Origin of the sequence: Paraflavitalea devenefica (assembly GCF_011759375.1) — a bacterium.
GTDB classification, from domain to species: domain Bacteria; phylum Bacteroidota; class Bacteroidia; order Chitinophagales; family Chitinophagaceae; genus Paraflavitalea; species Paraflavitalea devenefica.
Genome location: NZ_JAARML010000003.1, coordinates 288358 through 403700, shown reverse-complemented (window position 1 = coordinate 403700; position 115343 = coordinate 288358). Strand labels below are relative to the sequence as shown.

General features: G+C 48.4%; 76 protein-coding genes (2 of these 76 only partly in view). 31 read left to right on the top strand and 45 right to left on the bottom strand.

What is annotated here, in order from left to right; translation table 11 throughout:
- Both HB364_RS19950 and HB364_RS19945 read right to left on the bottom strand, forming a co-directional pair.
- Positions 1–884, bottom strand: partial view of a SusC/RagA family TonB-linked outer membrane protein gene (locus tag HB364_RS19950; protein ID WP_208420026.1) — the beginning only. It extends 2572 nt beyond the left edge of the window; the window shows 884 of its 3456 coding nt (coding positions 1–884); its start codon is at positions 882–884; the stop codon falls past the left edge of the window.
- Positions 885–981: 97 nt separating this feature from the next.
- Positions 982–2007, bottom strand: coding sequence for a FecR family protein (locus HB364_RS19945; RefSeq protein ID WP_167290087.1), 1026 nt, complete (start codon positions 2005–2007; stop codon positions 982–984).
- A 164-nt stretch (positions 2008–2171) separates the two neighbouring features.
- Here HB364_RS19945 and HB364_RS19940 point away from each other — a divergent pair, with 164 nt between their 5' ends.
- Positions 2172–2735 carry a sigma-70 family RNA polymerase sigma factor gene (locus HB364_RS19940; RefSeq protein WP_167290086.1) on the top strand — a complete coding sequence of 188 codons (564 nt, stop codon included), beginning with the start codon at positions 2172–2174 and terminating at the stop codon, positions 2733–2735.
- 338 nt (positions 2736–3073) lie between these two features.
- Complete coding sequence (locus tag HB364_RS19935; RefSeq protein WP_167290085.1) at positions 3074–3610, top strand: hypothetical protein; 537 nt, start codon at positions 3074–3076, stop codon at positions 3608–3610.
- Between the two features lie 42 nt (positions 3611–3652).
- On the opposite strand, the gene HB364_RS19930 is transcribed toward HB364_RS19935, so the two are convergent.
- The 10 genes from HB364_RS19930 to HB364_RS19880 form a co-directional block, all read right to left on the bottom strand.
- Positions 3653–5935: an FAD-dependent oxidoreductase gene (locus HB364_RS19930; protein WP_208420025.1), complete on the bottom strand. Its 2283-nt coding sequence runs from the start codon at positions 5933–5935 to the stop codon at positions 3653–3655.
- Between the two features lie 31 nt (positions 5936–5966).
- Positions 5967–7955, bottom strand: coding sequence for a glycoside hydrolase family 2 protein (locus HB364_RS19925; protein WP_167290083.1), 1989 nt, complete (start codon positions 7953–7955; stop codon positions 5967–5969).
- A 91-nt stretch (positions 7956–8046) separates the two neighbouring features.
- Positions 8047–10887, bottom strand: a complete 2841-nt coding sequence (locus tag HB364_RS19920) for a glycoside hydrolase family 88 protein (protein WP_208420024.1) — start codon at positions 10885–10887, stop codon at positions 8047–8049.
- 6 nt (positions 10888–10893) lie between these two features.
- Positions 10894–12753 (bottom strand): glycoside hydrolase family 97 protein, encoded by a 1860-nt coding sequence (locus tag HB364_RS19915; protein ID WP_167290082.1) that lies wholly within the window; start codon positions 12751–12753, stop codon positions 10894–10896.
- Between the two features lie 137 nt (positions 12754–12890).
- Positions 12891–14300: an SGNH/GDSL hydrolase family protein gene (locus HB364_RS19910; protein WP_167290081.1), complete on the bottom strand. Its 1410-nt coding sequence runs from the start codon at positions 14298–14300 to the stop codon at positions 12891–12893.
- A 73-nt stretch (positions 14301–14373) separates the two neighbouring features.
- Positions 14374–17790, bottom strand: a complete 3417-nt coding sequence (locus HB364_RS19905) for a hypothetical protein (protein ID WP_167290080.1) — start codon at positions 17788–17790, stop codon at positions 14374–14376.
- Between the two features lie 25 nt (positions 17791–17815).
- Complete coding sequence (locus HB364_RS32940; RefSeq protein WP_208420023.1) at positions 17816–22105, bottom strand: sodium:solute symporter family protein; 4290 nt, start codon at positions 22103–22105, stop codon at positions 17816–17818.
- An 82-nt stretch (positions 22106–22187) separates the two neighbouring features.
- Positions 22188–23075, bottom strand: a complete 888-nt coding sequence (locus HB364_RS19890) for a DUF5017 domain-containing protein (protein WP_167290079.1) — start codon at positions 23073–23075, stop codon at positions 22188–22190.
- Positions 23076–23148: 73 nt separating this feature from the next.
- Complete coding sequence (locus HB364_RS19885; RefSeq protein ID WP_246228555.1) at positions 23149–24804, bottom strand: RagB/SusD family nutrient uptake outer membrane protein; 1656 nt, start codon at positions 24802–24804, stop codon at positions 23149–23151.
- Between the two features lie 19 nt (positions 24805–24823).
- Entirely contained in the window at positions 24824–28018 is a 3195-nt protein-coding gene (locus HB364_RS19880; RefSeq protein ID WP_167290078.1) for a SusC/RagA family TonB-linked outer membrane protein, read from the bottom strand.
- Positions 28019–28285: 267 nt separating this feature from the next.
- Between HB364_RS19880 and HB364_RS19875 the strand changes: the two genes are divergently transcribed.
- Positions 28286–29299 carry a LacI family DNA-binding transcriptional regulator gene (locus HB364_RS19875; RefSeq protein ID WP_167290077.1) on the top strand — a complete coding sequence of 338 codons (1014 nt, stop codon included), beginning with the start codon at positions 28286–28288 and terminating at the stop codon, positions 29297–29299.
- A 135-nt stretch (positions 29300–29434) separates the two neighbouring features.
- On the opposite strand, the gene HB364_RS33560 is transcribed toward HB364_RS19875, so the two are convergent.
- The gene (locus tag HB364_RS33560; protein WP_167290076.1) at positions 29435–31051 is read right to left on the bottom strand and encodes an OmpA family protein; all 1617 of its coding nucleotides are present in this window, start codon (positions 31049–31051) and stop codon (positions 29435–29437) included.
- Between the two features lie 270 nt (positions 31052–31321).
- Between HB364_RS33560 and HB364_RS19865 the strand changes: the two genes are divergently transcribed.
- From HB364_RS19865 to HB364_RS19855, 3 genes are read left to right on the top strand one after another with little or no spacing between them, the layout of a single operon-like run.
- Positions 31322–32386 (top strand): sensor histidine kinase, encoded by a 1065-nt coding sequence (locus HB364_RS19865; protein WP_167290075.1) that lies wholly within the window; start codon positions 31322–31324, stop codon positions 32384–32386.
- Positions 32383–33099 (top strand): LytR/AlgR family response regulator transcription factor, encoded by a 717-nt coding sequence (locus HB364_RS19860; RefSeq protein ID WP_167290074.1) that lies wholly within the window; start codon positions 32383–32385, stop codon positions 33097–33099. Before HB364_RS19865 ends, HB364_RS19860 begins: the two co-directional genes overlap by 4 nt.
- 27 nt (positions 33100–33126) lie before the next feature.
- Positions 33127–34854 (top strand): CocE/NonD family hydrolase, encoded by a 1728-nt coding sequence (locus HB364_RS19855; RefSeq protein WP_167290073.1) that lies wholly within the window; start codon positions 33127–33129, stop codon positions 34852–34854.
- Between the two features lie 249 nt (positions 34855–35103).
- Here HB364_RS19855 and HB364_RS19850 read toward each other — a convergent pair whose 3' ends face one another.
- On the bottom strand, positions 35104–35625 hold the full coding sequence (locus HB364_RS19850; protein WP_167290072.1) for a hypothetical protein: 522 nt from the start codon (positions 35623–35625) through the stop codon (positions 35104–35106).
- A 284-nt stretch (positions 35626–35909) separates the two neighbouring features.
- On the opposite strand from HB364_RS19850, the gene HB364_RS19845 reads away from it, so the two are divergent.
- A complete protein-coding gene (locus tag HB364_RS19845) occupies positions 35910–38279 on the top strand; it encodes a S8 family serine peptidase (RefSeq protein ID WP_167290071.1) in 2370 nt (789 codons plus the stop codon).
- Positions 38280–38282: 3 nt separating this feature from the next.
- On the opposite strand, the gene HB364_RS19840 is transcribed toward HB364_RS19845, so the two are convergent.
- Entirely contained in the window at positions 38283–42755 is a 4473-nt protein-coding gene (locus HB364_RS19840; RefSeq protein WP_167290070.1) for a M43 family zinc metalloprotease, read from the bottom strand.
- Between the two features lie 207 nt (positions 42756–42962).
- Between HB364_RS19840 and HB364_RS19835 the strand changes: the two genes are divergently transcribed.
- Positions 42963–44603: a RagB/SusD family nutrient uptake outer membrane protein gene (locus tag HB364_RS19835; RefSeq protein ID WP_167290069.1), complete on the top strand. Its 1641-nt coding sequence runs from the start codon at positions 42963–42965 to the stop codon at positions 44601–44603.
- A gap of 75 nt (positions 44604–44678) precedes the next feature.
- On the opposite strand, the gene HB364_RS19830 is transcribed toward HB364_RS19835, so the two are convergent.
- From HB364_RS19830 to HB364_RS19805, 6 genes are all read right to left on the bottom strand, one after another.
- Entirely contained in the window at positions 44679–47765 is a 3087-nt protein-coding gene (locus HB364_RS19830) for a sensor histidine kinase (protein WP_167290068.1), read from the bottom strand.
- Positions 47762–48427: a response regulator gene (locus HB364_RS19825; RefSeq protein ID WP_167290067.1), complete on the bottom strand. Its 666-nt coding sequence runs from the start codon at positions 48425–48427 to the stop codon at positions 47762–47764. Before HB364_RS19825 ends, HB364_RS19830 begins: the two co-directional genes overlap by 4 nt.
- 578 nt (positions 48428–49005) lie before the next feature.
- A complete protein-coding gene (locus tag HB364_RS19820; RefSeq protein WP_167290066.1) occupies positions 49006–49365 on the bottom strand; it encodes a hypothetical protein in 360 nt (119 codons plus the stop codon).
- 243 nt (positions 49366–49608) lie between these two features.
- Positions 49609–50868, bottom strand: a complete 1260-nt coding sequence (locus HB364_RS19815; protein WP_167290065.1) for a sensor histidine kinase — start codon at positions 50866–50868, stop codon at positions 49609–49611.
- A 42-nt stretch (positions 50869–50910) separates the two neighbouring features.
- Positions 50911–51297 (bottom strand): response regulator, encoded by a 387-nt coding sequence (locus tag HB364_RS19810; protein WP_167290064.1) that lies wholly within the window; start codon positions 51295–51297, stop codon positions 50911–50913.
- A 131-nt stretch (positions 51298–51428) separates the two neighbouring features.
- On the bottom strand, positions 51429–54104 hold the full coding sequence (locus HB364_RS19805) for an ABC transporter permease (RefSeq protein ID WP_246228554.1): 2676 nt from the start codon (positions 54102–54104) through the stop codon (positions 51429–51431).
- 438 nt (positions 54105–54542) lie between these two features.
- Here HB364_RS19805 and HB364_RS19800 point away from each other — a divergent pair, with 438 nt between their 5' ends.
- From HB364_RS19800 to HB364_RS19780, 5 genes are all read left to right on the top strand, one after another.
- Positions 54543–54950, top strand: a complete 408-nt coding sequence (locus tag HB364_RS19800; protein WP_167290063.1) for a nuclear transport factor 2 family protein — start codon at positions 54543–54545, stop codon at positions 54948–54950.
- A gap of 493 nt (positions 54951–55443) precedes the next feature.
- The gene (locus HB364_RS19795) at positions 55444–56085 is read left to right on the top strand and encodes an RNA polymerase sigma factor (RefSeq protein ID WP_167290062.1); all 642 of its coding nucleotides are present in this window, start codon (positions 55444–55446) and stop codon (positions 56083–56085) included.
- Between the two features lie 100 nt (positions 56086–56185).
- On the top strand, positions 56186–57436 hold the full coding sequence (locus tag HB364_RS19790; RefSeq protein ID WP_167290061.1) for a FecR domain-containing protein: 1251 nt from the start codon (positions 56186–56188) through the stop codon (positions 57434–57436).
- Positions 57437–57684: 248 nt separating this feature from the next.
- Positions 57685–61134 (top strand): SusC/RagA family TonB-linked outer membrane protein, encoded by a 3450-nt coding sequence (locus HB364_RS19785; protein ID WP_167290060.1) that lies wholly within the window; start codon positions 57685–57687, stop codon positions 61132–61134.
- A gap of 7 nt (positions 61135–61141) precedes the next feature.
- Positions 61142–62521: a RagB/SusD family nutrient uptake outer membrane protein gene (locus HB364_RS19780; RefSeq protein ID WP_167290059.1), complete on the top strand. Its 1380-nt coding sequence runs from the start codon at positions 61142–61144 to the stop codon at positions 62519–62521.
- A 362-nt stretch (positions 62522–62883) separates the two neighbouring features.
- Here the strand turns inward: HB364_RS19780 and HB364_RS19775 are convergent, their stop codons facing one another.
- Together HB364_RS19775 and HB364_RS19770 are read right to left on the bottom strand one after the other, a co-directional pair.
- The gene (locus HB364_RS19775; RefSeq protein WP_167290058.1) at positions 62884–63174 is read right to left on the bottom strand and encodes a hypothetical protein; all 291 of its coding nucleotides are present in this window, start codon (positions 63172–63174) and stop codon (positions 62884–62886) included.
- 79 nt (positions 63175–63253) lie between these two features.
- Positions 63254–63682, bottom strand: coding sequence for a MauE/DoxX family redox-associated membrane protein (locus HB364_RS19770; RefSeq protein ID WP_167290057.1), 429 nt, complete (start codon positions 63680–63682; stop codon positions 63254–63256).
- Between the two features lie 637 nt (positions 63683–64319).
- Here HB364_RS19770 and HB364_RS19765 point away from each other — a divergent pair.
- From HB364_RS19765 to HB364_RS19725, 9 genes are all read left to right on the top strand, one after another.
- Complete coding sequence (locus HB364_RS19765; protein WP_167290056.1) at positions 64320–64862, top strand: SET domain-containing protein; 543 nt, start codon at positions 64320–64322, stop codon at positions 64860–64862.
- A gap of 60 nt (positions 64863–64922) precedes the next feature.
- The gene (locus tag HB364_RS19760; RefSeq protein ID WP_167290055.1) at positions 64923–65153 is read left to right on the top strand and encodes a hypothetical protein; all 231 of its coding nucleotides are present in this window, start codon (positions 64923–64925) and stop codon (positions 65151–65153) included.
- A gap of 18 nt (positions 65154–65171) precedes the next feature.
- A complete protein-coding gene (locus HB364_RS19755; protein WP_167290054.1) occupies positions 65172–65819 on the top strand; it encodes a YdcF family protein in 648 nt (215 codons plus the stop codon).
- 93 nt (positions 65820–65912) lie between these two features.
- On the top strand, positions 65913–68447 hold the full coding sequence (locus tag HB364_RS19750; RefSeq protein WP_167290053.1) for a hypothetical protein: 2535 nt from the start codon (positions 65913–65915) through the stop codon (positions 68445–68447).
- Between the two features lie 11 nt (positions 68448–68458).
- Positions 68459–68896 carry a hypothetical protein gene (locus HB364_RS19745; RefSeq protein WP_167290052.1) on the top strand — a complete coding sequence of 146 codons (438 nt, stop codon included), beginning with the start codon at positions 68459–68461 and terminating at the stop codon, positions 68894–68896.
- A gap of 17 nt (positions 68897–68913) precedes the next feature.
- Positions 68914–73416 carry a DUF6443 domain-containing protein gene (locus tag HB364_RS19740; protein WP_167290051.1) on the top strand — a complete coding sequence of 1501 codons (4503 nt, stop codon included), beginning with the start codon at positions 68914–68916 and terminating at the stop codon, positions 73414–73416.
- 3 nt (positions 73417–73419) lie between these two features.
- Complete coding sequence (locus tag HB364_RS19735; protein ID WP_167290050.1) at positions 73420–73836, top strand: hypothetical protein; 417 nt, start codon at positions 73420–73422, stop codon at positions 73834–73836.
- A gap of 157 nt (positions 73837–73993) precedes the next feature.
- Positions 73994–75934, top strand: a complete 1941-nt coding sequence (locus HB364_RS19730; protein ID WP_167290049.1) for a gamma-glutamyltransferase family protein — start codon at positions 73994–73996, stop codon at positions 75932–75934.
- Between the two features lie 48 nt (positions 75935–75982).
- Positions 75983–76933 (top strand): tetratricopeptide repeat protein, encoded by a 951-nt coding sequence (locus HB364_RS19725; protein WP_167290048.1) that lies wholly within the window; start codon positions 75983–75985, stop codon positions 76931–76933.
- Positions 76934–76967: 34 nt separating this feature from the next.
- Here HB364_RS19725 and HB364_RS19720 read toward each other — a convergent pair whose 3' ends face one another.
- On the bottom strand, positions 76968–77900 hold the full coding sequence (locus HB364_RS19720) for a D-2-hydroxyacid dehydrogenase (RefSeq protein WP_167290047.1): 933 nt from the start codon (positions 77898–77900) through the stop codon (positions 76968–76970).
- A 166-nt stretch (positions 77901–78066) separates the two neighbouring features.
- Here HB364_RS19720 and HB364_RS19715 point away from each other — a divergent pair, with 166 nt between their 5' ends.
- On the top strand, positions 78067–79851 hold the full coding sequence (locus HB364_RS19715; RefSeq protein WP_167290045.1) for a DUF4214 domain-containing protein: 1785 nt from the start codon (positions 78067–78069) through the stop codon (positions 79849–79851).
- 57 nt (positions 79852–79908) lie between these two features.
- Here the strand turns inward: HB364_RS19715 and HB364_RS19710 are convergent, their stop codons facing one another.
- The 3 genes from HB364_RS19710 to HB364_RS19700 all read right to left on the bottom strand — a co-directional run bounded on the left by HB364_RS19710 (position 79909) and on the right by HB364_RS19700 (position 84976).
- On the bottom strand, positions 79909–82353 hold the full coding sequence (locus HB364_RS19710; RefSeq protein ID WP_167290043.1) for an outer membrane beta-barrel protein: 2445 nt from the start codon (positions 82351–82353) through the stop codon (positions 79909–79911).
- A gap of 220 nt (positions 82354–82573) precedes the next feature.
- On the bottom strand, positions 82574–84553 hold the full coding sequence (locus HB364_RS19705) for a M56 family metallopeptidase (protein WP_167290041.1): 1980 nt from the start codon (positions 84551–84553) through the stop codon (positions 82574–82576).
- Positions 84554–84571: 18 nt separating this feature from the next.
- Positions 84572–84976, bottom strand: a complete 405-nt coding sequence (locus HB364_RS19700) for a BlaI/MecI/CopY family transcriptional regulator (protein ID WP_167290040.1) — start codon at positions 84974–84976, stop codon at positions 84572–84574.
- A 147-nt stretch (positions 84977–85123) separates the two neighbouring features.
- Between HB364_RS19700 and HB364_RS19695 the strand changes: the two genes are divergently transcribed.
- The 3 genes from HB364_RS19695 to HB364_RS19685 all read left to right on the top strand — a co-directional run bounded on the left by HB364_RS19695 (position 85124) and on the right by HB364_RS19685 (position 89886).
- Positions 85124–86461: a thioredoxin domain-containing protein gene (locus HB364_RS19695; RefSeq protein ID WP_167290038.1), complete on the top strand. Its 1338-nt coding sequence runs from the start codon at positions 85124–85126 to the stop codon at positions 86459–86461.
- 84 nt (positions 86462–86545) lie between these two features.
- On the top strand, positions 86546–87043 hold the full coding sequence (locus HB364_RS19690) for a DinB family protein (RefSeq protein WP_167290036.1): 498 nt from the start codon (positions 86546–86548) through the stop codon (positions 87041–87043).
- A gap of 248 nt (positions 87044–87291) precedes the next feature.
- Positions 87292–89886, top strand: a complete 2595-nt coding sequence (locus HB364_RS19685) for a T9SS type A sorting domain-containing protein (RefSeq protein WP_167290034.1) — start codon at positions 87292–87294, stop codon at positions 89884–89886.
- Positions 89887–89950: 64 nt separating this feature from the next.
- Here HB364_RS19685 and HB364_RS19680 read toward each other — a convergent pair whose 3' ends face one another.
- Positions 89951–90373 carry a small multi-drug export protein gene (locus HB364_RS19680; RefSeq protein ID WP_167290032.1) on the bottom strand — a complete coding sequence of 141 codons (423 nt, stop codon included), beginning with the start codon at positions 90371–90373 and terminating at the stop codon, positions 89951–89953.
- Between the two features lie 183 nt (positions 90374–90556).
- Here HB364_RS19680 and HB364_RS19675 point away from each other — a divergent pair, with 183 nt between their 5' ends.
- From HB364_RS19675 to HB364_RS19665, 3 genes are all read left to right on the top strand, one after another.
- Positions 90557–91672, top strand: a complete 1116-nt coding sequence (locus HB364_RS19675; protein WP_167290031.1) for a sensor histidine kinase — start codon at positions 90557–90559, stop codon at positions 91670–91672.
- A gap of 20 nt (positions 91673–91692) precedes the next feature.
- Positions 91693–92391 (top strand): LytR/AlgR family response regulator transcription factor, encoded by a 699-nt coding sequence (locus HB364_RS19670; RefSeq protein ID WP_167290029.1) that lies wholly within the window; start codon positions 91693–91695, stop codon positions 92389–92391.
- A 428-nt stretch (positions 92392–92819) separates the two neighbouring features.
- Entirely contained in the window at positions 92820–94193 is a 1374-nt protein-coding gene (locus HB364_RS19665; protein WP_167290453.1) for a sigma-54-dependent transcriptional regulator, read from the top strand.
- A 2-nt stretch (positions 94194–94195) separates the two neighbouring features.
- On the opposite strand, the gene HB364_RS19660 is transcribed toward HB364_RS19665, so the two are convergent.
- From HB364_RS19660 to HB364_RS19630, 7 genes are read right to left on the bottom strand one after another with little or no spacing between them, the layout of a single operon-like run.
- A complete protein-coding gene (locus HB364_RS19660) occupies positions 94196–95026 on the bottom strand; it encodes an amidohydrolase family protein (protein ID WP_167290028.1) in 831 nt (276 codons plus the stop codon).
- Positions 95027–95028: 2 nt separating this feature from the next.
- The gene (locus HB364_RS19655; protein ID WP_167290026.1) at positions 95029–95928 is read right to left on the bottom strand and encodes a hypothetical protein; all 900 of its coding nucleotides are present in this window, start codon (positions 95926–95928) and stop codon (positions 95029–95031) included.
- Positions 95867–97003, bottom strand: coding sequence for an aminotransferase class I/II-fold pyridoxal phosphate-dependent enzyme (locus HB364_RS19650; protein ID WP_167290024.1), 1137 nt, complete (start codon positions 97001–97003; stop codon positions 95867–95869). The genes HB364_RS19655 and HB364_RS19650 overlap by 62 nt, the downstream gene beginning before the upstream one ends.
- On the bottom strand, positions 97000–98922 hold the full coding sequence (locus HB364_RS19645) for a hypothetical protein (RefSeq protein WP_167290022.1): 1923 nt from the start codon (positions 98920–98922) through the stop codon (positions 97000–97002). Before HB364_RS19645 ends, HB364_RS19650 begins: the two co-directional genes overlap by 4 nt.
- Positions 98923–98958: 36 nt before the next feature.
- The gene (locus HB364_RS19640) at positions 98959–100236 is read right to left on the bottom strand and encodes a hypothetical protein (RefSeq protein ID WP_167290021.1); all 1278 of its coding nucleotides are present in this window, start codon (positions 100234–100236) and stop codon (positions 98959–98961) included.
- Positions 100191–100763 carry a hypothetical protein gene (locus tag HB364_RS19635; RefSeq protein ID WP_167290020.1) on the bottom strand — a complete coding sequence of 191 codons (573 nt, stop codon included), beginning with the start codon at positions 100761–100763 and terminating at the stop codon, positions 100191–100193. The genes HB364_RS19640 and HB364_RS19635 overlap by 46 nt, the downstream gene beginning before the upstream one ends.
- A gap of 44 nt (positions 100764–100807) precedes the next feature.
- The gene (locus HB364_RS19630) at positions 100808–101557 is read right to left on the bottom strand and encodes a hypothetical protein (protein WP_167290018.1); all 750 of its coding nucleotides are present in this window, start codon (positions 101555–101557) and stop codon (positions 100808–100810) included.
- A 226-nt stretch (positions 101558–101783) separates the two neighbouring features.
- On the opposite strand from HB364_RS19630, the gene HB364_RS19625 reads away from it, so the two are divergent.
- Positions 101784–102509 carry a ThuA domain-containing protein gene (locus HB364_RS19625; RefSeq protein WP_167290017.1) on the top strand — a complete coding sequence of 242 codons (726 nt, stop codon included), beginning with the start codon at positions 101784–101786 and terminating at the stop codon, positions 102507–102509.
- A gap of 49 nt (positions 102510–102558) precedes the next feature.
- Entirely contained in the window at positions 102559–102882 is a 324-nt protein-coding gene (locus tag HB364_RS19620; protein ID WP_167290015.1) for a DMT family transporter, read from the top strand.
- A gap of 76 nt (positions 102883–102958) precedes the next feature.
- Here HB364_RS19620 and HB364_RS19615 read toward each other — a convergent pair whose 3' ends face one another.
- From HB364_RS19615 to HB364_RS19570, 10 genes are all read right to left on the bottom strand, one after another.
- Complete coding sequence (locus tag HB364_RS19615; RefSeq protein WP_167290014.1) at positions 102959–104542, bottom strand: MFS transporter; 1584 nt, start codon at positions 104540–104542, stop codon at positions 102959–102961.
- Positions 104543–104595: 53 nt separating this feature from the next.
- On the bottom strand, positions 104596–105258 hold the full coding sequence (locus tag HB364_RS19610; protein WP_167290012.1) for a beta/alpha barrel domain-containing protein: 663 nt from the start codon (positions 105256–105258) through the stop codon (positions 104596–104598).
- 1 nt (position 105259) lies between these two features.
- The gene (locus tag HB364_RS19605; protein WP_167290010.1) at positions 105260–106282 is read right to left on the bottom strand and encodes a sugar kinase; all 1023 of its coding nucleotides are present in this window, start codon (positions 106280–106282) and stop codon (positions 105260–105262) included.
- Between the two features lie 80 nt (positions 106283–106362).
- On the bottom strand, positions 106363–107193 hold the full coding sequence (gene kduI / locus HB364_RS19600; protein WP_167290009.1) for a 5-dehydro-4-deoxy-D-glucuronate isomerase: 831 nt from the start codon (positions 107191–107193) through the stop codon (positions 106363–106365).
- Positions 107194–107271: 78 nt separating this feature from the next.
- A complete protein-coding gene (locus HB364_RS19595) occupies positions 107272–108036 on the bottom strand; it encodes an SDR family oxidoreductase (RefSeq protein ID WP_317170719.1) in 765 nt (254 codons plus the stop codon).
- Positions 108037–108059: 23 nt separating this feature from the next.
- The gene (gene uxaC / locus HB364_RS19590) at positions 108060–109502 is read right to left on the bottom strand and encodes a glucuronate isomerase (protein WP_167290006.1); all 1443 of its coding nucleotides are present in this window, start codon (positions 109500–109502) and stop codon (positions 108060–108062) included.
- A 67-nt stretch (positions 109503–109569) separates the two neighbouring features.
- Positions 109570–111222: a UxaA family hydrolase gene (locus HB364_RS19585; RefSeq protein WP_167290004.1), complete on the bottom strand. Its 1653-nt coding sequence runs from the start codon at positions 111220–111222 to the stop codon at positions 109570–109572.
- A gap of 136 nt (positions 111223–111358) precedes the next feature.
- Positions 111359–112882: a tagaturonate reductase gene (locus HB364_RS19580; RefSeq protein ID WP_167290002.1), complete on the bottom strand. Its 1524-nt coding sequence runs from the start codon at positions 112880–112882 to the stop codon at positions 111359–111361.
- 89 nt (positions 112883–112971) lie between these two features.
- Entirely contained in the window at positions 112972–114069 is a 1098-nt protein-coding gene (locus HB364_RS19575) for a pectinesterase family protein (RefSeq protein WP_167290000.1), read from the bottom strand.
- Between the two features lie 7 nt (positions 114070–114076).
- Positions 114077–115343: the 3' portion of a glycoside hydrolase family 88/105 protein gene (locus tag HB364_RS19570; protein WP_167289999.1), read on the bottom strand. It continues 698 nt past the right edge of the window; only the last 1267 of its 1965 coding nucleotides appear in the window; the start codon falls outside the window, past its right edge; its stop codon occupies positions 114077–114079.

The window sequence follows — 115343 nt, the reverse complement described above, 5'->3', positions numbered from 1 at the left end:
CTGCTGATGGGTACGCCATCTATCACGATCAATGCCTGGTTATTGTCGAGGTTTAGCGACGATTCGCCCCGCAGGGTGATCCTTGAAGAACCCATGGGTCCCGATCCGGTTCCCATAATGTTCAACCCGGCTACTTTTCCTGTGAGGGCATTTGCCCAGTTGTTGGTCTTTGCATCTTTTACCGTTTTCTCTCCCACCGTTTGGGCAGCATAGCCCAGTGACCGTTCTTCCCGGCGAATGCCCAGCGCTGTTACCACTACATTCTCCAGTTGAGCCTGGTCTCTTTTTAAGGTGATGTGCAAAGGATTGGTGATCTCAGCAGCGGGTATTGACTTTGTGATATACCCTACTGAGCTGATCTGCAGGGAAGCTTTACCATCGGGTAACAGGACAGAGAAAGCACCTGTAGAATCAGTAAGCGTCATTTTATTGCCTGTACTGATCACCGCGCCGGGCACACCTTCCCCGCTTTGATTATCTTTAAGGGTACCATGGATGGTACGTTCACCCGCGGCCATGTTTTCTTTTTTTCCTGCAGCAGCCAGTTTTTTAACAGCAATGTTTTTTCCGGACACCAGGAAAGACAAACGATGTTTATCCTGCAACCACAACAGCACTTCCCGCAGCGGTGTATGCTCAAAACGGACATTGGAAAGTTTTACTGCCGACATAACCGGCTTCTCAAAAGAAAAAACATAATCCGTCTGACTTTGTAACGATTCCATCAGCATGGCCACATCGGCAACCGGCGCTGTAAAATTGACCTTTTGGGTCAGGTCGCTGAAGCGCTCCTGGGCAATGCCTTTTTGAAAAACGGTCAGCAGGAATACCATACAGCAAATGCCTGCGCGTAACAGGAGATGGAAGAATGCATGATTCAGCATAACTTTGGTTTGAGTTTTAAGAACCTTGTAAAAGAGGTTTTTTACCGGCAGGGTTGTTCGCTGCAACCCTGCTTTCTTTTACCTGCTCCTGGTAGTATTAATATATTTCTATCTGGTCGTTTCCTTTTTTCCTGTGTTGACAGCCGGTGATAAACCCGATAATATCCAGCATTTGTCCGGTAGTTTCATTCTTAAATACGGTGCTTACCCGCTTGCGGCTGTTGCTGATCTTATCGTCATAAATAAAGGAAACATGATTTCTCGCCGCAATACGCCGGAGTGCATCCGGCAGCGGCACATCGTTCAGTACAAGGTATCCACCGGTCCACTGCCGGATATCAGTAATGATCAGGGTCTCTTTACGGGTAGTACTATCGGCCTTCCGGTAACTCAGCATTTCACCAGGTTGCAATGTTTCGATGGTCTGTATATGATCCGGTCCTGCCCATTGCTTTTCTATAGCCACTTTTCCCCGCACCAGCGACACCCGCACTGCCGGTTCATGCCGGTAGGATTCAATATTGAAGGCAGTGCCCAATACCCTTGTGTTGATATTACCGGTTTGTACTATAAAAGGTGCATCCCGATGATGGGTCACATCGAAGAAAGCTTCTCCTTCCAACTGCACTATACGCCGGCCATGATTATGCATATTCCAGCGCAGGGTACTGTTGGGGCTTATCCACGCGGTTGAACTATCGGGCAATGTGATATGTATGGAAGTACTTCCGGCATTGGACACAGAATCCCATACGGCAACAGCCACAACCTGCTCCGGCTTGGGAGAACGCCACAAAAAGAGGGGTATTACGATGGCTGCCACCATTACTGCAGCAGCATAATAGAGGTACCGGAGGGAACGCCGGCGCATAGGTACTACACCGTTTACATCCGGGTACAATTGGTCCCGCAACTTTTGCAAGTGCTTCATGGTTTCCTCTTCCGGCACAATGGCATTATTGCTTTGCTGCCAGGAGTCATGCAGCAATGCATCCATGCCGGGAAGGTTATTGTCATTACCGGCCAGGTATTTCCTCACCAATAATTTTTCTTCTTCGGTGCATTGACCATCCAGGTACCTGCGCAGTAATTCTTTTTCCAGCATACCTGTATAACACGACACCCAAAGCCTTTGCCACTACTCCCTTTTTGGAGTTAATACATCCTTAACATTGCACAGCCGGTTCCAATTAAGGAATTATTAATTCTCCTGTATAGCCGTCATTTCAAAAACAGGATGATCAACTTTGCCTCACCTATTTTAATGCAGGGCTTCATCTCCTTTCCATGGCATTCTCCATCAACAATAAAAAGGCACTGACAGCGCGCTATGAAAAGATGTACTTTTCAACGAAGGACCGCCTCATTGGTTTCGTACAACACAACGTACGGAATCCTGCGGTGGCCGATGATATTGTACAGGAATGTTACATCAGGCTTTGGGAAAAGATGGACAAAGTGCAGGATGACGATACCATCCTTCACCTTCTGCGTAAGTATGCGCACAACCTGATCATTGATTATGTGCGGAAGTCTGCCCGGGAAGCACTGCGGGAAAATCGCTACCAGCAACAGCAGGCTGCTGTTTGCACCGCCGATGAGCAACTGTTATTGAAAGAGGTATTACAGGATTATGATAAGGCGGTACAAGCCCTGCCACCGAGGCGCAGGATCATTTACCGCCTGGTGAAGGAAGAGGGCCTGTCGCACCGGGAAATAGCCGACCAACTCCAGATTAGCACCAATACTATTGAAAAACAGATGAATGAGGCGCTGTATACCCTGCGTAATCATTTTACGCCGGAGAGGCTATCGGCCCTGATCCTTGTGATCTCCACGCTCAGGGGGTAAGTGCGCCTTTACCACGGCGCTCAGTTGGAGGATAGCCGGAAGACAAGCGGCTCTAAAGCCTGACAAAGCTTGTCCCACTGCCAGGCATGATCTCGCTTGCCACAGAACATGGCCAAATCTGCCAGATTTTAGCACGGGACCTCCCAAACCTCCTCCTCGTCCAATCCTTCTTCCATCTTTGTGTCATCTATATATTGAGTGCGCTATAACCCACAAGGATCACACAAGGATGATACATGGTTTGTATATCCCTGCCATTTTACCCACTTCATGGTATTGTCCTGGTAGCCAACATTTATTAATTTTAAGCAGTATATGTTATTAACAGTTTATGTTCAATGGCTAAATTCACCGGCATACCACCCATTACGGGCACCATTGGTCCCGTGTGCATCTACAAGATGTATGGGAAGTATTTTATGCGTACCGCCAGTTCGCTGACCGGTAAAAGGGTGAAGAAAGACCCGGCCTTCCGCAAAACGATGCAATATGCCGGTCTGCTGGCCAAAGCCTCCCGCATTGCATCGGCCGTATATCGCACACTGCCGGCTGATCGGAAACAACACAGCCTGTACCGCAAGCTCACCGGTGAAGCCATGACCTGGCTGAAGGAGGAATGGACTGTTGAAGAAGTGCTGGCTTACCTGCTCAAAATGTATACTGTTCAACCAGTTCAGGCCAGTGAACCCGAGACAATTGTAGTGAAAGCTACTGCATATCGCCAAACACAACGTGTAAAAGGAAAGGCCCGCCGGCAACACAAAACAATGGCTGCCAGCAAGCCTTCTTACCATCTTTATACTTCCCGCTATTTGGGTGGCCCCGATGGGGCCAATACGTTTTCGGTTATACCTCTACAAAGCGGTGGCCCCTAAAAGGGCGAAGACGCTTCATGAATGGTTCACACAACAGTATCATTATTTGTAGCAACGCACTGCAAAAACCGCCGCCGGCACATCAGCAGAAGGGTGTTCTACTTCAATGACCAGCTTTTTTATAGTAACCGGTTGCTGCAAGGATATACGGTTATGCGTTTGATAATTGTCTTTTTGCTCCGCAAGGATATTCCCCGCTTCATCTTTTACGCGGTACTTGCGTACACAAAAAGGCATGACTGATTCCGGATGCTGCATTAATACGGACTCCATCGGATGATCATAGTCGGCATCAAAGAACAGGTCTATGTGACTGATCTCCTGTGGTGTCTTCCAGCTAAGCGTAAGTTGCGGCGCTTTATCATGCCAGTCAGCTACCCAGGCATTGGGCTGGTCTGTAGGCCTGTCTATCCCATTGCGTATATGCTCCGCTTTGAATACCGGTAATCCTGCCGGATATTTAAACGCAATATTGTGTCCTTCCGGGCGACGTTGCGGGCACCAGAATTCAAAAGCCTCCATGCCAATATCTTCCGGCGGGGTTTGCTTACCATAGTTACTCACCGCTTTATTAACGCTGTTGAATACCGATAAGATACCAGTAACCCGCTTCTTTGAAAAATGAAGCTGTACCTCTGGGTTCTTCAGGAAAGTGATGAAGGCATAGGTAGTATTGTCCAGCACCCCATCAAATTGCACCTGCATGCAGTTCCTGCCGGGATGAATGTCCAGCACCTGGGTGGCGATAGTAATATCGGGGGTATGATTGGCCGGTTTACTGCTGACGCGCAGCTCTACCTGTAAGGTAGTAGCAATATCAGACTGTGCATGAAAAACAAAAGGTTCAACCTTTCCTTTTTGCAGCGGCACCATCTGCGCTACGGAAAGCTCCAACCGTTTCAGGAAATTATCTTCGGGCAGTTCCTGCAATACCAGCTCACTCGAAGCAGTGATGGCAGCCGTTTGCACCAGGTCTGTTGTATCGTGCAAGGTCAGTCCCGGAATGTGTTGACCGCTTTTCATCAACCGCTGCTGCAGGTGTGTGATATACTGGTTGCTGATGATAGCAGCCGGCAGTATATTTCTTTCTGTACACACAGCAGCAGCCATGCCCACGGCCTGGGAAGCATAGGCCGCAGTAGCCATTACGCGGGTGGAACCAAACGCTACATGGGAAGCACTGATGAGACGGCCACCCAAAAAGAGGTTAGTAATATTTTTACTGTACAGACTGCGATAAGGTATTTGATAGATGCCTTTGCTATGCCATTGGTTACAGCCCGGCTTTTCACTGAATACACCATCGGCAGGATGCAGGTCGATAGACCAGCCGCCAAAGGCCACGGCATCTTCCTGCAGACGCTGCTCCACAATGTCCTGCTGTATCATCATATAATCTCCTTCAAAGCGGCGGCTCTCCCGTTTGCCGGGAATAGTGCCTACCCATTCGAGGGTAAGGTTTTCCGCTTCCGGAAAGTTGCCGGAGTTCTTGATGTAATTCCATACGCCATATACCACTTTCCATAGTTCCCATTTGATCTGCTCGGTATCATGCACCGTATCCAGGCGGCCACCGTATTCTATCCACCACAGCTTACAGCCAAAGTCTTTTGCATTGAAGGTTTTGAAGCGGGGGATCTCTGTGATGTCTGTCAAAGCAAAGGACGGCGGCGTGTACTTCACCGGCCGGCCGGTATCCTTGCTGTAGAAGTACAACGTATGGCCCAGCAGTTCGCCATATTCTGCGGAGGGAGCAAACTGCTCACCAAACTCTTCTTTGCTTTCTGCTCCCATGCGGAAGGCCGCGCCTGCGAGGAAGCCAACGACTCCATCGCCTGACGCATCACAGAACAAGGGAGCGGATAAAATATATTCTGTCTGGTTTTGACTGCAGAATGCTTTTACGGCCTGGATCGTATTTTCGTCTTTCTTTTCCACTTCATAGACTGCTGTATTCAGCAGCAGTTTGATGTTCGGCTCACTCACTACTTTATCCAGTAAGATGGTATCGAAGATAACCGGATTGCCTTCCGGATTACGGTAAGTATTCTCTACCAGTATTTCATCTACTACACCACCTTCCCTGGCCCAGCGATTGTTATTGCCCATGTGCGAGGTAGCGCCCAATATCCATAAACGCACTTCACTGCTGGAGTTGCCGCCCAATACCGGCCTGTCCTGCACCAGCACTACTTTACAACCCTGCCGGGCGGCTGTAATGGCACAGCATACACCCGAAAGGCCTCCGCCTGTTACAATTAAGTCTGCTTCTATTTTCCTGTTGACAAAAGAACGTTTACTGCTACTGTTGTTCTCCAATTTCATCATTTCCGGATTAATGTTATTTGATAAGGTTTTATTTAAAAGTCTTGCTTACTGCTGTGAATCCTCCCGGTTTTAGTAATGACACTTTCACGCCGTCCGTGGTAACTGGTATTGTTACCTCCTGTCTTTCACCTGGCTTTAATGTTTTCAGTTTTATCGTTTCGTCTCCGTATTGCAACTGGTAATTGCGCAGGGTATAGGACGGGAAACCGGTGCGTGCAGCCACAGCTATCGTCAGCTTTCCTGCTTCGCGCTTTACTACTTCCAGCACAGCCGGCGCAAATTCCTCCTGCAGGTATACATAACTGTCCCTTACTACACGGTCAGGCGTTACCAATCCCCAGGCCCTGTACCCATCTTCATCGGTGCCGGGAAACCGGCTCAGGTAATCATTCAGTGTCCATACTGAAGCGCCAACTAAATAGTCGCATTGCCTGAAGGCTTCCATGGCCTTCCTGAAATGAGCCACGCGGGGCTCTTCTTTATTGGCAGCATTAAACCGCATACCAAACTCACTGATGTAAATGGGCTTGTTGGGATATATGCCATGTATCTTTTGCAGCAATTTTAAATGATTGCCGTAGACATTGGCGCTGATGAAATCTACATATTGCGAGGCTTCATCTTCGGGTTTTTGCACATAATCGCGAAACACCGTGTAGCTGGCAAAGGTGAGGAGGCGGGTAGTATCAATGGTTTTCACAAAAGCACCCATGTCCCGCACCCAGGCCTGCCCTTCGGGTGTTTGTGCCTGGAATTCATTGCCCAGGCTATATGCTATGATGCAGGGATGGTTCCAGTCGCGCTCCATCATCTCTTTCATTTGTGCCTGGAATTTGGCGCGCATGAGCGGATCGGCCATTTGCCGCGGTGTCATTTGCCAGTTGCCGGCTTCGGCAATGATGAGCAGGCCATTTTTATCGGCCCAGTTCAGCAGGCTTTCCGACATTGGATAATGACTCAGACGGGAGAATTCCATACTACCGTTCCGGATGAGGGCCAGGTCTTTCTCCAATACCACATCAGGATCGAGGGAACCATAGCCGGGATAATCCAATGGCCGGTTACAACCACCCATGCGGATAGGCTCGCCATTTAATAAGAGTTGGGTGCCTTTAACAGCAATGGTGCGGATACCAAAGGGGGTGTTCAGCGTATCCCTTCCGGTTATGATCTCTGCCGTATACAGGTTGGGTTCATCAGGGTACCAACGCTTAACAGCTGCCGCCGGCAATACACCCTCCAGCACAACGGGCGTACTACCATTGGCAGCCACACTGGCAACTACCGGTTTGAGCTTAGTATTGATTTTCTGACCACCATAATAAATGTTGGCAGTCAAAGAAGTTTGAACAGGTTGCGTACCCAGGTTACTGATGAATGCTTTGATCCTGATGCGGGCCTCTCCTTTGGGTTGATCAGGCAGGGCAATGACCTGCGCCTTTTGCAGGAATACGTCCGGACGTATGATTAATCGGACCGGTCTGGTGATGCCACCATAGTTGATCCAGGGATAGAGCTGGGAATGATCGGTACGTGAATAAGCATCAGAAGTTTTAGCGCCGGGGATGGTGGTGGTATCCCACTCATTATTGACGGACAGTGCAAGCGTGTTCTTCGCCTGCAGGTGCTCCGTTACGTCCAGCTCAAAAGGTGTATAGCCGCCTTCATGTGCACCTACTTTCTTATCATTGAGCCATACGGTTGTTTTATAGAATACGGCTTCAAATTGCAGGAAAGCCCGCTGACCTGGTTGCACCGCAGCTGAAGGGAAGTTCTTAAAATACCAGGCGGTGCCGGTATAAAAGGAATACCGTTTGTCAACAGAGAAGCTGTGCGGCACCTGTACTTTATCAAAGCCAGTGGTCACAAAATCCGTTGCATACCAATGATTGGCCTCCCCTACTTTCACCGGGTCGAGGGTAAAGATCCAGGCACCGTTGAGGGAGAGACTTGTTCTGCCCTGTGCGCCTGCCAGCAGCGGCCAGCCTAATAAGATGATACTATATATTAATTTCATATTTCTGAATACTTTAGGTATTTGTAAAAGGCAAGTGGTGAATGGTAAGTGGCACTACTTGCCACTCGCCATTTACCACTAGCTGCTTTATTTACTTTACTGCGCCCATCACCACTCCTTCACTTTTCACTTCTTTACCGTCTATACCGGTAAGCGATAAATAGAAGGGCACCCTTGCTTCTTTATCCACCGGTACCGTGAACTCAAAAGGATAGGCTGTATCTTCTATTCTTGCTTCCTTTCCGTTGGCATCTGTATATACCAGTGTCGCCTGCCGGTATTTATTGTCATCATCTTCGAGGTATACATAGAGGCGGCGGCCATATTGCCCCAGTTGAAACAGCAGCGCATGCGCATTGCCCGTGGCCAGCTTTGCATAATCCCGGCCGGTATCTACCTGACGGGTATCCAGTATTTTTTGCTGGAAAGCCGATTTGATAACCGCCTGCTGCACCGCCACTGCAGTTATACCATTGGCAGGTACCGTGATGGTAAAACTGCTGTTGGTAAGCGCCTTATTTATTTTACCAGTATACGCAGTCACAATGCTCTTGCCATTCAATGTTACCCAGGCCGGATTGATGGTGATGGTGGCCGTCACCGGCTTAGCAGATTGATTGGTGAAAGCCAGTAATAACTTATCGTCTTTCCGCGCCGCTATGTAGTTAAGCTCTGTATTATTGATCTGCAGCAACCGGACAGGCATCCAGAGTTGTACTTCCTTTTCTGTATAGAAGCTGCCTTTTTGCGCGCCGTAAAGTTTGTTCTGCAAATAGGCATAACCTTCCATGTATTCAGATGGAAAGTTGATCCTGCCCTGGCTACGCACAAAAGCATCGGTTACCAAATAATCGAGTAACATCGATGCCATGGGCAATATATGGTTGTAGTGAAAGGAGTTTACGCTCTGGTCTTTGTGCGCATGCAGGGGAAAATCTACCTTTTCATACGCCGTCGTGCGCTCTGTATTGATATGATAGCCCGGAAAGTTCCTGTACCGGCCGATGATGGATGCTTTCGCTACATTCATGAGGAAGGTATCGCGGGTATAATAACCGATGCGCAACATCCACGGTGCATAGTTGGCCATGAAGATACCCCGGTGACCGGTGGAAGTACCGGATGATTCGGGCGTGAGCCCTATCTCCGACAAGCGCCAGGCCGGTGCCTGCTCTTCCGGGTAATACATTTGTTGGTGGCCCTTTGATTTCAGGTACCAGTACATGGGCGCCTTGCCGCCTTTGTTGACGGTGATCAGGCTATCGGGTATCAGCGGGCACATCCAGGTGAACATGGTATACTGGCGTGCGCCCTGCTGCGCTGCTTCGAGGTAGCGTTTATCACCGGTCAGTTCATACAATTGCAGGAACTCTATCCACCGCCCGGTAAAGGTGGGCCAGAAGAAATAACCCGTTTGCAGGGGATCCGCAAAACCGGTTTGTGGTTTGTTGATGCGTTGTGCCAGGTATTGATTGGCCTTGGTCACTGCATCCTGTAAATATTTTTTATCGCGGGTGGCTGTATAGAGGTACATGGCATTGATCCAGGTATTGCCTTTTTCTTTTCCATCCATATTACGCACGCGGTCCCGGCCATACTCCTGCTGTGCCATGAGCAGGTAGAAATCATTTTGCTTACCGAATATATTATACAGTGCTGCCAGTTCTGATAAAGGCGCTATCGGCCCTTTCAGTTTGCGGGAAGGGCTTTGTATTTTTTGGGTACTGTCCAGGCTGAAGAGGAATTTTTCGCGCGAGAGCATGAACTCTATCAGGGGATACGCGCGCTTCTCAAACATCACCGCATCATCCCTTACCAGGGCCAGCTCCAGGGGATTGAGGCTGGATACATTCTTTACAGCGCCCGGCACATCGGTAGAATAAGCGCAGCCTTTCAGGCTGTCTATAAACCAGGCATATTGTGATAAGGAATAATCCACCATATTGTCCAGCGCGGTATTGAGCGAAGCAATATCATTGTGCCGGTAGTCCTTAAAGCCGAATACCTGTTGCGCTATCTTTTGATAGGTTTCCGTAACCGGCTTTGGTTCTGTAACAAGGTAAAAGGAGAAATCAAATACTTCATTGGCCTTCATCTGCGACCCGTAACCGCCGGGAATAGGCGCATATACCTGCGGCTGCAGTTGGCGCTGTTCATTCAGCAGCGATACGCCAAAGCGGCTGTTGGGCAGCATGGGCAATGGCTGGAAAGGGATCTCTTTAGGAGCTGCCAGTACACCAACGGTATTAACACCATCGTATACCATGGTAGCGGGCAGGGTGGCCATAAATGCCGGCGTGAGGTAAGCTGCATCGGGTATACGCTTCTCCTGCCAGATAAGCGGCTGCCATACAGCAGCCGCCTTTTCGGGAGTACAGGCCGGGGCACCTGTATATCCAATGCTATAATAACCAGGCCGCGAAGGCCTGAAGGAATACTGCAATAAAGGGTACGGCTTTGCAGTTGTCAATAGATAGACGGATAGTTTGTATGGGGGAGTTTCGGGAAAAACAAAGAAAACGGTATCACCTTGCTGCCGGGTGCCGGTAGCTTTTATGGCTGTTCTTTCACCGGCATTGAAAATATTGGCCGTTCTCCATTCTGCTTTGCCGTGCAGGATACGGTCGTCAAAGCCATCACCGGCCACCGCAGCGCTCACTTTCTTTTGGGCAAAGTCGGCACGACTGCTATCCTTTACTTTCCAGGTGAGCACATTGTATTCTACTTTTTTGATACCGGAAGGTTTCAGGGCCATACCCGGATCGGTAGCATTGTACAATACCACAAAAGAAGGCGTAAAGGCATAACTGCGCTGTCCGCTTCTGATGATGATATCACTTTGTCCGGCTGGCACACTCACCTGCGCCTGCGCTGCATTCACCAGCAGGCAACATTGTATAATGACGAATATTTTACTAATCTTCTTATACATCCTATACTATTCACTTTTGATTTGGATGACCAGTCCACCATTGGGCTGCAGGTCAAAATGCTGGTCATGGCCGTTATCCATTTTCAGGACGGTAGTTACAAACCCCGTATCCCCGCCGGCATCTGTAACTACGGTTGCCTTGTATTGCTTTTTAAGAAAGGAAGGCTTTACCGTAAAGCCTGTTGTTTGACCGGTTCCATTGATCACTGCTATGTACCAGTCTTTTCCGGCACGGCGGGCAAAGGCTGCCAATGCTCCGATCTTACTGCCCGGCAATACGATGGTCTCGTCCCAGGTTACGGGTAAGGTCCTTAATAAGGGCAACACCACTTTGTATACCGGATCATTCAACAGGGTAACCGGGTTTTCGGCTATACACTGAAAAGGCGAATTAAACAGGTACAGCAGCGCCAGTTGATGGGTGAAAGTGGTATTGGCCTTATTGCTGAAGAAGCCGGGCGTATAATCGCCATGGCCACAAAGCAGGCGGGTGAAGGGCAGGGCCGCATTGTGCCAGGCCGGAATAGGTTCTTTCATGATGTTGAGCTCCATACCCCGGATGCCTTCCCGCGTCATTTCATTGGGGAAGGTTTTGCTTTCACCGGCGGGCGACTGACAGCCATGAAAGTTGACCATGAGTTGCCGCCGGGCAGCAGCAGTTAGTAATCCTATCTCAAAATCAATAAGGTCTTTGGCCTCGCTGTTCATGAAGTCGGTTTTGATACCTGCAGCACCGGCCAGGCGAACACTATCGAGGAAATGATTGCGCTGTAGGGTGTCCCTGATATCTTTTGAATGTTTCCATACCCATACCCGCACCTTCTTTTGTGCGGCATAGGCGCAGAGCTCCTGCAACTGCTTCCATTTGTCGGGCCATTTGGTTTCCCATCCTTCATCGAGGAGCGTATATTCAAATTGCAGCGCCGCCGCCGCATCAATGAATTTTCTTTCTTCCGCCGGCTCCATGTAGTGCTCATTGCGGGTGATCCAGCTCCATACCGACTTGCCGGGCTTTATATAATCCGTTTGCGCAAAGAGGGTATCATCCGGCGCCGGGTTGAGGTTTTCAATGATCTTATTGTTCACCAGCTCCTGCAGGTTATTGGCATAGCTGATCACCCGCCAGGGCGTACACAGCTTTCCATTGACGGCAAAACCAGCCTTGCCTTCTGTACAATTTACCTGCAGCGTATTGTTGCCAATAGCTTTCAGCCGCATGCCACTGTAGTCATAGAGCGCGGCTTCTGTCAATACAATGTATTTTTTGGTGGGCAGCTCTACCACCAACGGCTTACCCTGTATGGGTCCCTGGGAAGAAACGGTGGGTAGCTTTTCTACCGTGGTATGCTGCCAGAGGCCGGCATAGGATTTCAGTTTCCATTCACTGTTCCTTTCAAAATACCATACCGTGGAGTTGGCCGGCAACCTGAAAGCGGTCAATTCTTCCTGCACCTGCCGGTGATGATCGCCTGCCGGCTTGTACCGGAAAGCGCAGCCATTATCGTATAACCTGAATTCGATGGTATCGGACAGGTTTTCTCCCTGCAGGGCGATCAGGTATACGGTACAGTGATTGATGGCTTCCTGGCTATTCAGGCGGGAAGCTTGTTTTTCTTTGATGGTATATTGACGGGCAATAGTCAAACTGCTTACACCTGTTCCCACGCTCCGGTTATCCAGTTGTATGCCCAATAAGGATGGTTCTATCAGCGTGGCCTGACCGGCATTCACCCGGTACAGGACATTGCCTTTTTCGAGGAATACGGTTGCCTGTAGTTGTTTGTGCGGACTTTTCAGCAGAAGGGCATCTGCGGCCTGCCCTGTGAGGCAGTAAAATAGACTCAATATGGTAAGCAATAAGCGCATAAATGATCTGCAGTCAAATTTAGTCAGGCCCAGGACTTGGGTGTAAGGCTTTGGGTGCAAAAATGATGTGGGAATGTTCCCAATTTGCGGGAATGTTCCCAATAGTACTGGCCGGTAAGGCGGGAATGACCTCTGAGTTATTTCAGCACTTCGCCCCGCACCAGTATCTTCCCTATGTATACTACCGTTCTATCGTATTTGGCAGGGTTAGCCGTGATATCAGCCAACTGCTTACTGCCTAGGATAGCCGCCTTATCGGACTTCTGTGCCGAGAGGGTAATGGTGACCACATGCTCACCCGGTGTTACCGCGATCAATTCATATTGGCCCCGGTACCGGTTGTTGCAGAAGGTGAAGAAACGGTTCACCACTTCATGACCCTGGTCATTGATCTCCAGCGTGCGGGAGCCTTTGATGCCTTTTTCTTTTACCCTTACCGGCTTACCGTCTACCCGCACTTCCACCTGTCCCGATTCAGGTCCGCCAATATCAAAGAAACCAAACATACTGCCCCTGAAGCGAAAGGTAAAGGAAGCGCCGGGCTGCTCTGCCATCATTACATAAGGGAACCAGCCGGCAAACTGTTTCAGCTTTTCGTCCTGCGCAGTGCTTACTTTCTTAAACTCTTTACTGAATTGGGCTACGGAAGGGGCTACCATTTTTGCGTCTTCCCAGTTATCAGGGATCAATGGAGCAGGTAAGGTGTATTTCACCATCGCCGCTTTATTTTGCATAGCGTTGAATGCACGGGCAATGGCTGCAGCGTATAAGTTGCCACCTTCCTCCAATGGATGCGTACCATCACGGGAAAAAAGGACCTTACCGGGCACTGCTGAATCCCCTTTCCAGGTCAGCTTATCTGCCTTCTCCAGCATAGCAGCTTCCATACCCAGGTGTATAGAAGGAATATTGTAATACGCGGTAATTGCTTCCAGGCCCTGAATGTTTTCGGGCACTTCGCCCGCTGCATATATCTTTGTTTGTTCGCCGTGGATGGTGTAGATGAGACAAATATCAATATGGGGATCATATTGTCTGATCTGCCGGATCATGCCTTCCATGCCATCACGGTAAGCTCCGTTGACGGCAAATTCAATGAAGATGAGATCGGGATGGTATTGCAGTACTTGTTCCTGTAAACGGCAGGACCCCAGATCAGTACCCGTTCCCGACACACCGGCATTGATAGCCTTCATGGGTGTGGAAGGGAATAGCGATTGAATATACCGCGCACTCCGGGTACGGTAACCATAGATGGCCTGGGTAATGCTGCCGCCGATATACGCTATAGTAACCGGCTTACCGGCTTTGGCCTTGTGAAAGAAATTGGGCAGGCCATGGCGTACAACAAATTCACCGAGATCGTTGAAATCACCGGGTTGAATAACCGGTATATCCCTCGCGGCAGGATCAAAGAATAAAGGAGAAGCGCCCGACTGGGAAGCGGCAATGAGCTTTTCCCGCTCTGTATCTTCGGCGCTCTTGTTCTGCGCAAGCGCCAAGTTTGATAATAATACCGCTGTTAAAAGACAGAGATAACTACGCATAATTAACCGGTTTACCGGCTCAGGGTGAGCCGTCCCGACTAAAGTACGGGACGATCCACCCTAAGCCCGTTGTTTATTCAAATTCAACAGTAACTTCTTTGGTCTTGCCATCGGCCGTTCTCAGTTGCACTACGCCCTTCACCGGCTGGCCGGCTGTTATTTTGTAGAATGACCATTCATAAGGATACGCCTCTTTGGTAATGGTGTTTCCATTGAAGGTGGCTGTTACTACAGCGCCCTCTACCGGCCCCGCTTCGAGGTAACCATAGATGGAATCCCAGCCAAAGGGTGAGCGTATCCTGAACAGATAGCATTTGCCAAAGGGAGCGCCCAGGTCTATCACTTTCATGCCACCTGCTACCGGCGCCAGGGTGGAGGGTGCTGGTTTGGTCGCCAGCGGTAATGACAAGGCAGTAAGTCCTTTTGATGGCAACGATACCTTGATGTTCCTGTTTTTCATGGCTATGGTTTCCTGCTTGCCTGTTTCTCCATTGTACCCTTTCACTGCTGTTGCATCAGCTACCGGCACTGCTGCACCCAGTTTGATCGTGGCCTGTACCCCGCCCTGCTCTTCATTGAGCAGTAATATCCAGAAGCGATCGTCGGAGATAGCCGTTACATAATTCACTGCCGGCTTATCAATGATGACCAGCCCCTTCTTCATCCACAGACTGGCAGATGCATCACCAAACACAGTTCCCTTTCCGCCGCCATATACACGGTTGTTGAACCACACAAAACCATCCTGCTTGCCATAGGGAAATTGCACTTTGGCATTGGATCGCTGTATGGCTTCCGTGATGAGGTAATCCAGCGTGAAGGATAAATGCGGCGGTATATGGTGATAGTAAACAGAACTTACATCGGGGCCTTTATACGGGAAATCCGGTTGCAGGGTAATGTCTGTAAACCCGGATGCATAGTAACCGGGATAATTCGTGAAGCGGCCGATCACCGCATTGCGGGCATAGGTTTGGAAAATGCTTTTATGATTGTATTGATACAAACGCAGGAGGTGCGGCGCCCAGCTCGACATGAATACCGGTCTGACTGTTTTGCCTGCATCGAAATAAGTAAAGGGTTGTTCAAAGCCCAGCCCTACCGGCGATACCAGCCCTTGCGGCACCTGCTTTTCCGGTGCATCGCCTTTGACGCGTGGGAATCCCAACCGGTATTTTTTGTCGCCCTTCCACCACAGGGTGGTATTGCCTTCAAATTCATTACCGGGGTGAATGGTTTGCAGCGTATCTTTCACTTGCGGATAAGCGCGGATGCCGATCAGGGTATGATAGGCAGACACATCGGCTGCCTGCAGGAAGCGTGGCTCTTTTGTGGCCTCATACAGGTCTATCAGGTCCCACCAATAGGCGTAAAAAGAAGTATTGTAAAAAGGTAATCTTGATAATGGCTTGGTAAGATTTCCATTTACCTGGGTAGCGATGAATTGATCAGCATCCGCTTTGGCGGCTGTTAACCATTTCTCTTCTTTGGTCAGTCGCCAGGCCGCCAGGTCCTGTGTGTAAACCGGCACCTCTACCGAATAACCCCTGGCCGGGCGCACTTTGCCACCGGGCAATGCAATGTCCTTCAGCCAGGGATTGGCTTCGCCCAGCAATTGGTACAGCCCTTCAAAATAGTTGGTGGTAAACTGGGAACCAAAGGGACTCAGTTGTAAGGATTTTTTATCACTGTTGAAGGGTGTACCCGATACGGCCTTTGCCCAGCGGAAACCACTGCGCGACAAGGTATATTCAATGGTAGGCAAAGCGCGGGTAATGTACAATTCTTCATCACGGCTTAATACGGCTGCCGATACCATGGTAAGCGGTGAGGAATGAACCACCGTAGGCACTACGGCCGGATTGGCTTCAATGTCATAGAATCCTTTGAGGGCTGCATCCCATCCTGCCGCCTGATCATTCTTCACCAAATCAATCATATTGAAAGCGGCATCGGAAAGCGAAGCAGTGTGCTGCTGACGGTAATCCTTCACTTTATAAATGCTGTCAGATACGTAGGTCAGCACTTCATTCCATCCACCAGCTATGGCGCCGATCACAAAACCGCGCTGGATGGTTTGTCCGGCAGTGAGCTTTGAATCCTCCAGTCCCATCACCGGCGCAAAAGCTACCGGCTGTATCCTGTTCACTTCATTCTTAATGCTGAAACCCATGGGGCTACTGTAAGCGCTGCCCCAATCTGATGCCTTAAAGTTGCTAGCCAGGCCACTGGTAAAGGTGGAGAATAAACCGGCGCCTGTTTTGGTTTCTGCAATGGCTACAGGCTGCGGCATCATCCCGGAAGGCAGGAGTACCGGCTGTGGTGATAAACGCCTGTACTGGAACATGGGTGGCAACTGGATATTGGTCACACTATCAGCCGCCATACTTTGAAAGGCGGCTATGCCCATGCTGTAATAGCCATTGCTGGTGGGTGTAAACTGCAGGGTGACGGCAACGTGTCGCGCACCGGGCGTCAGGGTCCACCATCCTTTCAACATGCCCTCACCAGCCACGGTATAATTCACTTCAATGGTTTGCTTATTGACAGACTTTACCGATACAGGAATAGCTTCTGTGAGCTTGCCCGACAGGAAAGGATTGAGCGTATTGTCTGTTTCCAGTATACTGTATTCCTTCCCGTTATTGGTGAAAGAAGTGAGTCCTACCGAACCATTCCAGGAAGGAAAGAAATTGCCAAAACCAAGCTGGGGATTATCAGACCGGAGGATGTATACTTTATGATCTTCGCGCTGCTCATCCATGCTGATCCAGCGTCCCTTTTGTTTGATCTCCGTTTTCGCGGCGAGTCGCTTTTCATTGCTGCCGGGCATAGTAACCGGTACAAAACGCACCCGTACCTGTTCATTGGCAATGGTGGCAGCCGCCGTAGCGCGGGAATCTGTGGTTACTGGCGGCAGTGCAGGATATTTCACCGGTGTGGCCTGCTGGGCCACGGGTTTGATCTTATAGGCAGCCAATGCGGTCAGTGTTTGTGTATTGGGATCAAAGTCTGCTGCGGGGGATAAGAGGATAGCATCACAGCGGCCGAAGTTGCCCCGGCTGTCGTTGAGGCGCATCACCACTTCACCCGCGGAGAGGGTGGCCTCCCCTGCTTTTTCCCAATAAAGACCAGCCTTGCCATGCTTGCCCGATTCCTGTGGCATGGGTTGTTCATTTACATACACCCGGAATAAACGGGTGCCGGGCCTGTCATTGGGGAAATCCATGGTACGTACCCATACCGTATAAGTGCCAGTCTGTTTAATGCTAATAACAGTGAGGGCATCTACTGCTTTTGTTTTGCCCGACATCACCCGTAACAACTGGTTGCCGGAAAATCCTTTGCCGCCTTCCTGTTCTATCACCCAGCCGCCTTTGAACTGGAAGTCTTCTGCTTCCAGGAGATAATTTTGCTGTGCATGAACAGAAAAGCCGGTCATGACACCCATCAGGAGGGTATTCAATACATTTTTATAGAGCGCTTTCATAATATCTTGATGAGCCTGTCGGGTTTTAATAGCTGATCTCAATCACTTGTATCCCATAAGCAGGTATAGTAGTTTGCCAGTTGTTGGTGCTGTTCAGCAATGTTCTTTTGCCATTGGCATGGATAGCGTAAACAGTCCTGGGTTGTATGGTTGTTGTATCCAGTATTTTACTATAATCTATTTTGAGCGTGGTTTGTAAAGGCTCGTCATCATCATTCAACAACAGGAGGAATAATTTTTTCTGTGCTTTGTTAATCGCGCCAAAGTAATCGAGGTATGGCGTGCCGGTATCCAGCATACCTTCTTTCAGCAAGAGATCGGCTTTAGCACCATAGATCGTTCCTGCTGCAAAGCCATAGCTCTGGTGCGGACCTACCTTGGGCGTGATGAACCCGCGGGGGAAACTGATCTTGCCTCCGGAACGCAGGGTTGCTTCCGACAGCAGGTAATCCGTGATCCAGCCGATCTGCCACCAGGCATGGTGCGGATAAGGACCAGCCCCTTTGTTCATGGTATTCCAGTAATAAGAAGCTACACTGGTAGCAGGATCTACAAAAGCATCGCGGCCTAAAGCAGCAGTCCGCGCCATGGTAAGGAACAATGAATCATGCGTAAGGGAGAACATACGGATAAATAGACCGGCATGACTGGCCAGCAGGATAGGTCCGTGTTTAGTGGCAGAGCCGATGCTGCCGCCATGTTCAAAGCTCAGGCCTGCCTGGCTGATCTCCCAATCCTGCCGCAACTTGCCACCGGCTGTTTTGGGTGTACGGTTGGGAATGGGATGCGTGTAGATAGACGTGGTGTACAATTTCGCGGTAGTAATGGCCGCCTGCAGATAGTATTGGTTTTTCGTGATGTCGTAGAGATCAAGGAGGGCCTGCGCACTTTGCCCGGTAGCAAAGTCGGGTGCAAAGCGGGTATCACCACACACACCGGTAAAACGTCCCCTGTTTACCGCATGGGTGATATACCAGGCGGCACCTTTGATAGCGCCCTGTAAATATTTTTGATCGCCCAGCATTTTATAGGCAATCACGAGCCCATAGAAAGTAGGACGCAGGTCTTCCACCTCGGTAAATAGGGGTTCACGTGTAGCATGATCATAGGCTACCTGCCATTGGCCATCCTTGCTCATCCAGGATAACAGCTTATCGGCTGCCGCTTTCAGTTCGCGTTTCAGCGTCGTATCGCCCGGATTAAACAATAAGATATTACCCGCATCCATCAGCACGTAGTAGGTAGTACCAATCGGTTCCACATAAGGCCCCCACTCTTCGGTGAACTTTTTGCGCTTGGGCAGGTAATATTGTCCGGCTGCTGCTCCATAAAAGAATCCCGGTGTATTATCCTGCTGTGTGATCTTGAAATTGCGGGCATAAGGAAGGCGGGTCTGTTGCAATACCGGGTCATTGGTAATGCGGGCCAGCATCCACATAGCGCCATAGTCGGCATTCTTGATGGCATCTCCATCACCACCGTACACACCGCCAAGGTAATCCTGCGCACCAATGGTGAGGTCCTGGTATTGTTCTGTGCGCCATTTGGACGTGCTGTCATCCACCACGTATTTGTGCATGGACAAGATGCGATTGGTGAGTGACTGCTTTGTTTCTTTTAAGGCAAGGAAATCTTTCAGCTTGTATATATCATTTACGGCATGTTTGTATACCGTGTACCAGTTGGCCGGTTGTACTGTATAGCGGAAAGAAAAATGTACACTTTCACCGCTTTTGAGCCATGATCCTTTTTGTCCCAATACCGGATGCCAGGCCGTAGGCGTTAATTGCGCCTGCCTGTTCATCACAGACAAACCAAGCTGCCAGGTACTATTGGTAAGGCGATCGCTTTCCCAGGGATCACGGCCCATACCAGGTTCGGGTATCACGGCCATGGTAATACCTTGTTTTGTGCTGATCAGCGGCGCAAGGGTAGAAGCCGAACGTTCACGGCTTACTACGGGCTTATCGGGAATGCCCTGCCCGTAAGCAAAGGCCTTGACAAAATTCTTTTCAATGGCATTGCCCTGAAAGTGTCCGGGCACCATGCCCCAGGACAGTTCTTTATTGGCAACAATGGCCAGTGATGGTGAAGCGATGGAGAAATATCCATCCTGTTTGGCGGTCAGGGTGATGGTCACCAGGATATCGCCTGCATATCGCGGCTCCATGCGCCAGGCAGCCTTTACCCTTGCTTCCCTGGCTTCCTGTAAGAATAATAACTCCTGGTTGCCGGATTGTACGGCAGCCGGATAAAAACGGATGGCTTCTCCCGCTACGTTCATAGCAACGGGTGAAGTGGCTTCTTTCCATACCGGGATGGTATAACGATAGTGCGCTTCCGGGAATAGTACGGGCTTTCCGGCTGCGTCGTAGATGGGTGGTGGTATAGAGTCGGGCTTTTGTGGTGCATACAACACTGTGTATTCTCCGCTGGCGCCGGGCAGGCTGATCCATTGACTGCCTTTCTTTACAGCTAACTGTTGCAACTGCCAGCCATTGCTTCCCTTGCTCCAGTTCAATTGCAAAGCAGGTGAGGCAAGCGTAGCCCTCGTGCTGGTTATTGTTTGTGCGGTGGATTTGTTGGTGAACAACCCGCATCCGATGAGGATACACAATACGGCTGTGGTTGGCTGTAATTTCACTTTGCGGGCTGCACGGAATGGTATGAATGCGCACACTAAGATCACCGCCGCAATACCGGCCACCATACCTGCGCCGGAGGTGGTGAGCAGGCTCAATATGAATAATAGCACCGCAATAAAAGCAAGGGAGAAGGCGATGACCTGCAGGCCAAACTTATTCTGTTTTTTGATCTCATAGGTCTCTTCTGCACTGGCTTCCAGCGCATCTTCTTTGCGCTGCGCCTTGCGTTGCAGGTATAAAGCATAATCCGGGTTGTCAACGCCTTTTGCCCTGGCGTACAGCTCATACAGGGCCAGCATGAGGAAAGGCAATCCCACGCCCACCAGCATTTCTGAAGCACGGCTCAGCTTAAAGCCTATGGTAAGCGGCAGGATCATTTTGAATACCAGGTTTACCGACAAACTGATGAGGGTAATAAAGATGGTGGCTTTACCGGTGAGGCGTTTGGAAAACAGCGCCCAGATAGGTGGAGCCAGTAAAGGACCGCCGGTGACGGCGCCAATGCTTAAGGTAAACTCCACTATACCGCCGATATACGGTACAATAAGCGCTATACCGATCATACCCAGGCCAAAGAACCAGGAAGAGATACGGGCAATGCTCATGAGCTTTTTATCAGAAGCCTTTGGATTAATAGAGCCTTTATAAATATCATTGGTGAATACAGCCGATACCACATTGAGGGCGGTATTGGCCGAAGCTGAAGTAGAGAAGTACATGCCGGTAAGGATCAATCCCATTAAACCGGCAGGTAATACATGCTTACAGATCATAAGATAGGCATTCTCTGTATCCAGGCCCGATAAAGAAGGATTGATGGTTTTGTACACCATTGGCGGCAGCATCCATAAGATGGGACTGATGATGTACAGGGCGGCAAACAGGTAGGCTACTTTGGAGGCCGACTTTGGCGTATCTACACTGGTATAGCGTTGCACAAAGGTCCAGTTGCCCCCGATATAAAAAATATGGTACAGCGCAAAGGCCAGTATAAAGCCCCAGGTATATTCTCCGTTCACCAGTTTAAAAAATCCTTCGGGCGCTTTGTCCAGGAAATGACCAGCGCCACCGGCCGCATTGAAAGCAAGCGGCAGGATGATGAGGATAGCAGCGGTGAGGATGACAAATTGCAAAATATCAGTTACCATCACGGCCCATAAACCACCCACCGCCGTATAGGCAATCATAAACAGTCCCAGCACAATGGTAACCGGTACTAACGGAAAGCCTAAAGAAGATCCTACCAGTTTGGCGACAGAATACAATACCGATCCTTTGATGAACAAGGATACCAGCATAAAGATGTAGATGTAACTTTTCTGTACACCGGCGCCGAGGCGCTCACGGATGAACTCGGCAGCCGTCAGGTTGCCGGTAGCCTTCCATTTGGGGGCGAGGTAGAGGCCGGTGATCAGGCCGCCAATGCACATCGTCCACTGGATGGTGATGGCCACCCATCCATATTTGTACGCAATAGAGCCCCAGGCCACGAAGGTGCCTGCCGAAAAGAAGCTCATGAATAACGACAATCCACCGATGAACCAGGGCACCGCTTCACCACCGGCAAAAAAAGATTTCAGGTTCCTGCCCGTACGTGCGAACAGGAAACCGATCAACATGATGAAAACCGAGAATACGATGATGACGGTGGTATCTATAGTAGGATTCATAGAGTAAATAGTAAATGGCGAGTGGTTAATGGCGAGTGGCGAGTAGCAGGCCCACTTGCTACTTGCCACTTACCACTTGCTCTTACGGTGTTATCGTTAACGTAATTTCTTTCACTACCTGTTCCCTGTTTTCATAGGAAGCATTGGTAGCCACAAAAACTACTTTATAGGTACCAGGCTTCGTATACACGTTGTTGGTTACATATTTTTTCAGGTCAAAAGTTATATCCTTAATGGATACTCCTTTATCAGGAGATGCCGCATTGGGATTGTAGCTCCTGCTCAATACCCAGTCGTCATCAGTAGAATCTTTGGTACCAGCCATCAATAATTGCTGGCTGGTGATCGACCAAACGGCAGCTATATTTTTAAAGCTCACAGCTTTCCAGCCGGTAGTACTCATGGTGGAAATGGAAGTAACCGTACCATCCGGCGCTTGGTAATCGGCATTAAAGGTACGCACCACCCAGCGATTCTGTGAAGCCGCAGGGGCCGCCTGGTACCGGAATGCAATGGTAGCGGATTTATTCCCATCGGTAAATTCAGACAGGTCAAGGGTACCTGAAGGCACCTGGTCGGCCCCCTGAGAAAGGGTAGCCCTGCTGGTGATATCGGTCCAGGTGGCTTTTTTTACGTTGGTGGTATCATAGGTACCGTTAAAATCGTTCGACACCAGCACGGTCATATTGTTCCGTATGCCAAATTGCTGGTAGGTATTGAACCTTACCAATAATTTATACCCGGTATTGAACAGCCTGTCGCGGTATTGGTACTCATGTCCGGGCGTGCCCGACCAGAAACTGATGTACTGTGCATTGCCGGAGAAATTGAAAGCGATGGTATCCCCTATTTTATAAGTAGTGGAAGGAGTGGTCACATTGAATTCGGGTACGCCTACTTCATCGCGCTTGTTGCAGGCAAGTACCACAAGACCTATACTGAGCAGACTAATGATTTTTTGCATAGCCATGGTGTTCGGGTTAATGTATAATGTCAGGCTGAGCTTGTCGAAGCCCTTCGATAGGCTCAGGGCGACAGTTTGATTACCAACCGGGATTTTGTGACAAATAGGGGTTGACCGCAATCTCACTGCTGGGTATGGGAAACAATACACTCCTGTCTGTTACCCTGCTTGCCTGGCCCACGGCAGCCTGCAGCATAGCGGAGGGCATGGTAGCCTGGTAATCGGTTACCAACAGCTGCATAGTAGATACATAGCTACCCCACCGGGTCAGGTCGTGCTTACGCAGCCCCTCATAGGCCAGCTCACAGAAACGCTCTTTCTTCAAAGCCTCCAGGAAGTCTACCTGGGCGAGGCCCGCAGGCAGATCGGCCACAGGATCGGAAGTATTAACCGGTTTCCCGAAACCGCGCCGGCGTACCTGGTTCACTGCTTCATACGCTTCCGGGGTAGGTCCGTTGATATGATTTTCTGCTTCGGCAAACATCAGCAAAACATCCGAATAACGCAATAGGGGAAAATTGATGGGCGTTGCATCCGCAATCTTGGGCTTGAACGTTTCATATTCCCTTCTCCATTTTCCGGCGCTCCTTTCATAGATCTGGCTGGTATTCCAGTTGGTCCTGGTAACAGGCGGATTAGTAATGCCGGTAACATTAGGTTTGAAATAGTAAGGAGCAATGGTCCAGTCGCGCCGGGCATCCCCTGCTTCATACGCATTGTACAATTTGGCAGTGGCGTGTATATAGTCATTGGCGAAGCCGGTATCTATATTTGGACAGTAAACGCCCATCCAGGCGCCAAGGAAGCCGGCTTCCTTAACAACTTCCAGGCCATTGCCATAGAACTCCAGCTCCCACAGGCATTCCTTGATATCATATTTATCCTGTGCATGGTTGATAAAGATCTGCTTGAAATCGGCGTTGAGCGCATGCTTCTCCGATTTGATCACCCTATCGGCATATTCCCTGGCATCGGCGTATTTTGTTTCGTCGTATAAAGGATAACCCGCCATAGTGAGGTACACCCGCGCCAGGATACCCTGTACCACCGTTTTGGTGATCCGGCTGTTATAACCATAGGAAGTAATGTCTTTCACCAGTCCTTCCGCTTCTTTCATATCCTTGATGATCTGCGCATATACATCCGCTATGGACGTGCGGGGCAAAGGAGGCTCGGTAGGCGATTTGGTGGAAGTGAGCTTCAGGGGAACAGCTCCCCAATTGTCTACCAGGGTGAAATAGTAGAATCCACGCAGGAACAAAGCCTGTCCTTTTATCTCTTTTTTTAAGTCATCGCTCACATTTGCTCCATCCATATGATCCAGCAACATATTGGCCCGCTCGATGCCGGCATAGATTGACTGCCAGCTACGGTTGATCTCCAACATGGAAGCATCGAGGGTATTGGACATATAGCCGGTGGGTTGCCCTTTGATGAAGAACTCATCGCTGAAGCAAAGATATCCCCACAAAGCCTGGCCATATACACGGCGGTCACCCAGCCGGTCATATACCGCCGCCAGGGCCCTGTTCAGGTCCTCTTCCGTTTTATAATAGGTTTCGGGGGTAATGGAATCCACGGGTTTAGTCTCCAGGAATTTGTTGCAGCTTCCCAGCAGCACAATAGCCAATGCAGTAGCTATGAGCCACGAGCTACGAGCTGCGAGCATGGCCGATTGCCGGTTGCCGATTACCGATTCTTTATTGCCGATTACTGATTGCCGATTCACGTTCATATACAAAGCAATTTTATCGTTAGAAAGTTACATTCACACCAAGGGTAATGGTCCGGGCCTTGGGATAAGGCGACCAGTCGAAGCCGGGGGTAAGTGCGCTGTTCCTGACCGACACTTCCGGATCAACACCTGAATAGTTGGTCCAGGTAACCAGGTTCTGTGCAGCGGTATAAACCCGTATACTTTTGATCTTTATCCGCTTCAATACCGGGACAGGAATATTATATCCCAACGACACTGTTTTCAGCCGCAGGTAAGAACCATCCTCCACCACACGGGTCGATAATACATTGGGGCTGGAGTTGCCGGCGGCAGGGATCAGGGAACCGGTATTCTCGGGCGACCACCTGTTCTCAAAAGATTTAAACATATTCAGGTTTTGCCTGGCCTCAGCACCCTCGAATACCACGCGGTTGGCATTCAGCACATCATTGCCATAAGACCATTGGAAGAATACATTCAAATCGAAATTGTAGTAGCGGAAATTATTTGAAAACCCACCGATGTGGATCGGCAGGGGATTGCCGATGACCGTCCGGTCGCCGCTGGTGATCAGTCCATCGCCATCGAGGTCTACATATTTTATGAATCCCGGTTTGATCGATCCACGGTCATTGCCATTAGTCGGTACGTTTTCGCGCAGCACCAAACTACCATTGGGCAACTGATCAAAATCTTCCAGTTGGTACAGGCCATCAAACAAGTATCCATAAAAGGAGGCAACCGGCATACCAGGCCTGGCCATGTAAGGCGGATTGTTGTTGAAATTGTCATTCCAGGTAAGCAGGGTCAACAAACTGGGCTGGTTATCATTCAATTCCAGTATTTTATTCCGGTTGAAGGAGATATTAAAATTGGTAGACCAGGTAAAGTTCTTATTATTGATGTTGACGGTGTTCAGGGTAAACTCCAACCCTTCATTGGAAACCTTTCCAATATTCTTGAAGCCGGTAAGGTAACCGGAAGAGGGCGCCATGGAAGCATTCAACAACAGATCGCTGGTCTTTTTATAATAATAATCTACCGTCAGTGCTATCCTGTTATTCAGGAAACCGATGTCCAGTCCGATATCCGTTTGAGCGGTACGCTCCCATTTGAGATCCTTGTTTCCTACTTCCACCGGTGCGGAACCCGGAATGTGCGCATTACCAAAATAATAGCCAGGTGTAGTATTACCGCTACCATTGGTAAATCCGGTTTGCCTTAATACGGACAGGTAAGCGAAATCGGCTACCCGGTTATTACCGGTTACCCCATAGCTTGCTCTCAGTTTAGCATCGGAAATGAACGGGAGGTTTTTCATGAACTTTTCTTCACTGAGGCGCCAGGCTATACCGCCGGAGGGGAAATACCCCCATTTATTACCAAGGGCGAATTTGGATGACCCGTCTGCCCGGAAAGAAACGGTGAACAGGTATTTTGATTTCAGGTTATAGTTGATCCGTCCGAGAAAGGAGGCTTGTGCCGCTTCCGATTCGGAAGAGAAGTTAACCTGGGGCGTGCCTTCATCCAGGCCGCTGATACCGAGGGATTCATTGGGTACGCGATTGGCAGAGAACCCATCTATGAGGGTCTTCGTCTTTTGTAGGGTGAAACCGCCCACCACATTTAAGATATGGTCTTTATTGATGCGCTTGTTCCACGTAAGGGTATTTTCATTGAGCCAACTGCTGAGTACGTTGTTGTTGATGGAACCATTGACGCCATTGATAGCTCCATAATTGGTACGGGGATTACCGGCCGCTGTTTTGGTGTTGTTGAAGATCTCCCGCCGTACGGCATTGCGGGTAATGCCACCCGTAACCCGGAGGGTAAGGTCTTTCCAGATCTTATACTCGAGGTAAGTATTAGCCATTAAAGCATTGGTAAAAGCAACATTGTGCGCATTTTTTGCCGACACGATCGGATTCACGCGCAGATCAACGGTTGAAGTGATATCCGGATCAAAGGCATCTTCTTCAAAGGTTAGATTGGACAGGGAATCACCGGTGATGGGGCGATATCCCCACGCATTGTAAAACAGGTAGGAAGATGCATTGATGCCATTATCGCCTCCGCTGGTGGCGATCTGCCCGGTAGTTTTGAGGGCCGAGTAGTTGGCATTCACGCCTATTTTCAATTTGGCATTCACCGTTTGGTCCAGTACTATCCTGCCCTGGTAGCGGCTAAAACCGCTGTTGATGAGAATACCATCCTGGTCCAAAATGGAACCGGAAAATGAATACCTGGTCTTATCATTGCCTCCATTGAGCGAAAGACTATGGCTTTGCATGGGAGCTACGCGGAAGATCTGATCCTGCCAGTCCACCCCCTGTGCATTCCTGTACGATTCGAGGGTTTTCCCATTTTTGAGATAAAGGCCGGCAGCCGCGGAGGATAGCTCCAATTGGTATTTTACGAACTCATAGGGACTCATGACCTCCATCCGGTTGATCTCCTGTTGCAACCCATACCAGCCATTATAAGTAATGGCTGGCATGCCGATCTTTCCTTTTTTAGTCGTCACCAGGATCACCCCATTGGCGCCGCGCGCACCATAGATGGCAGTAGCAGAGGCATCCCTTAATACTTCGGTAGATTCAATATCATCCGGATTGAGGGTATTGCTGACAGAACTTTCGACAGGAAAACCGTCTATCACATATAAAGGTCCATTGCTTTGTGTAATGGAGTTGCCACCGCGGATGGTGATGAGGTTAGCGCTGCCTGGCTGGCCATCGATACTCCCCACCTGCACACCGGCGATGCGGCCGCCCAGCGCATCTTCAAAAGACGCTACCGGCGCTTTGCGGATCTCCTCCATTTTCACCTGGCCTACCGATCCTGTCAGGTCTTTCTTCTTCACAGTGCCATAGCCGATCACGATCACATCTTCCATGTCTTTGGGATTGTGATCGAGCTTTACATTATATAAGGTAGCATTGGCATTCAGCTTTACTTCTTTGTTCAGGTAGCCGACAGACGAGAAGACCAGCACAACTCCCTGTAGATTGTCGAGCGGGATGCTGTAAATACCTCCTTCATTGGATGTGACGGAAGCCTGTTTACCTTTTACCTGTACGGTAACGCCTTCGAGCGGCTCATTTTCTGCGTTGGTGATCTTACCGGTAATGACTTTCGGCGTAGCGGGCGTTTGCCGCGCAAAGGAACCGGTAGCGGCTAGTAATACAATCGTAAGCAGGGCAAGACGAATGGCAGGCAATAATTTTTTCATACGGCGTAACTTCTGAAACAAAAATGCCGAATACAAACAGTAAGACAAAAAAAGTTAGGATTAATTTATTGTGGGAACATTCCCATTTTACGGGAACATTCCCATTGTGACTCATTTTCCATTTCTTTGTATTAGGAAGGCAAGTGGTAAGTGGCGAGTAGCGAGTGGGCTTTCTACTCGCCATTCACCACTAGCCACTAGCCCACTCACATTCTTTTGTTTCGCTAATACGACCATTAAAATATCATTAAGAGAAATACGTTAAAAATGAAACGCCACCAGATAACGATTGTAGACATTGCCCAGAAGCTCAACTTATCCAAATCCACCGTATCGCGCGTATTAACCGGCCATCCCAGTGTAAGTGAGAAAACCCGCAAGGCCGTACTGGAGCTGGCGGAACAACTGGATTACCAGCGGAATATGCTGTCTGTGAGCCTGCTTAACAAAAGAAGCAATACGATCGGCATTATTGTTCCTGAATTCCTCAGCTCTTATTTCCCACAGGTGATCGTAGGCGCCCAGGAAGTAGCGGCCAGGGACGGATATAATGTGATCATCTGCCATTCCAATGAAACGTATGAAACAGAAGTAGCCAATACCAAACTGATGCTGGCCAACCAGGTGGATGGCTTACTGGTATCCATTACCAAAGAGACACGGAATTTCGATCACCTGAAGGTATTTGAGCGCAAGGGCATCCCCATTGTGTTCTTTAACCGGGTGTGTGAAGATATGAATGTGCCCAAGGTAGTGGTAGATGATTATGAAGGCGCTTTCCGGGCAGTGGAGCATCTTATTAAACGAAAGAAGAAAAGGATTGCCCACCTCGCAGGACCTGATACGCTGGCCATCAGTGTAAAGAGGTTACGCGGCTACCGCGATGCCTTAAAGAAATACAATATTCCCATTGATGAGGAACTGATCATTCCCTATGATCTTACCATTGCCAAGGTAAAGATCTATGTGAACCACCTGCTGCGGCTCGACAATCCGCCCGATGCCATCTTTGCTATTAATGACCCTACTGCTATTGAAGCGCTGCAGATCGTGAAGAAGAAAGGACTGCAGGTGCCAAAGGATATTGCCATTGTTGGTTTCAGCAATGATTTTGTGTCGGGCCTCATTGAGCCGTCTTTAACCACGGTATCACAACCGGTGAAGGAAATAGGGCAAACAGCCGCGCAGTTACTCATTGATCAGATCAGCCGGGATATTTCGGAATGGAAGTCCATTATCCGCGTGTTGAAGACAGAGTTGATTGTACGTAAGTCGAGTTAAATTCACTCGCCAGCGTCCCGCTGGTGAGGTCTATTTACAAGCCTCCGGCTTGTTGTAGCAAGCCAGAGGCTTGCCAATACACTCACTCGCCGGAGGCGAGCGAGTGAAAGACAGGTCTTATAAGATAGATAGTTTTTAATTCTTCAATATCGTAAACTCTACCCTACGGTTCAACTGTCTGTGCTCATCGCTATCATTGGCCACCACGGGTTTCGTTTCGCCATAGCCTTTTGATATAATGCGGCTTTCCGGTATGCCTTTGGACAGGATGTATTCCCGTACGGATTTGGCGCGGTTATCACTCAACTTAAAGTTGTACTCATCTGTACCATGACTATCGGTGTGTGCGCTCATTTCGATCTCAATCTTCGGATTCTCTTTCAGCAAGGTAACCACACGGTCAAGCTCTACAAAAGACTCCGGGCGCAGGTCCCATTTATCAAAGTCAAAGAATACATTGTTCAACCGCACTACCTGTCCTATTTCAATGGGCACCAGGTACAGGTCTTTGTGTATTTCCTTATAACCTGCTTTGATCATAGAGTCAAGGTTCAGGTTTTCTGATACAGCAAAGAACTTATCGGCCGTGGCATGGATACTATAGTTCTTATCGTACGGCAATACGATCTTAAAGGCGCCATCTACAGGACTGCTCACCCCATTGCCTGCTTCTACGCCATCCGGCAAGGTTTCATATACCAGCGAGGCGCTGAGCGGTTCTTTTGTTTTCTGGTTGTATACATTGCCACTCACCAGGATCACCGGGTTGGGCTTTTCTTTCTCCAGCAGCTTCACCCGCACAATATCACTTTCACCATAGGTATTTAAGTTGGTAGTTAAGTAGGCGTATTCTCCACCAGCATCAAGCGTGAAGAAAGCATCCCAGCCCTTGGTGTTGATGGGAGCGCCCAGGTTCACCGGTTCACTCCATTTCTGCCAGCTCTTGTCCAGCCGCCTCGTCATCCAGATATCATTGTCGCCAATGCCACCCGGGCGGTTACTGCTAAAATACATGGTAACGCCATCGGCGGCTACATAAGGCGTCATTTCATCATAACCAGGTAAGCTGATCTGCTTGCCAAGGGTCCTGGGTTCTGACCAGGAACCGTCAGGTTGCCGGAAGCAGGCATACAGGTCGTTCAGGCTGCTGCCTTTATCGGGCGTCATATACAACAACAGGGTTTGCGCATCATGCGTCATGGAAGCGCCGGACAATAATCCCCGGTCATATTTTTCATAGTTCTTAATGTACAACCTCTGCGGTTCGCTCCAGCGGCCACTGGTCTTGCGGTAACTCATGCTCACGCCTTTGCCGTGATAACCACCGTCAATAAATGCACCGCGAATGAGTATCCGGTTCTTATCGGGCGATATCCAGTACACGGCATTATAGTGGGAAGTATTCAACGGCGCTTTCAGGTGGCGCGCTTCACTCCACTTACCCATACTGTCCCTTTCCGAATACCAGATATCCTGTGAATTGGGAATGGAATTGTATTTGGTGTTAGCGGGGTGATTCTCGCAAATGAAGAACAAGAGATTGCCATCGGCAGAAACAGTAGGCCTTAACTCCGGCAAATCGGAATTAATATTAATACCTAAATTTTCAATCTTGAGAATAGTATTGGCAGTAATAATATTGTCCTTTTGCTGCTTCAGTCCGGCAGCGGAATCTGATTGCTGGGCAGAAGGTTGTGCCAATGCGTGTTGCATGACCAACACCAGCAGGCAGGGGGTTAGGAGTGTTCTCACGGTATCGGATTTGTGCCAAAATAAGGCAAAAGCCTATAATCTCCTACCCTTTGGGGATAAATATGCTTCAACAGTTGCAGGTGCGTTCTATACGACTGTAAATCAATCCAAAAGCATCCTGCAGTTTGGCTCAACCGCATTAACCTTGCCGAAACAGGCGCCGTTACAGGCTGTCTTTCCACGCTCATCCCCTGTTCTGCTTCACTCCCCTACCTTCTTTTTTCCGCTTGCCCGGGATCACCTTACTTTGTTCAGCATTACAATTTTCCGATGAGCATAAAGATGCCGTTATCACTTTATTGGAAATGCCAGCTCATAGGCTGGTCGGCCGCTTCGGCCTACTGGGGTTATGCTGCTTTCAGGACCAGTATTGAGTTTGATTTCGGGCAGGGCATCGCTGACTTTATCGGCGATGTACTGGCAGGCATCCTGCTTACACATGCTTACCGGAATTTTGCGCTGCGCCGGCAATGGCATACCCTCACCCTCAAAGCCCTGGTGGGGAGAATGGCCACCGCCATCATCATATTGTCTTTACTGTATATGGTCCTCATCCTTTGCAAATTGTACCTGATCCGTTCCCTGTTCAGCCCACAATTCCTGGTCCCTGTCCGGCAATTCTTTACGGCCAACTGGCTCACCATCTTTATTACGGGCACGCGGTTACTGTCCATCTGGGTATTGGCCTGGCACCTGTACCATTATGCACAAAGGGAGATCCATACTGCCAAAGAAAATGCCCGTTTATCGGTGATTGAAAAAGAGGCGCGCTTAAACAAATTGTCTGCACAGCTCAATCCTCATTTCTTTTTCAACTCCCTGAGCAATATCAAATTCATGGTAACGGAAAACCCGGGATCAGCCCGCAGGGCCATTGACCTCTTGTCGGACCTGCTGCGGAATTCCCTCTATGGCAAGGATGATGCACTGATCCCTGCCCGGGAAGAAGTGAGCCTGGTAAAAGACTACCTCGAACTGGAAAAGCTACGCTTTGAAGAACGGTTGCAGACAGCCATTACAGCAGAGGAGGCATTACTGGATACGCTTATCCCGCCTTTCAGCATCCAGGTACTGGTGGAGAATGCCATTAAACATGGTATAGAAAAAACAAAGGAAGGCGGACTGATAACGATGAATATAGCCATGAAAGACGGACAGATCATGATCACAGTGCAAAGTCCGGGTGAGCTCCATATACAGCAGCACGCACGGGGCCTGGGATTAAACAACCTGGAAGAAAGGTTGCGGCTGCAGTACAATGGAAAAGCATCCTTTGCCATCCGGGAAATGCCCGGTAAACAAGTATTGGCCACCCTACTAATTCCTGCCGCATGAAAAAGATCGGGGTCATTGTGATTGATGATGAACGCTCCGCCCGGGAAGAACTGAAGCGGGCACTGAAAAGTTATCCCGACTTTGAAGTGACCGGCGAAGCAAAAAATGCAGAAGAAGCCAAAGAACAGATCGAAGCAAAACGGCCCGACCTGATCTTCCTGGATATCCAGATGCCAGATAAATCGGGCTTTGAGCTGCTGGAGATGCTGGATGAAGTGCCGGCGGTGATATTCACCACTGCCTTTAATCAATATGCCGTACAGGCATTTGAGATCAATGCGCTGGATTATCTCATGAAGCCTGTACGCGATGAGCGCTTTACCAAAGCCATGGAGAAGGCGCGCCATACTATTCAGCAAAAAAGCGCGGCGGAGAATATGCCAGCCGACCGGCAGCTATTTATCAAAGATGGAGAGCAATGCTTTTTTGTGCAGATGAGTGATATCTACCTGATCGAATCGCTCGACAATTATTCGCGCCTGTATTTCCAGGGAAAAAAAGTATTGCTGAAACGTTCCCTCAGGCAATGGGAGGAAATACTGGAAGCACTCCCCTTCTTCCGGATCAACCGTACACAGCTTATCAATACCCGTTATATACAACAGGTACATCGCTTGCCCAATGGCCGGCTTACCATCAGTCTAAAAACTGGTGAGCAATTGGAAGTATCAAGTCGCCAATCAGTGAAGTTCAAAACCCTGAATGGTTTGTAACAGTATTCTTTTTAAAATATTACTATAATGAAACGAGTTATCTTTTTAGCGATAGCTGTTATCGCTTCGTCATGCCTTACCGCACAAATGCCTGCGGAAGATGATGCGCAACGTTATCTCCTACAAGACAGCGTGCTGATTAAAACCACTTACGGCATTACACTTTCCGCCATAATAGTCAGGCCAAAAGACGTTTCCATACCTCAACCTGCCGTACTGGCATTTACCATCTATGCCGATTCCAATAACCTGCGACAGGCCAAAACAGGCGCTGCGTATGGTTATGCCAGTGTGCTGGCGCTGGCGCGCGGCAAGGGCCTGAGCCCGGATGAGGTGGTACCTTATGAGGCAGAAGTGCAGGACGTCAATGCGGTGATTGACTGGATCATTCAACAGCCGTGGAGCAATGGCCAGGTAGGCATGTATGGCGGCAGTTACAATGGATTTGCCGCATGGGCCGCTACCAAACACCTGCATCCTGCCCTGAAAACCATTGTACCTTATGTGGCTGCCATACCGGGACAGGGCGTACCTATGGAGAACAATGTGTTCATCAATGCCAATTATGGCTGGGCATTCTATGTAAGCAATAACAAGTACCTCGATGATAAAGTATATCGTGATCCCAAACGGTGGAATACGCTGTCCCGCACCTGGTATGCCAGCGGTGTGCCTTACCGGAAGATAGACAGCATAGACGGCACACCCAACCCATGGTTGCAACGCTGGCTGCAACACCCGGCGTTTGACAAGTACTGGCAGGATATGATCCCCTACGGGCCCGATTTTGCCCACATCAATATCCCCGTATTGAGCATTACAGGATATTATGATGATGGACAGATCTCGGCCCTGCAGTATGTGCAGGAGCATTATAAATACAATAAGAATGCGGAACACTACCTCATCATCGGACCTTATGATCATTTTGGCGCACAGGTGGGCGGCGCGCCGGTATTGCGGGAATATAAGGTAGACTCCGTAGCACTGATCAGTACCCGGAATATCACTTTTGAATGGATGGATTATATACTGAAGAATGGTAAGAAACCCATCCTGTTAAAAGATAAGATCAACTTTGAAGTGATGGGCGCCAATCAATGGCGGCATGCCCCTTCCCTCGAAACGATGAGCAATGACACACTGATGCTGTACCTTACCAATAGCAGGCTGGGCAATTACTACCAACTGTCTGCAAAGAAGCCCGCCCACCGGGGATATCTTACACAGACGATCAATTTTGCCGATACGCAAACCGCCAACAATACCGACTATTATCCCTACCCCATTATTAAACAGCAGTTGCAGGATAGCAGCGGGCTCTATTTTATCACGGAGCCATTTGATCAACCGGTATCAGTGAACGGCACTTTTGCAGGATCGCTGATCGCCAGCATCAACAAAAAGGATATGGATATCGGTGTCACATTTTATGAGTTAATGCCCGATGGGCGGTACTTTCACTTGTCCTATTTTTTAGGCAGGGCCAGTTATGCTAAGGACAAGACCGTACGGCAATTGCTAACGCCCGGAGAGATCACGACTATCCCCTTCGACAGGACCCGCCTGGTGAGCCGTCAACTAAGTAAGGGAAGCCGTCTGCTGGTGGTATTGAACATCAACAGGAATCCCTTTGCCCAGGTGAATTATGGTACCGGAAAAGATGTAAGCGATGAAAGCATACAGGATGCCGGTGCACCCTTGCAGGTGCAGTGGTATAATGATAGTTTTATCAGAGTTCCTGTGTGGAAATAGAGAAATCTGTTTTGCAATCTTAAGCCTCGCCTTTAAATAAGAAACCGCCCCGTTGGGCGGCTTCTTATTTAATTATCTGATCAGACTAAATGTTATTTAGTTTTAGTCGATGTTCTTGTATTTTTCCTGGATTTGCTGGTTTTAATATAACGTACGGTCTCTTCAATGTCCTTTTTAACCTGCGCATTGGTTCGCTTATCCTGTGTACCCACAAACCCTATTTCATCCAATCCGTAATATCGTTTTTTGTCAGCCACTGATGTAGTTTTTATAATACGAATTTACTAATTTTTTAGCAGAAATCCCTGAAATACACATCCTGTCTTTGAATATTAGCTCGGCTCCCAATGTATCAACATAGTGTTGAATCAGTTGCGTTTTAGCTCTGAATCCTACAAAGCCTTCAAACCCTGTATCAAAGCTCATTTTGCAGGCAAAAGCAACCAGGTTACCTGGTACACCAACATACTTTTTTGATTTACCATAATTATGAGGGGCAGTTTCTATCAAATGTAACTCTATATAGTTTTCAACAGGCTGCAGGCTAATCAAACCCTGTATATTGACATCTCCTTCCACTAATATTTTATACAACTGCCGTTCTGCGTGTTTATGTTCTTTTCTCCAGTTAAAACGCCATCCATTCTTTTTAAGAACAGTTTTAAAGTCAGTCAATTCCACAGGTACAACCTCCGTCTTATAACTTTTTCCGGTCTGCGCATCTTCGATGCTATTCGTTATTTTATCAATCAAGAACGAGTGCCTATGCATAGTTTATCAGTAGGATGGTTTAGATGTTTGGATTTCAGATGCCTGAGCACACATTGTTATAACAAATAAACGACACTTATGTACTAACAGAAATCCGACTATTTTTTACCTTCTGGCACATAAAAGCATCTTGCCGGTCTGGCTACACTGTAAGAACACGCTAGAATATACGTGAAAAACACCCTTTCCCATCCCCTTGTTCCGGTGTTACCTTCAGCCTATCCGCTACCGCCAAGGAAAAAAGGGTTCACTTCAATTGTACTTACATCTTAAATCAGGTTATTATGAAAAAAATAATGGTTTATCCGGGCGACCATCCCGCTAATGTTCTATCCCTGATCCCGCAGTTTGGTAATATTCTGGCCAATTACGGTCAATCCATTTTGGTACAGGCTGATGACAATGCAGTTCAAATCCTGCAGGATCATGCTATACGGTTTAGAGAGATCCCTGAACAACCACTCCTGCAAACCGGGGCCTTTATTGTTGATACCGACAATATAAACATGCATGCTACCTCGGCACAGGCAGCAGAACGTGCTTTTGCGGATGTAAGCGCCACCTCCGGCTCCACCTATCATATTCTCCGTTTGGCCGGCCCCCTGCATCCCGACTGGAAAACCCAACTGGAAGATACCGGTGTACGGTTTGAACAAAGCATGGATGAATACTTTTACCTTGTTGAGATCAACAATGACCGGGTAGATGATGTTCAGCAATTGCCTTTTGTAGAAACGGTAACTGTGTATGAACCGGAATTAAAGATAAATCCCGTTCTTTTTTCTGTGCCGCTGAAAACAAACCTTTCCTTTAAAAGTGGTTTAATGCTGCTGGAAACAACAGATGATATACAGCCTGTTGACAGTCCCATTACTGATATTACAGAGACCTCCCGGGCAACACCTCCTTACCAGCCGGAAACAGACGGTAATATAGAAGTGATCGTAAAGCCTGCTGCCAGTGAAGCAGTTCCCGCTGCTATTGAATCGGCCGGCGGAAAAGTCATTTCGGTTAATGAAGACCGCATCATTGCCTTTGCCCCTCCTGAAAATCTTATGAATATCGCCCGTATTGAAGCGATAAAGGAACTCAATCCCTATGCCCCTTACAAACTGCATAACAATATAGCAGGCGGCATTATACAGGTGACGCCTTTCCACAACGGACAAGGACTGCGGGGAGCAGGCCAGGTGGTGGCTGTTGCTGATACGGGCCTCGATACGGGTAAAGATAATGCCACCCTATCTGCCGACTTCAGGAACCGGATCGTAAAAATTGTTCCGTTAGGACGGCCCGGAGATGCCAGTGATACAGATGGCCATGGCACCCATGTAGCAGGATCGGTATTGGGCAGCGGCGCCAACTCCAACAGCAATGTGCAGGGAATGGCCCCGGAAGCAAGTTTGTTCTTTCAATCGGTATTGGACAGTAGCGGGGGACTTCGCGGGCTTCCTTCCAATTTACGAAACCTCTTTTCACCGGCGCTCCAAAATGGCGCCTTCATCCATACCAACTCATGGGGATTTACCATTGGCGATGGGTCATATAATTCCAATTCGGGGGAGGCAGATGAGTTTGCTTTCAGGAACCGGGATTTCCTGATCCTGTTTGCAGCAGGCAACGAAGGCAGGAAACCCAAGAATAAGATCACGCCACCCGGTACGGCTAAAAATGTGCTGACTGTTGGTGCGAGTAAAAGCGTCAGGACTTTGCCAGGTTCAGTTACTTTTCCGGCAAGTCCCCGATTCCCGGGTGGCGCTGTGCTCAACATAGGATCAGAAGCCGGCAACCACAACCAGATGGCTGATTTCAGCAGTGTGGGGCCGGTACAAAACAATCGCCGTAAACCCGATATTGTAGCACCGGGGTCGTGGATACTCTCTGCACGGTCAACAGTGGCGGTGGCTGATCATGGCCTTGATGGCCTTCCGCTAACCGGCGATGAAACCGGCGTGCCCACCCATCATGACGCAGTAGGGATTGGATTACCGGGCGGACCAGTCCGTGGTAAAGGCAATCAAAATACGCCTGCTTTACCTGCCGGAGCAGGGACCGCAGCTAATCAGCTATATATGTATGAGAGTGGCACCAGTATGGCTACCCCGATCGTTGCCGGCGCCTGCACGCTGCTACGGCAATATTTAATTACAAAGCGCGGCCATTCGCCATCCGCGGCCCTGATCAAGGCCTTTGCCATCAATGGCGCTGTTGATATGGGTATGGGTGTTCCGCATCCTGCCCAGGGCTGGGGACGGCTTGACCTGTCGAATACATTATCCGACACAGTTAAATTTGATGACACGCTTAACCATGCGTTACGGACAGGAGATACTCATACGTACAATGTGGTGGTTGCCGCTGCAAATACTTTGGCTGTTACATTGGTATGGCGTGATGCGCCGGGAGCTACCCTCCAGAACCGGCTGCACCTCCGGGTGATACATACCAGCTCCAATACTGTATTGATGTCTGATCCTATCAATGATATCCGCAACAATGTCCAGAAAGTGGTAGTTAAGAATGCTACTCCCGGCAACTACCGGATTGAAGTGGAAGGCGTAAACATCAGCATTGGAATACCTGAATTTGCCGGCGCTATCCGCCAGGACTATGCCCTCGCGGTAATCAATGCAACAGGACCAGGGCTATTATAACGTTTACCGCATAATCTGCCACTTCAATCGTTGCTTGGCGTCGCGGCATACGGGGCAGATTATCTCCACGATGTACATGGCTGAAGCCAGTGATGGCATCACCCTGTTCAGGGCAGTATTCAGGTCATTCATCTTACCGTGTACCTTCATCACCTCTTTGCCATCCATGCTGATCACCCGCAGGGCCAGCATTCTGTCTGATACGTAAGGGCAATAGGAATATAAAGTAACATAGTAACTGCCGGGATTGGGCTTCAGTTGAAATATCACATTACAGGAGCTGTCCGCACCACCTCCACCGCCCGGCGGCGGGCAGGCTGTTATATTCACTGTGTCAGCGGCGGAGCAACTACCTATTCCAACGGTAACATAATATTTCCCGGTAGTGTTGACTGTAACAGCCGGCGTACTTTGCCCGTTGCTCCAGCTATACCAGTCATAATTGCCGCTCGTCCTGAGTTGTACCGTTTGTCCTGCACAAAGAGTGGTATCCGGTCCGAGGTCAACTGAAATAGTATTGCTATTGACCACACGAATGCTGTCTTCCCAGGTATAGCCGCAATAAGCAGCCGTTACTTTATACACGCCTGCATTATAAGCTGTAGTGGTTTGTTCCCGTGCACCATTGCTCCAATGATAGCTGGTAAAGCCTGCGCCTGCATCTAACCCAACCACCCCACTGCCGCAGATAGCGGTATCCTTACCCAGCTCCAGTTGTATCGCTGGTTTTACAGGGGACGACCCGAGGAATATCTCTACTACCTGCAGGGCCTGGCATCCATCGTCGTCCTGTCCGATCATTAGATAGGTTCCCGACTTATAGGCCTTAATATCTATGCCATTAGACGCCATTACATAATTGCCGGAAGTACCATATAAACCTATCATCATCGAAAAATTGATCAGAGGCGTTATCACCAGGGTATCTCCACAGGTATATAATTTATGGTCCGGTGCTACCATGGGTATGTTTACATACACCGAATCTTTACCTGACCCGCAATTATTGGCGTAGGTAATTCTATACCACCCCCTTACAAATACCATCAGTTCAGTGGCTACTGTATCTGTGCCATCGGGCAAGGTCCAGTGATGGGCGGTCATGCCAGCCGGCACAGAAAGTGAAGCATAACTGGCACAGGCATCCAGCGTATCCCGGTCAAAGATCTGTTGCGGTATATTCTTTTTCACCTGGATAGTGTCACTGAAATAACAATTGTTTGTAAAAACAGTAACTCTATAGGTCCCCGAATCAGTGATGGCCAGGGAAGACCCGGTTGATCCATTACTCCACAGGTAACTGGTCATGCCCGGCGGCGCCTGGAGGGTATAGTTAATGGTATTGCAGATAGACGTATCATTACCAAGATTCAGTGCAGGCAAATGGCGCCAGTTGACCATCATGGAATCGCGGTAACTGCAACCGGCCTTACTGGTTACCTGCACCCACAACCATCCTTCTGCGTGCGCGTTGATATAGTGAGCAGTATCGCCGTTACTCCATTTATATGTATCGAACCCAACACCGGCATCCTTCAACAGGTAATTGTTCTCGCACATGGTAGTGTCATTTCCTAAAAAGATATGTATAGGGTCTCCTGATACAACGATGAGCGTGTCATAGAGCATAGCGCAGGAAGCGGTACGTTGCAGAATAAGCGTATCACGGCCTGAGGCGGTAACACGCAGGGTGGTGCTTGAATCTGTAAAGGCCACCAGTTGATTCACTCCTTTATGGGTCCAGGAATAAGTAGCCCGTCCTTTTTTCTTAAATACATATTTCACCAGGGAATCGGGCGTGGTGCGGCATATTCTTTCCGGACCATAAATAACCGGCTTGATAGTATTAACACCCTGTACCTGGTTGGGTAAGCCCAGCATGTTCTTTGTATTCTGCCACAATTGCACCCCCTTTACTGCAAAGCCGCATTCGGCTATTTGTTCTGCATTGGGATTACTGATAACTGATAAATAATTGTCATATTCATTCAGCACCATATACAATTTACCATCCGGCGCCAGTTGTATCTGCCCTCCGCCAGTAGTGCTGTTTTTATAAAGCACCTTCACGGAGTTACTGATAGCTGCCGCATCGCCTGCTTCCAGGTCAAACCGCATAAGTGTTGCAGGGCTATTGGAGGTACCATATACATAGCGCTCATTGGGTGAAAAGGAAACGCCATAGATGTTTTCGGTGTGCTGGTTCTCCAGGTGAATGGTATTGGAAATTACCCCTGTCTCATTATTGAAATCAGATACTTCACAAAAGTTCCAGCCGCTATTGGCCATGACCAGTCTTTTACCGGTAGGAGATACCTCCAGTTCACCAATGGCCGCCATATAGGGGGTCAGATAATGATTAACCGAAGGATTGATCACAGTGCCTGTACGACTGATAACAGGCTGGCTGCTGATGCCGGTATCGGAAACGAGCCAGCTATAATACGCATTGCTTTCCCATTGGTGAGCAATCACCCATATACCATTACCCTGTTTGTTTTTCACCGCAGTGATCATTTCCGTAGAAACCGGTAATATCTCTATATTTTTTGTGGTCACGGCTCCTCTGCCATTATCACCCTGGCGGTCAATAATGGAATAGGAAACGCCCCGGTTATTGGGCGTATGTTCCCCTGCCTGGGCCGCTACGGTAAACAGGTATACAAAACGGTCACTGCCGGGCATAGGCACAAATAAAGCACTCTGTGTGGTGGACTCATTACCGGTAAGTCCCGTTCCATTTTGCAGAATGAGCGGTATTTGGGCATTACCTACCTTTAAACCATCCGAATAGAACAGGGGCTGCCCGTTCTCATCGCAGAACGTAGCGCTGCCTTCAATGGTTTTGATATATCCTATCCTGGGCCTGACCGGCTTAAAATTAAAATCAAGCCCGGCCAGTTCCCCAAAAAACCATACGTTGTTTTGCTTGTCGTCACTGCAATTACCTGGCCGCACATAATAAGGTTCACTCACCGTAGCACAAACGCCATTGTCCACTGTAAGCGTTACCAGCCGGCTTTTATCATCCGGCACCAGGTAGTTAAATGAAGGGCCGGTACCAGCGGCCACACCATCCACCTTCCAGGTAAGCGTACCCGTACTGGTGCTTACAAAGCTGATGGTTTCACCGGCGCTTACCAGGTCATCGGGACTGGCCGTAAAAGCAGGTGTTGCACTGCACGTCACCTGCACCTGCTTGCTCACCTGCGCAAAACAACCGGGATTGCTGTTCGTAATCGTGGCTGTAGCTGTAATATGCTTCGCCTGGTGGAAAGTAAGGGTAACTGTTGACTGGTTGGTATAGGTTTGTCCATCTATCACCCAGTTAACAAAAACAGCCGGATTGTTCAGGGTAAGCGAAAAGGTGACCGGTGTACCGGCCGCTACCACATCCGGTACATTGATGGTTGCCGTAATGGGCGTATTACATTCCGCACAGAGACCGGTATTCAGCAGCAGACTGGCCCTCGCTGTGGTAAGCGCATCGCGCATCCGTAGTTTCTGTCCTTCGGTAAATTTATCCTGGCATTGGGACAGGCCATAATCCATATAGTTACGGATCATATCGGGCTGATCACCCAAACCACCCATATTCACCGGCCTGAAGGGGTTATTGGTGCTATGGTCATTGGCATCGGTGGTACAGGTATTGGTCGCTGTACCGCAGGGAACGGCGGCTACAGAACCATCGGGCGGCGTGTCACATACACGGTCGCCATTGGTGGTACAATCATCATTTTTACAACCACCTTCAAAAGTATGGTACAGGCCCAGGTAATGGCCTACCTCATGAATAAGTACTTTGGCATTATCGGCATCGCCATTCATAAAAGCAGCTTCCAGCACAATACCATCAGCCGCGCTGCCATGTATGCTGGGCAGGTAAGCATAACCAGCTACACCGGGACCACTGGTGGAAGAGTTAATACTGCGTACGATCCAGATATTGATAAAGCTGCGCGGGTCCCATTGCCCTATCTGTTTCAAGGCTGCATCATCCTGTTCAAGGGTCATATCTGTAAGCGCCGATTCATGGCGGGTAATACCGGTTTGTATCGTACCATCCGGCGTCTGCTGCGCTATGCAGAAGCGGATCTCCACATCTACCCCATCGGTTTTTTGATAGGCATTGCGGTTGGCAAAAGCATCATTGAGCAGGTTCAGGGTATTCCTGATAGTGATCTCTGAAATATTCTCTGCGCCATTCTGGTGAATAATATGGAATACCACCGGTACGGTGTAAACGGTACCCGAAGGTTCGCGGGCCGCAAGGCGTTGAGCACGCTTTTGAGTAATGCCTTTTTCAAAGGCCTCCCAGCCGGCACGGTAAATACCTTCCCGCTGTACGATAGTACCACAGCCAGGTGTGAGTGGCCTTTTAACGGTGGATTGGGCTAATACAATATGGCAGGAGAAAAACGTAAAAAGCAAAAAGGGCAGCCGGCGAAGCTTGCCGGGCAAGGGGTTTAACATACAGGATAGTTGAGTAATCGTAAATATACTAAACCCTTTTGTGGGTTACAACACGTTAATACCACAACAGTGACCAACACCTGCTATGATACAGCAGCCGCCTGTCTTATTACACAAAAAAAGATTTAAAAATACCCATTCTCCATTACTATAATGTTTGCATTTCCGGTATTATATTTAACCGCTTATATCCTATAAATCACCAATATGAAAAAACCAATCCTTTACCTTACCATGCTCTCCTGTCTCGGCGCCTGTAAAAAAAACAAGGACGATAACAACGGACAGGAAACACCCTCCACCACCGCCAGTATTACTGTTTACAATGCGACTTTATGGACGGCCTCCTCACCTAATGGTGCGGCCACCGAAGGCGTTACAGTATCGCTGTATACATCAGCAGCGGCGTATCCTGCCAGCCCATCCTATACCGCCACCAGCAATGCGAATGGCGAGGCAGTATTCAGCAACCCCGATCCGGGTGAATACTTTGTCGTAGCAGAAACAGCGTATATGCATGAAAAAATATCTAACCTCCTGTATTTTACGAAGGGCGTAGGCGGCTTTGCTGCCGACAGCCTGTACCAGGCAGCGCCCGCAGCGCAGTCCATACCGCTCAATCCATTCGGAGCAGCCGGTAATTTCTGGTATGACGACCTCAATGGAGATGGGATTATTGACATGAATGATGGAAAAGAATTTCCGGCGGTGAAGATCAAAGTGACCAAAGATCAAAAAGTGCAACAAAAGGTATTGATCGGCCACCTGGACAACCGGGTGTTTATACGCCGCAACAATGCCACCGAGCTCAATACCGCCCTGCTGGCTGCTTATGCGGCTGTTGGCCGCTGGCATGAAACAGCCATCACGCTCGATGCAGTGTATACCGACGAATACGATTGTAACCAGCTTAGCGCCCCCTGGTGCACCATTAATACCTATCAGATACTGCCGTATGATCAAACAGTTACCAAATACTGGAAAGATGGCTTTTTATTAGTATCCGGACTGGGCAGCCTCATTGCCAATACAGAGCTGGCCACCGGCATGAACGATGTTGAGAAGAAAGCGATTACCGGTCAGGCCAAAGCGCTTAAAGCCTATATATACCTGCAACTGAACCAATATTTTGGCGGCCTTCCTGTACAGGAATGGTTATACCTGCATCCCGATGCCATCCGCCGTACGCAGGAGGAGACCGAAAATTATATAGAAAGTCTGCTGACCGCCGCCAAGGCCGACCTGCAGGCTGCCAATCTAGTTACCAACAAGAATAAACTGTCTGTATCGGCCTGCAATGCCTTACTGGCCAGACTGAGCCTGCAACAAAAGAAATATCAAAAAGCATTTGATCTTTCTGCGGGCATAATCATTGATTATAACTTGTCCCTGGACAACGGTAATAATATGTTTACGCAAACCACCAGCCCGGAGATCATCTGGAGTTCCGCCACACAGCTCTTTAACAGTGACGCCAAAAAGGTGTTTACCAAGGGAACCTTCCTGCCGGAGCTGCGCTTTGCCGAGATACTGCTGATCAATAGCGAGGCGTCGGTAGAACTGAACCTGCCTGAAAATGCCCGGAATGGTATCAACCCCCTGCGCAGCCGTGCCGGTCTTGCTGATATTACCTCAGGGGATATTGCTGTACTGAGAGGCGCGGTACAGGAAGAGTGGAAACGTGAGATGGCGCGTGAAGGCATGCGCTTTGCTTCCCTGGTGCGCTGGAATACCACCATGACCGTCCTTGGCCCGCTTGGTTTTAACGCCTACAACAGGTACCTGCCTGTACCGTTAGCGGTACTGGCGTGGAATTTCAACCTGATGCAAAATGCAGGCTACAACTAACCCGACCATATAATTGAAAAAGGCCGTCTGTTGTATACACCAGGCGGCCTCTTCTTTTTATTACCGGTGAGCAAATCACTCCAAAGGAAAAGGGAAGAAAATAGTGACCGTAGTTCCCTGCTTCAGCATGCTCTCCACTTCAATACGGCCATTCAGCCTGGCCACAAAATCGCGGATGATCCTATACCCCAGGTTAGAGCCGCTATCCGTTACAAATACATTCCCGGTATCCTGCAGTCTGCTTTGCACAGAAGCCAGGTCCTGGAAGCTCATCCCCTCTCCTGTGTCGGCCACTTTTATGACCAGTTCCTCTCCCTGTAAGAAAGCGCTTAACCGGATAGTACCTCCTTCCGTATGCTTGTTGGCATTATCTATTAAATTATGCAGTATGATCCTGAGCAATTGTTTGTCTATCCAGATTCCGATATCTTCTCCCGGCTCTATCAGGAAAGTATTATTGTTGTTGAAGCCAATACCGCTGAAAAACTCTTCTGTTTCCCGGAACAGCTCCCGTACATACAGGTATTCCCGGCGGATCTTAAAGCCTGCCTGCTGTGTGGTTAACCATACCAATAACTCACGGGTGAATTTATCCAATTGATCGGTTGATCTTTTCAGTTCAGTGGTCAATGTCATTAACCGCTGGTTATTAGCTGCTGTAAGCCCGGTGTGCAACTGGTTACTGAGCAGGTTGATAAAACGCAGCGGAGACCGTATATCGTGCAGGATAATAGAGGTGATCTTATCTTTCAGCAGGTTACTCTGGTGCAGGTTTTCCTCCGACTCCCTCAATTCCGTTACGGTGTTTTGCAGTTGCTGATTGAGCGTACTCAATGCCTTTTGCTTCTGTTTGTCTTTCCTCCTGTTCGCCACAGCCACTACAATCACACTGATCACCGCACAGATCAGCGCGGTCATTAATATCTTATACAACAGGGTTTCTGTAAAAAAAGGCGCAATGGAAAACAACTGTGTGCGGGTAATGTATTCCTTTGCGCCAAATCCACTCCACAGCCGTATCTCCAGCGTATAGTCGCCGGCCTCCAGGTAATTGAGCGCAATGGTATTATCGTCGGGTATTCTTGTCCAGGACTTGTCAACCCCGGCGATCCTGTATTCAGGCGTAAAATTGATCCTGTTGCCGAAGAATGGCGAGGAAATCTCAAAGCTAACCTTCCTGGTGCCTGCTACAAACCGTAACGTATCAGCATACTTTACTTCCTGGGTATCTATCCATACCCTGTCTATATAAATATTCCCTTCCGGTAATACAGGCTTCACCTGCTGCGGATGGAACCATACCAGCCCCTTCATAGAACACAAGGAAAAAGTACCATCGTGCAGGCGTATACCTGCCGGGCTGGTACCGCCGTTGAATTCATTGGAAGCAAATCCATCATTCCTGTCGTAATAATAATAATGCACGGGCCGGTTCCTGTTGACGGCATATTCATCCAGCGCCGCCTTTTTTACCTGGAATAAACCTTTATTGGTAGGTATCCAGAAAAAGCCCTGGTCATCTTCCATAAAATAATGGGCCGACTTCAGGTAATTCATCCGGTCTTTCGGCAATGCTATAAAATGCCCATCCCTGTAAGTATAAAAGCCATCATCATAGGTGCCGATCCAGATACTACCGTCCCTTGCCCGGTAAACATGGCGTACATATTTCTCCTTCATGGCAGGACAGACCGTAAAGGCACGGGTATTTTTATTAAAGGCAAAAAGCCCTTGGGTAGTTCCCAGCCAGATGGTGGTATCATTGAAAAAGAACAGGCACTGAGCACGGCCGAATGCGGTATAATGGGTGTATACAAACCGGAGCCGGCCACTGTCTATGCGGGCAAGACCATTATTGGTCAAATACCAGATGGTGCCTTTATCATCTTCCTGGAGGCTGATCAGGTAGGTGTCTCCGGATACGAGCCAGCGTTGCTGTTCCTGTAACCGGTTGTTTAGGCAAAACAGGGTATCGCCTCCCATGAACCAGACCCGCTGCTGCCTGTCCTTTAATAGCGTATTGGAAAGGAGCCTATCATAATTATAGATCCGCCTGGCGCCCTCTTTGGTAAACAATACCCCGTTGGAAGTGAGCACCTGTCCCGGCTGGACCTCCACCGCTGCTGTAAAGCTGTTTTCCATACCCTGCTTAAAATGCCGAACAGTAAAAGGTTGTTCCCTGACCAGGTAAAACCCATAGGTGCTGGTGGTAAATACATATAAACGATACCGTGCCGAATAAAAAACATCCTTTACCAGTGGCAGGGGGAGGTCTTGTAACAGCAGGGTGGCCCTGACCGTTTGTCCGTCGAAATCAAGTGCATATAACCGGTTGTGGTATTGCAGGAAAGTACCCGACCGGTTGGAGCAAAACCTGGTCTGCCGGATATCCGGGCGTCCTTTTTCATTAAACGGCGCCAGTATGCTTTGCAGCGAAAACCGGATGCCGGTGTTGTTGCCGGCTGTATAGACGCGGATACTACCACCAGGATCAACCGCAAACAAGGTATTCCCGATGTAAAAATGGGCATTGTCTTCCCGGTCGTAATCGTCTACCGGTTCAAAATGTCCCTGCTTAAAATAGCTGATGTCATGAGCGCTCAGGAACCAGGCATTGCCCACCGCATCGGGATAAAATTCATGCATGGCGAGGTCATGTTTGGTGGCGCGCAGTTCTTTGATGATCCGGGTGGAATCTTCCGTGGTCTTCAGGTAAGGGCGCATATCAAACAGGTACCCATGCCGGCTCATCAGGAAATTGTGCCTGGCTTTCAAACCAGGTACAGACGATAGCTGTCCATTGCTGTTTATCTTATGTACGCCTGTTTTTTCATCGGCAAAATAAATAGGGTCCTTTGCATCGCTATTGAGTGAATAGAACCGGTTGGAGGTAAGTCCGGGCACATTGTCTTTATCAAAATGCCTGAAATGCCGGCCGTCAAACTTTACCAGCCCGTTTTGTGTGGTAAACCAAAAGTACCCGTTCAGGTCTTCGAAAAAACCGGTGATGTCATTGGAGAATAACCCGCTGCTGTCATCATAATGCGTTACATAATGCCGGTCAAAAGAGGGAGGCAGCTGTTGCCGGGCTATCAGGGCAACCGGACATACGATGGAAAGACAGGCTGTGGTAAATAAGCAATACCAACGGAAAACACTCATAAGCTGCCATTAGCTTTGGACCCTTCAGGGGTCTGCTTGTTATTATACAACCGGGCAAGATCGGCCAGTTGTATAATATTGTTCACCTTTAACTTTTCAAAGATATGTGCTTTATGGGTACCAACGGTAGAAGCGTGCAGGTTCAGCGATTCGGCTATTAAGGACACGGAATCGCCGCGGGTGAGGCGCATGGCCACATCAAACTCCCGGTTGCTCAGTTCATCGAAAGGGTTTTCTTTCCTTTTTTCCAGGGCATCCATCGAGATGATCTGTGCCAGTTCCGGACTGATATACCGGTTACCTTTCAATACGGTCCAGATGGCCTTCCTGATCTCCTCTTCGGGGGATTCTTTATTCAGGAAACCTTTAACCCCCATCTTCAGGAAGCGGCGGCCATACCATTCTTCGGGATTCATGGTAAAGATCAGGATATTGAGGTGGGGCGAGGCCGTCAACAGGTAACTGATCAGGTCAATGGTATCGGTGCCGGGGATATTCACATCCAGGATAACAAGATCATAAGGATTCTTCTTCAGGAGCGTCACCGCGGCATCACCGCTCCTCGCTTCGTCAATGATAGCAGCGGGTGTATCCTGGTGGATCAGGTAGGCAATGCCCACCCTGATAATAGAATGGTCATCAATAATTAATATTCTGGCCATAAGACAGGTAATGCTTTACAAAAATATAGAATACAACAGGGTTTTCATTGGAAATACCGGTATTTATAGCTCATATAATCACTAAATTTCCATAGTTATTTTTCTACTTATGCCCGTCCTGGTCAGGACTTCTACTTAAATTTTACCCGGATACAGCCAGGAACAGCGGACATCTAAGGGTTTACCCTATCGTCAGATTTCTATAACGGGGGTAGAAATACAACGATCTTGCGCTACTGTATTGAATCTGGCTTTACATTTGTCCTGATCTTCACTGCACAATTGATTACCTCTTTTGATTCCTTTCCTTTTTACCCCTGAGGGGCTCTTCGGGCTTCCTGCGGGTTGGGCCTCTTAACAAGTAACACCATCAGTTTCGATAATTATTAGCAGGCAATATACCTGGCATCATTTTTTTGCACAGGCGATGAGAACAATGGGAAATCAGCAAGACTTCCTCGGTGTTGGTTCAAGGAGTGCAGGAGACTTTTCACATCCATGGGGGATCGTTGGGAAAGTCGAGTGTATTTTCAGCTTCACTGTAGGGAGTCTTCTGTTTTTATTCCGTACCCTATCCTTCAGGCAAGCGCCTCGTGCAGCGTTGCCGCTATTGCTTCCAATAAAGCGGGGTCTATTTTCTGCACGGCCTGGGCCTGCTCCGGTGGTATCACAGCCCGGTATTGCCTTTCTTCATCCGGTTCAAAAAATACTTCCACCTCTCCTATAAGTATCCTGAAACGATGGGTATATCCTCTCCCTTGCAACTGCGCTTCAAAGTGTCGCTCTTCTCCTTTATACGGAACAGTAATGATGATGGTTTCTTCCATGGTGTAGCAAAGATAGGTTAGGGCATCCGGGTGAAAGAATTGACTGATTAAGAAATAAAGACCACTGCTACTTTCAGCAGCCTTAACCACTTTTTGGGCTACGAACTGCATGGCCAGGGGCGTTAACTGGTAGTATTATGCTCAGGTATTGTCTGGGAATGGTCTAAGAATGGTCTGGGAATGGTCTGGGAATGATACAGTCTTAGTACTATCTTGGAGCTATCCCAGAGCTATCTTAGTACTATCTCAGAGCAATCCCCGACAATCAGGCTACCTGTTTCGTTCACTACGGGTACCATTACGCTACCATCTTTCCCGGCGGGGATCGGGTAGAATGACGCAAAAAAATGAAGGCTATTGTTTTTCCGGTGTAGTTACAGGCAACAGTATAGTAAAAGCAGTGCCTTTGCCTGGTTTACTGCTGGCGCTGATGACGCCGCCATGGCGCTCCACGATCTTCTTACATAAGGCAAGCCCAATGCCCGTACCACTGTAGAACTGGCGGTTATTGAGCCGTTTAAAGACGACAAATATCTGGTCGGCATACTTTTGTTCAAAGCCAATACCGTTATCCGTGAAAATAATTTCAGCAAAACTGCCGGATGCCTGATTGCCCATGGTTGCCTGGGCAGGCACTTTAATGATCGTAGACCTGACCTGTATACGCGGCACCTGTTCGCAAAACTTGAGTGAATTGCTGATAAGATTTCCGAAAAGCTGGCGTAACTGGGAAGCATCTCCTGCTATTACAGGCAGGGTATCTGTCTCTATCACTGCTTTTTTTTGTTCGATCAATAATTCAAAATCACTGATCACATCCTGCCACACCCCGTTGAGGTCAACCGGCCCAAAAGCCATGCCTGATTTGGATAGCCGGGAATAATTCAATACATCCTTGATAAGAGCCGACATCCGCCTGGCCGTATCATTGATCTTGCTATAGTAAGCCTCCACCGCTTCCGCATCCTGGATATGCATCTTCAGCAGTTCTGCAAAGTTTTGGATCTTCCGCAGGGGTTCCTGCAGGTCATGGCTGGCAATGTAGGCATATTGCTCCAGTTCGTGGTTCGATCTTTCCAGCTCTTCGTTGATCAGTACCAGCTCCCGGGTCCGCTCTTCCACCGTTCTTTCCAGCTTTTCCCTGAACCGTTCTTCTGTGTCCCGCAACAACCGCTCCGCTTCCTTTTGTACCGTAATATCACGGGCTATCTTGGAAGCGCCGATCACCCGGCCACTGCTGTCTTTGATGGGAGAAATGGTTAATGATATATCCAGGAGTCGCCTGTCTTTCGTGACCCGCTTGGTTTCAAAATGGTCAACACGTTCCCCTTTCCTGATCCGTTCCACGATCAGGGGCTCTTCCTGCAACCGGTTGGGGGGAATAAGCAGGGTGATGGATTGGCCAATGGCTTCAGCGGCGGTATAACCAAAGATCCTTTCCGCGGCATCATTCCAACTGGTAATGATACCTTCCAGTGTTTTACTGATAATGGCATCATCAGAAGAATCTACAATAGCAGCGAGGTGCGCCATTCTTTCTTCCACCAGCCTGCGGTCGGCAATACCATTCAGCATATTCATTACCTCCCTATTAAAGTCATTGGTCATAATCATAACTTCAGCAATTACCTACAGGAGCGCCTGTTCCTACCAGGATCATTTAAAAAAACATGCCAGCCTGTTCCTGAGCTCCATTACACTGGATTGCTTTTCGAGGTAATCACTGGCCCCCAGGGCGCGGGTTTCCAGGATGTCTTTTTGCTCTGAAGAAGTAGAGTAAATAATGACGGGGATGCCTTTCAACCGGTCGATCTTTTTAATCTCCCGCAGGCATTCCTTCCCATCCATACGCGGCATATTCAGGTCAAGGAAAATATAATCAGGATTAAACGTTTTTTCCTCCATCAGTCTGGTAACAGCTTCAAAACCATCATTGGCGGTGATACAGGTAATAGCCGGATTGACACTTTTCAGCACCAGGGTGAATATCTCCTGGTCGTCTGCATCGTCATCAATCAGAAAGCAGGTTTTGCCACGATTCATCAGGTAGTAGTTATATAAGGTGGAGAGCAGGCCAACCTTATATTGTTAAACGAAGTAGTCAAAGATAGACTACCCGACGCATCAGGCAGGCATTTTAATGCCATTTTTATGCAATAACGATGCCATGGGAATTATTCATTCCGGATGGCCTTGATCGGGCTGGCCAGTGCGGCTTTTAAAGCCTGGTAACTAACCGTTAAGATCGCTATGACCAGGGATGCCAGTCCGGTAAGACCAAATACCCACCAGCCAATATCAATACGGTAAGCAAAATGCTGCAACCAGCTATGCATGAGCCACCAGGCTAATGGCGAAGCCACCAGGAAGGCGATCAATACCAGTTTTAAGAAGCCGGTAGACAACAGGGCCACCAGCGCAGATACAGAAGCGCCCAATACTTTGCGCACACCGATCTCTTTCACCCGGCTTTCGGCCATGTAGGCCGCCAGCGCAAACAGGCCCAGGCAGGAAATAAAAACAGCCAACCCGGCAAAAACAGCCGCGAGCTGACCAATATCTTCCTGGCCACGGAATTTAGCCAGGTGGGATTCGGCAGCCAGGTGGTATTCAAAGGGATAATCGGGATTGTATTTTTTGAATACCTGCGCTACTTTTTCCAGTTCACTTTTGCTGGTATTTTTTAACCGGAAGGTAATGGCGCCAAACCAATCTTTATCGGGTCCCTGCAATACAATCGGCCTCACCGGCTGGAAAGGCGAGCCGGGAATGAAATCACTGACCACGCCCACCACATGCCAGTCCCTGTAATCGCCTTTGATAGTCTGCCCCAGGGGTTGTTTCAGTTTCATCCGCTTTACAGCCGACTCGGTGAGCAGCATGGCCGTGGAATCTGTCGGGTACAGGGTGGTATTAATATCGCGGCCTGCCACTACTTTCAATCCCATGGTTTGCGTAAAGTCATCATCGCTCAGGAATTGTACAAAGCCTATTTTTTCACCAGTTCCTTTACCGGGCCAGCTATAGCTGTCTGTACTGCTCCATACATCTGTGATGGGGCAATTGGTGCGGGTGACTGCTGTGGCTATTCCCCTGTTCAGCAATTCATTTTTAATAAGGGGGTAATTCTTTTTCAGGTCTCCTTTCATGTATACAAAGGCCAGGTTGTCCATATTAATCCCCATGTCCCTTTGCTGCACATGCAGTATCTGCCGGTAAATGATGAGCGTGCAAATGATGAAGATGATGGCAAAGGTAAACTGTACAACCACCAGTACCTTACGGGGTGTAACCAGTGCATGTACTGCTTTAAAAGTCCCTTTCAGCACTTTCACCGGCCTGAAGGCCGATAAGTAAAACGCGGGGTAACTGCCAGCCAGTATACCGGTGACCAATATAAAGCCTATCGCAGCGATCCAGAAACGTGGATCGGTATAAGGAATGGAAAGTTCCTGGTAGGTCAGCTTATTGAACCAGCCGAGAGCCGACTGTGCAATGAGCAATGCCAGCACACCGGCCACGCCCGCAATGATCACCGATTCGCTGATGAACTGCGTAATGAGAGAGCCCCTTCCTGCACCGGCCACTTTGCGGATGCCCACTTCTTTGGCCCGCTTTTCACTGCGGGCAGTGCTCATGTTCATATAGTTGATGCAGGCAATGAGCAATATAAAAGCGGCGATAATACCCAGTAAACGTACTATCTCTATGGCGCCGCCTGCTATCTTCCCATTTTCAAAGCGGCTCCATAATAGCCACTTACGCATAGGGTGCAGGAATATTTCAGTAGCTACCTCCGGCGCATTGTTTTTAAGAAGATTGCCAATGAGCATATTGGCCTTTTGTTCGGTTACGCCTGGCTTCAGCAACACATAAGTGGCTATAGAACTGTTGCCCCAGTTGGCATCTTCCCACCCTACTTCCTTCATATAGTTCCAGGGTACCAGGTAATCAAATTCGAAGCGGGAATTGTGGGGAATGTTTTTCAAGATACCGGTCACCGTAAAATTGATATTGCTGTCAATCCTGATCACCTTACCCAGCGCTTCCTCATCACCAAAAAGCTGACCGGCCGCTTTTTCTGTAAGCACAATGGAGTGCGGGCCATTCAGGGCAGTTTGGGGATTGCCTTTGAGCAAGGGAAAATCGAATAGAGTCAAAAAGGCCGGATCGGTGAGGTAACCTTGTGTTTGCAATTGCTTATCACCGTTCTTCAGTACAAAAGCGGCCACCCAGTTTACCCGCACGGCCTCTTCCACCTGCGGCCAGCCGGCTTTCAGTGCCGGCCCTGCCGGATGCGGGGTCCCATTCCAGGTAGCTATCTCTCCCCCATTTTCTTCCTGGCTGTATACCTGGTAAATGCGGTCTTTTTTAGTATGGAACTGATCGTAGCTATACATATTCACGATCCCTAACAGGAGCAGGATAGCGCCGGCCATCCCTACAGCAAGCCCTGCAATATTGATAGAAGAGAAAGTCTTATTGCGTGATAAAGTGCGGCAGGAGGTTTTAAAATAATTGTTCAGCATGCTGCCGCTGTTGGCCAGGGCATTGTACAGGTGAACACTTCTCCGGGGCCGTTTTTTCCAGGTAACGCGGCGGGCTATGGGAGAAGGAAACGCATCGGGTTTCAGTTTGGCCAGGCGGCGCCGTAAGCGTTCATAGGCGGCCTCCGCTTCTCCTTTATCACTGGGTGGTCCCTGCTCCCAGAAGTTCAACAGCAATTCTGCCGGATAGGTAATATCCGGGTATTTTTGCAGGAGCTCTTCCAATTCTTTGAGCTCTTCGGGGGTAGCTTCGCCGGCCAGCTTGCGGGCCATAAGCGTCCAGATATGGTCCTGTTCTTTCATGGCTATGAATCGTTAAGAATAAAAAATCACTGTATAGCAACCATAAAGATGCCAGTGTCATACATTTTTCATAATCAGCTACTTACATCTAATTTTTAGGTTCCCGGTGTTCGCTTTCGGTACAACCACTGTCCGCTTGAGACCGGGCAAGCCCAGGGAAAATGAATAGACATTAGCCTGAGGGAAAATGTTACAACCAGCGGATATTAAAATTTAAAAGTGTTGCTTTTCCAAAATTGATGACGCTGCTCAATAATCAATAATAAAGATGACCCTCTTTGCACTTTTGGGGTCTTAAAGTTCGTACCTTTTATATCCTGCATTTTTATCAGTCATCCTGTCCCTCCTCCGCATCCCTGGTCCCCAACCTACCCGCCTTATCGCCTTATCCAGCTATGATGTATTTCCAAACATTTTTTCACCACCAAAATTGTTTTTATGGAAACCTTAGTGCGTTATGGCAAAACAGTCAACAAAATGTATGATGCTTTCAGCCGCGGTGATATTCCCTATATCATCTCCTGTTTGCACAAAGATGTGATCTGGGAGGTAATGGGCGAACCGGACATTCCCCATGCCGGTATTTACCACGGACCGAATGATGTGAAAGCATTTTTCAAACAGATGGATGACGAGGTGGAGTACACAGAGTTTGTGCCGGAACACATTCTTGAAAATGAGCACCTCGTTGTATCAACCGGTTATTGCAAAGGCAGGGTAAAAGAGACTGGTAAGCTCTTTTCCTCTATCTGGGCCATGACCTCTGAGTTTAATGATGATGGCCAGCTCGTTCACTTCCGCGATTGCTATGATACGCTAGCCATGGCACGCGCCTTCAAAAAGTAATTATCCCAGGGAAAGTAGCCATGATTGCTACGGCCGGCCAGACAATTCTCACCTGTTTTAAAAAAAGGCTTCAGTGGAAACACCTGCGTGTTACCCCTGAAGCCTTGTGGTTTCAGGAGGTGTTCCGGCGATTTGATCTACATCAAATTTTTGAACATTCTTACTGCTCACCCGCCCTGGTGGCGATAAATGGCAACATTTTGGCGCAGGATGATTTGTACTATGCGCTGGTTGTACTATTTAATTTTGTAAACTTGCACCTGCATCGAACCGGTATAAATAAGGCATATACAGGTACTTTGCAATCCGGCAACCAACCAGTCCATAGCACTCTCCCCCTTATCAGATAAACTGTTTGCCGGGGTTTGATTTTTGTGATCATTTCTTCCCTGAACAGGTTAAGCCTTATCTTTTTGCTGCGCTGCTATATGGCAGACGTTGGGCTATTTTTTTTATTTTACCTAATCAAATAAAACGACCATCCCGCACCGCAATGACCCCGAAGTTCCAGGATAAAGCCGATTGGATAGCTGCCTTCCGGGAGGGTAAAGCAGGTGCTTTTGAACAGGTGTTCAAAGAACAGCACCGGCTATTGTGTTATGTGGCGGTGCAACTGGGACTTGATCCTGCAGAGGCGGAGGATGTGGTGGCAGATACTTTCACCAAGTTATGGCATGGCCGCGCCCAGTTTAACAACGAAGAACATATAAAGGGATTTCTCTATACTGCCACCCGCAATGCCTGCTTCAACCTGCTGAAGCAAAAGCAGCGCAGGCTGGCTTCCAATAATGAATTATCCTACCTGCAGGCCGCTGCGGAAGACGATTTTTCCCGTAAAATGATCGAGGCTGAATTGCTGAAGAAATTGTATCCGTATATAGAAGACCTGCCCAGGATGTGCAGGGCGGTGTTCAAGCAGTTGTATTTTGAAGGCGCCACTACCGAAGAAGCGGCTGCCAAACTGGGCATCTCGACCCGGAATGTATTGAACCAGAAAGCAAGGGCCCTTCAGTTGCTGCGTGGCAAGATCCTGGTTTTCCTGATCATGGCAGGTTGCCTGTACGGGGCAGGTCATTATCAATATAATAGGGATGACTCCCCCCTGCCCGTCGCCCCCAAAAACAACAGATCTTAAAAAAACATAAAAATCTTTTTGTCAAAAAGCCTGTACTGGTTGTTTATATATTGTATCAGACCTGTTAAGGCTCAAACACTCAATTATCACCTTATTACTTATGGAAAAGCAGGACAAAATTGAAATCATATCAAACCTGATTAGTAAGTATCGGGAAGGGACGTTGAGCCGTGAGGAGCAGGCAGAGCTGGATACCTGGTTGGCTGAATCACCTGAAAACCGCTCTTTGTTAGCTGAACTGATGAACCCGAAGGTGTTGGCAGAGAAGCTGAAAGTCTTCTCCGAGGTGGATAGTGACGCTATCTGGCAGAAAACAATGCAGCAGATAGATCCGGCCGCCCGGATAATTCAGCTTCAGCCCGCCAAAAGGATGTGGTGGAAATATGCGGCCGCCGCAGCGGTAATAGGTTTGTCAGTAGCGGGTTGGTTTTACTTCCAATCTGCTACCCAACAACAACCTGTAGTAGCAGAGCAACAGCATACCAATGGCAATGCTGAGATAAAAGATGATATCCTGCCCGGCAGTTCAAAAGCGACCTTAACCCTGATGGATGGGCAAACGGTAGCACTGGACAATACCGGTGATGAGCAAAAGATACAGCAGCACAAGATCAGTATATCAAGGACCAATGGACGGTTAATATATAGTGGAAATGAAGCCAACGGTCGGGATCCAATAGCTGTTGGATCAACAGTTCTTTACAATACTGTAACTACCCCCCGGGGTGGACAGTACGAGGTGGTACTTCCCGACGGAAGTATAGCCTGGCTCAATGCGGCTTCATCATTGCGTTTTCCTATAGCCTTCGCCGGTAGCGAAAGGAAAGTTTTGCTTACCGGTGAGGCTTTTTTTAAGATCACACCCAATAAGAATAAACCTTTCCGGGTGGAGATACAAGGACCGCAAAAAGAAGATGGCGGTACGGTGGAAGTACTGGGCACTACCTTCAATGTGAATGCCTATACCGATGACGCCCTGATCAGGACTACACTCCTGGAAGGTGCTGTAAAGCTCACCACCAAAGAAGCAAAGCAGGTATTAAAACCTGGCCAGGAGGCCGCTGTGCATACAGATGGAAAGATCCGGCAGGTAACAAAGGTTGATATTGCTACGGCAGTACCCTGGCGGAATGGATTCATCAGTTTGGAATCGGACTTAAAAGTAGTGTTGGAGAACATTGCCCGGTGGTATAATCTGGGTATTGAATACAGAGGAACATTACCCGCAATGTCATTAGCTGGTAAAATTCCAAGATCTTATTCAATAGATGTTGCGCTGGAGGCCCTGCAATCGCAGGGTATAAAGCTCGAATTAAAGCGGAAAGAGAGAAAAATAGTAGTTACAATATGATACAAATCAATCAGTTGATTGACTCCATAAAGAAGTTTCCCATTAATCATTAAGCCATCCTGTGCTGCATGCACAGAAACATGCAGCAATCTTCTTACTACTGCGAACCATGAGTTATATTTGCTCATGGTTCGCAGTTTTTGATTTTCTTTATATCCCTGTTGAAAGGCCTATAACCTGTTAGCGCCACAGGGGTTGAAAGGTTTCCTTTAGCGGGGGGACAGAGTAACCAAAACAACAGGGCTGGCGTGAAAAGAACCACTATCTTACTATTCACCATCACTTGCTTGCTATTGAGCGTCCACGGACTTGCTCAGCGGGTAACGCTTTCCTATAAGCAAGCCTCCCTCGAAACTGTTTTCAAAGATTTCGAGCGACAAACAAAACTCATCTTTATCTACGATAAATCGCTGCTACGAAACACCAAAAAAGTAATCATCGATGTAACGAATGCCCCCTACCTTGATGCACTCAAAGAGATCTTTAAAGACCAGCCTCTTGATTATGAAATACTCCAGGTAAACATCCTGGTGAAACCAAAGCAACAAACTACATCCGGCCTGTCGCTGCCGGCAGACAGGACTACTGTTACCGGAAGGGTCGTTACACCTGCCGGCGATCCTATAGCCGGCGCCACTGTAGTGGCTGCCGCCAGCGCCCGTCAAACCATCAGTGATGAAAAGGGTTATTTCCTGCTGAACAATATTCTCCGGCAGGATAGTCTTGTTGTGACCAATATCAGCTTTGAGACTGAGGTCATCAAACTGCAGGGCAAACAGGAGGTACAGATTATCCTGAAACCTGAAGCCAGTGAATTAATAGAAGTCATCGTTTCCAATGGATACCAGAAAAACACGGTGGAAAAGCTCACCGGCGCTTATGTAAAAATAAGCCCCGAATTATTGAACCGCCGGGTATCTACCAATATTCTTGACCGGCTGGACGGCGTGACCAGTGGTCTGCTGTTTAACAAGAATGTACAAACCGGCGGCAACTCCAATCAATCCTCCATCAGCATCCGGGGCAGGAGCACTATTTTCGCCAATCCCGAACCATTGATCATCCTGGACAATTTCCCCTATACCGGCGATGTGAACAATATTAACCCCAATGATATAGAAAGTGTAACAGTGCTGAAGGATGCCGCCGCCGCTTCCATCTGGGGCGCTTATGCGGCCAATGGCGTGATCGTGATCACGACCAAAACCGGTAAATACAACCAGCCCATCAAATTATCGTTCAACACCAATGTGACAGTGGGCGCCAAGCCTGACCTGTATTATCAACCCGTGTTGGGTTCCGGTGACTATATTGATGTGGAAGAGCTCTTATTTGGGCAGGACCATTACAATGAACGGGAAACAAATCCCCTGCGTCTCGCCTTGTCGCCTGCTGTAGAGATCCTGATCAAAAAACGGGAGGGCGAGTTATCACCCGAAGCCGCCAAAGACATGCTGGATGCTTTACGGCAGCAGGACGTACGCAACGACCTGGAGCAATATTTTTATCGCCACAGCATCAACCAGCAATACGCCATCAGCGCCAGTGGCGGTGGTCCTCATAACCAGTATTATTTTTCCACCGGCTATGATAAGAACCTGAACAGCCAGCGCGGCAACCAATACGAACGCATTACCCTCAATGCCAATAATACCTATGCCTGGCTGAACCGGAAGCTGGAATTAAACACCGGTATTATTTTTTCTGCGACCCAATTATGGCAGGGTGCAGTAAGCAGTTTACCATTCTTCTATCCCTATGCCGACCTGGTGGATGCCAGCGGCCAGGCGCTGACCATTCATTACAAAATGAGGCAGCCCTATATAGATACTGCCGGCGGCGGCCGGTTGCTGGACTGGAATTACCGGCCTCTTGATGAGCTGCGGTTAGCTAATAATAAAACGCAGGTCACCGATTACCGTATTAATGTGGGATTGAAATACCAGTTTCTGAAAGGCTTATCGGCAAAAGTGCTGTATCAATACAACAAGGGTTTTTCGGAACACCGTAACCTGCACGTGGAAGAAAGCTATTTTACCCGGGACCTGATCAACCAGTTTACCCAGATCGATAGCACTACCATTATCACGCCGGTGCCTTATGGGGATATACTGGATGAAGTCGACCTCAATTACCAGGCACACAATATCCGCGGACAAGTTGATTACAACCGTACCTGGAATCAGCTACATACCATTAGCGCCTTTGCAGGCGCCGAACTGAGAAGCTTCACCAACCAAGAATCTTATAACCGCCAGTACGGCTATAATCCCGACCGGCAAACGAGCATGCCTGTTGATTATGTGACCGAGTTCCCGCTTTACCAAGCCCCTTCGAAACTGCAAATGATCCCTTTCATTAAGAAAAACCGCACTACCACCGATCGCTATATTTCTTATTTTTTGAATGCCGCCTACACGTTCAAACAGCGGTATACAGTATCAGCCAGCGCCCGCAAGGATGAATCGAACATCTTTGGCGTGAAAGCCAACCAGAAAGGCGTACCACTTTGGTCGGTAGGCATGAGTTGGGAACTGAGCAAAGAAGATTTTTACCAGGCATCAAACTGGCTGCCTTACCTGCGGTTACGCCTTACCAATGGCCATAATGGCAATGTGGACCGTACTGTATCAGCCTTCACCACCGCTTTCATTGGTGGCATTAATAACTATGGGGCTGTAGCCGGCAGCATCATTAACCCGCCCAACCCGGCCCTGCGCTGGGAAAAAGTGTATATGATGAATATCGGGGTAGATTTTGCCACGCTTAACAAGGGCATTACCGGCAGCATTGAATATTACCTCCGCCGCGCCAAAGACCTGATCGGCAATAGTCCGCTGGACCCCACCACCGGCAATCCTGCTTTCCGGGGCAATACAGCCAATATGAAAGGCAGCGGCTTTGATATTACCCTCCATACACAAAATATCAATACCAAGCAATTCAGTTGGATGAGCACTATCCTCTTCAGCCATACCAGGGATGAGATAACGGAATACAAAGTGCAGCAAAACTCTATCAATTTTTATTACAATCCCGACTTTTTCAATCCGCTTGCAGAAAGGCCTGTACATTCTGTGTACAGTCTGCGCTGGATGGGTCTTGATGAGAACGGCGACCCGCAAGGGTTACTGAACAATGCTAAGAGCAAAGATTACAGTGCCATTCTTAACTCCACTGACTTCAACAACCTGCAATACAATGGCCCGGCCAATCCTGTTTTCTTTGGCAGCCTGCGCAATACCTTTAGCTGGAAACAATGGCAGCTTTCGGCCAATATGATCTGGAAAGCCGGTTATTATTTCAGGAGGTCTTCCATCAACTATGATGAACTATTCAATGGCGGCAAAGGCCATACTGATTTCAGCAAACGCTGGCAGAAAGCAGGCGATGAAACTACTACCCATGTTCCCTCCATGCAATATCCCAACAATGACCCAAGGGATGTTTTTTACAAGTATTCCAGCGTGCTGGTGGAAAAAGGCGACCATCTCCGCCTGCAGGATATCCGTATCAGTTATGATCTGAACAGCCGCCGGCTCACCAGGCTTCCCTTCGGGGCAGTACAGGTATATGTATATGCCGATAATATCGGTATTGTATGGAGAGCCAATAAACAGCATATTGATCCGGATTATATATCAGGCTATCCGGCGCCGCGTACGATTGCCGCCGGCATAAAAATAGATTTCAAATAATCAGCTTATGAAGATCACAGTCCTATTCTACCTGATCTTTCTCCTGGCAGTCATACCAGGCTGCAATAAGAAAGAATTCCTGGAAGCAAAACCGGATACCGATCTTTTTATTCCTTCCACGCTGGAGGAGTTCCAGGCATTGCTGGACAATGACCCCGTGATGAATGAAACGCCGGTATTAGGTGAACTATCGGCTGATAATTTTTATCTCCCCAACACCTTTTGGCAAGGCCTCAATCCCAAAGAAAAGAATGCCTATGTATGGAAATCCCAAACCTTTGAGGGGTTAACAGGCGATATAGCGGATTGGAATTCGCCCTACCGGCAGGTATTTTATGCCAATGTAATCCTGGAGGGCCTTGATAAAATTGAGCGCAATACCGGCAATGAAAGCTGGTGGAAAGCCATTAAGGGCGCCGCCCTCTTTGCACGGGCTTATGCATTTTATAACGTAGCGCAAATATTTGCCCCGGTCTATAGCAGCACACCCACCAAAGAAAAATGGGGCATTCCTTTACGGCTCAGCGCCGGTGTGGATGAGCCTTCTGTACGCGCTACCGTACCCGAAACCTATGAGAAGATAGTAAATGATTTAAAAGAAGCTGCCGCCCTGTTGCCGGCAGAAGTTCCTCCTGTTTACCGCAACCGTTCGTCGCGGCCGGCCGCTTTTGCCCTGCTGGCCAGGGTATACCTGAGCATGGATCATTATGCAGAGGCAAAACTGTATGCCGATAGTTGTTTGCAGCTTTACCATACATTGATTGATTACAACACTGTCAATGCGATGCTCAATTCTCCTTTTGACAAACTCAATGGCGAGACGATTTACCAAAGCCGGTTTATTACTACCAATGTATTGCGGGGAGTTTCTGTGGCCAACTGCATTGTGGATTCCAACCTTTACCGGTCTTATGCCCCAAATGATCTGCGCGATTCTATTTTTTTCGGTCCCCATCGCATAACGGGCGCCATCAATCCCAAAGGCAGCTATACCGGAGGCACTCCGCTGTTTACCGGCCTGGCCACGGATGAAGTGTACCTGATCCGGGCAGAATGTGCAGCACGTACCGGTAACCGGGCCGCCGCCCTGGATGATCTGAATACATTGTTGGTAAACCGGTGGCGGACCAGCACTTTTGTTCCGTTTACTGCTGCTGATGATAAAGAAGCTTTACGGATCATTTTAACAGAAAGAAGAAAAGAACTGCCCTTTCGCGGTTTGCGGTGGACAGACCTCCGGCGCTATAATAAAACAGATTCTTCCATTGTGTTACTACGCAAGCTGAATGGTGATACGCACCAGTTGCCTCCCCGCGACCTGCGCTATACCTTGTTGTTGCCGCCCGATGTGACGAGGATGAGCAATATGGCACAAAATCCCCGGTAAAATATATTTGTGTGGATGAACAGAAGCCCTTCGACAAGCTCTCCGAAGGAGTCCTTTGGACAGGGTGACAATATATTACAGATACCCCCAATAAAAAAGGTCCCGCCGAAGCGGGACCGCACTAATCAAATACCATTAACCATTAAACCTTATCCTATGAAAACATGAATTTAGAACTTTTTTTTGATAAGGGAACAAATTACGTATCAACAATTTCAGTAACAACTGTTCGTTTCATCTGTTACACATTGATTTACACCTCGTTAGTTGCTAAACCGTTTTAATGAAAAATAGGGTTATAAGAGCCTAAACTACGGTTGATCATGGCAACAGGTTTCCAGCAGCATTACAGATTTCACAGCTTATTTCGCTGTTGCTTTATTGGCACGAGCGCCTAACTCAATAAAATGGCCCAGTCTGCAGCCTGCATAGCTATTGGGCTGTGTACCGGGATTAGGACGCCAATAGGTGCAGGTAACGGCCGGGTCATAATCGCAATCAAAATCTTCCCCGTATACGCCTGCCGGCTGGTAGGAAGCACCATCCCAGTAATATTGGGGAGCCAAAAAACAGGGATTATCCTGCTTCGTAGCAAAAGCGCTGGTCACTGCTACAATGGCAGCGAGGTAAACGAAAAACTTCATCTTCTTCATAATTGGGTTTTTAAGTAATAAATTGCCTACTCTTTTATACAGGTTTTCGGCATCGCCTGAAAATATTCCATAGCAGCAGTTATGAAATTTTCGGCGTCAATTCTTTTCTTTTAAGCCATATACCTGTGAGCGCCACCCCCACGAAAAACAGGTTGAAGAATAAATGTTGCCCCCAGGAAAGATGTTCTATTACGCCTCCACAGGAACAAGGTGTTCTGCCAAATACATTCAGCAATACCAGCAGTGTATATACTGTGAACAGTAACATAAATATCAGTGACGCCCGAAAACCTATGAGTTGTGTTCTGTCGAACATGAGTAATCCGGCAATAAGGACCTCGGCGGCGGGAAGTGTCCAAACCAGTATGGGCGTCATCCAGTTGGGAAAAGGCTGGTTGTTCATCTCGCCAATAAATTTTTTGAATGCAAGCCATTTGCTTACGCTGGTGTACACAAAAAGGAGGATCAACAAAGAAGAGAGGATCTCAATTACAATCTTTCGTTTCATATTGATTAGGGGATAGATACAACAATGCCTGTCCTATAGATGGTAAACATCCGGGGATATTAGAAATTAAGCAGCAGAAATCGTTTTGTTGATGTTACAATCGAAAGCGGTGATAAGGTAAAATGGTGGGAAATATCTATTGGTTAACAATAGAATGGAATGCCTCTAAAACAAATGTAACTAAAAAGGTTACTAATTGTCCTAACTGGTGTATAATCATTTAGTAAATAAATGATTTCGCTTATGCAAACGATTGTTTGTTCGGTACCGGACCAGGAACAGGGTTTATACACATTGGATGGTGAGGGAAAAAGATGAGGCTTGGGGATAAGTGTGGGGGTGCCGGCTATGCGTAATCAGTGGGTAGTGACTTCAAAAAAGTTGTTACGCGATGGTGAAAATCAATAGCTACTAAAGTTAATATAAAATAATATGTGAACCAAATTTTTGTATGCAACTGCTTTGCAATCGCCCGCCTATGGATCCATTTTCTGTGGTTGGTAAAACTGGCATGAGCTGGCCTTAAAATTATGCGAATGGTCTTAAAAGGTTGTGAAGGAAGCAGTAAAGTAAAATTAACAGCTAATAATATTTATCTTCGCCGCCTTATTAAAGATAACATATAAGCGATTATTGAATGGCATTACTTGAAAAGCAACTGGTGGTAAAAACATCCAGCATACCTGGCGCCGGCAAAGGTCTGTTTACCCGAAAACCAATCCCGAAAGGTACCCGCATCGTTGAATACAAAGGCAAGGCTACTACCTGGAAAGACGTGAACCATGATGAAGGCAATAATGGTTATATCTACTATGTAAGCCGCCATTTTGTATTGGATGCGCAACACGATAAAACAGCCCTGGCACGCTATGCCAATGACGCCCGCGGTATTGGCCGGGTGAAGGGCATTGGCAATAACAGCCATTATATTACCGAAGGCAACCGGGTATTTATTGAAGCAGTGAAAGATATTCCTGCCCAAGGAGAGATACTGGTGAGCTATGGCCCCGAATACTGGAGCGTTATCAGGCATAACCGGAAGCTTGATGAAGCGGCTGAAAAAGCGCGCCTGAAAAAGGCCAACACAAAAGCCGGCAAAGCTAAGAAGACGACCCTCAAAAAGAAAACCAACGGCAAGGTGGTTAAAAGAGTGAAAGCGGCTACCAGGGTCAGGGCGTAAGCCCCCTGCCCCTGAAGGGGAATGAATAGCTGTGGAGAATAAATAACAAATGGGTGTGTTATGGAAGATTATATTATTAATGTGGGCCAGATCGAGGAATTGCAAACGATCAATGATACCAATAGCCTGGACACTATTTTCCAGCGCGCCAAAAGAACGATCGTAGGCGGGGGCATTGTGGCACTGGTGCGGCAGCAGCGGAGCGGGCAAACAGACAGGTTTGAAGAATTCTCCACCCCGGAAGACCTGGAGGCCTATAAGAAAAACGTATATAAGTACCTCACCACCTAAATACTACCAGCCCTCCGTATGATCACGACCGAAGTAATGGAACTGGCACAGCAGCTTTGGGATTACCACCATATGCAGCATGTACCTGAACGATCAGATTGCATTTTTGTGCTGGGCAGTCATGATCTGCGGGTGGCCAACAGGGGCGCCGAATTGTACCTCCAGGGCTGGGCCCCCTTACTGATCTTCTCCGGCGGTCTGGGCAATGTGACCAAAGGCATCTGGACAGAAACAGAGGCCGACCAGTTTGCCGCTATTGCTATTAAGATGGGCGTTCCTGCCAGTGCGATCCTTATAGAAAACAGGTCTACAAATACAGGCGAGAATATCGCTTTTACCGGTGAGCTGTTACGCGCGAAGGACCTGGATCCCCAATCATTCCTCGTGGTGCAAAAGCCTTATATGGAGCGCAGGAGCTATGCTACGTTTAAACGGCACTGGCCCCATAAAAAGCTGCTGGTCACCTCCCCGCAGATCTCCTTCACCGATTACCCCACGGCCGATATTCCCCTCGAAAGGGTGATCCATATTATGGTAGGCGATCTTCAACGCATCCGCCTCTATCCCGAAAAAGGTTTCCAGATCTACCAGGAAATTCCCGACACCATCTGGGGGGCCTATGAACGGCTGGTAGCGTTAGGATTTGATCAGCATTTAGTGAAGTAGGGGGTTTGTAAATCTTATCTATTACCACTTCGTGGTATTGTTAGATCTCAAATACCCGTTTTCTTTGTTGCCCAAACTAAATGTTCTCTGTTTATGAGATCCAAATCCTTGCTTCTCCTGGGTGCTTGCCTCCTTTGCTTTTCTCCTATTTTCTCCCAAAATGCTGAAATGTTTGGTTTTGACTCCCGGCGCATTACGGTGAAGTCTCCCAACGCAGCTTCCCTGGATGCCTTTTCGAGACTGGGAGTTAATTATGCTACGGGTATTCCAGATATCAATGTGCCTATTTATAATGTGGAGTTAGACAATACCATTACCCTACCTATCAGGGTCAAATACCATGCTTCCGGATTTAAGTTTGGCGAAATGCCCAGCGTGGTAGGCTTTAAATGGGCTTTAGATGCAGGCGGCATGATTTCCCGTGATATTAATGGCATGGATGATTCGGATTGGTTTTTTGATCATTATGATTCTTTGTCCTATTACATTAACCTTATGCGTAATGACGGTACCGAAGAAGGCTCTCCGGAACAGATTACGCTTAAGAATTTTATGAATAACCGGATTGACGTAAACCAGGATTATTACTCCCTGAACTATTTCAAAGGCAGCGCCAATTTACTGTATAAGAAGGGGAGATGGTATGCTGAAAACGCTCCTTACCATTTAAAAATTGAAGGATTTAATGAATTTGTGGTTACTGATGAATCAGGTTATAAATATTACTTTGGAGGAAGTGGGAACAATTATTATGAGACCAGTGATGCCAGCCATGCTTCCGTACCTGGTAATAATGACCCTCTTTTTAATGATGGCCATATATCCACCACAAGTTGGATGTTAAAAAGAATTGTAACGCCGGTGGGAAAGCAAATGAATTTTGAGTACGTCAGGTATAATTTACCCTATGTTCAGCACGGCATTTCAGAAACCTATACGAAAGGAGTACCTTTTGCTTCGCCCACCGCTTGTGGCTGTCCCAGCCCGGTGGTTACCACTACCACCAATGGAGGCACTTACGCCACCAGTTTGATTGCCCGCATTTATACCGATGATACAGAAGTAAACTTCAGTTATTCAGACAATAATGCGCTGCAGTATTGGAAAAAGCAGTTGGATTCTGTTGTGGTAAAGCATATTGCTTCGGGTAAGCGGATCAAAAAGTTTGCTTTTGAGTATGGAAGTTTCAGCAGCGTTTTCCTGAAATTGACCAAAGTTCACCAGGTCAATGTATCCGATACAGCCGACAAGAAAACCTGGTCGTTTGAATACGATGAAAGTAGTACAGTGCCAGCATTAAACTCCTACGCCAGGGATATCTTTGGATATTATAATGGAGCAGTAAATAGCCGGCTGATCGTTTCAAGCCATTCTCAATATACCCAAACTTATCAATCGGCCAACAGAACACCCAATTTGACCAGAATAAAGCTGGCAATGCTCCATACCATTCGTTATCCCACTGGAGGGAAAGCTATGTTTGACTATGAACTAAATGAATCAGGAGGAAGATATGCTCCGGGGATAAGAATTAAACAGATCACACGCTATACCTCACAGGACAGTATTGCCGACAGGACACGGTACGAGTACTCGAACCTTACAGGAGGCATTAATACTTTTTCCATACCCTTTGAAACAAGGACCCTCTACAATTGTATGACCTATACTTTTAAATCAGACTATCCTTTAAATGAGCGAATTGCAAAAAACTTCTACTATGGGGCAGTCAAAGAAAAACAAATAGGCAGTACAGATACGTTAGTAAAACAGTTCGATTATGAAGCCTATGTTAACGCACAGGGCCAGTACAGCCCTTATTTGACAAGAGAAGTTAATTATAAAGGTACTTCCTCTGATAAGCTTTCCGAAATCTATAGTCTCTACCAGATAGAAGAAGTGGATACACTTCAAAACCCATCCGTCATATCTTTAGGGGCCAGTTCAACCTATACCGGTGCCCCATCAGGTCCTTATTGCTTTACCAGGTATGATGGCATCCAGGAAATGGCGCCCATGATGGCAGCCAACCTATTGCTTAGTTCAACTGAAGCAATCACCTACAGTCCTTCCGGAAACCTCAAAACAAAAGATACCTTCCTGTACCAAAGCAATAGTCACAGGTATGTTACTGAAACATGGAGAACTACCAGTAAGGGACTTGTTCAAACAAAAAGATCCAAGTATGTAAAGGATTATTTAAATATTGCTTCCCCTTCTATTCCTTCCAATGAATATTTTATTTATGATACCATGAAAACGAGGAATATGACGGGTATTGTTTTGGAACAAGAGGAAATTACGAATGGTGTACTATCCCATAAAACCAGGAGTTATTACAAGTTAGGTGGCGACAATTTTATTCATTCGGATAAGCAGCAAGCGTTTTTCAGGGATAACTCTTTCAAAGAGTTGACCAGGTTTAATAAGTTTATCGGTGACAAAGTATTGGAATTGAAGAACCCGGAGGGCGTAACAAATAGTTTTGCCTGGGAATATTTAAAACAGTACCCAACTGCCCAGGTAATCAATGCTGCTTCAGGCGAAATAGCCTATTCAGTAACTTTTGAATCACCCTGGAGTTCTCCAATAGGTGCAACGTTAACATCAGAACCTGATGCCCCCTGAATAGGCCTTGCATGGATATGACACCTCAGATTGGAGTGATGGAAACAGAGAACCTTAACTTAAGCAGTAATAAAGAATATGTAATTACCTATTGGGAAAAGAACTGCGAGTTGGCTATAGGTTCCGGAACGATTCTTTCCAATAAAATTCTACAAACGAAAGGGAGCTGGCACCTGCATGAGATCCGGTTTACCGGCATTTCTGGAAATGTCATGTTGCTTTTTGACCCTGCTGGTTTTATCCAGGAATTAAGGCTTTATCCCGTCAATGCTAAAATGACCACCTACACCTATGCTCCGCTGATTGGCATGACCAGCCAATGCGATGCCAGCAATAAAATTATTTATTATGAATACGATGGTTTTAGTCGCTTAAAGTTTATCCGTGATGAGAACAAAAACGTGCTCCAACAATTCGATTACAAATACCAGCAAGCTATTAACCAATAACCCTTATCTGCTAAAGCATGAATACGTATACAACGAACTGTCAACAAATAGTAAGACGGTACCTGGCAATAGGGTTATTGTTCCTTCAAGGCATGGGACTGGCTCAAACGCCTGTAACTCCCCCGGCTGCTTATAACAGTACTATCAAAGTTAATTTCATCCGCACCTGGACTTCCACAGCACCGGATACCAGCGCTGCCAACCTCATCACCCGTCCGCTCAAAGACGTCAAACAAACTACCGCTTACTTTGATGGGCTCGGCCGTCCTTTGCAAACGGTGGTTAAACAAGGCTCTATCACCAGCGGCAACAGCCCGGTTGATCTCGTAAGCCCCGTTGTCTATGATGAGTTTGGCAGAGAGAAATATAAATACCTGCCCTTTGCCGCCAATAATACCGGCAGCAATGTCTCCATCAGCGATGGCCTTTTCAAACTCAATCCCATCCAGCAACAGGTGCAGTTTTACAATAACCAACTCACCAGTCAGGCCGGTGAAACCAACGTTGGTCCCAACAGCCTCAACTGGGCTTATGGACAAACTACCTTCGAGGCCTCACCGCTCAACCGCGTGCAGGAAAGCTTTGCACCCGGCAGCAGTTGGGTAGGCTCTGCTGCACAAGCCAACGAGAATGACCGCCACTCTGTAAAAAGTAAATATTTTGTCAATACCGTTACGGATAGTGTGCGGATTTGGACTGTCACCGATGTGGCTAATAGCTGGGGCACTTATAGCACCACCAGCCGCTATCTGACCGGAGAGCTCTTTAAAAATATTACGGTGGATGAACACGGTAAACAGGTGATTGAGTTCAAAGATAAAGGAGGGCAAGTAGTCTTAAAAAAAGTACAACTTACTGCCAGCGTTGATAACGGTTCTGGCAGTGGTCATGTGGGCTGGCTCTGTACTTATTATGTGTATGATGACCTGGATAACCTGCGGCTGGTGATCCAACCCAAAGGCGTAGAATTCCTGCTTACAGCAGGATGGCCTTCCCCCTCCACCGGAGGGGGCTGGGGGGAGGCTCTCAATGAGCTTTGCTTCCGCTACGAATACGATGCTCGCCGTCGCCTGATCCGTAAAAAAGTACCCGGCGCCGCAGAAGTGTGGATGGTCTATGACCAGTGGGACCGGCTGGTACTCACCCAGGATGGTAACCTGCGTGTAACCAACCAATGGCTCTTCACCAAATACGATGCGCTCAACCGGCCCGTGTATAGTGGTAAATACACCAATGCCACCTACACCAGCCAAAGCGCCATGCAGGGTTATCTCAATACCCAAAACCTGGGCCGCTATGAAAACTATACCCCCGCTAGTTCCCTGCCCATGTATAGCTTGTCGCAAAGTTTTCCGGTAGTCATCTACAGCGATATCCTGTCTGTCACCTACTATGATGACTATGCCTGGACCAATGGAGTGTCTTCCGTTTACAGGACTTTTGACAACAGTTTCAGTAGTTACTTTGCCAGTGCTTCCAATACTTCCTATCCCTATCCGCAGGCAGTAACACCTGCTAATGATAATGCCCTCGGATTGGTCACCGGCACCATCCTCAAAGCACTGGATGGGGCTACCGCTTTTACCACTACGCTATTTTATGATGAAAAAGGAAGGGCGATCCAAACCAAGGCAGGGAACTATACGGCGGGTTGTGACATCACTACTACACAATACAATTTCAGCGGTCAGCCACTCACCATCGTCACCAAACATGAGAAAGTACAGGGTACCAATCCACAAACGCATATCGTGGTCACCAAAATGGATTATGACGACCTGGGCCGTTTGCTCACGACTAAAAAATCAGTGAGCAGCACCATTGGCAGTCAAACCCTCAGCAAGCCTGAACAGGTCATTGCCACCAATCAATATGACGCACTGGGGCAACTGAAAAAGAAGAAACTGGCGCCCACTACAGGACCTGGCGGAAGTTCGCTGGACAGCCTTACCTACGATTACAATATTCAAGGTTGGATGTTAGGCGCCAACCGTACTTATGCCAAAGACACCAACAGCACCACCAACTATTTTGGTTTTGACCTCGCTTATGATAAAAACGCGGTTACGGTGAACGGAGCGTCCGACCCTTATGCTGGTACCCAGTTCAATGGCAATATTGCCGGCATGCTCTGGAAAAGTGGGGGCGATAGCCGGGTAAGGCGGTATGACTTTACCTATGATGCCGTGAACCGGCTGACTGGCGCAAACTTCAAACAATTTACCGGCACCACCTTTAACCTTAATGCCGGTATTGACTTCAGTGTCAGTAACCTCAGCTATGATGCCAATGGCAATATCCTGCGCATGGACCAGAAAGGCTGGAAACCGGGCGGTAGTGCTACCATTGACAACCTGTTCTATACTTATCTGAACAATGGCAACAGCAACCGCCTGCAGAACGTCATTGACAATGCCAATGATCCGCAAACCAAACTGGGCGATTTCCGCACCTCTTCCCTGCACCCCAATGCGGGCAGTAAGAACAGCAATACCGTGGATTACTCCTATGATCCCAATGGTAACCTGAAAAAGGACTTAAATAAAGATATCGGTACCGCCGCTGCAGAAGACATTGTTTACAATCACCTGAACCTGCCGCAGACCATCACCGTGCGTACCACTGGTGGAGCCGTGAAAGGTACCATCAGTTATACCTATGATGCGGCGGGTGTCAAGCACCGCAAGCGGGTGCAGGAAACAGGTAAACCGGATAAGGTGACCTTGTACATGGCAGGCTTTGTGTATGAGAATGATACCCTGCAGTTCCTGGGCCATGAGGAAGGCAGGTTGCGGTATGTAAAGCAGCGTTTCCTGAATGGTGACAGTGCTTACCGGTTCCAGTATGACTACTTCCTCAAAGACCACCTTGGCAATGTGCGGATGGTGCTTACGGAGCAAACTGATACGACACACTACATGGCTACCATGGAAGCGGCTTACCGCGCAAAGGAAGATCAACTGTTCTATAATATCCCACAAACGGCTGTTTCTAAAAACAGTGTACCGGGTGGTTATCCGGCAGAATCTACGGGTATCAGCCCCGATACGCTGGTGGCCAAAGTCAATGGCAGCGGCAACAAAATAGGTCCGGCCCTGATACTAAAGGTCATGAGCGGCGATAAAGTGGATATTGCTGTGAAAAGCTTTTATCGTGGCAGTGGTGCCGGCAGTGGCACCAATAACCCGATAGCGGACATCCTAACCTCTCTGGCCACTGGCATCGTAGGTGTGGCGGGGGAAAGTAAGGGCGCTTTTTCTGCGTTAAGCAATAGTGGTACCAGCCCGCTGCTGGGTGCTTTGAACAGCTTCCGCAACGAGGAGAACACCACACCTTCCAACAAGCCCAAAGCCTACCTAAACTGGATATTGCTCGATGAGCAATTGCAATATGTACCTGCCGGCAGTGGTGCCGACCCGATACAGGATACCGGCTTTATCCGTCCATTGACCAGCGGCGGACCGGTCAACATCACGAAGAATGGCTTTTTGTATATTTACGTCAGCAACGAAACCCAGAACCGGGACGTGTTCTTTGATAACCTGAGCGTGCAGCATTACACTGGCCCCCTCATCGAAGAAACCCATTATTATCCGTTTGGGTTGACGATGGCGGGAATATCTTCAAAAGCCGTCGGCAAGCTATATAATAAGTATAAGTTTAATGGCAAGGAAGAACAGCGGCAGGAGTTCAGCGATGGCAGTGGGTTGGAATGGCTGGATTTTGGGGCAAGGATGTATGACAGGCAATTGGGAATATGGCGTGTGTTAGATCCAATGGGGGAAAAATTTACAGGCATTAGTCCTTATTCTTACACGGCAAATAATCCCGTACTTTTAAATGATCCAAACGGTATGGATTGGACAATAGACATTGATATAAACGAAGATGGCAGTTGGAGAATTCATTTTCATTATAAAGCACAAATTTTAAACAGTAGCAGCAATAAGTATATTAGCACACAGCAGTTGGCCGATGTAACAAGGGAACAATTTGAAAACTTCTTTAAAGGTTCATTTAAGAAGGACAAAAATGGTCCTGATATTGAAGTTAGTGCTTCTGCTGATATTACTACAATTGAAAAGAAAGAAGATTTGTCAAAGGATGCTACATTGATCGAAATCCGTAATGATGACGATCCGATCTTTGAGGTAAAAAACCCAAACGTGAAAGCTGGGGCAATTGCGGTGTCAGGGAAAGAGATATATGTTCGTAAAAGTTATGTTAGATGGGCGGCAATTACTTCTTATGGATATATGGCTCATGAAATTGGACATACAGGTGGATTGAATCATCCACATAGCGACAAATTCAATTCTACAGGATTAGTTATTCCGTATCCGTATCACCCCTCAAACTTTATGAACTGGCCGCAAACCATGATAAAGCCATATAATTACACCAATCCGACAGGAGCGACAAAGGAACAAATACTTAGAATATTTAAGCTATATTCACAAGGTTCTTTGAATAATGATGGCAATAAGCCTCATCCCGTAACCATCCCACAAATTTGGTAAATTATGATAAATAAAATTGTTATAATTAGTATGCTTTTTTTGACGCAAAAAGCAAATGCACAATCTAAGAATTACTTTAAATTCAATAGTTGTGAGTTGGGAATGCTTAAGAAAAACATTCCTTCATTGGATAATGTGGCCATATTAGATTTTAAAATGGCCAACGATCGGAATTCAAAGAAAAAATATTTAGCGGCATATTATCTCATTAAGAGTACAAAAGATACATTTAACGTCATTCAAATTTTTAATCAATCTTCGTCGGATTCCACTTTGAATCAAAATAGGGATTTTAAGGCTTGGCATTTTGAACAAATGAAAGATACTTGCATTGATTTTAGGTCTGCTTTTGATTTGAAAAAAATACTTAATCACAAGTATCCTTTGCTAATAGGAAGCATTTTCTTATACGAATATTAAATTCTGCCTTTGCGGTGTGGATTGATCTATTTTGTCGCGCCGAGGTTGCCGAGGTTTCTCATGCGGCGAAATAATACGAGACTTATCAAAGAATGAGTAATGATTGCCATGACACTGCAGCCCGCAATGCTTATCTTTAAGGACCAAAATTATTCACATGAGGTCCCTGTGCATCTTCCTGCTTATTGTTATCGCTTCTGCTGCGGCCTTTACGCAGCCCACCCAAAAGCCGCCACTGCATGGCAAACACTGGATGGCCATTACCGGTAAGCCATTGGCTGCCACCGCCGGCAGCATTATCTTCCAGCGCGGAGGCAATGCTGTAGATGCTGCCTGCGCCATGCTGGCCGCCACCTGTACGATGTGGGATGTATTGAGCTGGGGTGGCGAAACACAGGCGCTGATCTATAACCCCAAAACAAAAAAAGTGATTGGCCTGAATGCGCTGGGCATAGCGCCCACCGGCGCCACCGCCGCCTTTTTTAAAGGCAAGGGCTATGATTTCCCGCCCGAATATGGTCCGCTGGCAGCTACCACGCCCGGTACACCGGGTGGTCTTTGCTATATGCTGGCCGAATACGGAACGATGAGCCTGAAAGAAGTGCTGGCGCCAGCCATGCAATTGGCAGCCGGCTACCCTATAGAAGCGCAAACGGCCAACAGCATGGAACGCGGTAAAGCACGCATTAAAGAATGGCCGTATAGTAAAGCGGTTTTCCTCACCCACCCGGGAGAGAAAAGAGAAGCGCCCGAAGCAGGAGAGATCTTTGTACAACGCGATCTATTGGCCACCCTGCAAAAGATGGTGGATGCCGAGCAGGCTGCCTTGCAACAAAAGAAGAGCCGGAAGGAAGCGATCATGGCAGCTTATGACCGTTTTTATAAAGGCGATATTGCCAAAGAGTTTGTACGCGGCAGTAAGGAGCAGGGCGGACTGATCACCCTGGAAGACCTGGCCAAATGGAAACCGCTGTGGGAAGAACCACTACAAACAAATTATAAGGGCATAGACGTATATAAACTGCAGCAATGGACGCAAGGCCCCCTGTTATTGCAAAGCCTGAATATACTGGAGCAGTTTGACCTGAAGAAGATGGGCTACAACAGTGCCCAATATATTAATACCCTGTACCAGGCATTGAGCCTCGCTTTTGCCGACCGTGATTTTTATTATGGCGATCCCTATAAAGCGCCGGAAGAACCGATCAAAGGATTGCTTAGTAAAGCCTACGCACAGGAACGCGCCAAACTGATCAACCCCGGTAAGAACAATGCACAGATCGGCCCCGGCGATCCCTATCCTTATGAAGGGAAAACGAATCCTTACGTTGGGTTGCTGCAACAAAGGGGCTTTATTATGGATACCAGCGGAGGCCGCCGCCATTTTGTACCGGCGCATGATGTACGGACAGGCAGTACCTGGCCCTCTACCCTTTCTCCGGATGACATGGCTGCCCGCCAGGAAGCGGCTGACGACTCTGCCTACCAGGACCGTTTATGGCGCGGCACCACTTCCGTAGAAGCGGCCGATGAACAGGGCTGGGTCGTATCCATTACACCCAGTGGCGGCTGGCTGCCGGCTTGTATTGCCGGGCACACAGGCGTAGGTATGAGCCAGCGCATGCAAAGTTTTGTACTCGACTCTACCCTCAACCCTTTTAATGTAGTACATCCCGGCCAACGGCCACGGGTAACCCTGACGCCCTCACTCGCATTGAAAGATGGTAAACCCTTTTTATCCTTTGCCGTACAGGGCGGCGATACACAGGACCAAAACCTGCTGCAATGTTTCCTGAATATGGTAGAGTTTGGTATGACCGCACAGGAAGCAGCAGAAGCCGCCAATATCAACAGCAACCAACTCTGGTTATCGCTGGGCGGCACGAAAATAGCAGACCGCCAGCCAAAACCAGGCCACCTCTTATTGCACGACAAAACACCCGAAGCCGTACGTACGGCATTGAAGCAGATGGGTTATACCCTTACGTTTGATGACCGTACCAGTGGCCCCATTAACCTGATCTTTTTCGACTGGAAGCATGGCAGCTTCTGGGGCGGCAGCAGCAATCACGGAGAAGACTACGGGATTGGATGGTGAAATTAAAGGAATAGTTATATTCGTTATACAACCAAAACACCTGCCGTTATGCTGAAGAAGTTATTTAAAGCCCTCAGGGGTAAAGAAGCATCGGATATTGACCTTTCGCTGGGATATAGCCGCCTGCCTGAATTCAAAACCCTGCTGACACAGGGTAATTATGCAGCCTTTGAGACAGCATACGAAGGCCTGACCTGGGATGCCAAAAGCCTGTTGAATGAAGGCATTGGCCTGGATGCTGCCAATGCCGGGCTGATAGAACAATGGGTGGAGCAACGCCCTGATTCGTATATAGCCCACCTTTTTGCCGGTGTATCCAAAACCTGCCTGGCCTGGATAGCGAGAACCGGCGCCCTGGGATCGGCCGTATCGGAAGAAAGGGCACAACAATTCTTCGATCTGCTGGAAGAAGCATTTGATTATTTACAAAGGGCCGATGAATTGAATCCTGATGACGCGGAGATATACGCCCGGATGATCAGGGTATGTATGGGACTGCAGGCCGAACACGCTACTGCTGCCAGTTATTTTGAAGCAGCAAAGCAACTGGTGCCCAACCACCTGATCGCCCATTTAATGATGATCAATTTCCTGAACCCCAAATGGCGGGGCAGCCTGGAAGAGATGCAAACATTTGCCAGCACAATGTATGCTGAAACAGGCAGCAGCCTGCTGGTGACACTTCCACTTTTTTCGCTGACGGAAGAATGGCTGTATTATGATATAAATGATGAAAAACAGAAGAAAGCCAATTTCTTTAAAGACCCGGCAGTAAAGGAAACCATCAGGAATTTATATGCCGGTTACCGGGAAGAGGAAGATGGCAAACTACTGATCCCTTATGTATATAATTATTTTTCTTTCTTGTTCTATATGACCGGTGAACAGGAACTGGCACGTACCACAGCGCAGAAGATCATCGGCAAAATGACAGTGTATCCCTGGACGTATATTGGTATAGAAAACAATAAAGAGCTGCAGCAAACCCTAAAGCGGTGACCGGGTAGTAGTTGCTGACTAATTACTGATGCTATTAATAACCCCTTGAAAGCTCCACCGGGTTTTCGAGGGGTTCTTTTTTGAGGAAGTGATGAAGGTTGCTGATGAACTGCCGGGCTATGCCGGTAAGTTCATCGGCTTTGCCGCCACCGGTATGCTGGGTCAATATTACATTGTCCATATCCCACAAAGGGCTATTGACAGGCAGCGGTTCTTCTTCTGTAACATCCAATACAGCGCCGGCCAGTTTGCCATTATTAAGGGCTGTTATGAGCGCTTCTTCGTCCGTTGTTTCACCCCTGCCTACGCTGGCATAGATGGCCTGCGGCGGCAAGGCATTCAACATATCTGCCGACACATATTTCCCAGCACTGCCTGGCAGGGTATTGATGAGCAGCGTGGTTTGCGGAAGGGCCGCCATCAGTTCTTCAAGGGAGTGTATATCGGCGGCCGGGTTGGTGCGGGCCGTCATGCGCACGGTGCAACCAAAACCCTGCAACATTTCCTTTACATGCAGACCGATAGCACCGGCGCCCAGCACAATGGCCTGTTGATCGCCCAGCAGCCGGAGGCTGGTCCTTACTTTCTCTCCCTGCCAGTCTTTTGCTGATTGCAATTTCGTAAGCGTATGAATGCCCCGGCAAAAAGCCAGTACGCCGCCTACGATGGTCTCCGCACAGGGACGGGCAAAGAAATCGCCCATATTGACTACCGGCACCGGTGCCACCATGCCTTCATATTCACTGAAGCCGGCAGAAGCCAAGTGCCAGCACTTAAGCTGCGGCGGTAATGTGTTGAACCAGCCGCGCGGTGGATTACCCAGTATGAAATCGGCCTGCATAAATGCGGGGTAGCATTCATCAGGCTTCAGGGATGTACGGAAAACAGCCTGTATGCCTTCCGGAAGATTGGCTGTGAGGTACTGATTGGCCTGATCACTGAGTTGCTTGTATATAAAAGCTATCATTGTTGCATCGGTTTTAATGTCCTTCCCCCTGTCTCAATTAATATGCCAGTACCGAATATAGTTCATCTAATAATAACAGTTAAAATATGTTGTGGTTACGTAAAATACCGGTCTGCCGGTTTATATTTATACAACTATACGTCACTGTCATTAAATCTTATCAAATATGTCTCCGTTATTCCATCGTACCCTATTTACCTTTGCCATTGGCGCCACCCTCCTTTTAGGTTGCCGGAAAAGTTTCAACACCCAGTTGCCGGAAACATCCCTCGGGGAGAAGCAGTTTAACAGCAGCTTCAGTACCCTGGATATGCCGGAATATCTTACTGAAGAATACAATTTGCCCATCAGGGTGGACAGTAATTTTAAATGGGGTGTCAGCGGCCACCCACTGACGCAGGAACCCTACCTCAATAACCATGCGCTCCAGGCAGACCTGATCAAAGAGCTCAATGCATCTTATTACAGGATAGATATATCACATAATGCAGATGGAGAAGTCAATAATCTTTCCTATTTCAATGCTATCATTACACAAACCGCCGCTAAGAATATACAACTCATACCGATTATCTTTCCCCCGGATACCGCAACCTTGTATAGTTATACCGTTTCTGAAGCGGAAACAAAGGGCTATCTGTTGGGTAAAGGATTTGCCTCCCGGTATAAGCAATATTTCAACTATTATCAATTAGGCAATGAAGAGGACAGCAAACTTTTACCTACTGTCAGCACGCCGGCGGGCACGCTGATATCGGATTACAGCAGGACCGACCGCGTTCCTATCTGGTTAAGTTTTTTAAGAGGGATGATCACAGGCGTTAAAGAAGAAGATCCTACGGCCAAAACAATTGTCACGAATGGAGGCTGGTACCATTATGGCTATTTTTTACTGTTGGATAGCGCCGGTATTGATTATGACATTCTTGGCTATCACTGGTATAGCGGAATCCCGGATTATCTGAATATTTTAAATACCCTGCAAACTACGTTTGCCTCGAAGGAAGTATGGTTTACTGAGGTCAATGTACAGGATTCTACTATTTTGGTGACACCCACTTTACACCGTAAAAGAATTGAAGACCTGATCTCGCACCTGGATCAACGTAGCAATGTTAAAGCGTTTTTTATATATGAGCTTTTTGACGAGGATCAGCATTTTGATCCGGATGAACCCAATATTGAAGATATCTTTGGTCTAATAGACTGGACTGTCCCTTATGTATATACCAATTTCACCTATAAAGAGGGGTATAAGATGTACAAATTCAAGATTGAAGAAACCAAACACGGGTTTGAGGACTTTATTTATTCTTTGTACACTTTCGCCAACCACCGTGCCCCTGATCCCGGCGGTCTTACTTATTGGACCAACAGGTTAGCCTCCTCCCGGGATGTGCCAGCCATTGTGAATGAATTTTTGGGAGTAGAGTTTTACGGTGCTTTTGTGGAAGAACAATACCAGTTATTATTGGACAGGGTGGCCGACCCTACAGGTAAAACCTACTGGACCAACAGGCTGATGACCGATATGTCGAGGGAGAATGTAATTGCCACTTTCTGTAGCGATACAGAGTTCTGGACATTATCAGGATCAACGAACAGCGGATTTATAGACCGGGCTTTCCAGAAGTTGTTTGACCGGGCGCCGGCATCAGCAGATGTTACTTATTGGACACAACGGTTAACTACCGGAACAACGCGGATGACGATGATCGAAGAGATGATCCATAACGAGGAATACCTGCACATTTTTGTGCGCGCCCAGTATAATTTCCTGCTGAGAAGAAATGGGAATGTAGACCCCGTTTCTGAAAACTGGGCAGTAGGTCTGATGCAGGATGGCATGACCCAACGGGGCTTTATAAAGACATTATTTTACAGCAAAGAATTCTGGGAGCGTGGAGTACAGGAAGGTTATGTAAGGAATAACCCACCATACCAGTTTTAGTAATTAGATCAGGGTGAGCCGCCCCTGGAAGGTGACTCACCTTTAACCACTGACAGATTATATCCTTTGCGTTTCCTGCTCCGCACTGCTATTGCTGCGCCTGCGGGTTTCAAAGGTTTTGCCGAAGTTATAAGTGAAGTTAATGCCCAATACACGGGTATCGCCCTGGTTGCGATAATTGCCTTTGGCATTTTGCAGGTTGTTGATGATACCATAGTTGAGGCGGGTATAGAACATATCCTGTATGGTTAGTTTTATGGATCCTTTACCGTTCAATATCTTTTTCTGAATGCCGCCACTCAGGGTCCAGAAATCGCCCAGTACAAACTGGGTGGTGAGTAAATCGGCCCGGTACAGTCCCAGCAATTCTGCCGACCATCCTTTGCCCAGCCTGAACTGGCTGTTGAAGTTGGTGATATAGTTCATACCACTGGTATCGAGGTTGGTAGTATATAGTTTCGCTTTAAAACGGGCATACTGAGCCAAACCATACCAGTTGATAGTAACCCAGGGAGCCGGCTCCATACTGGCATTCACAGAGAGCGTGAGGAACTGGCTTTTGCCCACATTGGCCGGCCGGCTGTAATACTGATAACCCTGTAATTCTATGGTTTCGTTGATGTCTCCATCATAGTATTCATAGTTCAGGGTGGTAGTGATCTTGTTTTTGTAAATATGCGACAACTCCACTTTATGAGCAATGGTAGGCTGCAGGAAAGGATTGCCTACATAGTAGGTAAACTTATCCAACGGTGAAACAAACGGGTTCAGGTTGCCAAAATTGGGACGCTGTATCCGCTTGCCGTAAGAAAAGACAAGCTGATTGTTGGACGCCGAATCCAGTTTATAAGACAGGTATAGGGTCGGGAACAGGTTGATGTAATCCCGCTTAAAAGCTGAATCCGGTTTTACAGCATTACCCAACTGGTGCCCACGCATGATGGTATTTTCGCCACGCAAGCCCACCTGCATACTGAAGCGTTTCCATTCTTTGCTGAAGTTGAGATAGGCCGCATTGATGTTCTCCCGGTATGTAAAGTGATTGGTCTTGTCATAATCGGGATTGGTCACATTTTCTATGGTCACATAATATTCCGCCAGGTTATTGGTTTCAATCAAACTGCCTTTTATACCCGCTTCCGTTTTAATGCCATTGGCAAGCGGATGCGCATAATCGGCTTTGAAAGAATAGATATTAATATAAGAAGGCAATCTGCCGGTAAGGTCATCTTTTCCCTTGAGGGTATTATCAGCCCGGTAGCTGGCATTTTTGTACAACTGGGCAGCACCGGACTCATTGTACACATAATCCAGGTCAATTCCCAGCTCCCTGCCGGTTTGCTTGTATTTACGCCGGTAGTAGAGCCCTGCACTGCCACGGCTGGAGTTGCGCTCATCCATGTTATCTGCCGTGATCAAAGAATCCAGTGCGCCTGCTGCATTGTATAAATAACTCTTATTGTTTATTATGCTGCGTCCCTTATTGGTATTACCATTCAATACCAGGCCGATGGCATTGAACTTATCTATGGTGTAATCAACCCCCAGCCTCAGTGATCCGGACCGGTTTTTTCTTTTGATCCAGGAATTCTGGGAGAACAGGGAATGCGGGCTTCCGTCATCGTTTACATAGTGCCGCTGAATGAGCAGGTCGCTGAAGTTTTCGCTGTAATTGTATCCCGCGTTGGCAAAATAGTTAAATGCATTGTTGCGGAAGTTAAGGTTAAGGCTATTGAAGCTTTTGGGATAAACACCCTGCATATAGCCGGGAGACAAATTCCCATTGAACCCTTTTTGTTTCAGCTTCTTTGTCTTGATGTTAATCACGCCGGCATTGCCGGCCGCATCGTATTTGGCAGGCGGGTTGGTCATGATCTCAATGGATTCCAGTGTACCGGAGGGCAGGGACCTCAGGTAAGAAGCCAGGTCGGCGCCGTTGAGGTAAGTAGGTTTGTCATCAATGAATATGACTACACCCGATTTGCCATTCATACTTACATTCCCATCCTGGTCTACCAACAAGCCCGGCGCTTTGTCCAACACTTCCAACGCATTGGTGCCTGCATTGGAAATGAGGGCATCTACATTGATGACCGTCCTGTCTATCTTTCGTTCCACAAAAGGCTTGCGACCAGTAACGGTCACCGCATTGAGCTGACCGGCATCAGCCGCCAACAACTCGACCGTGAGTAAATGCTGCAGCTTACCTTCAGCAACGGTGATGACCTCACTGATATAAGGAGCAAAACCAATGGCCGTAATGGAAATACGGTAGGTACCAGCTTTAGAGTTATCAAATCTAAAGGACCCATCATCAGCAGTAAGTACCACTTTTACCAGGGTTGTATCAACAGCTTTTAGCAGGTTAACGGTGGCAGCGGTCACCGGCTTTTTGCTTTTATCCTGTACGGTGCCGCTGAGGGAAGGGCTGGTTTGTGCCAGCAGACAATAGGGTAACCATAGCATGCTGCATGCCAGCATGAGGCCATAACATTTTTTCATGTATGCACGTTTTATACCGGGCAGGCTGTATTGCCTGCCTTATGGTAACTATTCTATACGAGGGTGGTGAAAAAGCAATGAAGGCAACCGGTCCATCCCCCTGTTTTATTTTCCCCGGGGGCGACGTTCCAATATACGGGTGCTATAACCAGGTGGGGATGTACCGGCTGCAAAGTAATTTATCCTGGTAACTCTCTCTTTCCGCTTGTCACAATTCCGGTTAATCTACATAGACGACTGTACTGACTGTACTACCTTGTCTTGAATAAGTGTAATTGTTCGAAGGATGCTTTACATATTTTTCCCGGAACCAGCGTTTTTGTTCGGCTGAAGGCTCCTTGCCATTGACAGTAAATTCATCTTTGCTGAGCCTGAACGTCAGTTGTTCTTTCTGTGTTATGAGGCCATTCTTCAGCAGGTCCTCAACCAGGTTGTCCATAATCTTATTCTCCGTTTTTAACGCCGGTCCGTTTCTCAACTCCAATTTACCGCGGGTACGTAGTGAATCTGCACGAAACAGTTTATGGCGAGTAGGAGAAAGGGGCTGTTGAAGCTGGATCTGCTGTTTTTGCAGTACTATACTTTCACTGACAAGACTGGTGGCATTAGCATCCGCTTCCTTTATACGTGTGTTGTACGACTGATCAGCGTCGGCCTGCATTTCCCGGAAGATGCTATTAATAAGGTCCCGGTATTCTACCAGTTTTTCGTCGGGCACTTTTACCCCATCGATTTGTAAACCGGTAGCCAGGTTATTCTCGATAGTGATCTTGTATTGTTTTCCATCTTTATTATGCGTAATGGTGCCTGTCAATATGGAATTGCCTTTGCGCAATACCGGCATGGTATCTTTATAAGGAGCTATTACAGGAGTATTGGGTTTATAAGGCTTGTAAGTTGACACATAGGGTTCCTTATATCCGGAATCTCCTAAATACTCATCAATAGAGTCTGCAGGCACCTCTCCCAGGACGATCGTGTGCATGGACTGATCCCGGCTTTCGCTTATGGTGCTATCAATACTGTTATCCCGGGTCCCGGCTATGGTACTATCCCATCCTTTCGCCAGTGTATCATTTGCAGGTAACCGGAATTCCTGCTTTTGCGCTGTTACTTTCTTTACCGGATCTGCTTTGGGCGCAGGTTGTGCAAATACCATGGAGAGTATGCAGATAAGGCTGAAACAAAGTACGAGAAAGGATTTCTCTGCCCGGTCCAATGTTTTGTTACTGTTGTTAATGATGCGCTTCACCCTGTTGAGCAGGTGATCCTTTTTGCCGGGGAAAGCCATGGTATAGGCAGGCGTATCGCCCAACTGGTATTCCTGAAAAGATACCAGGGCCTGTATGTAAGCTGTTTTACTCCGGGTGGCTGCTATGGCCATGTCGTCACAACAATGCTCCCGCTCTTCACGCAATAAGGAGGATAACCACAGTACGGCCGGGTTGAAGAAGAACAGCGTTTCAGCAAAGCTTTGCGCGAGGTTCACCATAAAATCCCTGCGGCGGATATGCGCCAGTTCATGCAACAGGATGGCTTCTACCTGGCTGGTGGGCAGGTTGGCCATGAGGCCCAGGGGCACGAGTATGACTGGTTTCAGAAAACCTGCTACCAGCGGTACTTTCACGAGTTCTGATTCCAATAACCGCACGGGTACTTTTATGCCCAGTTGCTGCGCCAGTTCTTCCACGCGGCTTATCCAGGCAGCAGCCGGTCTATGTGTTTTATGGTGTTTGATACGCTGAATGTAAACCAGGCCGCTCATGAGCTTTACGGATTTGGCCAGGAAGATGAAGAACCAGATGGCCACGAATAAAGAAGCATGCTGATTGAAGTAGCCGGTAAAGCGGGCGATGTAGTCTTGTTCCTGTGCCGTTTCCACAGCCCGGTCACCGGGCAGGGAAAGCTGACCTATTACCGGCTCAGTATTCACTACAGGCGTAAGCTGGGCGATGGTAGTACCGGGACCGGGCCTGTTGAGCTCATAAACAAAGGTAAAAGCTACTATGCCCATGAACACAAAGAAAAGCATTGACAGCAGGTTGTACCGGAAGGCGGCTACAGACTTCCTGGTAAACAATACCAGTATGCCTGCCACTGCCGCCAGTATGAGTCCCTGCCATAAAGAATGGATGAGGGTCCAGCAAATAGCGCGGGTAACGCTGTCGGACAGCCACTGCTTCATGAATAGTAGTTGCATATAAATAAGTTTAGTAAGTTATTTCTTATCGTTCTCCATTTTATTCAACAGGTCTTTGATAGCCTGCAGTTCTTTTTTGGAAGTCTTTTTATTACCCAGCAATTGCATCATGAGGCTGGTGGCAGAACCATTGTACATAGATTCTACAAAACGGTCGAGCAGGAAACTCTTGGTCTTCTGTTCTTCCAGCGCAGCACTGTATACGTGTTTCATGCTGCTTTCATCGCGGTTGAGCATTTCCTTTTCTACCATGATCTGCATGAGCTTTAAGGTAGAGGTATATTGCACCGCCCGCTTTTGTTCATTGAGCTGGTCATTGACAAAACGTACCGTTGAGGGGCCATGCTGCCACAATACCTGTAGTATTTCAAGTTCTGATTTGGTAGGCTCTGCCTGCTTATGGGAAGGGTTGGTGGCTTTCATGAATTAAAGGTAGGAAACTTTTCGTACGAAACAAGGAATACCTCATATTTTTTATAAAATTTATCCGGGCCGGTGGTAGCTACCGGAAAAATATAACCGGGCGGGAGGAATTGTTTATATTGCCAATACCCGAAACACGATTCATATATGAAAAGAATTTTGCTGGTATTGGTACTGGCTGCTCCCCTGCACGTTTTTACACAAATCCTTCCTGCCGGTACTTCCCTGGAAGAAGCCAGGCAAACCGCTGCTTCCTATAATAAGATGATTGCCCTGCTGGTAGAATCAGCGACCTGTGCTGACTGTAATATGGCTGCGGAAAAAGCATTGGAGGCTCCTGCATTACAACAATACCTGGCGGACAGTTTTGTGGTATTACGCATCGGCGTGGACCATGCAGACCGCGATGAAGTGAAAAGATCGTATAATTACCAGGAAGGTAATATTGTATTGTTCCTGGATGAACAGGGTACGCTGATACACCGTATGAGCAGGAGCACTACCCGCTACCAGGATTATATAGCAGAAGGAAAAACGGCGCTCCTGAAAAAGCCGGAAGGGGAAAAGATGCGGGCGCTGGAAAAAACCGGCCTCGAAGGCAAGTTGAGCAATGATGAGTTGTATGCACTGATCAGCGCCCGAAGAGCATTAAGGATGCCTACTGATAGGTTACTGGCATTGTATGTATCCAGGTTGTCAAAGGATTCTTTGCGATCTGCTACTGTATTGCAAGGGATAGCCCGCGCCTGCCCTATATTGGGATCCGGCGCCGACAAAGCCCTGCGCCATAACCAGGAGCTTTTCACAGCCGCGTGGTATGCCTTGCCCCTGTCCGAAAGACAGGAGATCAACCGGCAGGTCATTGCCAAGACCCTCACGCTGGCCGTCGGCCAGCGGAATGATCAACTTGCCGAACAGGTAGCTGATTTTTCCAAAGCCATTCACGACGACCGCGAAGCCGGTGAACAGGCCTATACTTACAACAGGATGGAATATTACCGCCGCACGGCTAATACAAAAAAGTTCGTGGTGCTTGCCGCTACTTACTATGATCAATATTACATGACACGTAATCCGTCGGAAGTAAAAGAAAAGGATTCACTGAAACGACTCGCCCTCTTAAAGACGATACCGGGCGACACCATTAAGACCGGTCAGCGTTTTACTGTCCGGAAAACAGTCAGCGTAAGCGGGGAAGCACAGGAGATCTGCAATGTCCTGACCAATGGCGTCCGGACTGTATATGAGATGACGAATGATACCCGCTACCTGCGCAAAGCCCTTGACTGGGTCGCACATGCCAATAGCTTTTTCGATAATCCTGACACAATGGATCTTTGGGCCAGGTTATTGTACAAAGTGGAAGGTAATACCACCAGGGCCATCGAACTGGAAGAAAAAGCCATTGCCCTCCGGGAAGAACGGGGACTGGATGCCCGTAAATACCAGGAAACCCTGAAGAAGCTGAAAGCCGGAAAGCTATAAAAATATATTTACAACTCCTGCCATCCTCCTGACATAGGGCTGTCACTACCCGGTATTTCCTTTGTAGTATTAAAACAACAAACTATGTCACCTATTCAAACACTACTGAAGGAAATGAACCAGGAAGCCGAAACCACCCGTAAGATGCTGGCGCGCGTGCCGGATGACCGGTATGACTGGCAGCCCCATGAGAAAAGCATGAGCATCCGCCGGCTGGCCACCCATATTGCGGAGTTGCCCTCCTGGGTAAGCATGACGCTGACCACCAGTGAACTGGATTTTGCCCAAAACCCTTATTCAGTACCCGCTATTAATAATACAAAGGACCTGCTGACCTATTTTGAACAAAGCCTGGCAGATGGCCGTAGCCACCTGGAAAAGGCCACTGAAGAAGACCTGGAAGCTGACTGGACTTTACGTAACGGCAACCAGGTCTATAGCGTGAACAGTAAAGCGGAAGTGATCCGTATGTCGTATTGCCAGATCGTTCATCACCGGGCCCAACTGGGTGTCTACCTGCGTCTGCTGAATGTGCCTATCCCCGGAAGCTATGGCCCCAGTGCCGATGAGATGGACTTTTAATCAGGGGGGATAACTTATACTGACGGAAAGTAATGCCATGATACTTATTGTGTGGGTTCAATACAAACAGTTTATTGTATTGAACCCACACATTTTTTATTTAAGTAATGGTATATAGTTGTATGTTATTGCCGGGATATGTCTATATTACATATATAATAAAAATGTGTAAGGGAATCTTTATGGTGAGCAAACTATAAAGTCTTTTTTTACGTTTCTACCCTTATCAGCATCTTTAACCCTCGATTATGAAAAACCATTTACTCAGTGTACCATTACTGTTTATTCTCTCTTTTGCGTTTCAGCCTTTTGCATCGGCCAATGAATTGTACCCGGTATCATTGACACAACGGGTAGACCATTCCACCCTTATTGCTGAAGGGAAAGTGATAGCACAAACCAGTTTTGCTGAGCCGGGCACCGGCAATATTTATACATCCAACCGGGTGGTTGTATACCGCACATTCAAAGGAACTCTTGTGGGTGAGGAAATAGAGATCATTACACACGGCGGCCGGTTGGGTTACCGGATGGATGTCTATTCTTCTTACCTCAGTCTGTCTACAGGACAGGCAGGTATATTTTTCTGTATGCCCTCCACAATAAAGAATAGTACCAGCCGTGGTACCTCTTATATGGTATACAGCAGCATGCAGGGATTTATCGCTTATGATACCCGGCAACAAAGAGCCGCCGATCCTTTTACCCGGTATACTACCATTGATGATGCGGCAGCGGCTATCAAACAATTAACGAAAACAGAAACAAGGGTGCGGGAGAGCGCCGAACTTTTTAACCATAAAGAAACTACGTTACTCGGTACGTTGGTCACCCCTACCATCACTGGTTTCTCTCCTGCTTCTATACCAGCCGGCACAGATGCCATATTGACGATCACCGGTACCGGGTTTGGCGCCACCCAGGGAACGGGTGTTGTAGAATTCCGCAATGGTAATAATGGCGGCGCTTCCTGGGTACAGCCATTGGCAACCGATTATGTATCGTGGACCGATACGGAGATCCAGGTAATGGTTCCCTCTGTTAGTACCACGGGTACGCCTGCCGGATCGGGACAGATCCGTGTTACCAACAGCGATCCCGCCATGGATACCAGCGCCGGCACACTGATCATCCCTTATGCTTATAGCAATATTTCCTATAACAGCGCCTCCCGCATTCCAACTCACGCTAATGAAAATTCATTGGGGGGATATACTTTCCAGATGGAAACAGGCTTTGCCGGCACCGGCGCCAATGCAGCTTTTGTACGCGCCATGAATACCTGGACCTGTAATACAGGGATGAACTGGCGCGTGGGCGCCACTACCGCTACCAATGCAGCAGCCGGCGACGGGATCAATATTGTGAGGTTTGATATAGGCAGTGAACTCGGGGCTGGCATATTGGGCGTATGTGTTTCAAGGTATACTGGTTGCGCAGAGGATATCTGGTGGGTCTCAGAAATAGACGTCACTTTTGATGGCGCCAGACCCTGGGAATTCGGGCCTGGCCTGCCGATTGCTTCAGCCGTTGATTTTGAATCCGTGGCCTTACATGAACTGGGCCACGGCCAGCAACTGACCCATATTATCAGCTCCGGCGCTGTTATGCACTATGCCATAAGTGCGGGACAGGTATCCCGTACACTGGGCGCAGGCGATATTACCGGCGGCAACGATGTAACGGCCCGTGGGTTTGTAGCCAATGGCTGTGTATCACCAATGACACCCGGCGAAGTTTATACTCTGGCCGGCACAGCAGGCGGAACGCAGGTTTGTATCAGCGGTACAGTATCCGCTTTGGGAACCGGCTATTCTGATGCCTCGTGTAATGATATCGCCTATATATTACCAACCGGTGTGTCGCCTGTTTCGGGAACCATTAATGTATGTGCCAAATATGAATCGGGAGTACCCACTATCAATAGCCAGCCCTATTGTGAACGCCACTATGATATAGAGCCTGCCACCAATGCCGCTACGGCCACCGCCACGATTACCCTGTATTATACACAGGCGGAATTTGATGCGTATAATGCAGCCAATGGCGTGTACCCCGACCTGCCAACAGGCTCCGGCGATGCAGCCGGCATTGCCAACCTGCGTATTACCCAATTCCATGGCACCAGCGGCACCGGTATACCCGGTTCTTATTCCGGTTCCGCCGAGTATATTAATCCTGCAGATGGTTCTATTATATGGAACTCCGGTGGTAACCGGTGGGAGATCAGTTTTGCCGTAACCGGATTCAGCGGCTTCTTTGTACATACCGGTTCTTTTGCCCTCCCCTTACGGTTGTTGCAATTCAGCGGCACCCAATCGGGCAAAGGCAACCTGTTGCAATGGACAACGGCTGCCGAAGAAGGCACTGCTTTCTTCGATATACAACGCAGTGCAGATGGCATTAACTTCACTACGGTGGGTCAGGTAGCCGCCTCCGGCACTACCACCGGCAATAAAAATTACCGGTATACAGACAATGTGGGCAATACAGGTCAGACGGTATTTTATTACCGGTTGAAGATGATTGATCATAATGGCCGGTATACTTATAGCACGATCGTGAAGCTGGAACATGTTTACCCTGAATTACTGGTGAAAGTATTGCAGAACCCTTTCCGCCGTCAATTACAGGCAGACATCACTTCCCCGCAGGTACAGGAAGGTGTGATCACTTTAACTGATATGAATGGCAGGCTGGTGATGCAGCAAAAGGTAGTACTGCCCAAAGGCAATACCATTATTGACATACCGGGCGTTCAAAGACCGGGCGCAGGTACTTATGTGCTGACCCTGGTAACGACTACTGAAAAACGCATGATCAAGGTGATCAAAGAGCAATAATGCATCCATCAATAAAAAGAGTGGGCCGCTTCACATGAAGGCGGCCCACTCTTTTTTTATATAGCTAAAATAGCTTCAGTCCAAAATAACCAATAGTAGTGAATAGTGCGCAGCGGGTAAGTACGCCCAAGCAACACCAGGTAAGTAACCTGTTCAGCGGTACTTTAAACCCAACTCCTACCGCTATGCTCACCGGAGCGCCTACGGTCATGGTGCCGAGAAAGCCCAGGCCGATGACACCATATTTATCCCATATCCGGTAGATGATGCCGGTTTTAGGCTTTTCTTCCTTTACCGGCTTATTCCGGGAAAAGAAAGCGCGGATCTTATCACCCAAAAAAGCGGCCACATATACCCCTGTCAAACCACCGATCAAGCTGGCAAAAAATATTACCCAGGGAGACAGGTTGAAGGCAAAACCGGCTGGTATGGCCGCATAGATCTCGAAGGTAGCAAGGCCAGCAACAGTAAGTATTTTATACAGCATGGTGGTATAAGGGGTTTGAAACCTGCGAAAATAAGCCAATTTTCTGCTGTTAACCACCGGTTAACAAGCTTTGGGATTTTATTGGCTTTTGGACCGGCCTGTCAGGCGCCCGTTTCACCCATACATTTACCCCCAATACCGGTACACTGATTTATCCGTATTTTTAAAATCGTTTATTTGCCTATGTATCGTGTTAAAACCCCGGCCATTGTGACCCATATTACCGGCTGGCTTATTTTCCTGAGCCTGCCTGTGCTCTTTATAGCCGGACAGTCGGGCAGGAACAGTGCCTTGGATACGATCAGCTCTCCCTGGTACTGGCTGCTGTTTGGAAGTTATATTGCTATTTTTTACCTGCATACCTATATCCTGTTTCCCCGGCTTTACCTGAAGAAAAAGCTGGTGCTGTATATCAGCATCATGCTGCTGCTGCTGGCAGGTATTTATATACTGCGCCCTTTTGACCGCCTGTTTACCGAATTTTCCCCACCCGCTATGGACCGGATGATGGAAGAACATCGTCCTCCTCCGGAGGAGGACTTCCCTCCGCCCCAAGGTGATTTTGGGCCGGGGGAGCCAGGGCCAGGCCCCGGGCGGCAGCCACGCGGCGAGCATTTTGATATTGTGAGCATTTTCCTGTTCTTTCTTACGATGTCGTTGAGCATTGCCCTGCAAACCACCTGGCGATGGCGTATGACAGAAAAGCGCGCCCTGCAGGCCGAAGCGGAGAAGGCACAGGCAGAACTGGCTTTCCTGAAGGCCCAGATCAACCCGCATTTCCTGTTTAATACCCTGAATAATATTTATTCACTGGCCATTACCCGCAGTGAACATACCGCTGTGAGCATTATGAAGCTGTCCAATATATTACGGTATGTAACGGATGAGGTGAAACAAGATTCGGTACCCCTGCAACAGGAGATTGACTGTATACAGGATTATATTGATCTGCAACAGTTGAGGCTGGGTAAGAAAACAACGGTATCCTTCCACCTCACCGGCGACCCGGCCCCACTGTCAATAGCCCCCCTGATCCTGATGACGTTTGTAGAGAATGCCTTTAAGTATGGGGTCAGCAATCACCAGTCTTCTTCCATCCTTATTGACCTGCAGGCTACCAGTAACCAGCTGGTATTCAGTTGCAGCAATGCTTTGTTTCCCCGCAAACAAACGGAACGAACAGGCGTTGGCATTGCCAATACCCGCCAGCGCCTGGAACATTTGTATCCGCATAAACATGACTTAAACATTTCTACCGATAATAATCTTTACACCGTAACATTGACATTGAACGTGTAAACCGCCAAAAACTGTACTGTATGCCACTAAGATGTATTGCGATAGACGATGAACCGCCGGCCCTGGCAGTGATCCGGGAATATGTATCAAAGTTCCCTGCTCTTCAACTGGTACACACGTTTGATGATGCGATCAGTGGCGCCGAATATTTACGGCAGCACGCCGTTGACCTGCTGTTTATAGATATCAATATGCCGGATATTACGGGGCTGGACCTGGTACGCTCCCTGCCCGAAAAACCAATGATCATTTTCACCACTGCGTATAAAAAGTTTGCCCATGAAGGCTTTGAGCTGAATGCCATCGATTACCTGCTGAAGCCCATTAGCCTGGAGCGTTTTTCCCGGGCTGCGCACAAGGCGATTGAATATTATGATTATAAAAACAAACCGCGGTATGAGACAGAGGAAAGCCTGTTTATCTACTCGGAATACCGCATGATGAAGATCGGCCTGCAGGATATTGAATATATTGAAAGCCTGGAAGATTATATCAAGATACACCGCATTAATGACAAGCCGGTACTTACCCTGATGACCCTGAAAGGCGTACTGGAAAAATTACCTACGGCACGGTTCAGGCGTATTCACCGCAGTTATATTGTAGCCGTGGATAAAGTGAAGTCCATTCTGAACCGCAAGGTGACGCTGGTTTCCTCCACAGAACTTCCCATCAGTGACAGTTATACTTCTTTTATTGCTGAGTGGAAAAAGCCTTAACCCATTAGGGTGAACCGGCCTCAAAATCCGCTTTTCGGACCAATAGGTTAGCAGCCTGTGCTTTATGTTATTTTGCTTAACCATTACTTCATTTTCAAAGGCAGGATTGACCTGTTAAAACTACCACAATGTGGTATTGCTGCCTCCTTCTTTAACAAGTATCTTTATACGAAGCAACCTTTAAAACAACCAACTTGTATGTGTACTGATATTCCTGACCGAACGTGATCCTTTTTTTATTGCTCTCCTGCCGCTGTTCTGCCACAGACTGGTTTTCACCCTTTCCCTGCCTCAGGGTTTATTAACCATTCCATCCCTGGCAAAGTATTTACCTGATCTTTTTTCCTGCCGCCGTTTACCTGAAAAGCAGATCCGTTATTTACCTCTACCTGATGTTATGTTTTTAACGACGCATCAACGGCATCGTCATGGGAAATCTATCGGCTTGTGTAATACATACCGCTTCACGGGATCACGTGGAAGCAGACAGCATCCTGTTTGCCCTGCAGGAAAAAGGTATTGACTGCTGCCGGCAGCCCGGCTCCGACTGCAAAGTGATGATCATTTGCTGGGGCAATAAAACTGCTTTTGAAACAGTAACCACCCAATTGCAACAGTTGTGCTCAACTGACTGCAAGGTGATTGTTGTTGCTGTGCATCATACGGCATCTGATATACAAAAATGGCAACTGATGCAGGCGGGAGCCAGCGATGTACTTACCTGGAAGGAGGATGAAACGGTGACCGGCCTGCTGCTGTCGCGCATTAAAAGATGGAAGCTGATCGGCGACCTGATCCAATCGGAGGTAGTGCAACGTACGATGATCGGGGAAAGCAGTACCTGGAAGAAGTTCCTAAGCAAGGTGATTGAAGCAGCCTGGTTTACAAACCACCATATCCTGCTGATGGGCGCATCGGGGACCGGTAAGGAGATGACTGCCGGCCTGATACATGCCCTGGACCAGCGCAAAGAGAAAGGAGAGCTGGTGTTGCTGGACTGTACAACGATTGTACCGGAATTATCGGGCAGTGAGTTTTATGGACATGAGAAAGGCGCTTTCACGAATGCGATCTACTCCCGGGATGGGGCCTTCGCGCTTGCCGATAAAGGTTCCCTGTTCCTCGATGAACTGGGCGAACTGCCGTTAACGCTGCAGGCAGGCTTATTAAGGGTGATACAGGAAGGAACTTATAAGCGGGTGGGCAGCAATAGCTGGAATAAAACGAATTTCCGGCTGGTATGTGCTACCAACAGGAACCTGAAGGAGGAGATTGCCAAAGGTAATTTCCGGGAGGACCTTTATTTCAGGATCGCATCGGCCGTATTGACGTTGCCCTCCCTGCAGGAACGGCGGGAAGATATTCCCGAACTGGCGCGGCATTTCCTGCGGCAGGAACTGAAGCTGGTTGCAGCGCCTGAAATAGATAACACGGTGATGAATTACCTGGTGAGCCGCGACTACCCGGGCAATGTACGGGAACTGAAACAACTGATGGCCAGGATTGCCATGCGCTATACGGGAGAAGGTTTTATCAGCATGGGCGATATACCGGAAGATGAACTGCCGGAGATCCATCAACTGAAGCAGGCGTGGAACCAGCAAAGTCAATCCCTGCAACAATCTATCCGGCTGGCTATTGCAAGTGGTAAAGACCTGCTGAAGATCAAGAATGATATTGCCCTGCTGGCCATGGAAATTGCCCTGGAAGACAGTGGCGGTAACCTGAAGCTGGCAGCACGGAAGCTGAATGTGGAAGTACGAACATTACAGTACATAAGAAAGAGAAATGAAGTTAATTAGGGTTATTTGATCAGCCACGGATCGCGGTATTCGTAAGTAAGGGGTTCTGTTGTTTTGGAGAAGGAGGGTTTGGGGCGGCCGGCTGTTTTGTATTCGCCATTGCGCACTTTCTCCGTAAGCCGCAGAAAATTGCCGGCCAGCATGCGTTGCAGATCGGTTTTATTGCGGGTAAGCACCAAGACTTTTTTTAGTTCCACCGCAGGATGCAGCCAGGGGCCATCAGAGCCAAAGATGATCTTCCCTGCCCCTGCCCGTTTGAAGGCCATTTCCAACAGGTCGAAACGGCGGATACCGGAGGTATCGGTATAGATGTTGGGATGCCTTTCCAACATAGGGATGAGCGCGATCTGCGCCCGCCAGTCGTCGGAAAAGCTGGACAGGTGTGGAATGATGAAGTTCACATCCGGGTATTCCGTAGCCAGCAGCTCGATCATAGATACTTCACCTACTACATCATAAAGGACCGGCAGGGAAAAGTACCTGGCCGCTTCAACTATTTCCCGGGAGATGCGGGCATCATGCCGGTGCACTTTGATACCACAAAAGCCATATTGTGTTACCGCCTTATTCACCAGGTCAAAGACACGGCCCTGGTCGTTCACCGCATGCACAAAAGCAAATCCATAAAACCTGTCGGGCTGTTTATTCACAATAGCCGACACTGCCGCATTGGCCTTTGCATAGTCTGAATGAAAGGCGGCAAAGAGGTTGGTCCTTTGTATACCTGCTTCCTGCGACCAGCGCAAAAAGTTGTTGAGCGGTGCGCTGGTATCCCAGGGCCCGGTGAGTCCGTCTCCTTTTCCGGCGTGGCAGTGTGCGTCTATGATGAGCATGATTATATTATGATCTCCCAGGTAACCACTTGTACATTCTCCGGAGCAAGGCCGGTACCCGAAGCCACGCGCTGCGCCAGTTGTTTGAGCTGATCGAAGGTGGCTTGCTGACCACGCATGTCAAGAATGACTTTCTGATCAAGCGGATTATTGGCAGCATCCCGCGGCCCCTGTTGCATACGGCGGCCGATCTGTTGCTGCAGGTTACGGATGAGCTTATCCTGGTTTTGGATGTTGTAATTCTTTACTTCGATCATCGCATCTGCAGGATTGATGTCGGGAATTACGCTGCCACGTGGTGGTACCGGTCTTCCATCGGCCCGTCTGGTCCATTGGGCCGGTTGATTACCGAGGAAGGTTCTTTGCCCCGGCATGCCCAGCTTCCGGAAGAAGAGCTGCAGGTCTTTTTCCGATTGATGCCAGGAAGGACGTTGCCTTTTGTTAATGGTGTTTATGTATTGCTGATACCTTGCTTTTACGGCATCACTTTTCGCTCTTTTCAGTTTCTCGCCCCAATAACGTAAGAGGTCGGCGCGCTGCCGGTTACCGATACTGATGATGGGTGACTTCGGTATCTTACCGGCTACTGATGACAGTTTGGCCACAGCTCCCGGGACCTTACTGGTGGCATTGGCAATACCTGAACCTATTTTCACCGCAGTACCCAGTACAGAACCAAGGAACTGTTCTTCCATTTCCTGCTGCTCAGCCACTTTGCAGTCATCTACCGGTTTATAGTACCGGGCATTTCTGCGCTGCCGCCAGTTCTTGTGCGAAGGGCCGGCTACGCCATGGGTACATTGCAGGCAGGAGCATTTCCCCTTATGTACTTTTGTTATATCACCCGGCGGCATTTTCAGCACTTCCTGCTCGGTGAGTATTTCCTGTAAAATCGTGGACATAATGATGTTGTTTTAGTAATGAATACTGTTTCCTGATACCATCGGCCAGCCTACGGATATCGCCGGTGGTATGATCGCTGCGGAGTATGAGCGAAAGGGCCGGCTGTTGTTCTCCATGTGGTGTGACCAAAACCGTTCTGATATGTTCCTTTTTTAATCCCTCAAAGAGGCGGATGATTTGCTGACGGGTGCGGCAACGAATGGTTTGCACCGGAAAGATGCCACCTTGCGGAAAGATGCCGGCTTCCTGCAACAAAGCCTTTAATAAGCCAATGTTGCGGTAAAGGACTGCCCGCCGTTGATCGCCTTCCGAACGGTTGATGCGGAAAGCGTTGAGCGCCGCCTGCAGGTGTGCCTGGCTTACCGGACTTGAGTTGACCCTCGTTTGACTATGCGCAGCAAAGGCATTGATGAATGCCTTTGTACCACTTATGACGGACATGGGTACACCCAATCCTTTGGCCAGCGATACGATGGTGATGATGGATGGTGACTGCAGGGATAACCATGGCAGCAGTCCGCCACCACCTTTGCCATACGGCTGCCGGGTTTGTTTTGCAGCCCCCAGTATCCCGAATGCCTGCGTATCATCTACGATGACCAGGCCGTTGAACGGTTTTACAATAGCTGCATATTGCTGCAGCGGGGCAGCACGGCCACAGGCGGGGCACCAGCCATCACTGACCACTACCGGTATGGCTGATCCGGTCACCTCTTTTTTTACGAGCCTTGCCACCTGGGCGGCATCAAAATGCCTGAATGTGTGTACGGACCTATTATGGAGCAACAGCTTTTCTATGCCATACCTCGAAACAGGATAGATCTTCTGATCTATGAAGAGGATCACCGGCTGCCTGACCAGGAACCCAAAGAGATCCCAATAGAGGTGCAGGGTGGAAGGCGCTGTTAGTCCTTTTTCCAATCCCTGCATACCTGCCACGCGATCACCCACCTGTGTAGGGAGGGTTGCTTCCCAAAGCGCGGCAGGTACGCCGGTCGTCAATCGTTGCCAACCATTGAGTTCACTACTGCTATGTTTCATTCCGAGATACAGCGACGATGTAAAATCGGTCATAGCTTCATCTTACTGTTTTGTTCTTTTAGCCTGCGTAATAAATGAGTAGAAGGTTGCTGAGCATCTATCATCGCGCCGTCTTCACGGGTAAGGTCAACCCCGGTAACAGCACGGTAAGCATGCATGTAGTTCTGGATCTGCGGCCGCCAGAAGATGGCCCAGTTGGCTGCCTGGTCGCGATTGAATACGGTACTCCACGCACCAAAGCGGATTGATAACAAGATCTGCTCTCCAAACACACCCAGGTCGCGGAAATGCAGTACACTGGTCTTTGTCCAGTTGTGTAACTGGTTCAATACAGCGGCCCTGTCCATCCAGGCTTCGGGATAGGGCACCATCTGGCGGGTAGGCAAGAACTCCCTGAACTCGGGGCGCGCCAGCAGGTATTGCTGCATGAGCATTTCAATGCGGGCAGTGGAAGGCAGGTCGCCATACTGGTTATGTGCCCCCTCACTCAGGATCATGTGCACTTCCTTCAGGGCATTCATGATGGGGAATCCATCGGCCACCACGGTGGTATCATCATACTGGCGATAGAATTTCATGCAAAGGTTCATGAGCATGTGAAATGCTTCAATGAATTTGCTGCGGCTATCGGCCGTACGCATGTTGGTAACAGCTTTTCCCTGAAGGGTAATGCCATAATGGTGATCATATTCATAGGCCCGGCGACGCACAGTGAGACGGTGTTGTTCGTCCTGGATGTATCCCCACATGAGGTTGCTTAACGGGCGCAGCGGACCTACTTCGAGGTTGGCCAGCGGATCTACTGCTCCTTCGCCTTTGATATTCTGGAAGCGGCGGGCAATGGTATTAACGCCCTGTACCATCATGCTTTCTTCATGCCAATAACTCCAGATGAGCTCCAGGTAGATGGGTTGCTGAATGCGTTCGGAAATGATACCATAGCAGGTATCGGCAACAGCATCATTGCCATCGTCAATGAAGTTATTGAGCGCATCTTCAAAGCTGGTAGACTTAAAGTCGATATCACTGAGCTTGTTGCGAATGATAGCGAGGTAAGGAATGATCTGCAATACTTCCCCGGTTGAGTCAGAAACAGTACGAAGATAGCCTGACAGATCACCGGTACTATTGGCCAGGTTCACCATTACAAATGCTTCTGTGGCTATTTTAATGGAGCGATAGGCATCGGTGTCATTGAAAGGCAGTTTCCTGCGTTTCTTCAGGCGTTTCAGCTCTTTCTGGAATATGCTTTCATGATCCAGCGGTATATCTTCGCCACAGAAAATAACATTCATGAAATCGAGGTAGTTCCTGAAGGAAAGGGCCTCTGTGGCATCCCTGATGGCTTCCCATAGTTTTACATCCTTTGTGTATAAAGGATTTACGGGTTGCAATCCTACCGGGAAGTAAGCCGGATTGTTGATGCGGTCGCGGGAGAGGTTGGCCTCATCATTGGCAATCCCCTGGTTGGCGATGTTGGGTTGCATCAGGTCGGCGAGTGATTGCTGCACATAAAAAGGATCTGATTCTGCCAGCAATACTTCTCTCAGCTTACCGGGCTCTTTATCATAGCCCATGAGCTGAATTATTTTTTCACCCGAAGCGAGATCGGCCAGATCCAGCAGGCATTCCAATTGAATATCCTCTCCACTGCCTGCAGGAATAAGGATGGGATTGGCTGCATCGAATATGTATTTTACTTTCAGTTCCTTGTCATCAGCAGGAGAATAAAAAACAAAGAAGGAAGAAAAGTGCTGTCCGTTGGTTGACTTGCTGACGTTATCGGCCCTGAAGCGAACGGTAAGGTAAATGACATCTCCCACCTTGATGAGGTTATCTTTGGGGCTGGTAAGGACTTTACCTACATCAACAACCGGCCCTTTCCTGGAGAAATCAAAGGAGTGATTACCCGACTTGTTAAAGATCGGATTCACAAAGTTTACAGTAGCCATGTTTAATAATTTTTATTGTCTAAATAATTTTTTCCATCAGATGTTCACCAATGCCCAATGACGGAGCATGCTGGTGAGTATCCGGTTTTCGGCAAACGGTGTGATGACGTTATCGGCCCTGGCCTGCCCTATTACTGCGAATACGAGTGAGGGGCGTTGCTTTTTCATGACTTCCTGGTCATTTTTCCATTGCCGGTAGTAAGCCCTTAGCTGGTGCGGTTGCCGTTGGTGATACGGAAATATTTGATTAAGCTGTTTACCTTTCAGCTTTAAGGGCTTGTGCTCAATAACCAGTTTTGCAAAAGATGGCAGGGTGGCTTCGAGGTTATTGATCAACTCCAGGGCAGTTGGCTTTAATCCTGTTTTTGGATACATGGATTCCCAGAGCTGTTCGAGTCGATGCCACTGATCTTCCGGATAGATGAGCTTGCCAAAAGCCAGGCTGATCTTTACCCGTATCCATGGAAATGGATGTGGATCATTGTCAACCGCTCTGAACACAAAGTATTTGGGCAGGCTTACCACACTCATTAAGCCGGTGGTGGCGCTGATACCGAGGAAGGAGACGGCCCAGAAGTCGGACAGGATCTCTGAGATCCACCGGTTCAGCAGTCGCCATGATTCCCCGCGTGCGGTATCGCGGCGCGACAGGTCTTCGAGTACTGGTTTGAGTGAAGGGATGAGATCGAGCAAGGCCGAGCCCTGGTGACCTACTTCATGAACCAGTGAAGAGCCGATGCCGCTGGCCACCATTCTTTCGCGGGGTATCTTGATAACGGCCACCGGATTTTCATCACCGCCCGGCAATCGTGTACGCGCCCTGCGGATGGCGGCGCCATGGCCCCTGTCGAGATAGCAGATGAGTGGTGGTGCATCCAGGAGAAAACGCTCCATTTTAAGCACATCTTTTGCGAAGACATCCAGACCGGCCACCCATACACCGGTTTCATTTTCGCCACGCTGGCTGACCACATCGGCAAAGATGTCGAACTGGTCGAGCAGTGCATTGAACTGCAACTTAAGTACAGCGTAGGCGGCCTGGCATTTCTCCGTATGCATCTGATGCGGCTGTTCCATCCGGTCAATAAAGCGCCGTACTTTGGTAGCGAGCAACTCTTTACCTGCACGCATAAGTTCAAAGATATTCTTCTGCGCGCGATAGGGTATGGCTGCTGCGATGACCATCGGCATGGATGTTTCAAAAGCCTGCATCTGTGACAGGCGCGTCAATAATCCCTGGGCCTCATTGATGAGGAAACGCCGGTATTTCAGATCGCGCCCTGCAGTATTAACTGGTTGCCTTGTCTGAACCATTTTCCCTGTTTTTTGGATGAGGGGCCAGCGTAACCGATAGAAGATTGCGCACGGCGTTTGGCCAATACGGGCCGGGCAGCCTGGTTGATAGCCTGTGTAACCATTGCTCTGGGCGCACCTGTAGCACCTTCACTAAGCGCTTTATTGAGGTATTTGGCAGCTTTGCGCACTACCCGCAGGTAATCCACCGCTTCTGTTTCACCTACTTCATTAAAGAGCCAGTTACTGGCTGCATTGGCCAGGCTTCCCCCGATGTTGGCCCCGGTGCTTCCACCGACATAGGAACCGATGTTGCGACCTATGCTGGGCAGCATTTTCTTTCCGAAGCTTTTAGCGCCGGTCACGAAGTCTTTTTTAATGGCCTGTCCCTGCGGCGAGTTGTACAACCGTTTGGCAGCATTCCATACATTGCCGAGGAAGTTTTCCAATTCATATTCATTGGTAACCGATAATAGTTCATGGACGAGTTCACCTTCCCCTTCACCTTCAAATTCGGTATTGAACTCATATTCATATAAGCTACTCATGTAAGTAAGATTTTAAGGTATTGTAATTTGGTTAGTGCCTTTGATCAGGCGCCATAAACGATGATGTTGTTGCCATCTTTTACCCAGGTGCCGGATGTGCCTCCTTCGGTACCGCTATCATAACCCGCGCCACCATTGTAAGCAGTTGCGCTGCCGCCCATACCTGGCCTGCCACCTCTTCCGGGCCTGCCACCGCGACGTTTGCGGAGTAAACCGGGCGCATGGTTATAAGCAGCCTGTTTGAGGGCATTGCCTACGGCAGCTTTGGGTGACGCACCGGCAGCAGCAGCGGAAGATGCACGACGGGTAGCATCGGAAGCAAAGCGTACAAAACGACGGGCTACTTCAAATTCGCGGTCTTCATTGCTAAGGCCTTCGAGCTCCAGTTCAAACATGTTGGAAGCAAAACCACCGAGTTTACTGCCAATCATACCGCCAATGCCTGGCGCCACAAGGTTACCCAATGCTCCACCAGCGATGGGCAATGCTTTTTTGGCGATGGATTTTAAGCCACCCAGCAGTCCCTTGCCCACAGATGATTTGGCAAAGTTGGAAACGCCCCGGCCTATTTTTTTGAATACGTTACCGAGGAATTGTTCCAGTTCATATTCATTGGTTACTTCCAGCAACTGGGTAGCCAGTTCCAGCTCCAGCGCTTCCCCTTCCAGTTCGCCTTCAAATTCAAATTCGCCTTCGCCCTCTCCTTCAAATTCAAACTCAAATTCACCTTCGCCTTCAAATTCGAATTCGTTACTGAATTCATACTCATTGGTAGTTCGATCAATGTTGTGCATAATAAAATGTTTTAGGATGAAGAAAATGATTGTTACAGGTTGTCATACCTGGTTACGGCGAAGTATAGTTCAAAGGCAGTGCCAACCGGGAAAAGGATTGTACTTCAAGCAGTTGAAGGAATGCGCCCGATGAAAAAAATTTCGCAGGGACAGCATGCGAACGGGGCGCCCGAAAAAAAATTCGTAGTTTCACAGGACAACCAATCCATTCACTCTTATAAGCCATATGATGTATCCAACTAAGCTAACAGGTGTTCTTTCCTTGTTTTTGTTCCTGTCTTTTACTGCACCAGCTCAGAAGAATAAGATACTGGTATTTTGTAAAACGGCCGGTTATCACCATCAATCCATTGCTGAAGGCAAGCTGGCGATTATTAAGCTGGGTGCCGGGAATAAGTTTGGGGTAGACACCAGTTCCGATGCCACTGTATTCACGAAGGACAACCTGAAAAAGTATAAAGCTGTTGTATTCCTGAATACTACTGGTAATGTACTGGATGATGCCCAGCAGGCTGCTTTTGAACAGTATATCCGCTCCGGTGGCGGATTTGTAGGTGTACATGCCGCTACCGATACAGAGTATGACTGGCCCTGGTATGGCCGGCTGGTAGGCGCTTATTTTAAAAGTCACCCGGCCACGCAGGAAGCGACACTGGATGTGATTGATGATAAACATACCTCTACGAAACATTTACCGAAGCGGTGGACGCGGAAAGACGAGTGGTATAATTATAAATGGATGTCGGACAGTGTGCATGTAACGATGACGATTGATGAAAGCACGTACACCGGCAACCGCATGGGTACCACCCACCCCATGAGCTGGTACCATGCATTTGAAGGAGGCCGCGCTTTTTATACCGAACTGGGACATACGAATGAATCTTTTACTACAGATACCCTGTACCTCCAACATTTGCTGGGCGGGATACAGTATGCGATGAAGAAGTAAGATAGTTTAAGGTTTATAGCCGACCTTTGCGGTCTAAAATGCAAAGGTTATGTCGTGGATTATTTTAATTATTGCCGGATTGTTTGAAGTGGGTTTCACCACCTGTTTAAAGCTATCGAATAATTTTACGAACTGGAAATGGTCAGTTGCTTTTGGTGTGTGTATTACATTGAGCTTCCTGCTGCTGAATAAAGCCATCCAGCATATACCCATTGGTACGGCTTATGCAGTATGGACTGGCATAGGCGCTGTAGGCACTGTGATTATGGGTATCACGTTGTATAAAGAGCCGGCTGATTTCTGGCGTATGTTCTTTATTTTCCTGCTGATCGGTTCGATCGTGGGGTTGAAAGTTGTTTCCAAACAGGCATAAAGGGAAAACACGAGTTATAAAAAAGGTGGGCCGCCTATGGAAGACGGCCCACCTTTTTATTTGAATATGTTTGTGCTTACAGGTCGGTAATGGGTTTGTATTTAGGAACGAGTGATTTCATGATGGTCCATGCCAGCAGGTAAGCTACGGCACAGATGGCAAACATGATGGTGTAAGCCGTGGTCATTTCTGCCTGCACCAGTGGCTTTTGGAGAGCCAGCAGTTTTTCAAATAAAGCGGGGTCTATCGCTTTCACCTGTTCCGTCACTTCTTTGGGCAGGTTGCTGAGCTCTGTGGTATTGAGGTTGATGACGCTGCCGTGTTTGTTAACCAGCTTCATGTTCATGAGTTGGCTGGCAAAGTCGCCCAGGCCGGCAGCTTTGGCCTCTACCCATGACTTAGCGATGCCCGTAAATTTATACGCATCAAATATCCAGCCACCCAGTTTGGTAACGAGTACCCCTCCGATACCACCAGCCATACCACCAATGCCTACCACGGAGCCTATTGCTTTTTTGGGGAACATGTCGGATACGGTGGTAAAGATGTTGGCGCTCCATGCCTGGTGCGCTGCTGTTCCAATACCTATGAAGAATACCGGTACCCAAAAGCTAATATAACCTAATGGCTGTGCCGCCAATACGACCAATGGGAACACAGCAATGAGCAGCATCGCACGCATACGGCCATCATAAGCCTGGTATCCCTTCCTGATGAAGTACATCGGGAACCAGCCACCGGTAATGCTACCGATCATGGCAAAGGTGTAACAAACTGCCAGGGGCAACTGAATGGCTTCTCCTACCATACCGTATTGCGCTTTGAGGTAAGCAGGGAGCCAGAACAGGAAAAACCACCAGATGCCATCGGTACAAAATTTACCAACAGCAAAGGCCCAGGTCTGCTTATAGCTCAATACTTTGATCCAGGATACTTTCTCATTTTGCTCACTTAACGGTAGTGTGGAAGGCGCTTCGCCTTCACCGCTGTTGATGTAAGCAAGTTCAGTAGCAGATAGTCTTTTTTGCTTTTCCGGTTTATCATATAACACCAACCAGAAGAAGAGCCATAGAAAACCAATGGCGCCGATGATGATGAAGGCAGCTTCCCATCCCCAGTGTGTATTGATCCAGGGTACCGTAAGCGGCGCCAGGATGGCGCCTACATTGGCGCCGGAATTAAAGATACCGGTAGCCAGTGAACGTTCTTTCTTGGGAAAGTATTCGGCCGTGGCTTTGATGGCAGCAGGGAAGTTGCCGGCCTCACCCAGGGCCAGGATGGCGCGGGAAAACATGAAACCGACTACCGAAACAGAAAGCGCCGTTACGCCCACCAGTCCCAGTATGCCGGCTATAGACTTACCTATGGCATCAGCTTCTGCATGGATAATAGCGCCTAATGACCAGATAACGATGGCCCAGGCATATCCTTTTTTAGTACCCAGCTTGTCAATGATGCGCCCGGCAAATAACATGAAGATGGCATAGGTAAACTGGAACATGGCTGTAATGTTGGCATAATCACTGCTTGTCCAGTTGTATATTTTCTCCAGGTGTGGTTGTAAGAGACTTAATACCTGTCTGTCGAGGTAGTTGACAGTTGTTGCAAAGAATAAGAGTGCACAAATGGTCCACCTGTATTTGCCTATGGCTTGCTGCATGATCGTTTGGGTTTTGTTTAATCCCGGGCCTGAAGAGCCGGGAATGGGATGGTTTAATTGTTAACGTTCCTTACTTCATTTACCAATGCTATTGCCTCCTTTGTTTTATTGATCAGTTGTTCGTAATCTTTCTTTTCCAGTATTTCTTTGGTGATGAGCTTGCTGCCCATACCTACTGCCGCCACGCCTGCTTTGAACCAGCCTGTGAGGTTCTCTTTGTTTACTTCCACCCCACCGGTAGGCATGAAGAGCAGATCGGGAAAGAGTTCTTTGATGGCGCTTACAAAGGCAGGCCCCAGTAAATTACCGGGGAATAGTTTTATGAGTTTAGCACCGGCATCTTCTGCCCGGATGATCTCGGTAGTGGTCATGCAACCCGGGATCCATACCATTTCTTCTTTGTGCACGGTTTCGGCCACTTCTTCTATGATACCAGGAGCAATGATGAAATCAGCCCCTGCTTTTATGAAGGCTTTGGCTTCTTTCTTTCTTTTAATGGTACCGATGCCTAATAAGAGCTCAGGCAGTTCTTTATCACGGGTTTCCTTGAGCAGTTTGAAGTTGTCCAGGGCAGCTTCGCCGCGATTGGTATATTCCACCGCCCTGATACCAGCCGCATATAATGCTTTGAGCACTTCTACACTTACTGTGGCGTCGGGATGAAAGTATAAGGGCAATACCCCCTGTTCAGCAATCCTTTTAATAATTCCTTCCATATCAGCTTTGCTTGCTTAATTGTGCAATAATGGTTTCCATGTCCTGGCTGGTAGCATCTCCCTTTTCCATGAGCTTACCGAATGCCGCCCGGGCCGCCACATCAATGACCTGCTGTGCAGGATGCTGATGATAGAGGCCATAGATAAGACCAGCCATGAAACAATCGCCGCTGCCTACTTTATCAATGATCTTATTGGCAATAAGCTCGGCTGTGTTGTATAATTTTCCGCCAGTGAATAAAGCAGCATAGTATAAGATACCGCCATCACCATGATCAAAACGGAAGGTATTGGCTACTACTTTACATTTCGGGTATTGTTGTTGTATGGCTTCTGACGTTTTTTGGGCATGTTGCAGGAAATCTTCTTTCCTGCCATTGATGTGTATGTTGGGATCTACAGGGATACCCAGCAGGTTGCCCGCCGCCCAGATGTTGCCCATGATGACATCACAATATTGCGCCAGCTCGGGCATGACCTGTACCGGTTGTTTGCCGTACTGCCATAGCTTGGCGCGGTAGTTAAGGTCAACCGAAACAGTGATGCCTTTGGCGGCGGCGGCGGCAGCGCCTTCTTTACAGACAGCTACCACATTTTCATTGAGTGCCGGACTGATGGCACTAAAGTGGAACCAGGCAGCATCTTTCAGTATGGCATCCCAGTCTATCATACCGGGCCGCAGTTCAGCAAAGGAGGAGTGCGCCCGGTCGTAAATAACGCCGGCATTTTTCATATCGGCTCCCTGCGGCAGGTAGTATACACCTACGCGGCTACCGGAGAAATGAATGGCGGAAGTATCTATTTTTTTAGTCTGTATTTCTTCGCAGATCTCTTTTGACAAGTAGTTATCAGGCAATGCTGTACTGTATTTGGCAGGCAGCCCCCAGCGCGCCAGTGCAGTGGCCACGTTGAGTTCAGCGCCCCCTACGTATACCGGCATGGAATTGCTTTGTATCCATGCCCTGTTGAGCACGGGGGACATGCGCAGTAAGAGTTCACCAAAACAAAATACGGTTCCTTTCATGTTTGTACTACTATTATTAACCGTAGGAAGCCAGAGGCTTCCAAATAGCCTCACTCGCCGGAGGCGAGCGAGTGTTTCAATTATCTGATATCAGCGATGGCTACGGCATCCATATCGGTGAAGGTATAGTTTTCACCGGCCATTCCCCAAATGAAGGAATAGTTGGAAGTGCCGCAACCGGAATGTATGGACCAGGGCGGAGACACAATAGCTTCATGATTGGCCACGAGCAGGTGCCTTGTTTCCGTTGGCTCACCCATAAAATGAAATACCCTGTGTTGCTCCGGTACATCAAAGTAAAAGTAAGCTTCCATACGGCGGGTATGCGTGTGGGGCGGCATGGTATTCCATACACTGCCACTGCTTAACACCGTAAGCCCCATTACCAGTTGGCAACTCTGAATGCCATCTGCATGGATGTATTTATAGATGGTGCGGCGGTTGGCTGTAGTTTGATCGCCCAGTTCCACCGGTGACGCTTCTTCTTTGGTCAGCTTCCTGGTAGGGTATGCATGATGCGCCGGTGAGGATAATAAGAAGAATACCGCCGGTGCATTTTTGTCATCACTGATAAAAGATACTTTTTTAACGCCTTTACCCAGGTAGAGGCAGTCGAGTTTGTCAAGGCTATGTTTTACGCCATCAGCTTCTACCCTTCCATTGCCACCCACATTGATGATACCCAGCTCACGGCGTTCCAGAAAATAATCTGCACGCAGTTCTGTATGATTGGGTAATTCTACTGCTTTACTGAAAGGTTTCACCCCGCCAATGATCACACGGTCATAATGCGAATAGACCAATTGAACGTTATCGTCCTGCATGAGCACCGGAATGTGAAAGTTTTCCCGCAGCTCTTGGGTGTTCATGCGGCTTGTTTCTTTCGGACTATTCTGAAAACGTATCTCCATGTTTGTTTCGAGTTTCGTGTTTCTTGTTTCGGGTTCCTTTGACGCAAGCACCCTTCGACAGGCTCAGGGTGACAAGGCTTACCGTCCCATCCAGCCGCCGTCGACGGTGAGGATGGTGCCATTGACATAGCTGGCTGCATCAGACGCAAGGAATACGGCAGCGCCTTTGAAATCTTCCGGATCGCCCCAGCGTGCTGCCGGTATACGATCGAGGATGGATTTGCTGCGCACCGGATCATTGCGCAGGGCTTCTGTATTGTCAGTAGCAATGTAACCAGGCGCTATACCATTGACGTTAACTCCTTTAGCGCCCCATTCATTGGCCAATGCTTTGATCAGGCTGCCCAATGCGCCTTTACTGGACGCATAGGAGGGCACGTTGATGCCTCCCTGAAAAGTGAGCAGGGAACAGGTGAAGATGATCTTGCCGCTGCCACGCTCTACCATGTCCTTTCCAAATTCCCGGGCCAGTATGAAAGGCGCATCAAGATTGATGGACATTACTTTGTCCCAGTATTCATCCGGATGTTCAGCAGCCGGCTTACGCATGATGGTGCCGGCATTGTTGACCAGTATGTCTATGACAGGATTTTCTGCTTTTGCTTTTTCTACGAAGGCATATAAGCTGGCACGGTCGGAAAGATCGGCCTGGTAGGCTTTGAACTTCCTGCCGAGGGCAGTTACTTTGTTTTCGATGTCACTGCCGCTTAGCTCCAGTGAGCCGGATACGCCAATGATATCAGCACCTGCTTCTGCCAGGCCAAGTGCCATGCCTTTTCCAATGCCTTTGTTACAGCCGGTTACGAGGGCTGTTTTTCCCTTGAGGTTAAAGAAGTCCAGTATAGCCATGATTATTCAATACCGCGTTAAAAGATTTTTTCTGTTACGTGTGACTGTTTCTCGATGTACTGCCAGCTAAAATAGTTTTTGGCATTGTGGAAACAGATGTCCTGTATGACTTTACCTACCCAGGGAATATCATTGGGCAGCTCTCCATTTTCTATTTCATCACCAAACAGGCTGCACAAGATACGACGGAAATATTCATGACGCGGATATGAAAGAAAACTTCTTGAATCGGTGAGCATGCCTACAAATCTGCTTAACAAACCCATATTTGATAAAGCATTTATTTGTTTGGTCATGCCATCTTTCTGATCGAGGAACCACCAGCCCGAACCCCATTGTATTTTACCGGCAGAAGAGCCATCATTGAAGTTACCGATCATGGTAGCCATGAGCTCATTATCAGCAGGATTGAGGTTGTACAGGATGGTCTTGGTGAGCTTGTCATCACTGTCCAGGCGGTTGAGGAATTTCGCCAATGCCCTGGCCTGGGAAAAGTCACCCATGGAATCCCAACCGGTATCAGGACCCAGTTGCCGCAGCATGCGGCTGTTGTTATTGCGCAGGGCGCCGAGGTGGTATTGCTGTACCCAGCCACGCTCCCAGTCCCATTCGGCAAAGGTGATGAGCATGGCTGATTTGAATTTTTTACGCTCGGTGAGGTCGAGGTCTTTGCCACTGCGTATTTTATCGAAGATGGCTTTGATCTCGGCTTCGGTATAGTCTTCTGCATAGATCTCTTCAAGGCCGTGGTCAGACACGCTGCAGCCGTGCGCAGCAAAGAAGTCGTGCCGCTTTTTGAGGGCGGTGAGGTAATCGCTGAACGTGCCGATGGAGGTATTGGCCGCTTTCTCTACCCGGTTTACATAGTTATTGAAGCCGGCAGTATTGTCAACGTTCATGGCTGCATCCGGACGGAAGGCAGGCAGGATGGGAATTTCAAAACGATCGGCCTGCAGTTGTGCATGGAACTCCAGCGTATCTACCGGATCATCGGTGGTACATACAAGCCGTACATCCATTTTACGCAGCAGGTTGCGCACACTGTACTCGGGTGTTTGCAGCTTTGCGGTACACTCATCATATATTTCCTTCGCTGTAGCAGGACTTAATATTTTGTGCACGTCAAAGTAGCGTTGCAGCTCAAGGTGTGTCCAGTGGTATAAGGGATTGCGCAACGTATAGGGAACAGTTTCCCCCCATTTTTCAAATTTCTCCCAGTCACTGGCATTGCCGGTACAGTAGCGTTCATCAGCGCCATTGGTACGCATAGCGCGCCATTTGTAATGATCACCGTATAACCAGATCTGGGTAAGGTTTTCAAACTGCTTGTCTTCTGCTATCTGCTGCTGTGGCAGGTGGCAGTGATAGTCAATGATGGGCATGTGCTTAGCATACTCATGATACAGCTTTTGCGCTGTTTTGGTATGCAGGAGAAACTGTTCGTCTAAGAAATTCTTCATACTGTATGTTTAGCTGCGAGCACTGTGTTGAAACTCAACGGTGCAATGCTCAATTCTCAATGTTCAATTATAAAGACACGCCACGCTTCCAGGGGATGAAATCATCCTGGCCATGCCGCACTGCATGGACGATGGTTTCTCCACTGGCCACTTTGATGATGTAATCCAGGATGCGTTCGCCACACTGTTCTATTGTTTCCTCACCTTCTATGATGGTGCCTGCATTCAGGTCTATGATGTCCTGCATTTTATTGTACAGGGTGGTATTGGTGGCAATTTTTACCACGGGCGCAATGGGATTGCCGGTAGGCGTACCCAGACCAGTGGTAAAGAGCACAACTGTAGCACCGGAGGCCACTTCTGCCGTGGTAGACTCCACATCATTACCGGGTGTGCAAAGCAGGTTAAGACCAGGTTTGGTCACTTTCTCCGGATAGTCGAGCACATCCGCCACCGGAGAGGTGCCTCCTTTTTTAGCGGCGCCGGCCGATTTGATAGCGTCGGTGATAAGGCCATCCTTGATGTTACCGGGCGAAGGGTTCATATCGAAACCTGAGCCAACAGCCTGGGCACGGGCATTGTAGGAACGCATGAGGTCAATGAACTTTTTGGCGCTGTCCTGCGTAGTGCAACGGTCACTCATCTCCTGCTCTACCCCGCAGAGTTCCGGGAATTCAGAGAGGATGACAGAGCCGCCGAGGGCTACCAGCAGATCGGAGGTATAACCAACGGCGGGGTTGGCAGATATACCGGAGAAGCCATCAGAACCACCGCATTCCAGGCCAATGCATATTTTGCTGAGCGGCGCCGGCTGGCGGGCGAATTTATCGGCTTCCACAAGGCCGGCAAATGTTTGTTTGACAGCTTGTGTAAGAAGATCTGTTTCCCTGCCTACTTTCTGTTGTTCCATGATGTAGAGTGGCTTGCTGAAGTTGGGCGATCTTTTGGCGATCTCCTCCTGCAACATGGCTACCTGTGCATTCTGGCAACCAAGGCTGAGCACGGTAGCACCGGCCACATTGGGATGTGTGATGTAACCGGCCAGCAGTCCACAAAGCGCCTGCGCATCCTGCCGGATACCTCCGCAGCCACCTTCATGGGACAGGAATTTGATCCCATCCACATTTTTGAACAAATGCCGCCCTGCCTGTACGTCGCCAGACGCAGGCTCTTTGAATTCCACCGTGTCAATATTAATCCCTTTCTGCCAGGCGGCTATCAGTTGTTTTGTCAAATCATTATACTTTTTTGGCCGTGCATAGCCCAGCTCTTCCAACAATGCTTCCTTCATGACTTCCACATTGCGGTTCTCGCAGAATACGAGGGGCACTACGAGCCAGTAGTTGCCAGTACCCACGCTGCCATCAGCACGGTGGTAGCCCATGAATGTTTTCTGCTTCCAGCGGCTTACGTCCGGTACATGCCAGCCCGTTCTGCGTGTGTCGGATAGCTTGTATTCTTCGGCCGCGTGCCTGAGGTTGGTGGTAGAAATACGGGCTCCTACAGGAATGTCTTCTTTGGCTTTCCCGATGAGCACACCATACATGGTGACGGCACCGCCCATGGGGAGGGATTCTGTGGTGAATTTGTGCTTGGCCGGAATGTCTTCCACCAGGGTATACTGACTGCCATTAAATGGAATGGTTTGTCCTTTGGCGAGGTCTTGTAACGCTACCAGCACATTGTCTTTCGGGTGCACTTTGAGTACTATCTGCTTCATGTCTTACTTTTTTGTTGTTAGCCTCTCCGTAGGAGTCCTTCGGACCGGCTAACAAATAGACGTCGTCCCGTTTCAGACGGGACGACTGAGGAATATCCTTTCTTTTAGAACAACTGACCTTTCTATATGGTTCGTATCAGGCTGTTACGCCGTCTGTTTGCAGGCTTTTCATAGCGGCTGCGGCGCCTTTCCTGATGAGGCTGTCCAGCTTGTTGGTAACAGCCTCTGTAAAGCCCGGCAGTTTGGCCAGGTTGGCGCCCCAAAATTCCGTATCACTCAACACTTTCTGTACCAATGCAGGCGCTTCGGTGTTTTCCCATTTTGCCGCATAATAAGCTGCATGGTCATCATTGATGAGGTATTTTTTTTCATTGTACTCACCATAGTATTTACCATCTTCTGCCAGGGTGGATTTCATGAATAAGAGGTGCCCTGCAAAGCCGAGCGCCATGTATTCCGGAATGCTGCCTGCCCGCTGATAGTGTTTGAGCAATAAGGGCACATTCCGCATTTTCATTTTAGAAGAATATTGTACCGTAATGCTCAGCCACAGGTGCTCAATGTAGGGATTCCGGTAGCGGTCCAGCACTTTGTAAGCAAAGTCCTTCGCCATGGCTACGGATATGCTTTCGCTGGTTACAGCCGGCACCATTTCCTGTACCATGAGGGTGCCGATATAAGCGGTGAAGGTGGCATCATCCATGGCCTCTTTCACCGTACCAAAACCTGCCAGATGAGCCAGCCCGCAGCTAAAGGTATGAGAACCGTTGAGTAAACGCAATTTTAACTCCCGGAAAATGTTGATGTCAGGGGCTATCACCACCCCCGGATCGGCCTTGCTGAAAGAGAGGATGTCCGTTACGCGGTCATTGTCTGATTCGATAGCCCACAGGCGGTAAACTTCTGACATGATCATGAGCTCATCGCGGTAACCATTGTCCTGTTCCATTTGCTGGTGCCGTACGGCCGGCAGCTTACCGGGCACGATGCGGTCTACCAGGGAGTTGCAGAAGTGATTGTGCGTCTCCAGCCAGTCGAGGAAGGCTGTTTCCAGCCCGTTCTGGTGCGCCAGCTCCAATACGATGGCTTCCAGTTTTTTACCATTGTCCGGGATCAACTCCGTGGGGATGATGACCATCCCTTTGGTGCTATCGCCCTGGAACACCTTGAACCGCTGGTACAGAAAGGCCAGCAGCTTGCCGGGGAATGATTCGGGCGGAGAAGCATGCACATTGTCTTTTATGAGTGTGATACCTACTTCGGTAGTATTGGAAATGATGATCTGCATGTCGGGATTGGCCGCAGTCTTGAGTATTTCATCCCATTCACTTTTGGCTGCCAGTACCCGGCTGATGGAGGCATTGAGTATTTTTTCTTCTACCTTTTTACCATTCTCAATACCCTGCACACATTGGGTATACAGACTATCCTGGTCGGCAAAAGCATCGGCCCCACCGCTGGCAGTAGATTTGACCACAACGATACGGCCATTGAATAAGCCCTGTTTGTTGGCTTTGTCAATAAAGTAGTCGGGCAATCCCCGCAGCAATACGCCGGTACCAAATTGCAATACTTTTTCAGGCAACTCAAAATACCCTGCAGCGGGCAGGTTGATGCCCGGCGCTTTAATGTCAGCAAGTGTTTTTTTTGACAGGTTCATTGTTCTTTGTTTCGTGAATCGGCAGTCGGCAATCGGTAATGGCTTACTGTTTACCTACTACGTTTTCTTGTTTATTGCTACACGTTTATTTATAGTTTCCAGCGGTCGCCAAATACCCAGGCGGCGCTGATGGTTGCTGGTTTTATCTCCTCCGGCAGGTTGTTGGCATACCAGGCGAAATCGTTTCCGCCCTGCCGGTGGCAGTTGTAATAGTAGATCCGCTCACCCCATTGAATGTTGTTGCTGGTGGCCACCCGGTAGATGGGCTTGTCGGCCATGTTCTGAGCAAAGGAGCAACCAATGAGGAAGAATTGCGCATCGCGGTGATAACGGCCCAGTTTAAAGCCATCATATCCTTCAAAGAAGCAATTTTTCAACACGGTTTTGGAGTCCTGTATGCGGGAACCATCATGCCAGATAGCTGCATCGCCTGTATGCGCTTTGAAACGGCAGTTCTCGGCATAGGCCCAGCCACGGGGACAATAGAAGTCAACACCCCCTTCCATAATACAGTCCTTAAAGTAGAATAAGCCATGCTCTACGTTCCAGGGGCTCATGGTATCACCTCCCCAGGCTTTGAAATGGCAGCCAATGGCCTGGAAGCGCGTGGCATTCATGGTGCGGACAGCCATCTGGTGACTGCCCTTGCCTATTTTCTTTTGCCGGTTGATGGTATCGAGCGGACAATTAATAGTGGTATCCTGTTTCCAGTCGAACCCATAGGTATTGGCAACGGTGAGGTTTTTGAGAGTGATGTCATCCCCATCTATGTTGAGGGTAGCTACACCCCAGTCGTCATTGTGGATACAACGCCAGGCATCGCGGGCGATGGAAGCGTTGATGATGGTAGCGTCCATACCCTCGCCTTCGAGGATGAGGTTGTGCTTTTCGATGTAGATCTTTTCGTTGTAAACACCTTTGCGGATGTAGATGGTGCGGGGCTCAGCCGCCTGGGCCGGCAGGCTGCTGATGGCAGCCTGGATGGTTTTGAAATGACCTTTACCATCCTGCGAAACGATGATACGCTTTAATGATTGGGCATAAGCGAATGATGAAACAAACAGCAGCAGTAAGGCACAGCCGATACACAATAGTGCGGAATGTATTATACGCGCTATAGCATGGCGGCCCTCTCTTCCTGTACTGTATGTTGCTTTCCTGTTGTTCATCTGCACGACCAGCCTCACATATGGCTTACTTTTTATTTGTTTTTCCAATGAGCCATTTCACCAGGTCGGTGGCGGCTTTATAGTTTTCAAAATCTGCCGGTAGTTTCCTGCCATCTACATATTCATTGTAGAACCAGGGATCGCCCACGGCAAAAACAGTACCCTTGCCATATTTACTCACTGCCATTACAATGTTCTTTCCTGCTGCGTCTTTAAACACGGCGGTGGCCGGTGATTGTAGTTGCAGGCTACTGTATTCCTTAATGTAAATTTTCTTTGATGTTTTGAATATGGCATCCTGTGCCGTCGGATAAAAAGCGCCTTGCTCATATTGATTGCCCTGTACACGGTTCAGGCTGTTTTCATTGAAATGGATACCAAATGCTTCGCCGAGGTGATTCCAGTGTTCAAATTCCGCATTGCCCGAATCATTGCCCATGAGGAAAAGCACACCGCCGGCTTTCACCCAATCGCTGATGGCTTTTACATCCTGCGGCTGTATGAAATGGGGATCGGGTGTTTCTTTTTTGGTATCGGGATCAACGATGATGTAGATGGATGCCCCTTTGAGGTTTTGCGCAGTGGGCGCTGTTTCCAGTGAAGCGGTTCTCATGCCCTGAATGCGGAAGATATCACCCAGCATGGCAAAGCCGCCATAGGTTTTATCATCCCAGGTATAGTGGTGACGCACCTGTTCGCCGGTGGCATCTTTTTTCCATTCATTGTTGAACCAGTTGTCGAGGAGTACGGTTTTTCCATTGCCCAATGGCAGGGTTGGCAGCATTTCTACTTCCACAGCACATTTGATGAAGGCACCCACTCCTTTGGGATCATTGACGATGACCGGCTCACTCATGTAGTAAGCAAAGCTGCCATCACGATAAGGATTGCCGCCAAGGCCGGATACTTTCACCGTCCCTTTGAGGTTGGTTTGTCCATTGGCATCTGTTTCTATAAATGTTTTAAGGATGCCTGCATATCCTTTCTGTACAGCCGGCAGGTAGGTAGCGGGCAGGTAACCATGGCGCATGCCTTTTGCCAGGGTATATACGATCATGGCAGAAGCGGAGGCTTCCAGGTAGTTGCCTTTTTCATTGGGCATGTCTACAATGTCATACCAGGCGCCGGATTTCGGGTCCTGTACTTTCACCACCGCCTTTGCATAGCGGTTAAGAATAGCAATGATGGAATCACGACCGGGATGCCTGGCAGGAAAGTGGTCCAGGGCATCTACCATGGCCATGCCATACCAGCCGAGCGCACGGCCCCAGAAGTGGGGAGACAGGCCGGTG

Excerpts from the sequence above, each read along its gene's own strand:
- HB364_RS19645 (WP_167290022.1), bottom strand. The coding sequence starts at position 98,922 with ATGGCTACTGTAAACTTTGTGAATCCGATCTTTAACAAGTCGGGTAAT.
- HB364_RS19710 (WP_167290043.1), bottom strand. The coding sequence starts at position 82,353 with ATGAAAAAATGTTATGGCCTCATGCTGGCATGCAGCATGCTATGGTTA.
- HB364_RS19790 (WP_167290061.1), top strand. The coding sequence starts at position 56,186 with ATGGAAAAGCAGGACAAAATTGAAATCATATCAAACCTGATTAGTAAG.
- uxaC (WP_167290006.1), bottom strand. The coding sequence starts at position 109,502 with ATGAAGAATTTCTTAGACGAACAGTTTCTCCTGCATACCAAAACAGCG.
- HB364_RS19735 (WP_167290050.1), top strand. The coding sequence starts at position 73,420 with ATGATAAATAAAATTGTTATAATTAGTATGCTTTTTTTGACGCAAAAA.
- HB364_RS19730 (WP_167290049.1), top strand. The coding sequence starts at position 73,994 with ATGAGGTCCCTGTGCATCTTCCTGCTTATTGTTATCGCTTCTGCTGCG.
- HB364_RS19755 (WP_167290054.1), top strand. The coding sequence starts at position 65,172 with ATGATCACGACCGAAGTAATGGAACTGGCACAGCAGCTTTGGGATTAC.
- HB364_RS19780 (WP_167290059.1), top strand. The coding sequence starts at position 61,142 with ATGAAGATCACAGTCCTATTCTACCTGATCTTTCTCCTGGCAGTCATA.
- HB364_RS19585 (WP_167290004.1), bottom strand. The coding sequence starts at position 111,222 with ATGAAGCAGATAGTACTCAAAGTGCACCCGAAAGACAATGTGCTGGTA.
- HB364_RS19890 (WP_167290079.1), bottom strand. The coding sequence starts at position 23,075 with ATGGCTATGCAAAAAATCATTAGTCTGCTCAGTATAGGTCTTGTGGTA.
- HB364_RS19850 (WP_167290072.1), bottom strand. The coding sequence starts at position 35,625 with ATGCATAGGCACTCGTTCTTGATTGATAAAATAACGAATAGCATCGAA.
- HB364_RS19610 (WP_167290012.1), bottom strand. The coding sequence starts at position 105,258 with ATGGAAGGAATTATTAAAAGGATTGCTGAACAGGGGGTATTGCCCTTA.
- HB364_RS19840 (WP_167290070.1), bottom strand. The coding sequence starts at position 42,755 with ATGTTAAACCCCTTGCCCGGCAAGCTTCGCCGGCTGCCCTTTTTGCTT.
- HB364_RS19845 (WP_167290071.1), top strand. The coding sequence starts at position 35,910 with ATGAAAAAAATAATGGTTTATCCGGGCGACCATCCCGCTAATGTTCTA.
- HB364_RS19625 (WP_167290017.1), top strand. The coding sequence starts at position 101,784 with ATGATGTATCCAACTAAGCTAACAGGTGTTCTTTCCTTGTTTTTGTTC.
- HB364_RS19910 (WP_167290081.1), bottom strand. The coding sequence starts at position 14,300 with ATGCGTAGTTATCTCTGTCTTTTAACAGCGGTATTATTATCAAACTTG.
- HB364_RS19685 (WP_167290034.1), top strand. The coding sequence starts at position 87,292 with ATGAAAAACCATTTACTCAGTGTACCATTACTGTTTATTCTCTCTTTT.
- HB364_RS19580 (WP_167290002.1), bottom strand. The coding sequence starts at position 112,882 with ATGAACCTGTCAAAAAAAACACTTGCTGACATTAAAGCGCCGGGCATC.
- HB364_RS19865 (WP_167290075.1), top strand. The coding sequence starts at position 31,322 with ATGAGCATAAAGATGCCGTTATCACTTTATTGGAAATGCCAGCTCATA.
- HB364_RS19740 (WP_167290051.1), top strand. The coding sequence starts at position 68,914 with ATGAATACGTATACAACGAACTGTCAACAAATAGTAAGACGGTACCTG.
- HB364_RS19825 (WP_167290067.1), bottom strand. The coding sequence starts at position 48,427 with ATGGCCAGAATATTAATTATTGATGACCATTCTATTATCAGGGTGGGC.
- HB364_RS19690 (WP_167290036.1), top strand. The coding sequence starts at position 86,546 with ATGTCACCTATTCAAACACTACTGAAGGAAATGAACCAGGAAGCCGAA.
- HB364_RS19810 (WP_167290064.1), bottom strand. The coding sequence starts at position 51,297 with ATGAATCGTGGCAAAACCTGCTTTCTGATTGATGACGATGCAGACGAC.
- HB364_RS19930 (WP_208420025.1), bottom strand. The coding sequence starts at position 5,935 with ATGAAATTGGAGAACAACAGTAGCAGTAAACGTTCTTTTGTCAACAGG.
- HB364_RS19940 (WP_167290086.1), top strand. The coding sequence starts at position 2,172 with ATGGCATTCTCCATCAACAATAAAAAGGCACTGACAGCGCGCTATGAA.
- HB364_RS19605 (WP_167290010.1), bottom strand. The coding sequence starts at position 106,282 with ATGAAAGGAACCGTATTTTGTTTTGGTGAACTCTTACTGCGCATGTCC.
- HB364_RS19805 (WP_246228554.1), bottom strand. The coding sequence starts at position 54,104 with ATGAAAGAACAGGACCATATCTGGACGCTTATGGCCCGCAAGCTGGCC.
- HB364_RS19680 (WP_167290032.1), bottom strand. The coding sequence starts at position 90,373 with ATGCTGTATAAAATACTTACTGTTGCTGGCCTTGCTACCTTCGAGATC.
- HB364_RS19885 (WP_246228555.1), bottom strand. The coding sequence starts at position 24,804 with ATGAACGTGAATCGGCAATCAGTAATCGGCAATAAAGAATCGGTAATC.
- HB364_RS19860 (WP_167290074.1), top strand. The coding sequence starts at position 32,383 with ATGAAAAAGATCGGGGTCATTGTGATTGATGATGAACGCTCCGCCCGG.
- HB364_RS19660 (WP_167290028.1), bottom strand. The coding sequence starts at position 95,026 with ATGCTCATCATAGACGCACACTGCCACGCCGGAAAAGGAGACGGACTC.
- HB364_RS19770 (WP_167290057.1), bottom strand. The coding sequence starts at position 63,682 with ATGAAACGAAAGATTGTAATTGAGATCCTCTCTTCTTTGTTGATCCTC.
- HB364_RS19815 (WP_167290065.1), bottom strand. The coding sequence starts at position 50,868 with ATGATTATGACCAATGACTTTAATAGGGAGGTAATGAATATGCTGAAT.
- HB364_RS19775 (WP_167290058.1), bottom strand. The coding sequence starts at position 63,174 with ATGAAGAAGATGAAGTTTTTCGTTTACCTCGCTGCCATTGTAGCAGTG.
- HB364_RS19745 (WP_167290052.1), top strand. The coding sequence starts at position 68,459 with ATGGATATGACACCTCAGATTGGAGTGATGGAAACAGAGAACCTTAAC.
- HB364_RS19855 (WP_167290073.1), top strand. The coding sequence starts at position 33,127 with ATGAAACGAGTTATCTTTTTAGCGATAGCTGTTATCGCTTCGTCATGC.
- HB364_RS19935 (WP_167290085.1), top strand. The coding sequence starts at position 3,074 with ATGGCTAAATTCACCGGCATACCACCCATTACGGGCACCATTGGTCCC.
- HB364_RS19620 (WP_167290015.1), top strand. The coding sequence starts at position 102,559 with ATGTCGTGGATTATTTTAATTATTGCCGGATTGTTTGAAGTGGGTTTC.
- HB364_RS19640 (WP_167290021.1), bottom strand. The coding sequence starts at position 100,236 with ATGGTTCAGACAAGGCAACCAGTTAATACTGCAGGGCGCGATCTGAAA.
- HB364_RS19835 (WP_167290069.1), top strand. The coding sequence starts at position 42,963 with ATGAAAAAACCAATCCTTTACCTTACCATGCTCTCCTGTCTCGGCGCC.
- HB364_RS19795 (WP_167290062.1), top strand. The coding sequence starts at position 55,444 with ATGACCCCGAAGTTCCAGGATAAAGCCGATTGGATAGCTGCCTTCCGG.
- HB364_RS19800 (WP_167290063.1), top strand. The coding sequence starts at position 54,543 with ATGGAAACCTTAGTGCGTTATGGCAAAACAGTCAACAAAATGTATGAT.
- HB364_RS19715 (WP_167290045.1), top strand. The coding sequence starts at position 78,067 with ATGTCTCCGTTATTCCATCGTACCCTATTTACCTTTGCCATTGGCGCC.
- HB364_RS19695 (WP_167290038.1), top strand. The coding sequence starts at position 85,124 with ATGAAAAGAATTTTGCTGGTATTGGTACTGGCTGCTCCCCTGCACGTT.
- HB364_RS19915 (WP_167290082.1), bottom strand. The coding sequence starts at position 12,753 with ATGCGCTTATTGCTTACCATATTGAGTCTATTTTACTGCCTCACAGGG.
- HB364_RS19665 (WP_167290453.1), top strand. The coding sequence starts at position 92,820 with ATGGGAAATCTATCGGCTTGTGTAATACATACCGCTTCACGGGATCAC.
- HB364_RS19720 (WP_167290047.1), bottom strand. The coding sequence starts at position 77,900 with ATGATAGCTTTTATATACAAGCAACTCAGTGATCAGGCCAATCAGTAC.
- HB364_RS19655 (WP_167290026.1), bottom strand. The coding sequence starts at position 95,928 with ATGTCCACGATTTTACAGGAAATACTCACCGAGCAGGAAGTGCTGAAA.
- kduI (WP_167290009.1), bottom strand. The coding sequence starts at position 107,193 with ATGGAGATACGTTTTCAGAATAGTCCGAAAGAAACAAGCCGCATGAAC.
- HB364_RS19760 (WP_167290055.1), top strand. The coding sequence starts at position 64,923 with ATGGAAGATTATATTATTAATGTGGGCCAGATCGAGGAATTGCAAACG.
- HB364_RS19875 (WP_167290077.1), top strand. The coding sequence starts at position 28,286 with ATGAAACGCCACCAGATAACGATTGTAGACATTGCCCAGAAGCTCAAC.
- HB364_RS19765 (WP_167290056.1), top strand. The coding sequence starts at position 64,320 with ATGGCATTACTTGAAAAGCAACTGGTGGTAAAAACATCCAGCATACCT.
- HB364_RS19650 (WP_167290024.1), bottom strand. The coding sequence starts at position 97,003 with ATGACCGATTTTACATCGTCGCTGTATCTCGGAATGAAACATAGCAGT.
- HB364_RS19925 (WP_167290083.1), bottom strand. The coding sequence starts at position 7,955 with ATGAAATTAATATATAGTATCATCTTATTAGGCTGGCCGCTGCTGGCA.
- HB364_RS19700 (WP_167290040.1), bottom strand. The coding sequence starts at position 84,976 with ATGAAAGCCACCAACCCTTCCCATAAGCAGGCAGAGCCTACCAAATCA.
- HB364_RS19830 (WP_167290068.1), bottom strand. The coding sequence starts at position 47,765 with ATGAGTGTTTTCCGTTGGTATTGCTTATTTACCACAGCCTGTCTTTCC.
- HB364_RS19725 (WP_167290048.1), top strand. The coding sequence starts at position 75,983 with ATGCTGAAGAAGTTATTTAAAGCCCTCAGGGGTAAAGAAGCATCGGAT.
- HB364_RS19615 (WP_167290014.1), bottom strand. The coding sequence starts at position 104,542 with ATGCAGCAAGCCATAGGCAAATACAGGTGGACCATTTGTGCACTCTTA.
- HB364_RS19880 (WP_167290078.1), bottom strand. The coding sequence starts at position 28,018 with ATGAAAAAATTATTGCCTGCCATTCGTCTTGCCCTGCTTACGATTGTA.
- HB364_RS19675 (WP_167290031.1), top strand. The coding sequence starts at position 90,557 with ATGTATCGTGTTAAAACCCCGGCCATTGTGACCCATATTACCGGCTGG.
- HB364_RS32940 (WP_208420023.1), bottom strand. The coding sequence starts at position 22,105 with ATGAATCCTACTATAGATACCACCGTCATCATCGTATTCTCGGTTTTC.
- HB364_RS19630 (WP_167290018.1), bottom strand. The coding sequence starts at position 101,557 with ATGCACAACATTGATCGAACTACCAATGAGTATGAATTCAGTAACGAA.
- HB364_RS19705 (WP_167290041.1), bottom strand. The coding sequence starts at position 84,553 with ATGCAACTACTATTCATGAAGCAGTGGCTGTCCGACAGCGTTACCCGC.
- HB364_RS19820 (WP_167290066.1), bottom strand. The coding sequence starts at position 49,365 with ATGCAGTTCGTAGCCCAAAAAGTGGTTAAGGCTGCTGAAAGTAGCAGT.
- HB364_RS19750 (WP_167290053.1), top strand. The coding sequence starts at position 65,913 with ATGAGATCCAAATCCTTGCTTCTCCTGGGTGCTTGCCTCCTTTGCTTT.
- HB364_RS19635 (WP_167290020.1), bottom strand. The coding sequence starts at position 100,763 with ATGAGTAGCTTATATGAATATGAGTTCAATACCGAATTTGAAGGTGAA.
- HB364_RS19905 (WP_167290080.1), bottom strand. The coding sequence starts at position 17,790 with ATGAAAGCGCTCTATAAAAATGTATTGAATACCCTCCTGATGGGTGTC.
- HB364_RS19920 (WP_208420024.1), bottom strand. The coding sequence starts at position 10,887 with ATGTATAAGAAGATTAGTAAAATATTCGTCATTATACAATGTTGCCTG.
- HB364_RS19670 (WP_167290029.1), top strand. The coding sequence starts at position 91,693 with ATGCCACTAAGATGTATTGCGATAGACGATGAACCGCCGGCCCTGGCA.